The 115,343-nt window shown below is 59.0% G+C and carries 107 protein-coding genes and 2 tRNA genes (2 of these 109 only partly in view); 27 read left to right on the plus strand and 82 right to left on the minus strand.

What is annotated here, in order from left to right:
* The 3 genes from rpmB to CFBP4996_RS17680 form a co-directional block, all read left to right on the plus strand.
* Positions 1-104 carry the 3' portion of a 50S ribosomal protein L28 gene (rpmB, locus tag CFBP4996_RS17670; RefSeq protein WP_003509888.1) on the plus strand. 187 nt of this gene lie to the left of the window's left edge, so only the last 104 of its 291 coding nucleotides appear in the window; its start codon lies off the left edge, out of view; its stop codon occupies positions 102-104.
* 162 nt (positions 105-266) lie between these two features.
* A complete protein-coding gene (locus CFBP4996_RS17675; protein WP_080854372.1) occupies positions 267-911 on the plus strand; it encodes a queuosine precursor transporter in 645 nt (214 codons plus the stop codon).
* A gap of 90 nt (positions 912-1,001) precedes the next feature.
* Complete coding sequence (locus CFBP4996_RS17680) at positions 1,002-1,337, plus strand: pentapeptide repeat-containing protein (protein ID WP_077985339.1); 336 nt, start codon at positions 1,002-1,004, stop codon at positions 1,335-1,337.
* A 2-nt stretch (positions 1,338-1,339) separates the two neighbouring features.
* On the opposite strand, the gene CFBP4996_RS17685 is transcribed toward CFBP4996_RS17680, so the two are convergent.
* The 4 genes from CFBP4996_RS17685 to CFBP4996_RS17700 all read right to left on the minus strand — a co-directional run bounded on the left by CFBP4996_RS17685 (position 1,340) and on the right by CFBP4996_RS17700 (position 6,060).
* Positions 1,340-2,317 (minus strand): esterase-like activity of phytase family protein, encoded by a 978-nt coding sequence (locus CFBP4996_RS17685; protein ID WP_162936131.1) that lies wholly within the window; start codon positions 2,315-2,317, stop codon positions 1,340-1,342.
* A gap of 37 nt (positions 2,318-2,354) precedes the next feature.
* A complete protein-coding gene (gene cobT / locus CFBP4996_RS17690) occupies positions 2,355-4,259 on the minus strand; it encodes a cobaltochelatase subunit CobT (RefSeq protein WP_080854370.1) in 1,905 nt (634 codons plus the stop codon).
* 107 nt (positions 4,260-4,366) lie between these two features.
* The gene (gene cobS / locus CFBP4996_RS17695) at positions 4,367-5,356 is read right to left on the minus strand and encodes a cobaltochelatase subunit CobS (RefSeq protein ID WP_003523293.1); all 990 of its coding nucleotides are present in this window, start codon (positions 5,354-5,356) and stop codon (positions 4,367-4,369) included.
* Between the two features lie 68 nt (positions 5,357-5,424).
* On the minus strand, positions 5,425-6,060 hold the full coding sequence (locus CFBP4996_RS17700) for a J domain-containing protein (protein WP_059755848.1): 636 nt from the start codon (positions 6,058-6,060) through the stop codon (positions 5,425-5,427).
* A gap of 114 nt (positions 6,061-6,174) precedes the next feature.
* Between CFBP4996_RS17700 and CFBP4996_RS17705 the strand changes: the two genes are divergently transcribed.
* A complete protein-coding gene (locus CFBP4996_RS17705) occupies positions 6,175-6,456 on the plus strand; it encodes a BolA family protein (protein WP_003523290.1) in 282 nt (93 codons plus the stop codon).
* Positions 6,457-6,481: 25 nt separating this feature from the next.
* Here CFBP4996_RS17705 and aroB read toward each other — a convergent pair whose 3' ends face one another.
* Entirely contained in the window at positions 6,482-7,615 is a 1,134-nt protein-coding gene (aroB, locus tag CFBP4996_RS17710) for a 3-dehydroquinate synthase (protein WP_035262336.1), read from the minus strand.
* Between the two features lie 5 nt (positions 7,616-7,620).
* The gene (locus CFBP4996_RS17715) at positions 7,621-8,202 is read right to left on the minus strand and encodes a shikimate kinase (protein ID WP_035262338.1); all 582 of its coding nucleotides are present in this window, start codon (positions 8,200-8,202) and stop codon (positions 7,621-7,623) included.
* 188 nt (positions 8,203-8,390) lie between these two features.
* Between CFBP4996_RS17715 and CFBP4996_RS17720 the strand changes: the two genes are divergently transcribed.
* From CFBP4996_RS17720 to CFBP4996_RS17740, 5 genes are all read left to right on the plus strand, one after another.
* Positions 8,391-8,564 carry a hypothetical protein gene (locus CFBP4996_RS17720; RefSeq protein WP_035239639.1) on the plus strand — a complete coding sequence of 58 codons (174 nt, stop codon included), beginning with the start codon at positions 8,391-8,393 and terminating at the stop codon, positions 8,562-8,564.
* The gene (gene xerD / locus CFBP4996_RS17725; protein ID WP_080854369.1) at positions 8,561-9,556 is read left to right on the plus strand and encodes a site-specific tyrosine recombinase XerD; all 996 of its coding nucleotides are present in this window, start codon (positions 8,561-8,563) and stop codon (positions 9,554-9,556) included. Before CFBP4996_RS17720 ends, xerD begins: the two co-directional genes overlap by 4 nt.
* A 62-nt stretch (positions 9,557-9,618) precedes the next feature.
* Positions 9,619-10,572 carry an acetyl-CoA carboxylase carboxyltransferase subunit alpha gene (locus CFBP4996_RS17730; RefSeq protein ID WP_059755539.1) on the plus strand — a complete coding sequence of 318 codons (954 nt, stop codon included), beginning with the start codon at positions 9,619-9,621 and terminating at the stop codon, positions 10,570-10,572.
* A 191-nt stretch (positions 10,573-10,763) separates the two neighbouring features.
* Positions 10,764-12,062, plus strand: a complete 1,299-nt coding sequence (locus CFBP4996_RS17735) for a L,D-transpeptidase family protein (protein WP_121490332.1) — start codon at positions 10,764-10,766, stop codon at positions 12,060-12,062.
* On the plus strand, positions 12,059-12,295 hold the full coding sequence (locus CFBP4996_RS17740; protein WP_020811686.1) for a sulfurtransferase TusA family protein: 237 nt from the start codon (positions 12,059-12,061) through the stop codon (positions 12,293-12,295). The genes CFBP4996_RS17735 and CFBP4996_RS17740 overlap by 4 nt, the downstream gene beginning before the upstream one ends.
* 243 nt (positions 12,296-12,538) lie before the next feature.
* Here CFBP4996_RS17740 and CFBP4996_RS17745 read toward each other — a convergent pair whose 3' ends face one another.
* Positions 12,539-13,684: a CobW family GTP-binding protein gene (locus CFBP4996_RS17745; RefSeq protein ID WP_080854368.1), complete on the minus strand. Its 1,146-nt coding sequence runs from the start codon at positions 13,682-13,684 to the stop codon at positions 12,539-12,541.
* Positions 13,685-13,876: 192 nt separating this feature from the next.
* Entirely contained in the window at positions 13,877-14,932 is a 1,056-nt protein-coding gene (locus tag CFBP4996_RS17750; protein ID WP_162936130.1) for a D-alanyl-D-alanine carboxypeptidase family protein, read from the minus strand.
* 224 nt (positions 14,933-15,156) lie between these two features.
* On the opposite strand from CFBP4996_RS17750, the gene CFBP4996_RS17755 reads away from it, so the two are divergent.
* Positions 15,157-16,320: a M20 aminoacylase family protein gene (locus tag CFBP4996_RS17755; protein WP_080854366.1), complete on the plus strand. Its 1,164-nt coding sequence runs from the start codon at positions 15,157-15,159 to the stop codon at positions 16,318-16,320.
* Positions 16,321-17,361: 1,041 nt separating this feature from the next.
* On the opposite strand, the gene CFBP4996_RS17760 is transcribed toward CFBP4996_RS17755, so the two are convergent.
* The 9 genes from CFBP4996_RS17760 to CFBP4996_RS17800 all read right to left on the minus strand — a co-directional run bounded on the left by CFBP4996_RS17760 (position 17,362) and on the right by CFBP4996_RS17800 (position 35,622).
* The gene (locus CFBP4996_RS17760; protein ID WP_080854365.1) at positions 17,362-18,279 is read right to left on the minus strand and encodes a restriction endonuclease; all 918 of its coding nucleotides are present in this window, start codon (positions 18,277-18,279) and stop codon (positions 17,362-17,364) included.
* Positions 18,280-18,363: 84 nt separating this feature from the next.
* Positions 18,364-18,915, minus strand: coding sequence for a phospholipase D-like domain-containing protein (locus CFBP4996_RS17765; protein ID WP_080854364.1), 552 nt, complete (start codon positions 18,913-18,915; stop codon positions 18,364-18,366).
* The gene (locus CFBP4996_RS17770; protein ID WP_080854363.1) at positions 18,912-21,125 is read right to left on the minus strand and encodes a DUF8724 domain-containing protein; all 2,214 of its coding nucleotides are present in this window, start codon (positions 21,123-21,125) and stop codon (positions 18,912-18,914) included. The genes CFBP4996_RS17765 and CFBP4996_RS17770 overlap by 4 nt, the downstream gene beginning before the upstream one ends.
* A 2-nt stretch (positions 21,126-21,127) precedes the next feature.
* Positions 21,128-25,435, minus strand: a complete 4,308-nt coding sequence (locus CFBP4996_RS17775; RefSeq protein WP_080854362.1) for a DEAD/DEAH box helicase family protein — start codon at positions 25,433-25,435, stop codon at positions 21,128-21,130.
* Positions 25,432-28,203 (minus strand): hypothetical protein, encoded by a 2,772-nt coding sequence (locus CFBP4996_RS17780; RefSeq protein ID WP_080854361.1) that lies wholly within the window; start codon positions 28,201-28,203, stop codon positions 25,432-25,434. Before CFBP4996_RS17780 ends, CFBP4996_RS17775 begins: the two co-directional genes overlap by 4 nt.
* Positions 28,203-29,777, minus strand: coding sequence for an N-6 DNA methylase (locus tag CFBP4996_RS17785; RefSeq protein WP_080854360.1), 1,575 nt, complete (start codon positions 29,775-29,777; stop codon positions 28,203-28,205). The genes CFBP4996_RS17780 and CFBP4996_RS17785 overlap by 1 nt, the downstream gene beginning before the upstream one ends.
* Before the next feature lie 386 nt (positions 29,778-30,163).
* The gene (locus tag CFBP4996_RS17790) at positions 30,164-30,844 is read right to left on the minus strand and encodes a hypothetical protein (protein WP_080854359.1); all 681 of its coding nucleotides are present in this window, start codon (positions 30,842-30,844) and stop codon (positions 30,164-30,166) included.
* Positions 30,841-33,810: a VPA1269 family protein gene (locus tag CFBP4996_RS17795; RefSeq protein WP_080854358.1), complete on the minus strand. Its 2,970-nt coding sequence runs from the start codon at positions 33,808-33,810 to the stop codon at positions 30,841-30,843. Before CFBP4996_RS17795 ends, CFBP4996_RS17790 begins: the two co-directional genes overlap by 4 nt.
* 228 nt (positions 33,811-34,038) lie before the next feature.
* Entirely contained in the window at positions 34,039-35,622 is a 1,584-nt protein-coding gene (locus CFBP4996_RS17800) for a site-specific integrase (protein WP_162936078.1), read from the minus strand.
* Between the two features lie 497 nt (positions 35,623-36,119).
* Between CFBP4996_RS17800 and CFBP4996_RS17805 the strand changes: the two genes are divergently transcribed.
* Positions 36,120-36,632, plus strand: coding sequence for a hypothetical protein (locus tag CFBP4996_RS17805; protein ID WP_080854356.1), 513 nt, complete (start codon positions 36,120-36,122; stop codon positions 36,630-36,632).
* Between the two features lie 45 nt (positions 36,633-36,677).
* On the opposite strand, the gene CFBP4996_RS17810 is transcribed toward CFBP4996_RS17805, so the two are convergent.
* Entirely contained in the window at positions 36,678-39,296 is a 2,619-nt protein-coding gene (locus tag CFBP4996_RS17810) for a DEAD/DEAH box helicase (protein WP_080854355.1), read from the minus strand.
* A complete protein-coding gene (locus CFBP4996_RS17815) occupies positions 39,293-40,318 on the minus strand; it encodes a HamA C-terminal domain-containing protein (RefSeq protein WP_162936077.1) in 1,026 nt (341 codons plus the stop codon). Before CFBP4996_RS17815 ends, CFBP4996_RS17810 begins: the two co-directional genes overlap by 4 nt.
* A 128-nt stretch (positions 40,319-40,446) precedes the next feature.
* Between CFBP4996_RS17815 and CFBP4996_RS17820 the strand changes: the two genes are divergently transcribed.
* Positions 40,447-43,170: a TrlF family AAA-like ATPase gene (locus CFBP4996_RS17820; RefSeq protein WP_080854353.1), complete on the plus strand. Its 2,724-nt coding sequence runs from the start codon at positions 40,447-40,449 to the stop codon at positions 43,168-43,170.
* 35 nt (positions 43,171-43,205) lie between these two features.
* Here CFBP4996_RS17820 and CFBP4996_RS17825 read toward each other — a convergent pair whose 3' ends face one another.
* Positions 43,206-44,993, minus strand: a complete 1,788-nt coding sequence (locus CFBP4996_RS17825; RefSeq protein ID WP_233283564.1) for an AAA family ATPase — start codon at positions 44,991-44,993, stop codon at positions 43,206-43,208.
* Between the two features lie 244 nt (positions 44,994-45,237).
* Here CFBP4996_RS17825 and CFBP4996_RS29550 point away from each other — a divergent pair, with 244 nt between their 5' ends.
* Positions 45,238-45,741, plus strand: a complete 504-nt coding sequence (locus CFBP4996_RS29550) for a helix-turn-helix transcriptional regulator (protein ID WP_080854351.1) — start codon at positions 45,238-45,240, stop codon at positions 45,739-45,741.
* Between the two features lie 625 nt (positions 45,742-46,366).
* Positions 46,367-46,463 (plus strand) — tRNA-OTHER (locus tag CFBP4996_RS17830).
* Positions 46,464-46,559: 96 nt separating this feature from the next.
* Here the strand turns inward: CFBP4996_RS17830 and prpB are convergent.
* The 12 genes from prpB to iolD all read right to left on the minus strand — a co-directional run bounded on the left by prpB (position 46,560) and on the right by iolD (position 59,192).
* Positions 46,560-47,471, minus strand: coding sequence for a methylisocitrate lyase (prpB, locus tag CFBP4996_RS17835; RefSeq protein WP_080854350.1), 912 nt, complete (start codon positions 47,469-47,471; stop codon positions 46,560-46,562).
* Positions 47,472-47,476: 5 nt separating this feature from the next.
* On the minus strand, positions 47,477-49,006 hold the full coding sequence (locus CFBP4996_RS17840; RefSeq protein ID WP_080854349.1) for a tripartite tricarboxylate transporter permease: 1,530 nt from the start codon (positions 49,004-49,006) through the stop codon (positions 47,477-47,479).
* Entirely contained in the window at positions 49,006-49,443 is a 438-nt protein-coding gene (locus tag CFBP4996_RS17845) for a tripartite tricarboxylate transporter TctB family protein (RefSeq protein WP_080854348.1), read from the minus strand. The genes CFBP4996_RS17840 and CFBP4996_RS17845 overlap by 1 nt, the downstream gene beginning before the upstream one ends.
* Before the next feature lie 11 nt (positions 49,444-49,454).
* Positions 49,455-50,450 (minus strand): Bug family tripartite tricarboxylate transporter substrate binding protein, encoded by a 996-nt coding sequence (locus CFBP4996_RS17850; RefSeq protein WP_080854347.1) that lies wholly within the window; start codon positions 50,448-50,450, stop codon positions 49,455-49,457.
* A gap of 60 nt (positions 50,451-50,510) precedes the next feature.
* Complete coding sequence (locus CFBP4996_RS17855) at positions 50,511-51,935, minus strand: sensor histidine kinase (protein ID WP_080854346.1); 1,425 nt, start codon at positions 51,933-51,935, stop codon at positions 50,511-50,513.
* Positions 51,932-52,603 carry a response regulator gene (locus tag CFBP4996_RS17860; RefSeq protein WP_080819427.1) on the minus strand — a complete coding sequence of 224 codons (672 nt, stop codon included), beginning with the start codon at positions 52,601-52,603 and terminating at the stop codon, positions 51,932-51,934. The genes CFBP4996_RS17855 and CFBP4996_RS17860 overlap by 4 nt, the downstream gene beginning before the upstream one ends.
* Positions 52,604-52,686: 83 nt before the next feature.
* A complete protein-coding gene (locus CFBP4996_RS17865; protein ID WP_080854345.1) occupies positions 52,687-53,211 on the minus strand; it encodes a GNAT family N-acetyltransferase in 525 nt (174 codons plus the stop codon).
* A gap of 179 nt (positions 53,212-53,390) precedes the next feature.
* On the minus strand, positions 53,391-54,554 hold the full coding sequence (locus tag CFBP4996_RS17870; protein ID WP_233283565.1) for a Gfo/Idh/MocA family protein: 1,164 nt from the start codon (positions 54,552-54,554) through the stop codon (positions 53,391-53,393).
* Entirely contained in the window at positions 54,551-55,612 is a 1,062-nt protein-coding gene (locus tag CFBP4996_RS17875; protein WP_080854344.1) for a sugar phosphate isomerase/epimerase family protein, read from the minus strand. Before CFBP4996_RS17875 ends, CFBP4996_RS17870 begins: the two co-directional genes overlap by 4 nt.
* A gap of 4 nt (positions 55,613-55,616) precedes the next feature.
* Positions 55,617-56,429 (minus strand): SDR family oxidoreductase, encoded by an 813-nt coding sequence (locus tag CFBP4996_RS17880; RefSeq protein WP_080854343.1) that lies wholly within the window; start codon positions 56,427-56,429, stop codon positions 55,617-55,619.
* Positions 56,426-57,319, minus strand: coding sequence for a myo-inosose-2 dehydratase (iolE, locus tag CFBP4996_RS17885; protein WP_080854342.1), 894 nt, complete (start codon positions 57,317-57,319; stop codon positions 56,426-56,428). Before iolE ends, CFBP4996_RS17880 begins: the two co-directional genes overlap by 4 nt.
* A gap of 1 nt (position 57,320) precedes the next feature.
* The gene (iolD, locus tag CFBP4996_RS17890; protein WP_080854341.1) at positions 57,321-59,192 is read right to left on the minus strand and encodes a 3D-(3,5/4)-trihydroxycyclohexane-1,2-dione acylhydrolase (decyclizing); all 1,872 of its coding nucleotides are present in this window, start codon (positions 59,190-59,192) and stop codon (positions 57,321-57,323) included.
* 105 nt (positions 59,193-59,297) lie between these two features.
* Here iolD and iolG point away from each other — a divergent pair, with 105 nt between their 5' ends.
* The 6 genes from iolG (at position 59,298) to CFBP4996_RS17920 (ending at position 65,625) form a co-directional block, all read left to right on the plus strand.
* Positions 59,298-60,305 (plus strand): inositol 2-dehydrogenase, encoded by a 1,008-nt coding sequence (gene iolG / locus CFBP4996_RS17895; RefSeq protein WP_080854340.1) that lies wholly within the window; start codon positions 59,298-59,300, stop codon positions 60,303-60,305.
* Positions 60,306-60,308: 3 nt separating this feature from the next.
* Complete coding sequence (locus CFBP4996_RS17900) at positions 60,309-61,739, plus strand: NAD-dependent succinate-semialdehyde dehydrogenase (RefSeq protein ID WP_080854339.1); 1,431 nt, start codon at positions 60,309-60,311, stop codon at positions 61,737-61,739.
* 27 nt (positions 61,740-61,766) lie between these two features.
* Complete coding sequence (locus CFBP4996_RS17905) at positions 61,767-62,579, plus strand: HpcH/HpaI aldolase family protein (protein WP_080854338.1); 813 nt, start codon at positions 61,767-61,769, stop codon at positions 62,577-62,579.
* Positions 62,580-63,548, plus strand: coding sequence for a hydroxyacid dehydrogenase (locus CFBP4996_RS17910; RefSeq protein ID WP_080854337.1), 969 nt, complete (start codon positions 62,580-62,582; stop codon positions 63,546-63,548). It begins immediately after the preceding gene.
* Positions 63,541-64,665, plus strand: coding sequence for a Gfo/Idh/MocA family protein (locus CFBP4996_RS17915; RefSeq protein WP_080854336.1), 1,125 nt, complete (start codon positions 63,541-63,543; stop codon positions 64,663-64,665). Before CFBP4996_RS17910 ends, CFBP4996_RS17915 begins: the two co-directional genes overlap by 8 nt.
* A gap of 75 nt (positions 64,666-64,740) precedes the next feature.
* Complete coding sequence (locus CFBP4996_RS17920; RefSeq protein WP_080854335.1) at positions 64,741-65,625, plus strand: MurR/RpiR family transcriptional regulator; 885 nt, start codon at positions 64,741-64,743, stop codon at positions 65,623-65,625.
* A gap of 13 nt (positions 65,626-65,638) precedes the next feature.
* Here the strand turns inward: CFBP4996_RS17920 and CFBP4996_RS17925 are convergent, their stop codons facing one another.
* The 11 genes from CFBP4996_RS17925 to CFBP4996_RS17975 all read right to left on the minus strand — a co-directional run bounded on the left by CFBP4996_RS17925 (position 65,639) and on the right by CFBP4996_RS17975 (position 80,627).
* Positions 65,639-66,400, minus strand: coding sequence for a sulfite exporter TauE/SafE family protein (locus CFBP4996_RS17925; RefSeq protein WP_080854334.1), 762 nt, complete (start codon positions 66,398-66,400; stop codon positions 65,639-65,641).
* A gap of 51 nt (positions 66,401-66,451) precedes the next feature.
* A complete protein-coding gene (locus CFBP4996_RS17930; RefSeq protein WP_080854333.1) occupies positions 66,452-67,465 on the minus strand; it encodes an ABC transporter permease in 1,014 nt (337 codons plus the stop codon).
* A 34-nt stretch (positions 67,466-67,499) separates the two neighbouring features.
* Positions 67,500-69,035: a sugar ABC transporter ATP-binding protein gene (locus CFBP4996_RS17935; protein WP_080854332.1), complete on the minus strand. Its 1,536-nt coding sequence runs from the start codon at positions 69,033-69,035 to the stop codon at positions 67,500-67,502.
* A gap of 87 nt (positions 69,036-69,122) precedes the next feature.
* Entirely contained in the window at positions 69,123-70,049 is a 927-nt protein-coding gene (locus tag CFBP4996_RS17940; protein ID WP_162936128.1) for a sugar ABC transporter substrate-binding protein, read from the minus strand.
* Positions 70,049-70,360 carry a hypothetical protein gene (locus tag CFBP4996_RS17945; protein WP_162936075.1) on the minus strand — a complete coding sequence of 104 codons (312 nt, stop codon included), beginning with the start codon at positions 70,358-70,360 and terminating at the stop codon, positions 70,049-70,051. The genes CFBP4996_RS17940 and CFBP4996_RS17945 overlap by 1 nt, the downstream gene beginning before the upstream one ends.
* Before the next feature lie 145 nt (positions 70,361-70,505).
* On the minus strand, positions 70,506-72,584 hold the full coding sequence (gene pbpC, locus CFBP4996_RS17950) for a penicillin-binding protein 1C (RefSeq protein ID WP_162936074.1): 2,079 nt from the start codon (positions 72,582-72,584) through the stop codon (positions 70,506-70,508).
* A complete protein-coding gene (locus tag CFBP4996_RS17955; protein WP_080854330.1) occupies positions 72,581-78,037 on the minus strand; it encodes an alpha-2-macroglobulin family protein in 5,457 nt (1,818 codons plus the stop codon). Before CFBP4996_RS17955 ends, pbpC begins: the two co-directional genes overlap by 4 nt.
* Positions 78,038-78,155: 118 nt before the next feature.
* Entirely contained in the window at positions 78,156-78,344 is a 189-nt protein-coding gene (locus CFBP4996_RS17960; RefSeq protein ID WP_003523265.1) for a Trm112 family protein, read from the minus strand.
* A gap of 10 nt (positions 78,345-78,354) precedes the next feature.
* Positions 78,355-79,026: an LON peptidase substrate-binding domain-containing protein gene (locus CFBP4996_RS17965; protein ID WP_020808696.1), complete on the minus strand. Its 672-nt coding sequence runs from the start codon at positions 79,024-79,026 to the stop codon at positions 78,355-78,357.
* Between the two features lie 69 nt (positions 79,027-79,095).
* Positions 79,096-80,064, minus strand: coding sequence for a thioredoxin (gene trxA / locus CFBP4996_RS17970; RefSeq protein ID WP_003523262.1), 969 nt, complete (start codon positions 80,062-80,064; stop codon positions 79,096-79,098).
* 53 nt (positions 80,065-80,117) lie between these two features.
* Entirely contained in the window at positions 80,118-80,627 is a 510-nt protein-coding gene (locus CFBP4996_RS17975) for a prolyl-tRNA synthetase associated domain-containing protein (RefSeq protein WP_003523260.1), read from the minus strand.
* A gap of 253 nt (positions 80,628-80,880) precedes the next feature.
* Here CFBP4996_RS17975 and CFBP4996_RS17980 point away from each other — a divergent pair.
* The 6 genes from CFBP4996_RS17980 (at position 80,881) to CFBP4996_RS18005 (ending at position 83,112) form a co-directional block, all read left to right on the plus strand.
* Positions 80,881-80,955 (plus strand) — tRNA-Gly (locus CFBP4996_RS17980).
* Positions 80,956-81,244: 289 nt separating this feature from the next.
* Positions 81,245-81,544: a hypothetical protein gene (locus CFBP4996_RS17985; protein ID WP_137396269.1), complete on the plus strand. Its 300-nt coding sequence runs from the start codon at positions 81,245-81,247 to the stop codon at positions 81,542-81,544.
* Positions 81,545-81,989: 445 nt separating this feature from the next.
* On the plus strand, positions 81,990-82,229 hold the full coding sequence (locus CFBP4996_RS17990) for a hypothetical protein (RefSeq protein ID WP_080854329.1): 240 nt from the start codon (positions 81,990-81,992) through the stop codon (positions 82,227-82,229).
* Positions 82,230-82,302: 73 nt separating this feature from the next.
* Entirely contained in the window at positions 82,303-82,497 is a 195-nt protein-coding gene (locus CFBP4996_RS17995; RefSeq protein WP_233283567.1) for a hypothetical protein, read from the plus strand.
* Between the two features lies 1 nt (position 82,498).
* Entirely contained in the window at positions 82,499-82,807 is a 309-nt protein-coding gene (locus CFBP4996_RS18000) for a hypothetical protein (protein WP_080854327.1), read from the plus strand.
* Positions 82,804-83,112 carry a hypothetical protein gene (locus tag CFBP4996_RS18005; RefSeq protein ID WP_137396270.1) on the plus strand — a complete coding sequence of 103 codons (309 nt, stop codon included), beginning with the start codon at positions 82,804-82,806 and terminating at the stop codon, positions 83,110-83,112. The genes CFBP4996_RS18000 and CFBP4996_RS18005 overlap by 4 nt, the downstream gene beginning before the upstream one ends.
* Positions 83,113-83,186: 74 nt before the next feature.
* On the opposite strand, the gene CFBP4996_RS18010 is transcribed toward CFBP4996_RS18005, so the two are convergent.
* The 18 genes from CFBP4996_RS18010 to CFBP4996_RS18095 form a co-directional block, all read right to left on the minus strand.
* Positions 83,187-83,666, minus strand: coding sequence for a hypothetical protein (locus CFBP4996_RS18010; protein WP_137396271.1), 480 nt, complete (start codon positions 83,664-83,666; stop codon positions 83,187-83,189).
* Positions 83,663-83,851: a hypothetical protein gene (locus CFBP4996_RS18015; protein ID WP_080854325.1), complete on the minus strand. Its 189-nt coding sequence runs from the start codon at positions 83,849-83,851 to the stop codon at positions 83,663-83,665. The genes CFBP4996_RS18010 and CFBP4996_RS18015 overlap by 4 nt, the downstream gene beginning before the upstream one ends.
* Positions 83,848-84,111: a hypothetical protein gene (locus tag CFBP4996_RS18020; RefSeq protein WP_080854324.1), complete on the minus strand. Its 264-nt coding sequence runs from the start codon at positions 84,109-84,111 to the stop codon at positions 83,848-83,850. Before CFBP4996_RS18020 ends, CFBP4996_RS18015 begins: the two co-directional genes overlap by 4 nt.
* 37 nt (positions 84,112-84,148) lie before the next feature.
* Positions 84,149-84,640 (minus strand): hypothetical protein, encoded by a 492-nt coding sequence (locus CFBP4996_RS18025; protein WP_080854323.1) that lies wholly within the window; start codon positions 84,638-84,640, stop codon positions 84,149-84,151.
* A gap of 2 nt (positions 84,641-84,642) precedes the next feature.
* Positions 84,643-84,969, minus strand: a complete 327-nt coding sequence (locus CFBP4996_RS18030) for a hypothetical protein (RefSeq protein WP_080854322.1) — start codon at positions 84,967-84,969, stop codon at positions 84,643-84,645.
* A gap of 23 nt (positions 84,970-84,992) precedes the next feature.
* Entirely contained in the window at positions 84,993-85,337 is a 345-nt protein-coding gene (locus CFBP4996_RS18035; RefSeq protein ID WP_080854321.1) for a ubiquitination-like system serine protease family protein, read from the minus strand.
* A 1-nt stretch (position 85,338) separates the two neighbouring features.
* Positions 85,339-86,016: an NlpC/P60 family protein gene (locus CFBP4996_RS18040; RefSeq protein ID WP_080854320.1), complete on the minus strand. Its 678-nt coding sequence runs from the start codon at positions 86,014-86,016 to the stop codon at positions 85,339-85,341.
* Positions 86,017-86,224: 208 nt separating this feature from the next.
* Positions 86,225-87,514 (minus strand): class I SAM-dependent methyltransferase, encoded by a 1,290-nt coding sequence (locus tag CFBP4996_RS18045; RefSeq protein ID WP_162936073.1) that lies wholly within the window; start codon positions 87,512-87,514, stop codon positions 86,225-86,227.
* 11 nt (positions 87,515-87,525) lie between these two features.
* A complete protein-coding gene (locus CFBP4996_RS18050; RefSeq protein ID WP_080854318.1) occupies positions 87,526-88,854 on the minus strand; it encodes a hypothetical protein in 1,329 nt (442 codons plus the stop codon).
* Between the two features lie 73 nt (positions 88,855-88,927).
* The gene (locus tag CFBP4996_RS18055) at positions 88,928-89,296 is read right to left on the minus strand and encodes a hypothetical protein (protein WP_080854317.1); all 369 of its coding nucleotides are present in this window, start codon (positions 89,294-89,296) and stop codon (positions 88,928-88,930) included.
* A gap of 10 nt (positions 89,297-89,306) precedes the next feature.
* Positions 89,307-90,188 (minus strand): hypothetical protein, encoded by an 882-nt coding sequence (locus CFBP4996_RS18060; RefSeq protein WP_080854316.1) that lies wholly within the window; start codon positions 90,186-90,188, stop codon positions 89,307-89,309.
* 28 nt (positions 90,189-90,216) lie between these two features.
* Complete coding sequence (locus tag CFBP4996_RS18065; protein ID WP_080854315.1) at positions 90,217-91,026, minus strand: putative phage tail protein; 810 nt, start codon at positions 91,024-91,026, stop codon at positions 90,217-90,219.
* The gene (locus CFBP4996_RS18070; protein ID WP_080854314.1) at positions 91,016-92,101 is read right to left on the minus strand and encodes a baseplate J/gp47 family protein; all 1,086 of its coding nucleotides are present in this window, start codon (positions 92,099-92,101) and stop codon (positions 91,016-91,018) included. The genes CFBP4996_RS18065 and CFBP4996_RS18070 overlap by 11 nt, the downstream gene beginning before the upstream one ends.
* Positions 92,073-92,609 carry a phage GP46 family protein gene (locus CFBP4996_RS18075; RefSeq protein ID WP_080854313.1) on the minus strand — a complete coding sequence of 179 codons (537 nt, stop codon included), beginning with the start codon at positions 92,607-92,609 and terminating at the stop codon, positions 92,073-92,075. Before CFBP4996_RS18075 ends, CFBP4996_RS18070 begins: the two co-directional genes overlap by 29 nt.
* Positions 92,610-92,619: 10 nt before the next feature.
* On the minus strand, positions 92,620-93,039 hold the full coding sequence (locus tag CFBP4996_RS18080) for a phage baseplate assembly protein domain-containing protein (RefSeq protein WP_080854312.1): 420 nt from the start codon (positions 93,037-93,039) through the stop codon (positions 92,620-92,622).
* Positions 93,036-94,100, minus strand: coding sequence for a phage baseplate assembly protein (locus tag CFBP4996_RS18085; protein WP_080854311.1), 1,065 nt, complete (start codon positions 94,098-94,100; stop codon positions 93,036-93,038). Before CFBP4996_RS18085 ends, CFBP4996_RS18080 begins: the two co-directional genes overlap by 4 nt.
* On the minus strand, positions 94,100-94,723 hold the full coding sequence (locus CFBP4996_RS18090; RefSeq protein WP_080854310.1) for a hypothetical protein: 624 nt from the start codon (positions 94,721-94,723) through the stop codon (positions 94,100-94,102). Before CFBP4996_RS18090 ends, CFBP4996_RS18085 begins: the two co-directional genes overlap by 1 nt.
* A complete protein-coding gene (locus tag CFBP4996_RS18095) occupies positions 94,723-95,181 on the minus strand; it encodes a DNA circularization N-terminal domain-containing protein (RefSeq protein ID WP_080854309.1) in 459 nt (152 codons plus the stop codon). Before CFBP4996_RS18095 ends, CFBP4996_RS18090 begins: the two co-directional genes overlap by 1 nt.
* Positions 95,182-95,261: 80 nt before the next feature.
* Between CFBP4996_RS18095 and CFBP4996_RS18100 the strand changes: the two genes are divergently transcribed.
* Positions 95,262-95,627 (plus strand): hypothetical protein, encoded by a 366-nt coding sequence (locus CFBP4996_RS18100; protein ID WP_080854308.1) that lies wholly within the window; start codon positions 95,262-95,264, stop codon positions 95,625-95,627.
* On the opposite strand, the gene CFBP4996_RS18105 is transcribed toward CFBP4996_RS18100, so the two are convergent.
* The 21 genes from CFBP4996_RS18105 to CFBP4996_RS18205 all read right to left on the minus strand — a co-directional run.
* Entirely contained in the window at positions 95,628-97,553 is a 1,926-nt protein-coding gene (locus tag CFBP4996_RS18105) for a phage tail tape measure protein (protein ID WP_080854307.1), read from the minus strand.
* Positions 97,554-97,562: 9 nt separating this feature from the next.
* On the minus strand, positions 97,563-98,105 hold the full coding sequence (locus CFBP4996_RS18110) for a hypothetical protein (RefSeq protein WP_279511223.1): 543 nt from the start codon (positions 98,103-98,105) through the stop codon (positions 97,563-97,565).
* A 124-nt stretch (positions 98,106-98,229) separates the two neighbouring features.
* The gene (locus CFBP4996_RS18115; protein WP_080854305.1) at positions 98,230-98,550 is read right to left on the minus strand and encodes a hypothetical protein; all 321 of its coding nucleotides are present in this window, start codon (positions 98,548-98,550) and stop codon (positions 98,230-98,232) included.
* A 9-nt stretch (positions 98,551-98,559) separates the two neighbouring features.
* Positions 98,560-98,931, minus strand: coding sequence for a phage tail tube protein (locus tag CFBP4996_RS18120; protein ID WP_080854304.1), 372 nt, complete (start codon positions 98,929-98,931; stop codon positions 98,560-98,562).
* Positions 98,932-98,980: 49 nt separating this feature from the next.
* On the minus strand, positions 98,981-100,459 hold the full coding sequence (locus CFBP4996_RS18125; RefSeq protein WP_080854303.1) for a hypothetical protein: 1,479 nt from the start codon (positions 100,457-100,459) through the stop codon (positions 98,981-98,983).
* Positions 100,460-100,463: 4 nt separating this feature from the next.
* Positions 100,464-100,646, minus strand: coding sequence for a hypothetical protein (locus CFBP4996_RS18130; RefSeq protein WP_080854302.1), 183 nt, complete (start codon positions 100,644-100,646; stop codon positions 100,464-100,466).
* 13 nt (positions 100,647-100,659) lie between these two features.
* Complete coding sequence (locus CFBP4996_RS18135) at positions 100,660-101,388, minus strand: hypothetical protein (RefSeq protein WP_080854301.1); 729 nt, start codon at positions 101,386-101,388, stop codon at positions 100,660-100,662.
* A complete protein-coding gene (locus CFBP4996_RS18140) occupies positions 101,375-101,776 on the minus strand; it encodes a hypothetical protein (protein ID WP_080838176.1) in 402 nt (133 codons plus the stop codon). Before CFBP4996_RS18140 ends, CFBP4996_RS18135 begins: the two co-directional genes overlap by 14 nt.
* Before the next feature lie 5 nt (positions 101,777-101,781).
* Complete coding sequence (locus tag CFBP4996_RS18145; RefSeq protein ID WP_080854300.1) at positions 101,782-102,240, minus strand: hypothetical protein; 459 nt, start codon at positions 102,238-102,240, stop codon at positions 101,782-101,784.
* A gap of 41 nt (positions 102,241-102,281) precedes the next feature.
* A complete protein-coding gene (locus CFBP4996_RS18150; protein WP_080838182.1) occupies positions 102,282-103,292 on the minus strand; it encodes a major capsid protein in 1,011 nt (336 codons plus the stop codon).
* A gap of 13 nt (positions 103,293-103,305) precedes the next feature.
* On the minus strand, positions 103,306-103,689 hold the full coding sequence (locus CFBP4996_RS18155) for a head decoration protein (RefSeq protein ID WP_080838185.1): 384 nt from the start codon (positions 103,687-103,689) through the stop codon (positions 103,306-103,308).
* Between the two features lie 3 nt (positions 103,690-103,692).
* The gene (locus CFBP4996_RS18160; protein ID WP_080854299.1) at positions 103,693-104,277 is read right to left on the minus strand and encodes a hypothetical protein; all 585 of its coding nucleotides are present in this window, start codon (positions 104,275-104,277) and stop codon (positions 103,693-103,695) included.
* 5 nt (positions 104,278-104,282) lie between these two features.
* On the minus strand, positions 104,283-105,203 hold the full coding sequence (locus CFBP4996_RS18165) for a S49 family peptidase (RefSeq protein WP_080854298.1): 921 nt from the start codon (positions 105,201-105,203) through the stop codon (positions 104,283-104,285).
* 14 nt (positions 105,204-105,217) lie between these two features.
* Complete coding sequence (locus CFBP4996_RS18170) at positions 105,218-105,484, minus strand: hypothetical protein (RefSeq protein WP_080838196.1); 267 nt, start codon at positions 105,482-105,484, stop codon at positions 105,218-105,220.
* Positions 105,481-107,088, minus strand: a complete 1,608-nt coding sequence (locus CFBP4996_RS18175; RefSeq protein ID WP_080854867.1) for a phage portal protein — start codon at positions 107,086-107,088, stop codon at positions 105,481-105,483. The genes CFBP4996_RS18170 and CFBP4996_RS18175 overlap by 4 nt, the downstream gene beginning before the upstream one ends.
* Positions 107,085-109,070 carry a terminase gpA endonuclease subunit gene (locus CFBP4996_RS18180; protein ID WP_080854297.1) on the minus strand — a complete coding sequence of 662 codons (1,986 nt, stop codon included), beginning with the start codon at positions 109,068-109,070 and terminating at the stop codon, positions 107,085-107,087. Before CFBP4996_RS18180 ends, CFBP4996_RS18175 begins: the two co-directional genes overlap by 4 nt.
* Positions 109,067-109,855 (minus strand): hypothetical protein, encoded by a 789-nt coding sequence (locus CFBP4996_RS18185; RefSeq protein WP_233283568.1) that lies wholly within the window; start codon positions 109,853-109,855, stop codon positions 109,067-109,069. Before CFBP4996_RS18185 ends, CFBP4996_RS18180 begins: the two co-directional genes overlap by 4 nt.
* Before the next feature lie 170 nt (positions 109,856-110,025).
* Complete coding sequence (locus tag CFBP4996_RS18190) at positions 110,026-110,802, minus strand: hypothetical protein (protein WP_080854295.1); 777 nt, start codon at positions 110,800-110,802, stop codon at positions 110,026-110,028.
* A 424-nt stretch (positions 110,803-111,226) separates the two neighbouring features.
* Positions 111,227-113,047: a DNA primase family protein gene (locus tag CFBP4996_RS18195; RefSeq protein WP_080854294.1), complete on the minus strand. Its 1,821-nt coding sequence runs from the start codon at positions 113,045-113,047 to the stop codon at positions 111,227-111,229.
* 40 nt (positions 113,048-113,087) lie between these two features.
* On the minus strand, positions 113,088-114,356 hold the full coding sequence (locus CFBP4996_RS18200) for a DUF7146 domain-containing protein (protein WP_080854293.1): 1,269 nt from the start codon (positions 114,354-114,356) through the stop codon (positions 113,088-113,090).
* 9 nt (positions 114,357-114,365) lie between these two features.
* Positions 114,366-115,343: the 3' portion of a phosphoadenosine phosphosulfate reductase domain-containing protein gene (locus CFBP4996_RS18205; RefSeq protein ID WP_080838219.1), read on the minus strand. 234 nt of this gene lie beyond the right edge of the window; only the last 978 of its 1,212 coding nucleotides appear in the window; its start codon lies beyond the right edge, outside the window; its stop codon occupies positions 114,366-114,368.

Raw genomic sequence — 115,343 nt, forward strand, 5'->3', positions numbered from 1 at the left:
GCGGCCTCGATGCCTTCCTTCTGAAGTCCGGCGAAAACGAACTGAGCATGCGCGCTCGTCTCCTGCGCCGCCAGATCGCCAAGAAGACGGCCGAAGCTGCTTAATAGCGGTTTCGACATCATCTGAATTCAGAAGGCTTGAATGGCTTTGCCGCTCAAGCCTTTTGTTTGTTCCAGATTTTAGTTGCATCGGGTTTTGCGAAAACCGTTTGAGACGTTTTCCTCCGATGCTTGGCTCCAACTGGTGGCATCACCCAGGATAAAAAAATGCCCTATCTGCGATTAACGCTTATCTATGTTCTGCTGATGACGCTTGTGGTCGTCGCGTCCAATATTCTGGTGCAATACCCGCTTTCCGGCTCGTTGTTCGGCGTCAATCTCGGCGACCTTCTGACCTGGGGCGCCTTCACCTATCCAATCGCCTTCCTCGTCACGGACCTGACCAACCGCCAGTTCGGCCCCTCCATCGCGCGCCGCGTCGTGCTTGCCGGCTTCGTCGTCGGGGTCACGCTGTCTTTCTGGACATCCATTCCGCGCATCGCGGTCGCTTCCGGCACCGCCTATCTGATCGGCCAGCTGCTGGACATTTCCGTTTTCAACCGCCTGCGCCGCCAGCGCTGGTGGCACGCGCCGCTCGCCGGCTCGATGCTGGGATCGGTGCTGGATACCGCACTGTTCTTCTCCATCGCCTTTGCGGCAAGCTTCTCCTTCGTCGGCCCCAACGACGCCTTCGCCATCGAAAACGCTCCCATCCTCGGTGTCTTCGCCGTGGAAGCGCCCCGTTGGATTTCCTGGGCGCTGGGTGATCTGTCGGTGAAGGTTCTCGTCGGCCTCATCATGCTGTTGCCTTACGGCGCGCTGATGAACACGCTGAAGCCGATGCCGGGCGCCGTCAAAACCGGCCGCGTTTGAGGCCGGGCAAGCGCGGATCAAATCGCGCTTGCAAGCCAGCCGTCAGCATTGCAGTCTGTCATCCGTGGCACAGCGCGGAGGCAGGTCGACATGCAGATCAAGGACGTTATAGACATCGTGGAGGCCGCCAGCGCCACGCTTTCAGGGTCAACCTTCAACGACGTCAATCTATCCGGCACGGTCTTCGACAATGTCAATCTTTCCGGGGCGAGCTTCAACAATATCAATTTGTCGGGTGCGTCGTTCACGGATAACAACATGTCCGGCTGGTCGATCGACGACGTCAATTTTTCCGGTCTGAAACTGAGCAACTCCAACCTGTCCGGTGCGCAGATAACGTCATGCCGAATGACCGGCATGAAGATCGACGGCATTCCCGTCGAGGACCTGATGGCAGCCTACAAAGCGGCACAGCAGCAGGCCTGATTTTACTCCACCAGCTTGAATTCCAGCATCAGGTTGCGCTGGAGGAACGAGTGATTGTCATCGGAAACGATGATGAGGCGCGTCGAGCCGTCCGGCCCCTTCACCACATCCATGCCTTCCATATTGTCGATCTGGTAAGCCATGCCGGCTTCCATGAGGATTTCGCCATCCACCACCGCGCCCGGCCGAATATCGGCCCCACGGATGCGGCGGATGCGCATGCCCACACCTTCGGCGAAATTGAAGCGGCGCTCAAGAAGCAGCAGGTCGCCATTGGGCAGGAACGCGCCGTCCGTCACGTCGAAGGACGGATGATGCTTAACGGCAAATGTGCCCTTGCGCGGACCTTCCAATATGGCGGCGAGAAGATTGCCGTCCGTGTCGATACTTTTTTCAGCCACCACGACCAGAGCGCCGGCGAGCGGCGAATCGGCCGGCGATACCGCAAGAGCCTCCAGACCGCCATTGTGGCGCAACTCGTTGCTGGGGATGAGATATGGCAGGCGGTCCAGCGGCTTTGCGGTGGCGAAGCCCGGATCGGGATAGATATCGATCCTGTGGCGCTGCTCGTAACTGACGAAAACCCTGCCGTCGCGCAGCGCCAGCCCTTCCGCATCCATCTCCATCTTGCGCGGCGGTTCGCGCCCGCTCATGTCCAGCATGGGGGTGATGCGGACATCGGCAAGCCCGGACAAAGCACCGCGAGCGTCGCGCAAGACCCTGCCCGTCAGCCAATGGCCGGTATCCAGCACCGCAACGAAACCCTCCCCATTGGGGCGGAAACGGATGGAGGATATCGCCCCGAACAGCTTTTCCGGCGCGCTCATCACCATGCCGCCGATAAATTCCAGCTTGCCGAAACGTTTTTCGCTGGTGCCGACTTCGAAAGAGGAAAGCAGACGCACGCTTACCGGCACATCGATGGTGGAAGCGCCGATGGAAACCGGACATAGCGATGCGGCCGCCAGAATGGCGGCCATCGCAAGCGTTTTGCAGGCGGAAGAAGCCCGGCCCCGCTTATCCCGCACGGCGAACCCTGCGGGACGAACCGGAAGCGCCGCTCGTATCCTCGAAGAGCGCCGCAAGCTGCTCGGTCATCGCGCCGGCCAGCTCGTCCGCATCCACGATGGTCACGGCGCGGCGATAATAGCGCGTCACATCGTGGCCGATACCGATTGCCAGCAGTTCCACCGGTGAGCGCGTTTCGATCTGCTCGATGACAGCGCGCAGGTGCCGCTCCAGATAATTGCCCGGATTGACCGACAGGGTCGAATCGTCCACCGGCGCACCGTCGGAGATCATCATCATGATCTTGCGCTGCTCGGGGCGGCCGATCAGGCGGTTATGCGCCCACATCAGCGCTTCGCCGTCGATATTTTCCTTCAGCAGGCCCTCGCGCATCATCAGGCCGAGATTGCGCCGCGCGCGCCGCCACGGAGCGTCCGCCGACTTGTAGATGATATGGCGCAGATCGTTGAGACGGCCCGGCGACGCCGGCTTGCCATTGGCGAGCCACTGTTCGCGCGACTGTCCGCCCTTCCAGGCCTTGGTGGTGAAGCCCAGAATTTCGACCTTCACGCCGGAGCGCTCCAGCGTGCGCGCCAGAATATCGGCGCAGGTGGCAGCCACGGTAATGGGACGGCCGCGCATCGAACCGGAATTGTCGATGACCAGCGAAACCACGGTATCGCGGAACTTGGTGTCGCGCTCCTTCTTGAAGGAAAGCGGCTGCATGGGATCGATGATGAGCCTGACGAGCCGGGCCGGATCGAGATAGCCCTCTTCCAGATCGAAGTCCCAGGAACGGTTCTGCTGCGCCATCAGGCGGCGCTGCAGGCGGTTCGCTAAGCGCCCGACCGCGCCCTGAAGATGAGCGAGCTGCTTGTCGAGGAAGGCGCGCAGACGGTCCAGCTCGGCCTCGTCGCACAGTTCCTCGGCGTGGATTTCCTCGTCGAATTCCTGGGTGAAGATGCGGTAGTCGACTTTCTCATTGAAATCGTCGAAGGGGCTGTTGGGGCGGCGGGTCTCGCCGGGCGTCTCAGAATCCTCGTCGAGATCGTCGGACATTTCCTCGTCCGACATCTCGGCGCCGTCCATCTCGCCTTCTTCCATTTCCTCCTGCGAGGCCTCGTTTTCGTCGGCAGGCGTCGCGTCCGAGCCCGCCTCTTCCTCGACCTGCTCTTCTTCGGTCTCGTTGGTGCGCGGCTGGTCCTCGTTGGATTCCGCCTCCTGGCTCTCGGGCTCGTTATCCTCGTCGCCGAAATCTTCCGCCATCTGCATGGAGGTCAGCATCTTGCGCACCAGCCGCGAAAACGCCTTCTGGTCGGTGATGACGTTCGAAAGATCCTTGAGGTCGCCGGCCGCCTTGTCCTCGATGAAATCGCGCCACAGATCGACAACCTTCCCGGCGCTTGCGGGCGGCTTTTCACCGGTCAGCTTCTCGCGCACCAGAAGCGCCACGGCTTCTGCAAGCGGCGCGTCGTCCTTGTTGTTGATGCCGGCGAAGTTGGCCTTGGCGTATTTTTCCGTGTTCATGGCATGGATGTTGGAGGCCATGCCCGGCATGCGCAGCGCACCGATGGATTCCACGCGCGCCTGTTCCACCGCATCGAAGATCAGCCGCGCTTCGGCGCCCTGCGGCGACATCACCGCATGGGTGTCGGCATCATGGCAGGCAAGGCGCAGCGCCATGGAATCGCCGAGGCCGCGGGTGATGGCGATTTCCTGCGCGGTCGGTTTCTTGGAGATTTCCGGCAGGCGCATGCGCTCGCCGGCAAGACCCGGCCGCTCATTGGCGAAGACGACCTCGACTTCGGCATCGCCAGCGACGGATCGCACGCATCCGGCAATCGCCTGACGCAACGGTTCCGTATCGACCGCCGTACCCGGTTTTGCTCTGGAATTGTCGCCGCGCCCTGCCATTGTCTTTCCTGTCATTTGTCGGCGCCTGCGGCACGCGATCGGAAGATCGCGCGCCCCACCGGCGTCTTCAAGTCATCGGTGATCTTCCCCGGACGAGCCGGGGACGATCAGGCGCTGAGAACGATGTTCGCCGCGCTTTCCTTCAGCTCGACGCCGAAAGCCCGCTGATATTGCTCGGCCACCAGCGTGCGCTCCAGTTCGTCGCACTTGTTGAGGAAGGTTACGCGGAAGGCAAAGGCGAGATCGCCGAAGATTTCCGCATTTTCCGCCCAGGTGATGACGGTACGCGGGCTCATGACCGTGGAAAGATCGCCATTGATGAAAGCCGAACGGGTGAGATCGGCCACGCGCACCATCTTGGAGACGGTTTCACGGCCCTTCGGATTGTCGAAGCTCTTCACCTTGGCGGCGATGATGTTCACTTCCTGCTCATGCGGCAGGTAGTTCAGCGTGGTGACGATGGACCAGCGGTCCATCTGCGCCTGGTTGATCTGCTGCGTGCCGTGGTAAAGGCCGGTCGTATCACCGAGGCCGACCGTGTTGGCGGTCGCAAAAATGCGGAAGGCCGGGTGAGGACGGATGACGCGGCTCTGGTCGAGCAGCGTCAGGCGACCGGACGATTCCAGCACGCGCTGGATAACGAACATCACGTCCGGGCGGCCGGCATCATATTCATCGAAGACGAGCGCGACATTGTGCTGGTAGGCCCAGGGCAGAATGCCGTCCTTGAATTCGGTAACCTGCTTGCCGTCTTTCAGGACGATGGCGTCCTTGCCGACGAGGTCGATACGGCTGACATGGCTGTCGAGGTTGACGCGCACGCAGGGCCAGTTCAGGCGGGCGGCCACCTGCTCGATATGGGTGGATTTACCCGTGCCGTGGAAACCGGAGACCATGACACGTCGGTTGTGAGCAAAACCGGCAAGGATCGCAAGCGTCGTGTCGCGATCGAAAAGATAGTCGGGATCGAGGTCAGGCACATAGGCGTCGCCCTGGGAATAGGCGGGAACCCGCAGATCCGTATCAATGCCGAAAACCTCCCGCACGGACACCGTCGTGTCGGGCAGGTTGGAAATATCAAGGTCGATTTTGCTCATCACGTCTCCAAGGCGGGCGGCAGCCACCCGGCCACATCATCAATCAGGCGGTAAACACATAAGTTGGCTTAGCAGAAACCTGACTGCTTTAACAATTGATATGCTTGAACAACAGCCCGAAAACGCTCTTCCGAACCACGATCGCCACCATTAGCATCAGGATGGTGCTTTTTGACAAGCTCCTTGTAGCGCCTTTTTATGTCTTCCTGCTTTGCGGTGGAAGAAAGACCGAGCGTATCGAAGGCTTTTGCCTCCAGCGTCTTCAATTTGCGGTCCTGCTGCATGCGGGTGCCGCCTGCCCTTGCGCCGCCCGCAAAACCGCCGGCGAAGCCGAAAGGATCGCGGATACGGGCGTTCCCGCTCGCCGTGCCGGAACGCAGCGTGGAATGCAGCGGGCTGTCGCGCGCCGTCTTGTTGACGCCGACTGTCCAGGTCGGGCGATGACCGGTGATCGCCTCTTTCTGATAGCGGGCGATCTCGCTGTCGGACAGGCCGGAAAAGTAATTATAGCCCTTGTTGTATTCCTTCACGTGCTCAAAACAGAACAGGAAGAATTGCCCCTCGGCATTGCGGCCGACGGGTGCCCGGTGAATACCCGGCTTGTCGCATCCGTCCCACTGGCAGGTGGGGGCCTGAACCTCAGGTTCCCTCTCCCTTTTCCGGCGCGTGCGGATGCGATCGAAATATTTCGAATCCAGTTTCATGATGCCCTGATTATGGGGTGCGAAAAGCCGCACAACAAGAATTGACAAAGCGGAATGTTGCTGGCTTTTAGGTAGCCCCCTTCAAGACCAGCCAACGAGAATGGAGCCCGTCGCATGTCCCTGCGAGAACGCATAGAAACGAAGCTTCGGGAAAGCTTTTCACCGGAGCGCCTGAGGGTCGTCGATGAAAGCCGGATGCATGCCGGCCACCAGCCGGATATGACCGGCACGGGCGAGACGCATATGCGTGTTCAGATAGTGTCGGAAAGCTTTTCCGGCAAGTCTCGCGTCGAGCGCCACCGGGCGATCAACGCGCTTTTGAAGCCGGAACTCGATGCCGGCCTGCATGCGCTGGCGATAGAGGCGGCAGCGCCCGGGGAAGCGGTGCGGTTCTAGGCACGGCTTCCTTTGTCTCGCGGCCTTAACCCGGATGTTTTTCCGACAGGAAGGACTGCACCTCGGACGCCGCAACATCATCGGCCACGAAGGACTGGCCGATGCCGTGGGTGAGGATGAAGGTGAGCTTGCCGCCCTTGACCTTCTTGTCCTGCGCGATTGCCGTCATCAGCGTTTCGACCGGCGGCAATTCGCCGGGAATATCCTTCATCGTCGTCGGCAGGCCGACGGCCTTCAGATGCGCCTCGACGCGGGCGGCATCGTCCGGGCTGGCGAGGTTGAGCCGGGCGGAGAACTGGTGCGCCAGCACCATGCCGATGGCGACGCCTTCGCCATGCACCAGCCGCTTGCTGTCGTAATTGGTCGCCGCCTCCAGCGCATGGCCGAATGTATGGCCGAGGTTCAGAAGGGCGCGCACGCCGTTTTCCTTCTCGTCGGCCACCACCACGTCCGCCTTGGCCTGGCAGCTCGTCGCAATTGCCTGAATGCGGGCGGGTCCGCCGGTGCGGATGTCATCCCAGTTCTTTTCCAGCCAGAAGAAGAAGTCCGGCTTGTCGATCAGCCCGTACTTCACCACTTCGGCATAACCGGCGCGGAATTCCCGCGGGCTCAGCGTATCGAGCACCGCGGTATCCGCCAGCACCAGATCGGGCTGGTGGAAAACGCCGACGAGGTTCTTGCCATGGCGGCTGTTGATGCCGGTCTTGCCGCCGACGGAGGAATCGACCTGCGCCAGAAGCGAGGTCGGTATCTGCACGAAGCGCACGCCCCGGCGCACGATGCCCGCTGCGAAACCGGCGAGATCGCCGATCACGCCGCCACCGAGCGCGATCACCGCATCGTTACGCTCCACCCTTGCTGCCAGAACCGCATCGCAGACGGTGACGAGATGCTCGAAGCTCTTGGTCTTTTCGCCGGCCGGCAGCGTCAGCGAGACGGCCTCGATGCCATCGGTCTGCAGCCCGTCCATCAGGCCTTCGAGGTAGAGCGGCGCGACATGTTCATCGGTGATGATGGCCGCGCGCCGGCCCTTCAGCCGCGCCGAAATTTCGCCGCCCGCCCGGCCGATGAGGCCCGGCCCGATCAGAATGTCATAGGCGCGCTCGCCGAGCGGCACATGGACGAGACGTTCATCGGCGTGGATTTCGGAAGGCGTCATGGGGATCAGTCTTTCTGTTCGATGCCGGCTATGGCGGCCAGCACTTCTGTCACGATGATTTCCTTGCGGACATCGCGGGATTCGATGGTGAGATCCGCTTCCGCATAGATCGGATAGCGCTTCTCCATCAGGGCCGCCAGCGTAGCCTTGGGGTTTTCGGTCTTGAGCAGCGGGCGGTGGTCGCGCTTGTTGACCCTCTCCCACAACACCTCGAGATCGGCCTTCAGCCACAATGAAATGCCGCCGCGCGTGATGTGCCGGCGGGTATTGTCGTTGATGAAGGCGCCGCCGCCGGTGGAGATGACCTTGGGGCCGCCGCGCAGCAGCCGCTTGATGACCCGCGTTTCCAGCGCCCGGAATTCTTCTTCGCCATAGGTGGCGAAAAGTTCCGATATCGTCATGCGCGAAACGCGCTCGATTTCGACATCCGTATCGATGAACGGAACCCTGAGCTGCTGGGCGACCATGCGGCCCACCGCCGACTTTCCAGCCCCCATCAGCCCGACGAAGACGATGTTGCGCCGTCCGAGCTTTGCCCGCGCTTGCTCCCCGAGTGTGGCCGGGACGGATAAATTCGTTTCATTCATAGATTTGAAAGCCCGTTTGGCATGGATATCTGCAAATGTTTACGAAGCGTCAAGCCAAATTGCTGACTGAATTGCGGTGAATCACAATCATCGCCGCATGCGGCATGGGGCGGAGCGGGCATTTTGATCTTGTCGCCGCTTTCGCCGCACCGCATATACGTTTCGACCGCCACCTTCACGGAGCCGCCATGCCCACCCTCTTCCGCTTCACGATGATACTGGCGACCATCGCGGGGCTGATCTATGGCGGCATGGTGCTGCTCGTCATGGTCGTCAAACCGCGCGACCGCGAAGTGACGGTTCGCATTCCTTCCGAGCGGCTGAACCCGCCGTCGACCGAACCGGCAAGGCGCACCCCATGAGCGGACAGCCGACGGCAGGACGCGACGGCGCGCGGCTCGAAAGTTTTCTGGAAATGATGAGCGCCGAACGCGGGGCTGCCGCCAACACGCTCTCTTCCTATGAGCGTGATCTTTCCGATCTGCGCGAATTTCTCGGTCAGCGCGGCCAGTCCCTGACGCAGGCGCAGACGCCTGACCTTTCCGCCTATCTGACCCATCTTTCCGCTCAGGGTTTTGCCGCAACCTCACAGGCGCGACGTCTTTCCACCATGCGGCAATTCTATCGTTTTCTCTATTCGGAAGGGCTGCGCGGCGACGACCCGACCGGCATCATCGACGCTCCCAGAAAAGGTCTCGCTTTACCGAAAACGATGAGCGTCGCCGATGTGAACAGGCTTCTTAGCCTTGCCGCGCAGGAAGCCGCCACATCCGGTCTCGGCCAGCTTGCCCGCATCCGCATGCACCTGCTGCTCGAGCTTCTTTATGCCACCGGCATGCGTGTGAGCGAACTCGTCTCGCTGCCGGTCAAGGTGCTGCGTCAGGAAGGCCGCTTCCTGATGATACGCGGCAAGGGCAACAAGGACCGCATGGTTCTTCTTTCCCGCGCCGCCATCGAGGCGATGGAAAAATACGAGGCTGCCAGAAAGGCGCTCGCATCCGAGAAAAGCAAGGTGGCCGCTTCGCAGAAAAAACCGGAGACGCCGGAGAGCCAGTGGCTGTTTCCTTCCAACAGCAAGGAAGGCCACCTGCCCCGCCAGGTCTTTGCCCGCGACCTCAAGGACATCGCCATCCGTGCGGGCCTAACCCCGTCTGCTATATCGCCGCATGTGCTGCGCCACGCCTTTGCCAGCCACCTTCTGCAGAACGGCGCGGATTTGCGCGCGGTACAGGAACTGCTCGGCCATTCCGACATTTCCACGACACAAATCTATACACATGTGCTGGAAGAACGCTTGCAAGAGCTGGTACAAACACATCACCCCCTTGCCAAACAGGGCAAAAACCTTGATTAGAGCGACCGGAACCGCCGGATAATCCGGTCAAACCTTGCGCAAAACGATCGGAAACGGATCTCATGCACAATTATCTCGACTTCGAAAAACCTATCTCGGACCTTGAGGGCAAGATCATCGAGCTGAAGAAGCTTGCCGATGAAGACGAGAGCATAGACACCTCGGAGGAGATCAACCGTCTGGAATCGCGCGTCAACGACGCGATGCAGGACATCTATTCCAAGCTGAATGCCTGGCAGAAAACGCAGGTCGCGCGCCATCCGCAGCGTCCGCATTTCGTCGATTACGCCAAGGCGCTGTTCACCGATTTCACGCCGCTGGCCGGTGACCGCAAATTTGCCGAAGACGCCGCCATTCAGGCAGGCCTCGGCCGCTTCAACGGTCAGCCCGTCGCCATCATCGGCCAGGAAAAGGGCAACGACACCAAAAGCCGCCTGAAGCATAATTTCGGCAGCCCGCGCCCGGAAGGTTACCGCAAGGCGATCCGCGTGCTGGAACTGGCCGACCGTTTCTCGCTGCCGGTGATCACCCTCATCGATACGGCAGGCGCCTATCCCGGCGTCGGCGCGGAAGAACGCGGCCAGGCCGAAGCCATCGCCCGCTCGACGGAGATGTGCCTCAACGTGAAGGTGCCGATCGTCTCCGTCGTCATCGGCGAAGGCGGCTCGGGCGGCGCAATCGCGATCGCCACCGGCAACCGCGTCTATATGCTCGAACATGCGATCTATTCGGTGATCTCGCCGGAAGGGGCCGCCTCCATTCTCTGGCGCGATTCGACCCGCGCCAAGGAAGCCGCAACCAACATGAAGATCACCTCGGAAGACCTGAAATCGCTCGGCGTCATCGACGGAATCATTCCCGAGCCGATCGGCGGCGCGCATCGCGCCCCGGAAACCGTCATCAGTGCAACCGGTGACGTCATCGCCAAAGCTCTGGCCGATCTTTCCCAGCGTTCCGGCACACAGCTGCGCGCCGAACGCCGCCAGAAATTCCTGGATATCGGCCGGAACCTTTAAGCCCGGCCTTATTTTCCTTGAATATCGCCCCAACTCGGCCATAGTCCGGTCACATCAAAAGATGTATCGGCGGCCGCGGGGCGGATCCGATTTGAGTTAAGAAGATGTAAACGGTTAATACCGTATTTAAAATACACACGGGACGGTGTAGAACTGCCGCCGCTTCGTGCCATCGTCTTTCGGATCAGATCATGCGTTTGACACATTTTGCACTTCTTGCCTGCACCGCGCTCGTTCTTGCCGGCTGTAACGATACGCTCGAAACCGTTGAACGCGACGTCTCCCACGTCAAGAACAAGGTCGATTACCCGCTGTCTCCGTCCATTCTGGCCGAGATCGACAAAAGGGGCATGGACCGCACCTCGCCGATCATGATCCGCATCTTCAAGGAAGAAGGTGCCTTGGAAATCTGGAAAGCCAGGCGCGACAACCGTTTCGAGAAGATCGCCGGTTACGAGATTTGCGCATGGTCCGGCAAACTCGGCCCGAAGGTGAAGGAAGGCGACCGGCAGGCGCCGGAAGGTTTCTACAACCTGACACCCGCGCATCTCAATCCGAACTCGAAATATTATCTCGCCATCAATACCGGCTTCCCGAACCGCTACGATGCCGCCAATGGCCGCAACGGCACCAATCTGATGATCCATGGCGCCTGCTCGTCCTCCGGCTGTTATTCGATGACGGATGCGCAGATTCTTGAAATCTACGGTTTTGCCCGTGACGCCTTCAAGGGCGGCCAGAAGACCGTGCAGCTGCAGGCCTTCCCATTCCGCATGACGGCGGAAAACATGGCCCGCCACCGCCAGAGCGAACATCTCGAATTCTGGAAGATGCTGAAGGTCGGTTACGACAATTTCGAAGTGACGAAGCGCCCGCCGGAAGTGAATGTCTGCGAGAAGAAATATGTCTTCAACCAGCAGACGGAAGGCGGCAGCTTCAACGCCTCCGCCCAATGCCCGGCCATGAGCACACCGCCGGCGCTCGTAAGCGCGCTTTCGAGCTACGAGAAGACCTACGATCTCGCCTATGAAAAGGCGATGAAGAAATATGACGGCATGGCCTGGTACGACCCGAGCGAAGCCGAGCGCAAGGCGCTGGTCGCCGAAAAGCGCAAGGGCCGCGAGCCCGCCTATGCCCCGACCGGCTCGGCGCTGAAGGCCGGCAAGCTGATGAAGGAAACGGAATATGCCGCGCTGATGGAGAAAAAGGCGCAGCAGGTGACGTCGTCCTCACCGGCGACGACCGCAACTGCCTCGGCCCTGCGCGGCCCACGCCCTTCGGCTGTCCAGCCCACCACGGCACCGCAATCGAACCCGGCCCCCGCGGCACCGACGATGGTTGCCTCGGCTGCCCCCGCAGCAGCCGGCCAGACCGGAGCTGCCGCCCAGAGCGTTCCGGTTCCGACCATGAACCCGCTTGCCTATTCCGCAGCGCCTGCTCCGGAAGCGCCGGAGAAGAAGCCGTTCTGGAAGTTCTGGGCCAAGGAATGAGCGACACGGCCGAGATCGTCTATGATTTGAGGGGGCTTAAATGCCCCCTTCCGGTTTTGAGAAGCCGCAAGAAACTCGCAACCCTGAAGGCAGGCGATATTCTGACCGTCGAGACGACCGATCCGCTGGCGGTGATCGATATTACCCATATGTGCAATGAGGATGGGCATAGGCTGGTGGAAACCACTGCGCTGGATAAGGGGCATCGGTTTCGCATTGTGAAGGGCGGGTAACCGGCGTTCAACGCTGACGCTCCGGGCTTACCCCCCTCTGCCCTGCCGGGCATCTCCCCCTCAAGGGGGGAGATCAGTTGCGGCGACCGCTCGCTTTCTCACAAGCTCTGCACTTCGGGTTGCTGTCCCCCATAAAGATGTTCGGAGCAAGCCGCTTGTCGATCTCCCCCCTTGAGGGGGAGATGTCCGGCAGGACAGAGGGGGGTGAACCACACCCACCGACCTAGACCATCACGACACACCCTAAAACCGCAACCCCGAAACCGCCAGCGGATTATCCGTCATCGCCTGCCTGTCCGGCCGGTCGATGCCCGGTGCGCTTGTGAAGGCCGCGAACAGGTCCTGCACGAAAGCCTCCGGCAAATCCTTGGTAATCAGCACCATGCGCGTGCGCTGATCAGCCGGGTCCGGCCAGGCCGCAAGGCGCTCCGGCGTGTGGAAAATATTCTGCACCCCATGCAGCACCAACGGCCGGGCCGGATTATCCGACAGCTTGACGATGGCCTTCATGCGCAGGAGCTTTTCACCATGTGCCGAGCGCAGCAGATCCACGAACATGTCGATCGCCATCGGGCTGACCGGCTGATCGTGAATGATCGAGAAGGAACGGATAGACGCATCGTGCCGGTTCACATCGTGATGATGGTGATGGTCGTCGTGATCGCCATGATGGTGGTGGTGATGGCCATGGTCGTGATCATGATCGTGGTGATCGTGTGCCGCCTCCTCGCCCAGCCAGCGGCCGACATCGGCGTTCTTGCTGCCGGCATCGTAAAGGCCGTTGTCGAGAAGCCCCGCAGCGCTCCACTCGGTTTTGTCGCCATCCTCGATGGTCGCACGCGGATTGAGCGCCTGAAGACGGGCTGTCAGCGTGGAAATCGCGGCGGCATCGGCAAGCGCGCGCTTGGTCATCACCAGACGGTCAGCCACGGCGGCCTGTTTCACCGCCTCCTGATGATTGTCGAGCGTGGAAAGGCCGTTCACGGCATCCACCACCGTAATCATGCCGTTCAGCACGAAATTCTGCGCGATGACCGGGTTGCCCATGACCGACTGCATGACGGGGGCAGGATCGGCAAGGCCCGTGGTCTCGATCACCACCCGTTTTACCGGCTTCAGCTTGCCTGTCTGGATGCCGTCCATCAGTTCCGCCAGCGTATCCACCAGCTCGCCGCGCACCGTGCAGCAGAGGCAGCCCTCCGCCAGCTCGATGATGCCCTCACCCGCGCTTTCGACGAGCATGTGATCGATGCTGACATCGCCGAATTCATTGATGATGATCGCCGCATCGCTCATCGCCGGATCCTTGAGAAGCCGGTTGAGCAGCGTCGATTTTCCGGCGCCGAGAAATCCGGTGATGATGGAAACCGGGATGCGATCGCGAGACATGACTTGCCTGTGTGTTGATGGCCGCTCCGGCAGGTCACTGGACGACACGAAACCCGGAGCCGCATGGAGCTAAAAGAAATCGCCCGCGCCTGGAAGCCGCGAGCGACACTGTAATATCATAACATCATCGACCTGCGAATACACAAACCGCATTGCAACCGCGAGGCTCTCCCTCGAGGCAGTCACCGATCATCAGAATGTCGGACGCGGGATCGGGATCGGCACGTTCGCGAGTTCGCCCTTGCCGGCTCCCTTGGTGGCATTCACCGCCACCGTCTCGCTGCCGGGAATGAGACCGGCGAAGGAATATTCCGGCGGGCGGGTCATTTCCTGCACATAGGGCGAATGGATGACCATGCGGCCAGCCTCGTCGCGGCTTTCGCTGCGCACCTTGGCGGCCTTCGGGTTGCAGATTTCGGCGCTGACATCGTTCACATCGCCGGTATCGCCATAGGGCGCCAGCGCGGCGAGCGAGACGCCTTGGCCCGAGGGCGCCGTCAGCCCCATCTGCAACAGATCGGCCGACTGGTCGGTGCGTCCGGCAAGGCTGTCCGCGCCCAGCACGACCGTGATGACCGAGCGGCCATTGCGCACGGCCGACGACACCTGATTGAAGCCGGAGGCACAGATGAAGCCGGTCTTCATGCCATCCGCGCCATCGAAGCGGCCGACCAGCATGTTGAAATTGGCGTAGTTCTTCTTGCCGGTGCTGACGCCTTCCAGCGAGAAATAATGGGCATATTCCGGAAACTCGCGCTTGATGATCAGCGCCAGCAGCGCCAGATCCCGGGCGGTCGTATATTGTCCCTTGCCGGGCAGGCCATTGGCATTGATGTAACGGGTGGAACTCATGCCCAGCCGCTGCGCCTGCGCATTCATCTGCGCCACGAAATTGTCGCTGGTGCCGCCGATGGTCTCGGCGATCGCCACGGCAATGTCATTGGCGGATTTGATGAGCAGCAGCTTCAAAGCGCTATCCATCGTCAGCTTCTGGCCGGGCTTGAAATACATTTTCGAGGCCGGCTGATCGGCGGCCTTCTTGCTCATCACCACTTCCGTCTGCGGGCCGATCTTGCCGGCCTTCATCTGCGAAAAGGCGATATAGGCGGTCATCAGCTTGGTGAGCGAAGCGGGATACCACTTGCGGAAGGCTTCCTGATGGGAAATCACCTTGCCGGTTTTGACATCGACCACCATCTTCGGATTGGCATTCGCCACGGGTGCTGCGGCAACGAGGCCTGCGGTCATGATGGCAACGGCTGCGGAGAGCCGTCTGGCGGCGTTTGGCGATTTAAATATCTGTGGCAAGGCTTGTCCTCGAATTCCCGTCTTCGGTCGGGGAATGGCAATATTCACCATATATGTCCTAGCAATGGCAAAGTACATTGATTACGTCAATTATGCGGCGCACTATCCACCACGGAGGATAGGATTTTACGACACGCCGCACCGATGAACCCAGGAATGAACGAATGCCGATTTTGAACAGAGCCGCCGAACTCCAGCAGGAAGTCAGCGAATGGCGGCGTCACCTGCATGAAAATCCCGAGATTTTGTATGACGTCGACAACACCGCAGCCTTCGTTGCGGAGAAGCTGAAATCTTTCGGCGTTGACGAAATCGTGACCGGTCTCGGCCGCACGGGTGTGGTCGGCATCATCAGGGGCAATCTTCCGGGCAATCGCACCATCGGCTTTCGCGCGGATATGGACGCTCTCCCAATTTTAGAGGAAACCGGCAAGCCCTGGGCCTCCAAAACCGCGGGCGCCATGCATGCCTGCGGCCATGACGGCCACACGGCCATGCTGCTTGGCGCTGCCAGATATCTTACCGAGACCCGCAATTTCGCCGGCTCCATTGCCGTCATCTTCCAGCCGGCGGAAGAAGGGGGTGCCGGCGCGCTTGCCATGGTCGAGGACGGCCTGATGGAGCGTTTCGGCATCAACGAGGTCTATGGCATGCACAATATGCCGGGAATTCCGCTTGGCGCCTTCGCCATCCGCAAGGGCGGCATCATGGCCGCGCCTGACAAGTTCTCGATCACCGTCAAGGGCCGTGGCGGCCACGCGGCACAGCCGCACCGCACCGTCGACCCGATCACCATCGGCGCGCAGATCGTCGGCAATCTGCAGATGATCGCCTCGCGCAACGCCGACCCCATCCGCTCGGTGGTCGTTTCCGTCACCCGCTTTCAGGCCGGTTCCAGCCATAACATCATCCCCAACGAGGCATTGATCGCCGGCACGGTGCGCAGCCTCGATGAAACGGTGCGCGATCTGGCGCAGGATCGCATCAAGCAGATGGCTGAAGGCATTGCCCTTGCCAACGGCGCGGAAGCGGAAGTCGTTTATGAGCGTTATTGCCCGGTGACCTTCAACCACCCCGCCGAGACCGACCACGCCATCCGTGTGGCCCGCGATGTGGCAGGCGAACCGAATGTCGACCCCGATGTCGATCCTTCCATGGCGGGAGAGGATTTCTCCTTCATGCTGAAGGAAAGGCCGGGCTGCTTCATCTTCATCGGCAACGGCGATTCGGCCGGGCTTCACAATCCGGGCTATGATTTCAACGACGAGGCCATCGCCTACGGCATTTCCTACTGGGTGAAACTGGCCGAACAGCGCCTGACGAGCTGATTGCCGGCCAACGCAAAGAAAGCCGAGGAAGAGATCGACCGCGATGAAGAACGCGGTTGATCCGCAGGCATCGTCAGGTTAAAGAGCAATTCAGTGTCCACGTAGCTCAGCAGGATAGAGCGCCTTTAGGGGCAAAAAACTTACCGATTGGCGCAAAGCCGTTGGGACGCCGGGGTTCAGGTGGTCGGTAAACTTACCGGTTCATTTGGATTGATAAATGCAGGCGCTTCCGGTAGCACTGGGAGCGCAAATACAGGAGATTGTCCACGTAGCTCAGCAGGATAGAGCACCTTTAGGGGCAAAAAACTTACCGATTGGCGCAAAGCCGTTGGGACGCCGGGGTTCAGGTGGTCGGTAAACTTACCGGTTCATTTGGATTGATAAATGCAGGCGCTTCCGGTAGCACTGGGAGCGCAAATACAGGAGATTGTCCACGTAGCTCAGCAGGATAGAGCACAGGATTCCTCAATTGGGGGTTGTACTGGGAAACCTATACAATCAAACTGCTCAAAGTCGGGGGACGCTTCGCTGGACTTCCAGCATGCCAATCCCGAGCCAAGCCCCGGAGAAATTCGGGGAAGTGTGTAGAGACTGGACGGGCAGCACCTAACGGCTTCAAGCCCATGGTGAAGGGACAGTCCAGACCACGAACGCGGAAGCGGCGGCGAAAGCCGAAGTGGTATGAATCCTGGGGTCGGAGGTTCGAATCCTCTCGTGGACACCATTCCTGTAATTGTAACGAGGCCAGCTTTGCAAAACGCCGGCTGGGACGCTAGCGGAGGTTTGCGCCTAATCCGCCGATCTTGATATTCTTCGTGCTGGTCTAAACCTGAAATTCAATCTTATCGATGTTCACGTCTATCCTTCGTCCGCGGCGTGATGGGGAAACGCGATTGACCGTATTTCGTAGCTAGTGCCCAAAACGGAGATTTTAGTATCAATTTCGTCCCATCGTAGATCGGGGTGATGCCTACACAGATGTCTTGATCCCACGGAATGCGGAAATGGATAACCCGGCATGCCAACGTGTCCTCCGTACACTCACTCTTCGACAAAGAAGTCTTCATCCAGGCGCCGGACTTCGATCGTCCGGGCAATCCGAACACCAACCCCGTGCTCGATCATTAGATCGCCTAACCGGTCTCCATCAATCAGCACGATGCGTTGAGGAAGATGTCTGACGAAGTCCTGGGCGGGGGCACTGAAGGTCGATGTTGTTACGAAGACGCCTTTCGACGCCCCAAAGCCCACCAGACTACCAACGAATCCTTGCACCTCCGGACGTCCGACAGGAGTATGCATTCCATACCGTTTCGCTTGTACATAGATACGGTCGAGACCTAGCCTGTCTTCGTCGATGACACCGTCGACTCCGCCGTCGGCGACTCTTCCTAGACGCCTAGCAGCGTTTTCGTGGGTCCCTCCATATCCCATTCCGACGAGTAGATCGACGATGGCACGCTCAAAAAAGCTAGGCCTTTGCGCGAGTATGCGTTGAAGGAGCTCGTTCTTCAGAGCGGCGTGAAGGACCCCTTGGGCGGCGTCGATCTGCTCTTCCGGTGTGGATTCGTCGGGAGCAGAGCCGGCGGCCGCTGCTACCGATGCCCCCGCGGCATTGGAGCTCTCGTAGAATTCGACGAACGACGGGTACGCCTTCAACATCTCGACGTTAATGCTTGTTGGTTTGGTCCCGAGGAGCTTCAACCCTGCCTCGCTGGCTCTAAACCTCCCGCGTTGAGGAATGTCGATTAAGCCGGCACGGCTCATGTAGAACTTCGCCCAGTGGATTCGATTGTGAAGCAACCGTTGTCGTCCGCTCGGCAGCATTTCCTCGCGCTCACTTTCGCTCAAACCGAGTTCGTCCGCGATCTTCTGGGAAACGTCGGGAACACGAGTTTCGCCGTTGGCCGCGTGGCGCAAAACGGGGAGCATCAAGGCTTGATAGTCAGGGATTGTCATGTTCTGGAATCTTTAGCAGGACTGTGAAACCACCCAAGGTCTAGGCATTCGAGCGCCCGGCCGCAACCGCGATAGTGCAGCTATTCATGCTGCTTCGGTCACCTTGAAGGTCTCGATGATCGCTTCGACGAGCGTGGCTATGGAGGACACGACCGGCCCCTCGACCATGAGACCGCACTCGAGATTTGCCATCTTCGAGCGCGAGAGGAAGTTCGCCGAACCGACGTAGGCGTCGCTGCCGTCCGCAAGGACGATCTTCGAGTGGAAGGTCTCATCTGTACTGCCGTCGCCGTAGATAAGGATCTGCGTCGCCGATTCACGCAGAGCACCCTCGTCCACCCCATATTTCACGAGCTGATCGGCCGATTGCAGAATGAGGATCTTTTCGCGCGCCGGAGTGCTCAAAAACATGTCGAGTACCCAGGCGCAGCCTACGGCATCGATATACGGCGTCATCACGACGAGGCGATCTTGAGCTTTGCGAGCGAGATGACGGAAGGCGTCGTCCGTCTGGGTGAGGGCAAGGAGCTTTGCGGCAGGCGTGGCGGAAAGCACGCTTCCTATCCTGCTGGGCGAAGGCGGCATCGTCACCACGAACCGCGCGCGACCTTCCTGGGCGAGAGACGGCGCCTTCATTGATCGAGCTCAGGATCGAAGTAGCCGACGATGTCTGGAGAATTTGCGACCTCCCACTCGGGTGCCGGCCCGCCCTTTAGAACGGACCGCGACAATAGAAGATTTGACGAGCCGCAAGACACCTCGCTGACCATGATGCAGGCGGGGCAAGCGCCGCCTCGGCTGTCGCACAGACTACCCGAGCCGCAGCGGAGCATCCTGGGGTCGACGGACCGCCGCAAAAACTCCATGGCGTGGTTGCGCCACATGGCCGAGATGTTGCCTAGGTCCGGGGTCATCCCTTTCCGGAAGATCGTGAAGGCGAGGTCCGCTGGAAAGATATACTCGCCGATTCCATCGCGATCGAGGCCCGAGGCGTCGGCGAGCGAATGGATGAGCTGGTGCGAGAACGAGTGCAGGAGCATGTACACGAACGGCGCAAGCGTCCGCGGCATTCCCTGCCGCTCCTTGTCCTTGTAGTCGTCGAGGAACTGTCCGAAGTCCTGGTATCGTTCAAGGTATGCCTGCGACAAGCCGACGTTATCAGGAGGCATGTCCACGACGCCGTTTCGCTTCAGCCATCTCCGTATCCTCTCCTCGTCGAGCTTGATGTAGAGGGCTTCGTTCTTCTGCTGCGTCACATAGATCGGCCGCTGATGGTTTTTCATCTCGTCGAAGGCGACAAGCCGGACGGGCATGGCGACGCTGCGGTTGTTATGTTCACGTTGGTATACAGGCGTCGGCGAGACGCGCGAGAAGCCGAAGCTGTATTCGCAGATTGGCAGTCCTCGAATGAGCACCATCTGGCCGACGCCCGTTCTTTTCAGGATAGTCTGAACGCTGTTGCGATACTTCTGCAGCTCTGCGGCAATGCCGGCGTTTTCAAACAAAGGAAGGTCTGGATCGATAACGTCGACGGCAGTATGACGGGGACCACGCATGCCGCCTTGGATGTGCTCCTCGACGAATGCAGCGTGCTCGACGGTCAGGCGGATCGGATCGAACTTTCTCGCCCATCCGCTTCGCATACGTACGGCCGCGGCGATGGCGACGCTGGACAGCTCGCCTCGGCTCACGAGCCCATCGGTAAACCATTTCTCGCGAAGCGCATCCATGTCTGACTTCAGGCCGGCCGCATCCTGTCCCTGAGCCTGTTTCTTCTGATACCAGTTCCGGTACGTGACATAGTCGTCCCATTCGTCGGACCGCCCGGCCACGGCCAGCGCGTTTTGAACCTCCTGGTCCGAAGGCTCTCGATATGGAATCGAGTGAATTTCAGCCAGTCGGCGAATGAGATCCTCGTGTCGAAGCGGCCCCATGAGTTCGACAACGGTCGCTGCGCGAAGTTCGATGAAACTCGCGCGTTGTGGATAAAAGGCGCTGCTGGCACGGTAGGAGACCGGCAGCATATCGACCTCGAGATACTCGAACTTGCGGCCGCCCTTCTGCTCATCGAGCTTGAGCTTCAGGAGCACGTGAGGTTCCGCCTTCTTCAGCTCACGGGTGGTCTCACACTCCTCGCATTGAAAGCGCCACTCGCTGAATACCGGAGGCTGGTTCTTCAACTTGAACTGCGTCCAGCCGCATGTGCAGTTCAATATAGGTTTGACGTCCTGCCTCGTGTCGTCGAAGACGTAGTTGAAAGGACTCAAAGGTTCGATCGTGCCGTACCAGTGGGCATAGACGACGTCGACCTGCGTCCAGCGGGAGTCATGATCCTTGCACTTCTCCGGAAGACCCCGTTTGGCCTGTTCGGCGACGCTCTTGAATTCCCGAAGGGTCTTACAGACACCGCATTGATAGAGAAGCGGATAAGGCACATACCCGACGACAGTCGGCTGGTTCATCGCGAATTTCGTTGGATCGATCGTCACATCGCCGGTGCGGTGATCGTAGAACGGATCGTCGAGAATGAACTCATCGGGCGCGCTGGGGCATCCATCGAGCGCCCTCGTCCGCCAGTTCTCTGCGAACTCCTTTATGCCCTCGAAGATTGTCTGCGTCACATTCGGAGGGAGACCGTTCGTAAACTGCTTCTCGATCGGCACGGCCTTGCAGATCCCCTTGCCGCCTTCCCACGTCATCAAGACGCCGGGCGCGTACGCCGTCGCAATCTGGGAACGCGAACGGAGCATCTTCGGCGGCGTCGCTTTGTTCGCCTGCCCGTCACTGTCTGAGGACCGCTGGCGACCGTAGCCGCGCCCATCGAACTTGCTCGTCCCAAACGCCATTCTCAGCCCTCCCCACGGTCGTCAGCATCTGTCTCTGCACTGTCGCCCCTCTGACGGCGGATCGACCTCATCACTTTCGCAACCTCGGCCATGTCGACGTTCAGCGTCCCGCCCTTTGCACCGCGATGAAAGTCGGCGGCAGTTATGACCCCGGCCTCGTCGACATCGCGGAGCGAGGTCATTGGCTTGCGAAGCTTGGCAGCCTGCTCCCAGTACTTCTGCAGCCTCAATTCAATCTCAAGGCTTCGCAGACTTTTACCGAGGTCCTGTGCGGCACGGTCGGTTGAGTCGTGGTAGAAATTGCGATATGGCGGGCTGCCGAAACCACCCGCGCCGCGTCCGTTCGCTCCCATCGCATCGAGCATGAATCCACCGAGGTCGTTGGCGAAGTTCAAGAGATCCGTCTTCGCGAGATAGCCGAGCGTGGTGGTGAACTCGTTAGATTGCAGGTTGAACTTGCCGCTGTCGGGAAGCCCGAGAAACGCTTCGGCGTCTTTGAGCATCGCCCATGTCTGAACGTAGGACGCCGTGACACGATCGATCGCCGTCTCAGCCCAGCGCTCGACCGCAGGCGGCGAGATCATTCTTTCTAGGAACCGATGGAAGATGTCGTGCGTCTCGATGACGTACCGGTCCCTTCGGCTCTGCGGGGTCGGCAGAAGCATGACGAAGCCAACATGCGAGCGGCCGACGCGGCTCGAGGCCTGAATGTACTCCGCGATGTCCGATGGCAGACCTGCGAAGAACATGCTGTTGAAGCGGTCGACGTCGACACCGTGACTGATGGCGGAAGTCGCGACGATACTGCGCAGGGTGTCGCCGACGTCGGGATAACCAGCCGGTCCGAACGGCGTCTCAGCTTCCTTCATCACGCTCTGGATTTCCTGCATGTCGACGCCGCCCGAGATCAAGCGGCTGATGAATTGACTATGAGGCAGGCTGGCGGTCCGATGCTTCTCGGCAACGGCCGAGTGCAGAGCGTCGATAACCTGGTCGCCGCCCTTCTTGTTGGTAACGTAGGCAAGCGCGATACGATGGAGGTCGATCAACGCCATGACGTCGTCCGTCCTGCCTTCGATGATCGCGCGGTCGATGGCGGCCCGCCGCCATTCTCCGCCCTCGTCGTCTGACACCGCCGCGCGAAGTTCCGCAATGGCGGCCGGAGACTTGGAAGGGTCGAGAAGCGCCGACCAGAGATGGGAGATGACGGTGTGGAAAGCACTCAGCACGCCGACCGTCGTCACTGTGTGGGTGGCGTCGTTCGTCATCAGCGAGACGTAGAGGCGCATCCAAGGAGCGGTCGCCTCAGGTGCGCGCGCCGGGTCCATTTCCGCCGCGCGTTGAAGCCTTGCCGCATTATCCTTCGGCGCCTTCGCAGGTTCGGCAAAGAACGAATGATAGATGTCCGGTCCAGGATACGGAAAGCGAAGCGGCTTTCGCTGGTAGAGGACCTTGAGCTGCCTGTCCGGATCGCTGATCGTAGCCGTCGCTGCGACGATCTTGGGAAGCCGCGGGGTCAGATCGCCCTTCTTGTCGGTGTAGCGGCTGACGCCTAGCGAAGCGCCCGATATGCGGTCGATCGTCTTGAAAGTCTTCTCGAGGAGCGTGTCAAACAATCCGCTGAACGTTCCGAGGCTGTCTTCGAGGAGATGTGCTTCGTCCTGGATGATCAGCGAAGGGAATGGGTCGAAGAAGACCTTTTCGCCTCCCGCGTAGGATGGGAAGACGCCTTTCATTCCATTCGCCTCGGGTCCCGCCTGGAGGTTTTCAACCTTTCGTGGGTTGCGAAGGTGTCCGGCAGGATCGACCCAACGGCCCATGCCGAACATCCCGAGGATCTCGGTGATGGTCGGAGTGCTCTGTCCCAGCATCGCGAGCTTGTCGACGGTACCGAGCACGATAGCCGGCGCGCGCTGGTAGATCGTGTCGTCGGTCAGGAGAAACGGAAGAGGTGCGAGTTCGCCGTGGGCCTTGTTCCACTCGCATTTGGCATTGAAGCAGACGATCGCGGCGCGCTCCACCACCGCCCCCGAAGCGGCATATCGCCGAAGACCAGTGAGCGAAGAGCAACAGGGGCAGCGCGACACTTTGTTGTAGGCGGCAACAACCTCGCGGTAGCGGTTGGCGCGCTTGTCCTTTCCGGTGTCGTCTTCCAGAGCGCTATCGTCCGGATGATCGCTCAGCGTCGGCAGGTCCGACTGCATCTCCGAAAATCTGTTGGGCGTATTGGAGGATCCGACCCAGAAGCCGATCTCGATCGGCCAGCTTCCGACCGTTTTCTCCTGTCGTACGATCTCCGCCCAGACGACAAGGCGCAGCAGCCGCTGGGCCTGCTGCAGCGTGAGGAGCCGCAGCGGATAGCGGATCATCGCGGTGATCCCGCGATCCTTTCCACGCAGGCGGTCTAGGAAGATTGCGAAAAGGAGCGCGCCGTAGAACGCCTCTGACTTTCCACCACCGGTCGGAAAGTACAAGAGACTCGCAGCTTCTTCGTCGCGTTCGATCTCGAACTCGTTGGCATATTCCTCCATTCGCGAAGCAAAGGTCGGAATATGGGCTAGGATGAATGCAAGCTGGAAGAGGCGCCATTTGCGTTCCGGATCGCGGTCACGTCTCGCGAAGGATTCGTTGGTCATCAACCACGCGTTCCAGGGCGCGGCCTTCCGCTGAAGCCTGGAGAGCTCACTTGGCACCGCACCTGGAAGCGCCAAGGCCGCCGCGCGGGACTCGACGAGTATCCGAATGCCGCGCTCGATGAGCTTGGCCTCGGATCGCTGCCCGGCGACGTCCTCTTCAAAACGCTTTCTTTCCCGAGCCGCCTCGTCTGGCGGCAGATTAGCGACTACCTTGTCGCTGAGCTCCGCGATTTGCCTATCGATCCACTTGCCGTACTCGCTCGGCAGAACGAGCAACGCCGAGACGTCATGGTCTTTCGCCAGCACGCTGAAACGGCACTCGACCTCGATGTCGCGAGCAACGATCCGCGGCTGGGTGAAGCGGGGCGCCCAGGTGGTCGAAATCTCGATCGTGTCGCCGGCGTCCGTCGCGACGATGCCGCAGTTTAGCCCGATCGCGGGATAGGAGAGAAAATCGCGGAAGCGGTACGACGGCTCCACGCGGTCTAATTGTACCGTCCGGTGATCCACCTTGTCGACGCCTATCTTGAGTTCTGTTCCAAACAACGCATTGCACTTGATTGCTGCATCGCGCCGGTTGAGCTCGGCGCAGGAGTTGTCCAAGCTTACCCGTATCGAGACCCGCGATGGATCAATGAAATCGCGCTGCCTCTCGACTTTCAGCTCAAGCCCGGTGAGGTCCGGCAGTACCGAGGCGTCTAGTGGTTCCAGCTTCAAGGCGTCGATGAAGGCGTTCCAGCTTGCCTCGCTTCGGGCTTCGTCAGGCCGGACCGTGCGGTTCCGCCAGGCCCACTTGCCTTCTTCTCCTTTCAGCCAGTCTGTAAGCTGCGTTGCGATGGCCGAACGGAGAGCGATCGAATAGTCCTCGCATTTCTGCTTCAGGGCATCGCCTGAAAGCGACGCCGCCCATTCGAAAACAGGCAGCTTGAGGTCTAGGCGCCTCCACTTTCCAGGGATCGGGGCGGGCGAGACATGCTGCGTCGGTATGGACCGGCCCTTGGTGATTAGCTTCCCGATATCCGGCGACGCCGTAGTCTCTTCGTTCCCCTCGGTGCCGTTGGCCGCCGGAACTTCCGCGTCTTCCTTTGCAAAGCTAACTACTTCGTCGCCGCGCAGCGTGATGCCGAATTCGCCATAGACGCTGCGGCGAAGCTGGTCCTGAATTTCGCGCCTACGTCGATAGAATTCGTCCTTTTGACCCGGATCCATTGTTACCCAATCGAGCCGCACGAGGTTTCCACTAGCGTATAAGGCTTCTCGGCGTTCCTTGATCTTCTCGTCGATGGCAGACTTCGTTTCCTTTGAGAGCTTGAAGTCGATCTCGATCCCATAACGGTCGCTGGATATCTCTTCCCAGGTCGGAAGCACTCGGACATAAACCGAAAACCTCGGCGCAGCGGTCAGATTGGACACGGCCTTCGCCGACACGTTGAAATCCATTCCGATTGCCGCGATCTTGATGTCGGAGGTCTCGTCCTGGTTCGTCCGCGACAGACGTGGCAGGAGCTGGCCTGAGAATACCCCGCGCCTCGGGGACTTGCCGTAGACGTACCTGCCAGCATCGTCGGTGCCGCTTGCCCGCCTCGTGACCATGTTCACCAGCGCGTCGCAGACCGCCTCCTTGAGTTCTACGTCAATCTGCGCGAGCGCCTCGCCAGACTTCGGCTGGATCATGACTTGAGCCTCCTGAGGGACCTCACTGCCGAGACATGTTCTTCGGCGAGACGTTGCAGCCGTTTTATTTCGGAAGCGCGTTTCGCGCTGTCCGCGAACGCCGCAGCCGCATGCGGGTCCGTAAGGATGTTTCTGTAGGAATCGTGAAACGCCATTCCGGCCCGCATTCGGTTGTTACGCTGCGCCTTAACGCCCAGGTGCCAGAACCTGTTTGCGAGGCCTTCCCCGATGCCAAGCGCCGAGGTGAACTTCAAGAACATGCCATGATCGCGGGGGGCCTGAGTCACGACCTCGTGCAACGGCGCCTGCAACTGCTTGTCCACGTGAACCCAGTATCTGACCCGCTGAGAGTCGAGGTCCGGGTCCCCGATCCTTTCAATCAACGTCCTCAACCGGTCGCTGTCATTGAAGCCAGGCAGTTTTCGAAAACGTCTGACGACGTCTTCATGGTACTCCCTGATGGCCTCGGTGGCATTTGCAGTGATGCTGAGCAGGAGCCGCGCACGGTCAATGAAGTTGGTACTGATGACACAAAGCTCATCGCCCGGTTTCACGTCTCGTGCATCGATATGCTTGAAAGTCTCAAGCGATCGCGATCGGTCAAGCCGCACCAGCCCCGTGCCCGGCCGCGCGATGATCCGCTGCCCTCCTTCCATTGTCAGCTCGAGAAGCTCGAGGTCGCCTCGACCCGCTGCGCCGGCGAGATCGATAACAGTTTCTGACGGGAACTGTAGTTCAGTCGGAAGCGGCGGCGTCTCGATGATTTTGAGCTGATAGTTGCCGAGGGCGCTGACCTCTTCGGCGGAAGACTTCGCGTATTTCCTCAGTCGAGACGCAATTTCCGGCTCTTCGATCTCGCCAGCCAGTCTCGACGCATCACGAGAAGAAAACTGTAGCGTCTCGCCGTCTGCGAGTACATAGACCTGGCTAGGGAGCCAGAGTCTCGCGAAGAAGGTGAGCACACCGTCCCGCGGCGGAGCCACGGCGAAAATCTTCTTGAATTTGTTCCGCTCCGCCGGTGGCATAACAGCGATTTCGGTAAGCCCGCCCGGCCCCGAAAAAATGATCATCTCCTTGTCAAGGCGCGCCCGCAGCTCCGGAACGCGTCTGCAGAGATCGGCCGTGGCGAATTCGGCCAGCGGCTGCGTCCGGAACATGAACAGAGCCTTTGATGAGGAGTTCAATATGCTGCGCACGATTCCTTCAAGGAGATTGGACATCGGCGTCGCGCGGGTGAGCCGCGCCATGATTTCTTCCGCCTCTCGCAATAAAGACGCAAGCTGCGAACCACCGATCTGACTCGCCGGAACAGATGGATCGCTGAGGAATTGAACGGCGCCTGAAATCCGGTAGCTCGACATCAGGTCGGCCGCGGCAGCCTGCCCTTGCTCCATACTTACGAAGTTGCTGAGCGAGGCGAGTGATCCTGGCAGCGAGGCGTTCCGACGCAGTTTGAATATGACATCCTGAACGGCCGCAGCACCCTGGCTGTCGTGCACCCGTTGCGCTTTCCGCGCGATAGTTCGCAGCTCCTCGGCGACCTTCACGCCCGGACCGTTGAATCCTTTGACCTCGACGGATTCGCATCCAGACCAAGTGGTACCCTCTTCATCGCCGGCGAGGAGCGACGAAGACATTGCTGTTATCGTCTTCGACTTGGCTGGCGGAGCCGTCCGGTGTCGAAGAGCCACATTTTCGTTGAAGATCTCGAAGCGCGCCTTGTCGAACGTCCAGGGATCTTCGGTGACCACCAGCACCCCGGCCTTCGGGTGAGCCTTCCGTATGGCTTTGAATGTCGAACCAGCGACGCTGGTCCATTCTTCGCCCAGCCTATTTCGCCCCGTCCGAGTTAGATCGACGATGACGAGATCGAGCCCGCTTCCAATCCTCCGGAGTGCGGCCGCAGGATCGTCGTCCTTCCTCAGACCGTAGAGGAAGTATGCCGCCTTCGTGCCGTCGTTTGCCTGCCCCTTAATCGTATTGTGGACCTTGAGATCGGTCTTAGCGCTCGTCCGCCAGAGGAGCGTGCCCGACGAATGAGCCTTGCCGTCGCATGCGCCGTGGGGAAGTATCTCATCGAGCGTGGGATGTTCGAACTCTGGGTAGGTCTTCCCGTCGACGGCCCGTCCAGTAAGCGTCCGCACGCGGCTGAGCGTGTGATGGTAGTCCTTGAGTGCGGAAGAGCCTTCCTGTCCGGCGGAGTGTCTCGAAAAGTGAGCCATGTGGACACGGCTCAGATACCCGCGATCGATCTGGACGTCTCGCGCAGCCTCATGAGTGGTGCGTGCATAGGGGTAGAGCAGAGCCCTGAAACCGTTCGGGCGCTCGAACGACGGCTGAAGCGTGCCTCCGACCATTATCGATAGCGGCTCGGCGACGGCGACGTCGGCAAGCGCGAGCAGCGACGCCAGGGCCGAAAGGCAGATATCCCGCGCGGGCCATGTCATGACAACCACCGAGTCGCCGCTATTCATAGCTTCGATAGCCTCTCGAAGGAGCTTGTTGTAGACGTCCGCCAACGGAAGCGTGGCCGCTCCGATCGGCCTGAGTGGGATTTCTGATAGAGCGGCGATCCAGGCGCTGGCGTTCCGACCGCCCTCCTGTTCCCGAGAGACGTCGTCGACACTCGATGAAGGGCCGGCCGCGACCTTTGCGGAATAAATCGCCGCCATCTCCGAACGGCGCCTAAGCTGGTCCTGCTGCTGCTTCCGGCGATCAGAAAGATCGGTCCCCGGCGCGCTGCGAAAAGTCGGTCGCGGCCCGGCCATTAGGAGACCTCCGCCAATCTACCGCCGCCGCCCGTCTTGTATGCGATCATCGCAGCCGCTTCGGGATCGGAAGTGTCGCGCAAAGCCGTCCGGAAAACCTCCGGCAGAGGGAGGTCGAGCTCCCGCAGAAGCTTGACCGAAACGGTAGCCGTGCCGGACACCGCCCGGTAACGTTCGTCGACCGCCCTGGTGTTGAGCAACTTCGCGAGCAAGTCGATCATTTCTACGTCAGGACCGTAGACGATGATGGTGTGGTTTTCGGAGACGAAACCTTTCCATCGAGCAACCGAGTCCTTGTCGACGGCAGCGGCGATTATCCGCCTTGGCTGACTGCTGTTTGACGTCCGCTGGATAACGAGCGCCGGCGAAGATACGACTGCCTGGCTCCCTTCAGGAACCCGAACAAAATCGACGCCGTCGGCGGTCCGGTTGGCTGGGACGCATGGCTGGCCCGGCCGCACGTTCTTCGCCCAAATCAATGGAAAGGCATTCGCATCCTCACTGTTGCAGAACTTTTCCTGTTCCCGATTCCAGACGAAATAGCCGGCCTTTGCAACGACGCCATAGTCGGCGATCGTTGCGCCACCCCGCTCCCGACTGGAGTCGGCAGGCGCCAGCCAGGGTGCTGACACATCGCTCGGAAGCGAGCCCGTCGGAACAGGACGCTGGATGCCGTTCGCCGTAAAATCTGGAAAGTTCACCGGCAAGATTGTGCGGTGCTCGGAACCCTTCCGCACCAGCAGCACGCTGATGTCCTGCGCGACGTCCGCAAACACGTCTTCGCGGTTGGTGACCGTGCCAAGCGCTAGTATCTGGCCCTGGCCCGCAATGAACGAACGCATCTTGTCGTAGAGGGGGCCGCCTCTAAAGCTCGACGGAATGACCAGGGCCACGAGGCCGCGGGGTTTAGCGACGCGAAGGCACAGCTCGGTGAAGACCGCGTACTTGTTGATATGGCCCATATGAGCGACCTTCGTCCACCGGTCGTCCTTAAGGTCGTTGGGCGTGATCCTGCCATAGGGCGGGTTCGCTATCACCAGGTTGTACGACGCCAACGGCGTCGCATGAAGGCTGTCGCCGGTCTCCACCACGCGGCGCCCTCGGAAGCCGTCGAGTTGTTCCGCGATCAGGTGCTCGGATATTTCAGCCAGGCAATTGTCTATCTCGACTCCGTTTAGCCGATACGCGATATCCTCCGCCTTCGCTCCGGCGACCCGCATTCGGGCTGCGATGATCGAAAGGAAAGCTGCGCCGCCTGCGGCTGGGTCGAGGACGTCATGACGGAGGAGGTCGAATCCATGTTCGACCGCCAAATCGATCACCGCTTCCGCGAGATAAGGCGGCGTGAAATACGCCGCCTGCCTCCGCCTCGCCTCCTGCGTTACCATCAGCGTGTAGAGCGTGCCAATCCAATAGTTACGCTCGTGAACATGTAGGTCAGAAAGCCTTGACCGAAAGACTTCCACCGCCTGGAAACGATAGGGCGTGAGATCCAGACATATTCCGCCGAGGTCGACATCTGACGGGAGTTCTTGCAAAATGGCACGTGCGGTGGCCTTTGCTACCGCCAACATTGGCGGCCGGCCCTGTTCTCTTCCCATCAACTCCCCGACCTCGCACCAGATAATAGGATTCGTTGCAGTCGCAAGCCCCCCGAGTCAGATCAACTATAAATCGCATAGCTTCGTTGGAATTGCATGTAGAATCTTTGGGATCCAAGGCGCCGGGTTCGGTCAGAAAGACCTACGCTATATCCTCCTTCAATGATTCCCGCGCTTTGCAGTAATTGTTATCAATTTTTAGTGCGGTCAGAATACGCACGGTTTGCCGGTCTCCTAACCGCACTATCATATACGCTTGCTCGCATACTTGCCCTGCTAGGCTACAAGAGCAGAACCCGAAGGTGCGGACTATCGATACTTCCTAGGCGTTGGTAATTCGTGGCCGCGTCTCGGGCCCACTACGATATTGATCTCCGTGCCCTACAAGCGGCTTCGAATTCTTCTGTGAAAGCCAATAGTTTGTCCAAGAGCTCGACGTCGATGATCCTCGTGCCTGGCGGCGTCTTGCGGCTCACTTTCAATGCGAATTCATCTAGCTGAAACGCCGGGCTATCAGCCAACCGGCGGATCCACTTTCCTAGAAGCAGGACCACCTCCTCATGCTCGGAAGCTAGGGAGTCGCCGCTGGCTTCTGCTGGCGTCATGTGGCCGATGATCTGCTTCAGGACATTGTTGCGCTGCGTCAGCTCGAAGATGATGACCTTAAGACGATCTACTATGTTGGCCGTTCCCACCTCCATAATGGAAGTATCGATCTCGTCCACCCCTTCACTGGAAAGAGGGGGGTCAGCGTCGATGTTTACTACGTCATAGTATGCCTCCCTCCATGCGTCGAGAATGTTCGAGTACGTATTGTAAATCGTCTGATAGGCAGGAAAATGGGGATTTAAATTCCGGCCTTCCTCCGTGACGGCCAGGGCCGTTGGCTTGATCGGCGTCCTTCGCTTGACCAATGCAGTGCAAACGGCGTTTACGGCCTCGGCGTTACGCTTCTTCCTGCCGTCGGGGATGAGATCAAGTATCCCTGCCACCTTGTTTTCAGCGGCAAGGATGATGCGCCTTGTCCGGGACGGCTTCACACCGACATCTCATTCGTCAAGAGATTTCGCTCGGGAGTGGCTCCGACAAGTGGCACCGCGCTCGACAATGCAACGTCGATTAGTTCACGCACTTGCTCTTTTAATCCGAGGTCTTGGAGACGGAGACTACCATCAATCAACCGTTGGATGTCATCCGCCGGCACTTTGGCGTCGATAAAGCTGGCGTACTGGTCCATAGCCCTCCGGCGGTGACTGTCGGAGATGTGCGTCAGCAAAGAAGGGGGACGCACATCAGAGTGCATCGCGATGAGCTCCAAATACCTGTCCCGTTTCCTCTCCACTCGTTCGTCACCCAATATTGTGTGAACGCGTCCATGCGCGGTAATCCAGACTGATTGCTTGAACTCTGAGATCTCTTCAAATTCGACTACCGAGGTGCGCGGATGAGCGATCAGAAGCACTTCCCTCTCACCGGCGGACGTTTCTTCGAGGAGGCGCTGGCTTGCGTTGCACAATAGCTCGACGTTGAAGATCGAATTCTCGACTACCACCAGTTCGTCGGTCACTTGCAACAAGTCAACCTGGAGTTCGTTAGTCTGGTTTTCGAAATACGCCTGCGTGATCTTCGCGTCCCTCAGTGCCACCTCGTATGCGCCAACAAGGTCGTTAATCCGATCCTGCTCCTGAACAAGGTATTGGCGCCGTTCGCAAAGCTTGGTGCCATATGCGGCAAGCTCCATGAGGAATGGAGGGCCGCTTATGAAGTGTCTGCACATGATGCAGTTTCGCCTTTCAACTGGACCATATACGTTCTTCTCTCCCCCTCCGCTCACTTCCTTGCGTAGAAGCTCTCCGCCATCTCCACATCGTGTGCCGTCGAAAGGGCATATGCCGATAGCGACGCTGCAGAACTGAACCTGCGATTGCGACACGTAGGCTTCAGGTATCGCTGCCGAATGTAACGACACAGACATTCCTAACGCTTGGTCGAGCGTCGCCTTTTTAAGGTCATCTATGTACTGACGCTGCCCTTCCGCGTTAGCAACTGCCGCCTCGATCGCGTGAGCGATTTCGAGGGCGTGTGGTTCGGTATAATATATCGCCATTCTCATTGATTTGTGGCCGGCAACTCTCATTACAATGTCGAGCGGCATGCCCCCGCGGCGAAGGTTCGAGAGCCCCCTGACCCTAAATCCGTGGATGCTGTATCGATACCGGCCAGGTTGCTTCGATTTCTCGTGTAGCTCGACAAGCACTACGGGATTGCCGGGGTGGCGCAGGTTCCATCGGCGTTGAATTTCCTGGAGGATCCAACCCCAGGCCCGGTGCAGTTCCGTGTAGGTGACGACCCGGCCGTCATAGTCGTGGTACTTGTTCGGGAAGAGGCGGGCTATGGGTATAATGTCTGGCATTTCCTCCAAGGTGACGTCGGGGCTCCTTGAGGAAGCGTCCACATATTGCTTAGGAGTTATATGCTGTGAGATAGGATTGTATTTTTCCTGCCACTTCCTGAGGTCCCACAGTATTTTATGCACCTTCGGAATAAACCAAGGAAGAATATATGGTTCACCTGTCTTGTTTGTATTCACGTTGATGCCGACGATGGGCTTAATGTGATCGTAGACTTCGCGAGCGTAGCCACGGGCATGACTCTTACTCGTACCTTCTCCATTAATACTTTTCCAATACCCTGCTATTGCTCCCTCGTTATCCTCCCACTCCATGGTGTCCGCATTGAAATTGACCACGTCGCCTTCACCCGAATCAAGGCGACGTATTTGGACCATCCGCAAGGGGATCTCCAGCATCACCTGAAACAACGACGGAATGACGGGACAGTAGATCGAACGCCTCTTGCCACCGATAATGACTTCCTCATGGAAATGACCTGACTTTCCCGGCCACCCGGCGGCCCCCTCCTCCAGCACCTCACGCATGATCGGAACGAACTTTTCTGCCAGAGGCCTGGCGCGAGCGCTATCTGGCTTCGGAAGGCTCTTAACTTTATTCTTGAGCTTTGCGAGTTCCTTCTCCGTGACCAGATCGAACATCGTCTGGCCGGAAGAACTGTCAAACAACTGTTCAGTGATGCTGAGGGAAATTTTCCTAGCCGCATTGACGACCGTCAGGATCGTCCTCGTCACCTGGCCATTGTTCTTTCTCACCATCCAATCGGTGAACGTCGCGGGCCGGTCCTTTTTATAGATGATTTCGAGAACCGACGAGCACGACAACTCAAGCTTGAGCCAGCCTGCTATGTGCTGAAGTGCCGACTGCGCGTCCGGCGGCCTCATCCTAGATGTTTCCATAAAAACCCTAAAATAGCCGAGCAATTCCTGATCCAACGCGTCTTTTGAGTATTGAAAGGCATGAAAGCCAGGATTCGTGCTTCCCGAAGGCCGGCGGTGCTTCCTCGCCTTCTGGAGCAGACTGTCGTCGTTGAAGATCTTCGAGAGCGCTCGGATGACATTCGAGACGCACTGGACGGATACGTCGCCAACGCCGAGGATCTTACGGTTCCAGTCTGCGCCATCCGGTGTTCGGAAGATGTCAACGACCGCGTGAATGAATTCGATCGGTGCCTCCGAAATCGACGTCAGGCCTGCCGCCGACATCGTGAAGACGGCGAGAATGCGTTCGATTGTCGAATCGTACGTGGAACGGTCTCTGACCTTGTCGATGAAGTCGAAGGCGCCTGCTTCGTCCAGAGCTTCACGCAAGCTCCATCCGAGGTCGGAACCTCTGTTGATGTGAACGCATATGTCCCTGTGGATCGGCAACTCAAAGATTGAGTAAGGCGACAAACACACGCCTTCGTCATAGATCGTGTCCGCTGCCAAGAGATGTTCGGCGGTGATCGGCGCCTTTGCCGATAGTGATCTGATCAACTCGATAGCTGCCCGTCCATTTGGAGGAACATGCGGGGTGCCATCAAGTGCACGGTCCTCTTTCGACAGGTTGAGAAAGATTTCGGTGCCCGAAGTGGACGTGAAGTGCGCGCTCATTGCTCGGTGTCCTCATTTCGGGACGGTGCTGCTCCTCGCGTCGAAGGCCGTGCGCTTGTAGATAGTTTCCCGCCGACAGTTGCCCCAGATGTGCCATTCAATTCCTGGGGACGGCAGCGGGGTATACCGGGGGATACAAAACCATGAGTTCGCGAGAACACCTCCACGCTGTCTATGGTTTGCGAGTCATCAAGACCTTTATCTTCATTCGTCATGACATTCTCCTCGTCATACTGCTGGTGGGATATTTTCAAACTGCGACATGAACTCATTCCTAAGGTCGTGGAATGGCGGGTCGGGCCGTTCGCCGTGTCTCGCTCTACGAAGAATGTCATTGATTTCGGATGGCGTGAGGCGCGTATATGCCTTGTGGGCGTCCAACGTCCTGTGATGCATGCACCTCTGGATCACCGTTCCATCGACACCGGCGCTATAGAGAAACCTGCCGTAGAAATGACGCGCTCCATGAGGCGTGTTCCCATTATGCTTGCGCATATGAGCCATGTTTGGATCTTGCACCCGCCGGCCGAAGCCTTCGACAGCGGTCTCCCAGGCGCCTTCGAAGGCTTCGATGGTATAGGGGTCTCCCATCTCTCCGGTACCCCAACCCTCGATCTTCCTTGGATTCACAAGGAGGAAGGGATGATCACCTGCCGAACGCGGTCGAGCCGCCATGATCGCGGGCCTCGTGACGAAAATATATCTCTTAAGCAACTCGGCTGATCGGTTCCGGATTGGATCTATGGGGAGCCAGAAGCCGGGCGTGCCTACCCCGTCGCCTGACATACCCTTCCAACCGGCTTCGTTTCGCGCTCCTTCGTCTTCATTGCGGGGCAGCAACCCGAACTGCCGAAGGTACTCTCTCCGAGTGATCAGTCCACCGCGTCCGTCCATTACCTTTCCTTCTGCGGGGTGGTGGAAAAAGACCCAGGGAACATTTTGGACAAACTGGACATCGGTAACGTACAGGTGGAACGGTTCGCTTTCACGAAGCCCAAGCCCAAAGGTCAGATGTGCCACGAGTTCGGCTTCGTAGTTTCGATCTCCGCGAGGATCCATGAAGCCATGGCGCAGGAAGGGCATCACATGCGTCGACGGAAAGGTGGGCACCGCGTCCTCGGAATGTGGAGGCTTCCCGGACACGAACGGATACGGATGAGAAGGATGCCGCGGCACACCCTTCAAGTGGCCGAGTAATGAACTCTGCCAACGTATCTGGAGCTCGATAGCGAGCCGAAGGGCCACGCTTGGGTGCTTCCCAATCTCCTCAGTGGATCCGGCTGCTGCCCACCTTGAGTTCGAGTCATCTTCACGTAACCATCTAAAGAAGAGGGTGAGTGACGAGAGTAGTACGCCGGCTTGGCGGCGTCCAAGTGGCTTCCAATGGAGATTCGTACCGTCTTGCAGACGCCCGCTGCTGTCCAAGGCGGCGGTTCCGTGCACGAGCGCGACAGCTAGACCGCGAAAAAGGCGACGCTGAAGCTTGCCCTGCACCTCCCACTCATGAAACCGCTCCGTATTGGACATCGCCATGGCATAGTCGATTAGCAGACCCATGGCGCGCGAGGCGTTCTTCTTCCATTGAAATGACATGGCCGACCGATCCTCGAAGTACTCCAGGATCGGCTCGAAAGGTTCCGGCCGGACGCCACCATTACCGTCCGGAGTTAAGATATACAGTTTAGGAAGTCTGCGGGGGCCGCTCTCCGTTCTGACCATCTGCTTGACTACGAGATGATGGAGCCCACGCTCGATATTTGTCAGATCGAGCTTTCGCTTCGATGGCGATATATTTCCAGACGCTTTCTTCATTTTAGTCTCGCGAGAATGGACGTACGCGGGCAAAGCGCGGCCGGAAGCATTCGCGGGCGCAACTTCGCGCTGGGCGGACTGGCGGCGAGCGAGCGATCGCTGCTTCAGTATTCCCAGTGTGGCGTACGCACGCGCTGTCGGCCGCTGATTCGCCGGCGGCGTCCGAGAACGTAGTTTATGGGATATGTTGCTCATGCAACGCCGCCACAAATGATGACGAAAGATCGTCATCATCTGCGGAAACAGCCGCAAATGCTGGATTGCACGCAGCCCACGGACCGTCGGATGAAATCCGATCAAATGGGTGGCGTAATCGTACAGGTAGTGTTAAGAATGCCGCATGTGGCCTCCTTTCCGTCGTAGGTTTGGGTGTCTGCTGTCGGGGGGTTGCGTTCCAGCGCGTCCCCCCATTTCATTGCCCGCGAATCATGCGGTAGGTTGAACATACCGGCCGTTCTGTACGCGTACAACCCCTTACGCACGCACCTGGAGATCCGATGCTGCAGCCGGAAAGCGCCTTGCTACAACTGGTAGAACGGCTTGAGGAGAGAGTACGCGAGAAGGAAGCAGAACTTGCTGAGTTCGAACGTCGCGCTCAGGAGCACATCGACGCCCTAAAAGAGGACCTGGCTAGAAATAGGAAGCGTATCGAACTGTTCCGGAATGAAATGACCGCAATGGAGACGGAAGCCAGCCCAGTCAAACCATTCGACTTCATATCCACGGCTCGCAAGGCGCCTGCCGTTCCGTCTGACACTACCGGTGACGAGGCAAGCCAGTCGGCCCGCATCCGGGCCGCTGCGAGGCTCATCCTCGCAGAAATGGGCCGCCCCATGATGCAGGCGGAAATCCAGTCCGAGATGAAGAAGAGGGGCATCCACATCGTCTCGACGCGGCTCATCGAGCTCATTCGCGCGGCGCTCCGCCGAGGGAAGGAATTCAAGCACATCAAGAATGAGGGCTGGATTCTCTTGGATGCCAGCGACGATCAGGGAAATTCGTCAGTCTGAAGCCGCTGATGAGCAGCGATCCACCCACGTCTTGTCGCAAGACGACTACGCTGCTTCCGGTACCAGGCCGAGACGTCTGATTTCTTCAATGATGATCGGATTGAGCTTGAAGTCGGCAAGAGGCGCATCTGCCAGCCACCGTCTTGCGGCGCCGACGTTCATGTTTGGATCGTGCTTACGGAAATGCGGTTCCAATGCTGACGCGGATATCCTCGACAGACCGAGCTCCATGAAGGACCATCCTGACCGCGTCGCGACGCCAAGTTCGAGGGCTACGGGAAAGTCGAAGATCTTCACCGCAAGCCTCGCCATGTTATTTTCCGTCAAGGCAAACTTGAGAACGTCCACGTAGGCCTTGCCGAGCTGCACGTACTGAAATCGTACTTCATCCTCGATCATGTCGAAGGTGCGCCGGATTGTGGCATCGATATCAACCGGCCGCTCGAGGTTGCCACGCTGCTTCGGCGTCAAATCGTCGGCGTTGAGCAGGGCTTGAGCGAGTTTCTTATCGCGCAATTGCCGTGCACGCCGGAGCTGAAGTGAGATGAGCTTCGGATACGGGACGCCTTTCATCCAGAGTACGGCCATCCCGCCAACCGCGGCATGGTAGGTGCCTGCTGCTATCGTCGTCCTGTTCACCTCTCGCTGAACTATCTTGAATATCTCCTTGTAGACGTCCTTGGCGCCGTCGTCGTGCGGCTCCGGCGGAATGAGGCCGTCGACATTTCCCAGTTCGATCTGCTCAATGAAGAAGTCATAGAGTCGGCGCAGACCATATGGATCGACCGTCCAATTAGTGGTCAGCAGCGTCGCAGGCAGCTCGATCCTGTCATTTGCCTCGAACGCAGCAGCAACAAGGCTCCTTCTATCGTCTTCGGCGACGTCAGGAAGTGCTCTTTCTACGAACTCGGATACAGTTCCGATGGCGGACTTCGTTATGAGAAGGCCGGCGGCAGCCCGGACACGAGGAGAAACCTCGTCACGTCTGCCCACCTTGGGCATTTCACCCTGTACTGCGCGCACGACGTCCTGAAAGCGTTCTTCAACGACACGTTCGAACGCAGGAGCGATCTCGAACGGCACGAAGGCATCCAGCGGCTTCACCTCCCAGTCCTGGTAGTCGACGAGAAACACGTTGCCCACAATGTCCTTGTTCATCCGACCGGCGCGACCAGCAAAGTTCCACAACTGCGCGGGATCGAGAAGTCCCGAGTTTCCGCGTTTTGGGGTGTCGATGAAGACGTTTCGTGCTGGCAGATTGACACCTTGGAACAGGGTCGTAGTGCAGGCTAGGAACTTGATGACATCCGCCTTGAAGGCGGCTTCGATGCTCTCCCGGAGAAGCGTCGGCATCTTCCCGTAGTGGAACGCGACACCTCGCCGCACATGCTCGGCAAGGCCGTACTCCTTGTGGACGTGGTCTCGGATGAACAAGGCGAGGTCGTCCACGGCGCTGTCCTCGACCATCGGCAGACCGTCCGCCAACTTGGACGCGACGGTCTCGCTCCTGTCCGCCCCTGTCGCGTAGACTAGCGATCCGCCGGTAGCTCCGAGTTCGAGCGCGATTTCAGCGAGACGTGACGAAGGACGGTCGAAATTCCGGTCACTTTCGCGCGATCCAAGTTGCGCCGGCCCTTCTGGCGTCAGGAGCTGGAGGTTCAGAGAATGCGCGTCCTTTCCTTTGCGGACGACGATCCTGTTCTGCAAGACCGTTGGCAACTGCGACCGCTGCTCATGGAAATCGTCCTTGCCGAGCGACTGGGCAAGCTTCTGGAACCCGCCTGCGCCGGGGGCGAGGAGCACCATCCTTGTCCGCTCGTCCCTTGCTAAGACCTGCTCGAGGCACTCCTGTAGAATCATGCCGCGGGGACCGTCCGACAGGTTCTGCGCTTCGTCGACCACCACCAGATCGAAGGAGCTGACATCGGCGGCGAGGAGAAACTGGAATCTTTCCTGTGTCAGGATATAGACGTGCTTGCGCGATGACAGGTCCGCCGTCGGCACCGTGGAAATGCGAACGTCTGTCCGGTGCGCGAGGCGCTTGTTGATCTTGTCGTGAACCTCTGCAAGCAAGGCGCGCGTCGGCGCTATGTAGACGGCGTTGAATTCCCTTCGAAGTTCGGCCAGCCTACATAGATGTTCTATAACGAGGAAGGACTTGCCCGCTGCGGTCGGCGCCGATATCGCCACCGCCGCATTCGCCGGCAGGCTGTCCCAAGCCTCTTTTTGAAAGTCGGTAAGCGCAATCTGGTCTGATCCGATCCGGATGCTGTTCATGGCTCGAGAAAGACCTCTGCCCAGACCGTCGAGCAGCCGTGGGGCGGGCTGGTCGGGGAAGTGCCGGTATGCGTAATCCGCCGCTGGAAAGTTACCCAGCTCCGTAAGCAGCGCGATACTCCGATCCGCGAGATCCGGGTGGTTCTTCAGGAGAAGCGTATTTAGGGCGATGGACTGCGCGATCCGGCGGTAGGAAGTGTCCTCGGTTTGGGCGAACACCCTTGCGCAGTAGTGGAGTTTCGCCATCTCCTCGTCGCTCGGCTCCGGCTCTTCCGAGTTTTCGGCGCTGATGGCCGCCGCGGCCGCCGACGTCTCAAGACGCAGCATTATCGCCCCAAAAGAGACATGGCTGACAAGGCGGCTGGCAAGGTCGAGTGCAAAGCTCACGCGTTCTCCTCTTCCTCCACGATCTCGGCATGTTCGTCATCGGGAATATCCGCAGGCGGTGGTAGCCCCATTGCCTCGTAGAAGTCGCGCCGGAGCTGGTTGACGTCCGGGACGGCGAGAAAGAACACGAAGCACTTCGCAGGATCCGCGCCGTTTGCCTTCAGATGTTTCAGCGCAGCCTTCCGGAATCGTTCGATGTCGGACCGAAGCAGACCAGCGAAGTGGTCTTCATGTTTCTCAAGCGGGCCGGGACCCACCGGAACTTTGTTGGCGTAGTTCTTTTTCTCGGAGTAGCAGATCACGCCAACATACCGCTCGCGCGGCTGCAGATGCCGTTGTTCCATGATGTTGAAGTAGCCGAGTGCGGCTTCGCGCGCGTCTCCCGAGAGGGAGTCCAGATTTCCCAAGTCGGAGACGATCTCGTACTCGCGAAGATACTGCTTGCGGTCGCTGAGGAACTCACTGGCGGACTCAGCATAGGCTTTCGCCCCGGCATTGGCGGCGTATGAAAGCTTCGCCTCGAGAAAGAAGACCGTCATCGCCCCTGCATCGAAGGTGGCGTGAATACCGTCCAGCCCGTGAACGGGCATATTCGGCGACGTCTTTAGAGCCATCTTCGCCGCGACCTGCGGAGCCTTTAGAAGATGCTGCACGAGTACATATGCAATCACTTCACCAACTTCGCTGGACCGCGAAGGGTTCTTGGTTGAGTATTCCATGAACGCGGACTTAACGACGCGCCAGATTTCCAACGACATCGAAGGATCGACGTCCATCGATTCCTTTAGTTTCTTCTGCTTGCGGCGAGGCAGAGCGTAGAAGAAGCATTGCCTCCATAGGAATGCAGCAAGATCCGCGACAAGCGGAACGTCCTCGTTGAATCGTGGATGCAACAGCGACGTCGGCGGCAAGGCATTCGGATCGAATATGTGCTCCACCGCGCAACGGATGTAGCCGTCGACGTCCGAAGGATTGAGCAGCGTCTCTAGCGCTGCTGCGAGATTATTATCGGCATGTGCCACGTAGAATGGTTCCACAACATGATTCGAGCAGAAGTGTATTACGAGGAGCTTGAACTTGCACGCGCACTGCCACCTGTTGATTGCATGCGAATCCTCTAATAGATCTGCTTGATCACAAGGAATTCGCGATGGGCGGACATTTCGATGCCTCGACTGACCTGCTTACGTTGCTTGGTCACCACGGGTTCGGCGACGAGATCAAGGAGGCGATCAGGAGACCTGACGGAGCCCGTTTCCTTCGCTGCGCCTTCCAGGTCAATCCATTCGAGTATGCCGCTCGGCATTCCGCCGTCGCCAACACCTACGCCACGGAGGTGGATTATAACAAGGCGATGGTCCGCGCCTGTGTGGCTGCTGGCGTGGGGGTCGTCGGCCTCACCGACCATTTCCGCGTTTCGTCGGCAGCGTCCCTCTTGGGAGCACTCGAGGCTGCGGGCATCGTCGTCTTTCCAGGATTTGAGGCCAACTCTAGCGAAGGGATCCATCTCCTTTGCCTGTTCGAACCGGGAACTGCCCTTGGAACGATCGAACGGCACATCGGCGCATGCGAGATCGTCGACCACACCGCGCCGTCACCGATCGCCCGAAAGACCTGCGAACAGATCTTGCAGTTGGTCGCCGATACCGGCGGCATCTGCATAGCAGCGCACGTTTGCAGCGCGAGCGGTCTCCTGACGACGTTGAAGGGTCACGCCAGGGCGCAGGCATGGAAGTCCAAGCATCTCCTTGCGGCCGCAATCGCTGGACCGAGAGGAGATGCTCCGCAGACCTGTCTGGACATTCTGCGCAACAACGACGCGACTGCGAAGCGGGACCGTCCGATCTGCATCGTGAACGCAAACGACGTGACCTCACCAGAAGGGTTCGCGGACAAAAGCTGCACGACGCTGGTGAAGATGAGTTCCGTTTCCATCGAAGGCCTACGGCAGGGCTTTCTCGACTGGGAATCGCGGATCAGACTCAATACCGATCCCGACGAGGATGATCACAGAGAAATCGTCGCTATAGGTTGGGCCGGCGGACTTCTCGATGGACAGTCTTTACGCCTCAACAGCGGCTTGAACGTGCTTGTCGGCGCGCGGGGGGCAGGCAAGTCCACGCTGATCGAGAGCATCAGATATGTTCTCGGTGTCGAACCTAAGGGCGAAGAGGCGAGACGAAGCCATGGTGCGATCCTCAAGCAGGTGCTCAAACCAAGTTCCGTCGTTTCGATCGTGATCAGACTGCCTAAGCCTTCTCCGCAGTACTACCTGATCACTCGCATCATGGGACAGTCCCCGGTCGTCTACGATCAGGCTGGAAACCGTGTGCCCGACGTTTCCCCCGCTGATTTCATCGGTGATGTCGAGGTGTTCGGCCAGCACGAGATTTCGGAACTGACGCGGCATCCTGACAAGCTTGCCGAGATCCTCCGCCGCTTCACATCGGCGGACGCGGACGTCGGCGACGAGCGGAGAAAGATGCGCGACCGTCTCCAGAGATCTCGTAGCTCGATCGGCGCCCTCAAGTTGGACCTCAGTCAAATAGAGGAGCAGCTCGCCGCCCTGCCGGGGCTGAGGGCGAACCTTTCTCGCTTCGCTACTGCCGGCTTGGAAGAACGGCTGACCGAGAAAACGAGTTTCGACGCCGAAGCTCGGATTTTTGCAGCGGCCTCAGATTTAGTTGCCAACATTTCGACCATGGCCGAGGAGCTTAGGTCAGTAGAAGAACCTCGGAAGATGACCCCTGGCGAGGACGTCGATCTTCCGAACAGGGAACTGCTGGAGAGACTGAACAAAATGGCATTGGGTATCGACGAGGCTCGCCGCAATGCAGCCGCCCTTCTGTCTGCCGCTGCGGAGGCTGCAGAACTGGAAATCGCGGCGGTGAAGGGCGACTGGGATCCGTTAAACACGGCCGCGGAAAAGCGGTTCGCAACGCTGGTACGAGAACTCGAGACCGAAGGCCACGAGCCGCGCAAGTTCGTCTCGATCAAGAACCAGGTGGAAACGTTGAAGCCTAAGGAAGCCGAGAGAGACGTGCTAGTCGCCGAACTGATGTTGGCACGAACCAAGCGCGAATCCCTGCTTGTCGAATGGGAGACCTTCAAGGCAAAAGACTACCGTGCTCTGGAAGCTGCCGCCCGCAAGGTCTCCCAGAGGCTGACCGACCGCGTGCGCGTCCGGATCAGACAGAACTCGGACCTCGGACCGCTGGAGGCTATCCTAAAGCATCGTGTCGGTGGCAACCTGACGCAGCCTCTTGAAAAGCTCCGACTCCGCGACGCCCTCGCTCTCACCGACCTGGCTACCGCCGTCCGCGCAGGGTCACAGGCACTCCAAACGACCTACGGCTTCTCGATCGTCGGCGCGGACAAGATTGCGCAGCAAGGGGATGCCCTCGCACTTGAGATCGAGGAGTGCGACCTGCCGGCAGAAGCGGTGGTCGAACTAAATGTGGGGCCCGAAGGCGCACAGACGTGGAAGCAGCTCGATGAGTTGTCGACCGGCCAGAAAGCGACGGCGGTCCTGCTTCTTCTGCTCCTGGAATCCAACGCTCCCCTGATAGTGGACCAGCCCGAGGACGACCTTGATAACAGGTTCATCGCCGACAGCATCGTTCCTGCGATGAGAGTGGAGAAGCGCCGCCGACAGTTCATATTCTCAAGCCACAACGCCAACATCCCGGTTCTTGGTGATGCCGAACAGATCGTGGGTCTGAGGCCTGTCATCGACGGCGGCGTCGAGAGGACGGTCATTGACAAAAACCTGTGTGGGTCCATCGACGTCCCGGAGATCAAGGATCTCGTCAAGAACCTGCTTGAGGGCGGGCAGCGTGCGTTCACCACCCGTCGCGCCAAATACGGCTTTTAGTCGGGAGGTTCGATAACGGGCTGGAGGCGTTCCAGTCAGAGCCTCCATGAGGTCAGCCTAATGGTGCGCTTAGCGAGTAGCTCCGACGTCATCTGCAGCAGCTTCTCTCGTTCAAGCCTCAGATGATCTTTAACATTTCTCCACTCCTCAAAGAGGATTTTTCCTATCTCTTCTGACGTCTCACCTGACAGCCTGTGACTTCGCTCTAGCTGTCTCCGCTCCGCATGGAAATGCGGAACCCGTCCCATTCCCCACGTAGCGACCATCAATCGGGCGGTCCTCGTCGCGGAGTCGAGATCTGATCCGATGTGGCCTCCCGCACCCGTGCTCTTGTTACCCAGCTCCATTTCCTCCGCAGCGAGACCCGCCAAAGAAATTCTGATTTGCGCTCGCAGAACATCTTCGGTGGGCATCACCAGATCTTTCGTTTCGTAGCGGACTTGGCCCCCAAGCTGAGCCGTCCGATCTTCGAAGATCGTATCCGCCAGTTCAATTGTCACCTCTCTGATGAAGTCGCACGACATAGCAGCGATGGCGTGCCCGCACTCGTGCACAGCGACGCGATAAAGCACGTCTTCAGGAATACTGACCTTCGCAGGCATGCCCGCTTCGACGTCCACAAGGGTCACGTCACGGCCCGCTGAACGAGCAGACCTCTTTATCGCCCTCGCGACGCGCTCCAGATCCGCCGGGCTGAAGTCTTCGAGCCGGTCTGTCCAGCGACGAATCCTTTCAGAGCCGAAGTTCCCGAGATGATAGGAAAGGATATCTGCTCGCTCCTCCCGCGTCGGCAAACCCACGAAGATCTGGCGTTCGAAGCGCCCGGAGCGGAGCACTGCGGGTTCGATGTCATCGACTCGGTTTGTCGCAGCTAGCATCACGACTCCGGGAATATCGCGGCTCGTCAGTTCTAAGAACGTGTTGACGACCTGAGTCTCATAGTAAGTATTTCTGCTGTCGTGTTCGCGGTTCCCTATCGAGTCGAGCTCGTCGATGAATAGAAGCGCCCCGGACGTGGACGCGGCAGCCTTTTCGAAAGAGGAACGCATCGATTTTAGCATGTCGCCTAGATAGCCTCCTCCTGCCGACTGCCACTGGCCCGCCGACGTCGAGACGAAAGCCAGTCCCAGTTCGGCAGCAAGTGCTTCTGCGCACATCGTTTTGCCCACGCCAGGCGGACCGATCAGAACCGCCGCCCTGTCGACGTTTGACCACTCGAGCTTTCTGGCCCGCCAGGCAGCCAGATCGGTAGCAAGTTCTGACGCCCAAAGACGGACCGATACGAAGCCCGGCAACTCCGAAAGCTTGGGGACCGAGACGCTTGATTCCTTTTCTCCTTTTGGTGTCTGATAAGTCGCCTTGTCCAGTGACTGACGGCAGAGCAGAGCATCGATCTCGTCCCAGCTTCCATTCGCCACGCGGCGGGCTGTCTCCGTGTCGACTTTGCTCCGCCCGGTCAGCTTTCGAATAGCCTGCACATGTCGTGGTGTTGGATTGTCAACATACAGGATTTCGTCCGCTGCCATCCTTGCCTTAGCTGGAAGAACGTCGAAGCTGTCCGCAATCACAATCGTCTGTGCCGAGTATCGGAGGACGTCGAGATCTACCTTCCTCTTTGCTCCGCCCTCGATGGTTACGACGCGATGCCTCGACGTCTCGGCATTGAAAAACGCTTGACGCTGACCGGAGAGGAGAAGTTCTCCCGCTCGATGAAACCGTCCAACCCACTGCTTGTCAACAATGACGATGATCAGGCCGGGCAGGTCGCCGCGAAACTGGGCAGTATGGCGGAGGGTTCGACGGAGCACAAAATAGCTCAGCATGACTCCCGGCCGCTTGCGGAGCTCCTTGAAGGCACCAGCGGTGATCCTGTGCCTCATTTCTATGACCTTCTATGCTTGGCCAGGCCGGCGCGTGCAAGGATTCGGATTGACATGATTCGCCCTCTCTCAAATATCGATCAGCGATACATTGCTTAATGACGCCGATTCGGATCATATTTTCGCCGATTGATGTCTGATTTACGAGCGTGTTGTCAACAGTTTTGAATCCTGAAATTGATGGCGGATGGAGACCGTGCACCGCCTTCTTCACGCGGCAAGGGAAGCCCTTGACCTCAGTCAGACTGACGTCGCGAAAGCGACGAGCGTATCGACGCGCACCATCCACAGAATGGAGAGTGAGCAAGGAATCGTTGGATTCGATATCCTCGGCAGATTGCGGAGCCATTTCGAAAGTCTCGGGGTGACGTTGATTGCACCGGTAGAGCGAGAAAAATGGGCTATCACTTTCAGCACCGAACTCGCGCCTCCGCCAAGCCCAGATGCTGCAGACGATCTTTACCACCCGGTGCCCGGCCGCGTTCTCAGAGCGGCGCGCGTACTGGCAGGGCTAACTCAAGCTGAGCTCGCTGCTCGTTCTAGTATTGCCCATACGACTGTGCGCCGTCTTGAGAGAGGCGGAAACGTCGGTGCTGAAAAAGTCTACTTGCTACAACGAGCCATCGAGGAGCAAGGGGTCGAGTTCTTGAAGCCTCTGCGGGAGAGACCAAGCTGGACGCTCCGGCGATGATATGACGTGCGTCCCGCGAAGAAGGAGCCTGCCCCATTGGCACTTTCTCGGAGTTGAATACGAAGGTGGTAGCCACTTCTTCCACCCTGGTAAGCCAACTTGAAAGTCGCCGTCACACGCGCCGCGGCAAAATTGAACTCAGTCTCGGTTGCTAAGCTACTCTACAAGCCCGGCCGATGGCCGGGTCCAAATCGGCTTCGCCGAGACGGTCGGCCTGCGGCCGGCTCTCTGAGTCAAAGGAAGCCGGTGATCTCGGGCCGTACATGTGGCGATGGCCCGATCACCGGCCCTTTGACAATAACGGAATGCGAGCTTTGCTCGCATGACTCTTCCCCGCCTAGCGGCGAGTGTTCGATCCCCTAGAGAGATCGAACACAGACCAGTCCACACTTAACGGTAAACACCGGTAAGGAATACCTCGCCCCTAGTTGAGCACAGGATTCCTAAGACAAATTGGGGGTTGCGCCCGGAAACGACGCAATCGATCTGCTCAAAGTCGGGGAAAGCTTCGCTGGTCTTCCAGCATGCCAATCCCGAGCCAAGCTCCGGAGAAATCCGGTGAAGGTGTAGAGACTGGATGGGCAGCACCTAAAGGCCGCAAGGCCCATGGTGAAGGGACAGTCCAGACCACGAACGTCTTGCCGGCAAACGGCGGGACGGCGGCGAAAGCCGAAGCGGTATGAATCCTGGGGTCGGAGGTTCGAATCCTCTCGTGGACGCCATTTTCCTGTTTTATTTGCTATCGAAAATGCAAGGCGCTTTCCCTTGTCCGCTTGTTTCGATGCTGCTCATCTGGCGTTCAGGTGACGCTTCTAAGCCTACTGCGCCTGCGGAAGGCTGCTCGCAACGATGCTGGCGTCGAGCGCTTCATAACCCGCAAGGTCGATCAGATCGTAGAGTTCGGCGCGGGTCTGCATCCTGTGGATGGCATCTGTTACGGCTCCCTCACGGGCAAGCTCGGCATAAAGCTCCTGCTGCGCCTTGTTGGCGACCCGGAGCGACGAGACCGGCCAGATAACCATTCGGTAGCCGAGCGCCTGCAGCGCGTCGGCCGTCATGGGGGGAGAGCGACCGAATTCCGTCATATTGGCCAGAAGAGGAACGCCGTCCACAGCGGCTGCGAACTCGGCGAACATGGCCTCGGTCGTCAGAGCTTCAGGGAAGATGGCGTCCGCTCCGGCCTTCACATATAGACGAGCGCGGTCGATCGCCCGTTCCATTCCTTCATCGGCCACTGCGTCCGTCCGTGCGACGATCACGAGAGACCGTCGGGCCCGGGCCGCCGCCGCAATCTTTGCGGCCATGTCCGCAGGGGTGGCGAGCTTCTTGTCGTTCAGGTGACCGCATTTCTTCGGCAGGACCTGATCTTCGATCTGGATGGCCGCCGCGCCGACCTCTTCGAGACGATGCACCGTGTTCATGACATTCAGGACCTCGCCAAAGCCGGTATCGCCGTCGACCAGCAGCGGAAGACCCGAAGCCCTGACGATCTGGCGGGTGAAGAACAGCACGTCCTCCAGCGTAAGGATGCCAATATCGGGGAGCCCCATGGAGGCGCTCATCGCCGCTCCAGACAGATACAGCGCCTTGAAGCCCGCTGTTTTTGCCTGGAGAGCCGCAAGGCCATTGTGCGCGCCTGGCATTCTGACGATGTCAGGCGCGCACAAAAGGAGGCGCAACCTTTCGCCTGCCGACGTTAGATCCTGATCCGTAGGCATGAGATAATTCATTCTGATCAATCCATCTGCAGAGATGTTTTCTGCCGCCACTTCGCGAGCCTCGGCAAAAGCAGCGGAACGAGAAGAACAGCGGCGGCCATCCCCCACAGGGTGACGGAAATCGGGCTCGACCAGAGGATGGCGACGTCTCCGGCAGAAAGAGACAGGGCTCGCCGCAGGCTTTGCTCCAGTATCTTGCCGAGCACGAGACCGAGGATGAGCGGCGCCATCGGCACACCGAGACGGCGCAGAACATACCCACCAACCCCGAGGGCCACCATCAGCACAAGGTCAAAAGTCGTGGACTTGCCCGAATAGACACCAATCGCGCTGACGACGACGATGAACGGCACGAGTACCCAGGCCGGAACCGAAAGCATCCTGGCGAAAACACCAACGAGCGGAATGTTGATCGCCAGAAGGATGAAGTTGCCGATGAAGAGCGAAGCGATAAGGCCCCAGACCAGGTCAGGTTGCGAACGGAAAAGCGCCGGGCCCGGTGTCAGGTTATAAAGCGTCAGAACGCCAAGCATGATCGCCGTCGTACCGGAACTGGGGATGCCAAGCGTGAGCATGGGAATAAAATTGGAATTGGAAGCGCTATTGTTGGCTGCCTCAACGGATGCAAGGCCGCGCATGTCACCCTGCCCGAAACGGCTTCCCTCGGGATCGTTCTTTTCAACCACGCGCTTTTCTGTCGTATAGGCAAGCGCGGAAGCGACCGTACCTCCGGCACCCGGCAGAATGCCCACGAAGAATCCGATCAGCGATCCGCGAAGCGCAGCCATATTGGTGAAACGCATCTCGGCCCGATTGAAAAGCGAGCGACCCAATTGCTCGATACGAACGGTCATGCCCCCGTGCATGGTGTCGAGCATGATCAGCAACTCGCTGATCGCGAACAGACCAATGACGACGGTGGCGAACTGGACACCATCGACCAGATTTGGCGAGCCGAAGGTGTAGCGATAGACCCCGGAGTTGGCATCGATGCCGATCGTGGAGATCGCGAGGCCCAGCCCTATCGCAAGCATCGCCTTCACCGGCTGATCGGTAAGAAGGCCCGTCAGGCAGGCGAAAGCGAATACCATGAGGGCGACATATTCGACCGGTCCGAATGCCAGTGCCCATGTCGCAAGAATTGGAGCGGCAACCACGATGCCCAAAGTCGCGATAGCCGAGCCGACAAAGGAGGTCCAGGCCGAGAGGGAGAGCGCGATCCCGGCTTTCCCCTGGCGTGCAAGCGGATACCCCTCCAGAGCGGTCATCACCGCCGAAGCTTCGCCGGGCACGTTCAACAGGATGGCGCTGATCCGGCCCCCATATTCGGAGCCGATATAGATCGCCGCCATCAGGATCAACGACCCCTCCGGAGGCAATCCGAGGGCAAATACCACCGGCACAAGCATGGCGACAGCGTTGATTGGCCCCAGGCCGGGAAGAACGCCAACCATCGTCCCGACGACGGCGCCAAGGGCGGCAAGAAGGAGGTTGGCAGGCGAAAGAGCAACCCCAAATCCATGCATGAGATAGTTGAAAGTATCCATCAGACGATGCCTCCGAATGGACCAGCAGGAAGAACAACCTCCAGAAGCCGGTCGAAGAGCAAATACGACGAAACGGCCAGCACAACGCCGGTCAGCGCGCCCTGCCACCATTTGGCTCCGAAGATCATCGCAATCGGGATCATGAAGATCGTGGTCGCGATCACGAAACCAAGCGATTGGAAAAGAAGGGCATATCCGGCAAGACAGCCAGACAGGGCGGCGATGGCAGCGATGGGTCCCGCCGGCTCGGCGGCGGATTTACCCGGCTTCAGAAGCAGGATGACACCGCAGAGCCCGATCATCGCTGCCGCGATGATCGGAAATGCACGAGGTCCAACCGGTTCATAGGCAAAGGGTGCCTGTAACCCGTATCCGAACATGAGCATGATCGCTGCGACCGCGATTGCGGTCGCTCCCAGAAGACGGTCGGTCATCATTGTTCAGGCCCTTATTTGGTCGTCGCGAGACCGAAGTCGGCGGCAAGCTTCTTGTAGGCAGCCACCTGCTTCTCAACGAAAGTCTTCGTTTCTTCGCCCGTCATCGGAAGAGGAAACAGGTTCCGCTTCTGAAGCTCGGCGGCGTAATCGGGAGACTGCATGGCCTTGGCAAAGACATCGGCCCACCACCGGTAGTCCGCCTCGGTGACCTCGGGGCCGACATAGAAACCGCGCACAATCGGCCACTTGATGTCGAATCCCTGCTCGATGGCAGTCGGCACTGGCGAAAGCTTGCCGGGAAGACGCTGCTCCGAGAAGATTGCGAGCAACTTGAGCGGCGCGCCGCCATCGATTGCCGCCTGGCTGTCGCCGACGTCGTTCATGCAGATATGGACGTGTCCCCCCTGAAGGGCGGTCGCACAGTCTCCACCGCCTTCAAAAGCAACAAAACGCATGGCTTTGTAATCGATACCGGCCGCGCGGGCGGCCATCGCGGCTTTCATCCAGTCCTGGCTGCCGATCGTGCCGCCGGCTCCAATGATGACGGACTTCGGATCCTTCTTGATCGCTGCCATCAGGTCTGTCAGGGACTTGTACTCGCTGCTTTCCTGGACGACGACCGCACCGTAATCGGTGCCGACGCTTGCAACCCAGCGGACGTCCTTTTCGGAATATGCGCCAAATTTGCCCTGGGCGAGATTCAGAAGCGATCCGGCGGAAAAGGCCACAATGACATTCGGCTCCGCACGGCGCTGTCCGACGATGGCATTATAGGCAACCGCGCCGATACCGCCAGGCATATAGGAAACGCGTATGGGGGACTTCACCGCACCCGATTGCTGAAGCGTCGCCTGCGCAAGCTTGCAGGTAATGTCAAAGCCGCCGCCGGGCTGGGCAGGAGCGATGCATTCGGGATTCTTGGGTTCGGCATGAGCAATCGTCGAAGAAATCGAAAATGCTGTAAAGGAAAGGGCGGCGCCGAGAGCGGCGCGAAATGCGAACGTCATTGATGTTCCTCCAGAAAGTGACGCAGACCTCCTATCTGCGAAGCACCCCGTATATCGCTCTCAAGCTTTCAACTGGCTTTCAGTCGCCAGTGGCAGGCGAATGGAAACCACAAGGCCAGTCCGGTCCTTTCTATTCCGGACCTGCAGCGAACCACCGCTGGCGCGGGCGACGGTCAGCGCAATAGCCAGCCCCAGGCCGCTGCCGCTTGCTGCCCGATGTCCGCTGCGGAAGCGTGTTCCCGCATGGGCCAGTTCGTCTTCCTCCATGCCCGGACCTTCATCCATGATGTCCACAACAACCCATCCATCGTCGCGCAGGAGCTTCACCGTCACCAGGCTGCCCTCGGGCGAATATTTGACCGCATTGTCGAGAACGTTCATCATCGCTTCCTGAAGAAGCCCCTCATTGGCGCGGATGACCAGTCCATCGTCGTGGGCGTCTATCGCGCAGTCCATGCGACGGCTGCGGATTCGGGGCCACAGCATCCTGACGCTCTCGGCTACCGTCTCGGCAACGTTCAGGGAAACCTGCGGATATGTTTCCGTACCTTGGGAGGTCCGGGCCTTGGCGAGCGCGAGAAGCTGGTTCGTCGTTCGGATCGAACGATCCAGGACGTCCTTCGACGACTTCAATGTCATGCGGATGTCGTCGGGGTTTGCCTGGTGCAGCGCGTAGTCGATCTGGGTTCGCAGGATCGTCATCGGGGTCCTGAGCTGGTGCGAAGCATCATCCAGGAACCGTCGCTGCTGTTCCGCCTGCTCGACATTCCTCTCCATCAGCCGATTCATCGCCTCCACGGCCGGGCGAACCTCCTTTGGTAAATCGGCGATCTCGAGCGGCCTTAGATCGTCGGGTTCGCGGGCGTCGATCGCCTCCCGCAGCCTGTTGAGCGGTTTCAGCGCCATAAAGACGCCGATGCCGATAAGCATTCCCAGAACCACAACGACGAGAACGTCACGAAGGATGGCGCGGATGATCAACTCGTTCTGGAACATGGTGCGCGACAGTTTCGTCTCGGCAACCTGAATGGTGATCTGCGTCCCGTCCGGCTTAACCGGATCGAGCGGCCGGCTGAGTGCTCCGACGCGGATTGCCTCGCCGAAATAGTCGCCGTCATGGAAGCGAAGCTCGCCCGGCAAAAGGTTCTGCGTCTCCGGCAGGAGGACATCGCCGATCTGGACGAGGCCGTCGCTCGTGGACACGTTAAAATAGACCTTCCCCTGCGCCGTCAGCTGGAAGAACTCGAAAAGATTGTAAGGAAGCTCGACCCCGATACCTCCGCTTTCCGTGGAAATGTTTGCATCGATCGCCCTGACTGCCCCGGCAAGCGATCGATCATAGGCGCTATCGGCCATTTCCTGAACGGTCGTCGCACTGAACCAAAGCGTGGACGTCATTGCCAGGATGATTGCCGGCACAATCCAGAGACCGAGCGTGAGGGCGAGCGGACGTCCGGGCTTGCCGGACCTTCCTGCGCTGCTCATGCCGCGCCCGCTTCGAGCACGTATCCCAGTCCGCGCAATGTTCTTATCTGAACCGAGTTCGAAAGCTTCTTCCGCAGTCGATGCGCGATGACTTCGATTGCCTCCAGCTGGATATCGGCGTCATAGGAGAACATCCGGTCGACAATCTTCTGCTTCGACATGGGTTCGCCCGCATGCTGCACGAGGATACGAAGGAGCGAGTGCTCACGAGGCGTCAGGTCGAGCGGATCGCCACATAAGGTAAAGCGCTGCTCGGCCGAATAATAGGTAAGGTCACCGCAAGAAAAGGTGCCCACATTGCGCCCATGGGCTCGGCGCACCAGCGCTACCAGCCGTGCCTCCAGTTCCTCGATCGCGAACGGCTTGGCCAGAAAATCATCCGCGCCTTCATGAAGCGTGCCTATCCGTTCGCTGAGGGTGTCACGAGCGGTCAGGATGAGAGCCGGCGTATTGTCGCCGCGAACTCTCATTGCGGAGAGAACGGCGCGTCCGCCCATCTTCGGCAGCCCCAGGTCCAGAATGACGGCGTCGAACTCCTCCTGCCGAAGCCGCTGGTCGGCAGCCGTTCCGTCATCCGCCCAATCGATCATGAACTCGTAGCGCTGCTTCAGCGCCTTTATCAGCCACTGAGCCAGCTCCGCATCGTCTTCGACCAGCAGTAGTTTCAAATGTAAACCTCCGCTTACATGGCCTCATGGCCAGCTTTGGCGCAAGATGAACCAAATCATCGTCTGCCTGAAACCGGGACCGATCACCGTTTCTCGCTGATATAAAGATAACGATCCACGATAATTTCGCTTTCCCCAAGCGGTTTCTGATAAATTTCTTTTCTGTCGTGCACCCGTTCCGCAACCCTTTGCGAAGGGATGTTTTCAGGCGTGGTGATGCTGACCACTCTGGGCAAACCAAGGTTGTGAAAGGCATAGTCGCGGCAGGCGATGGCCGCTTCGGTTGCCAAACCCTTGCCCCAGAAACCGCGCCAGAGATGATACCCTATCTCTGGTTCAAGGCCCGCAGGGGTCTTTTGCAGCGTAATTCCACAATCGCCGATGACCTCTCCCGAGACCGAATCGACGACAGCCCAAAGACCGAAGCCATGTCGGCTATAACTATCGAAAGCCAGTTCCTGAAACCAGGCGAGGGTTTCCGAAGGTGACCTGGTACTCGGATAGAACTGCATGCAGTCCGGGTCAGCGTAAATCCGGCTCAATGCGGCCAGATCAGCACTCTCGACTTTCCGCAGATGTAATCGTCTGGTCCTTATGATGATCGACACGCGAACCCCTCCAGCGCCGTGCCGCACCCTGCCCCCATCCCGTTATGAAAGCAACACCGCCCCTCCTTTCGCCATTCTCGGTTCGGTGGAGGGCCTGGCAGAGAAATTTACACGACCTTCCGGACCGGCATGGCCTCTCCGGAAGGTCTATTTCCGTCATAATCCCCTTGGCTGCAGGCCTATACCGCCACCGGGGTAATCCAGCGCGGATCGGTGCTCTCGGCGCTGTCCACCACCGCCTCCACGAAGGCCACGCCCTTCAGACCGTCATAAGCGAGCGGGATATTGCGGCCGATGGCTGTCGGTTCGCGCCCAGCCCTGCGGGCGCGGATGGCTTCCGCGAAACCGGCATAGAGGTTGGCGAAGGCTTCCAGATATCCTTCCGGGTGGCCGGGCGGGGTGCGGGTACGGACCCTTGCGTCTTCGGAAAGATCGTCCGCACCGCGCTTGATGGTCTGCACGCGCTCGTTCAGCGGCGTATAGACGAGTTCGTTCGGCTGCTCCTGAAACCATTGCAACGATCCGGTCGAGCCGAAAACCCGCAGACGCACGCCGTTGGAATTGCCGAGCGCCACCTGCGACGACCACAGGAGGCCCCGCGCCCCGCCTTCATAGCGCATCATCACATGGGCATTGTCATCCAGCGCCCGCCCCGCCACGAAGGTAGCGAGATCGGCGGTGAGGGACTGCAATTTCAGCCCGGTCACGAAACCGGCCAGATGATAGGCATGGGTGCCTATATCGCCGATGGAACCGCCGCGACCGTTCTTCTTCGGGTCGGTGCGCCACGCCGCCTGGGCATTGCCCTGCTGCTCGATGGCGGTCGCCATCCATTCCAGCGGATATTCCACCTGCACGGTGCGAACCTCGCCGATCTCACCAGCCGCCACGCGCGCACGGGCTTCATGCACCATCGGATAACCGGAATAGGTGTAGGTCACCCCAACGAAACGGCCGCTTTCCCGTGACAGCTTTTCGAGCGCGATGGCGTCCTCCAGCGTTGCGGTCAGCGGTTTTTCGCAGATCACGTCGAAACCGGCCTCAATCAGCGCCTTCGCGATGGGATAGTGGGTAAAATTCGGCGTGCAGATCGCAACCGCGTCGACGCGGTCCTCGCGGGCAGCCTCGCCGGCGATCAACTCCTGATAGCTGCCATAGCTGCGGGCCGGGTCGAGCCCCTCATTGATCGCAAAGGTGCGGCCCCTTTCGGGATCGACATCGAAGGCCCCGGCAACCAGTACCCATTTGCCGTCAAGGCGTGCGGCAAGACGATGGATATTGCCGATATAGGCGCCCTGGCCACCGCCGATCATGCCCAGACGAAGCGGTCTTTCGATAGTCATTGTTCCTCCAGCCCCAGCATGGCGCGGTTGGCGTTGCGGTTCGCACCGGATTTGACGAAATCGTCAAAGGCGCGGTCCGAGACGCGGATGATGTGATCGGCGATAAAACGCGCGCCTTCAGACGCACCATCCTCGGGATTTTTGACGAAACATTCCCACTCCAGCACCGCCCAGCCATCGAAGCCATAGGTTGTGAGCTTCGTGAAGATCGCGCCGAAATCGATCTGCCCGTCGCCGGGGCTGCGGAAGCGGCCGGCCCGTTTGGACCAGGGCTGATAGCCGCCATAGGCGCCCGATTTCCCATCGGGGCGGAACTCGGCATCCTTGACGTGGAAGGTTTTGATCCGGTCGTGGTAATGGTCGATGAAAGCGAGATAGTCCATTCCCTGCAGAACCAGATGTGAGGGATCATACATCAGGTTCGCCCGGGGATGCCCCTTGACCCTGCCGAGAAACATCTCCCAGCTATGGCCGTCATGCAGGTCTTCGCTGGGGTGGATTTCATAGCAGACATCCACGCCATGGGCGTCGAAATCATCGAGGATCGGCGTCCAGCGGCGGGCAAGCTCGTCAAAGCCTTCCTCCACCAGCCCTTCCGGCCATTGCGGATAGGGATAAAGATAGGGCCATAAAAGCGCGCCGGGAAAGGTCACATGGCGGTCGATGCCGAGACGTTTCGAGGCGCGGGCGGCAAAGCGCAGCTGCTCTTCGGCCCATGCCCGACGCTTTGCGGGATTGCCCCGCACATGCTCCGGCGCAAAACTGTCCATGATCGCGTCATGGGCGGGATGCACCGCCACAAGCTGCCCAGTGATGTGGGAGGCAAGCTCGGTGATCTCCAGCCCATGCTCACCGAGCAGGCCCTTCAGATCGTCGCAATAGGCATCGCTTTCCGCCGCCTGTTTCATGTCGATCAGGCGCGTGTCCCAGGTGGGAATCTGCACTCCTTTGAAGCCCTTGTCCGACGCCCATTCCGCAAGCGAGGCAAGCGAATTGTAAGGCGCCTCATCCGCGGCGAACTGCGCCAGGAAGACGCCTGGCCCCTTGATGGTCCGCATCACCTTATTCCTCCAGTTTTTTCGCCGGCACCGGCGCGTCGTCATAACCGCCATAGACCGATTGATCGAAGGGGATCACGGCGCCCGTCATCATGCCGCTGTCGTCGGATGCCATCCACAGGATGGCGCGGGCCACTTCAAGCGGATCGAGGATGCGCCCGAACGGCTTTGTCGCCGCCGCACGGTCGATGAAATCGGGATCGCCGGTCTCGGAAAGGACGAGCTTGCGCTCGTGATCGGAATTCATCCAGCCGATGTCGAGCTGGTTCACATGGATGCGATGGCGCATCAGCGAAAAGCCGGCATGGCGGGTGACGGTGGCAAGCGCACCTTTCGAGGCCGCATAAGGCGCAAGGAACGGCTGGCCGGTAAGCCCCGACATCGATCCGACATTGACCACACGGCCCTCGATACCCTCGCGGATCATCACCTTCGCCGCATCCTGAATGAGAAAGAATGGCGCACGCGTATTGACCGCGAACATCCGGTCGAAAAGCTCGGGCGTCGTGTTCAGCATGTTGCCACGATCCGTCAACCCCGCCGCGTTAACGAGAATATCGACCCGCCCGAAGCGTTTGTCCGTCGCCGGAATGATGCTGCGGACATCATCGATATCGCCGAGATCGGCCGCCACCATCTCGACCGGCACGCCTGATTTCTGCGTAATGGCGTCCGCGACAGCCTGGCCTTTTTCCACGCCGCGCCCGACGATGACGATGCCCGCCGCGCCCGCCTGCGCAAACACCTGCGCAACGGCTGCACCCAACCCCTGGGTTCCACCGGTAATAACGGCGATCTTTCCTTCAATACGGTTCATTTCACGACCTCATAACCAGCGGCGTCCATGACGCGCAGCAACTCCCTGTGCCCCTTGCGGGCCATGTCCAGCGGCGGGTTCCTGATCGGATCCTGTTCCGCCTCGACCACAAACCAGCCCTCGTAACCTTTCGACGCCAGCGCCTTGACGATTGCCCCGAAATCCAGGCTGCCATCGCCCGGCACGGTAAAGGCGCCCTTGATGACGGCATCGAGGAAGCTCTCCCGGCTCCTGTCCAGCCCAGCGACGACGTCACGCAGGATGTCCTTGGTGTGGACATGGGTAATGCGCGCATGGTGGTTTTCGATGACGCGCATGACGTCGCCGCCCGCAAAGGCCATGTGCCCGGCATCGAACAGCAGGGGAACGGAGGAGTGCTTCATGAAGAGATCGAGTTCCGGCTCGGTCTCCACGATGGCCGCCATATGGTGGTGATAGGAAATCGGCATGCCCTTCGCCGCGCACCAGTCGGAAAAGTCGGACATCTTGCGGCCATAGGCCGCCATGCCGGCCTCGTCGAGCCTTGGCTTGGAGGCAAGCGGGGCGGAACGCACGCCCTGAATGGAGCGTGCCGTTTCCCCATAAACGATGCAGGGCGCGCCGGCGGCGATGAAGAATTCCATCTGCTGCGCGATGCGGTCTTTCTCCGCCTCGATGTCGCCATCCAGCAGCAGGCCGGAAAACCAGCCGCCGCACACCGATATGCCGTAGCGGTCGAGGATCGGCCCAAGCTCCGCCATATCCATCGGGAAGCGGCGTCCGGTCTCCATTCCAGTAAAGCCGGCTTCGCTTGCCTGCCTCAGGCATTCCTGAAGGCTCACATCATCGGAAAGCTCGGCAAGATCGTCATTCCACCAGGCAATCGGCGCGATACCAAGTCTTGCTTTCATCTCAGACTCCCACTCGCTGCGCCTTGCGGATGTTTTCCTGCGCGGCGCGGGCGGCACGCACGGTCTCGAAGCTGGAGACGGAGGGAACACCGACATCCCAGTCGGCATCGCCCGGAACCCATTTCCACGCATCGGAAACGATGGAGATGACGGTCACGCCATCATTGCCCTGCGCCCAGATCATCGCGTCTTCAAGATCGGAAAGGCTCTCCGCCTTGCGCGCATGGGCGCCCATCGCTTCCGCATGCTTGACGAAATCGACATGCAGCGGATTTTCCCTGTCCCTGACGCGGCAATCTGCCAGCAGATTATTGAAGCCGGGAACGCCCTTAGCCTGCTGCAGACGGTTGATGACGGCATAGCCACCATTATCGCAGACCACCACGATCATCCGGTGCCCGGTGAGCGCGGCAGAATAGATGTCGGAGTTCATCATCATATAGGTGCCATCCCCCAGCATGACGATTGGAACGCCGCCAGTGCCGCCCGGTCCTTCCTGCGCCATGGAGCAGCCCCAGCCGGCAGCGATTTCATAGCCCATGCAGGAAAAGCCGAATTCGCAATCGAACGTATTGGGGTTCTTCACCCGCCATCCCTTGGTCACCTCACCCGGCGTTCCGCCCGCTGCCGCGATCAGCGTATCTTCGGGCCGCGCAACCCGGTTCAGAATGCCGACGACCTGTGCATAGGAGGGAACCGGCGCATTGGTGACCCGCTGGTGTTCGTCCAGCAGATTGTCCCATTCGGCGAACAGTGTTTTGGCCCGCTGCATATGCGCAGCATCGACCTTATAGGCGCCAAGCGCCTGGTCCAGCTCATCGATCGTCTCGAGCGCATCGCCGACGACGGAAAGCGCCCGGTGCTTGACCGCATCGAAGCGGGCGGCATTGATGGAAATGAACTGCGCGTCGCGGGAGAAAGCCGTCCAGGAACCCGTGGTGAAATCCTGAAGCCGGGTACCGATTGCCAGCACGACATCCGCATCCTTGGCCAGCGCATTCGCCGAGGTCGATCCGACGATGCCGATAGGCCCGGCATGGACCGGATGGTGATGGGTAAGCGCGCCCTTGCCGGCGATGGTTTCAACCACGGGAATGCCACGCTTCGCGGCGAAATCGGCAAGGCGTTCTTCAGCCAGCGAATAACGCACGCCGCCGCCGGAAATGATGAGCGGGCGTTTCGCCTGCGCCAGCAGCCGGGCAGCGGCCGCCACGGCATCACGGTCCGGACGCGGCCGAGGGATTTTCCAGACCTTCGGTTCAAAGAAGACCGCCGGATAATCGAAAGCGATTTCCTGCGTATCCTGCGCAAGACCGATGAAGGCCGGGCCGCAATCGGCCGGATCGAGCATGGTCGCAACCGCCTGCGGCAGCGATTGCAGCAATTGTTCCGGGAGCACGATCCTGTCCCAGTAACGCACCACGGATTTGAACGCATCATTGACGGTCAGCGTCGGATCGCCGAAATGCTCGACCTGTTGCAGAACCGGGTCCGGCAGGCGGCTGGCAAAGGTGTCGCCCGCGAGAAGCAGAACGGGAAGGCGGTTGGCCATGGCAACGCCGGCAGCCGTCACCATGTTCAGCGCCCCCGGCCCAATCGATGTCGCAGCGACCATGATCTGCCTGCGCCTTTTCGCCTTGGCAAAACCGATTGCGGCGAGCGCCATGGATTGTTCGTTCTGCCCGCGCCATGTCGGCAATTGGTCCTGCACCGTCTCCAGGGCTTCGGAAAGGCATGTGACATTGCCATGCCCGAAGATCGCGAAAACGCCCGCAAACAGGGGAACGCGCTCTCCATCGATTTCGGTAAACTGGTTGCACAGGTAACGTACTAGCGCCTGGGCCATGGTCAGACGTAAGGTCTTAGCGGTCATCTCGCCTCCTCCTGCGGATGGTTGTCGATATGTTTTTGGAATGCATATTGACAAATTCAATACTTTGCAATGATTATTGCCAAATACCTCGGGAGGAAAATTTCGATGCTGAGAATTGCAGTGCTTGGCGTGGGCCGTATCGGCCGCATGCATGCGGAAAACATCGTCGCCCATCCAAGGGCGACACTGGCCGGTGTCTTTGATGTCTACGAGCCGTCGGCAAAAGAAATTGCCGAAAAGCTTGATGTGACACGATTCGAGTCCGCCGAGGCGGTTTTTGCCTCGCCCGAGGTCGACGCCGTGCTGATCGCCACCTCGACGCCCACCCATGCAGATCTGCTGGAAAAGGCGGTAGCGGCTGGAAAATCCGTTCTCTGCGAGAAGCCCATCGATCTCTCCCTTGACCGCGTCAATGCCTGTGCGACGAAAATTGCCGGCAGCAGCGTGCCAATCATGCTCGGTTTCGTCCGGCGATTCGACAGTGGGCATCGCGCCGTGCGCAACGCCGTCGAAAACGGAACGATAGGCGATCTACATCAGGTCGTCATCACCTCGCGCGATCCCGGCATGGCGCCCCCCGCCTATATCGAAATGTCTGGCGGCATTTTCCGCGACATGACGATCCATGATTTCGACATGGCCCGCTTCATTCTGGGTGAAGAGATTACGGAAGTCTCGGCCACCGGCTCGCGGCTGGTCGACCCGGCGCTGATGGAAAGATGCGACGACTACGACACCGTAACCGTGGTGCTGAAAACCGCTTCGGGCAAACAATGCACGATCGGCAATTCGCGGCGCGCGGTTTATGGCTACGACCAGCGGGTGGAGGCCTTCGGAAGCGCCGGCATGGCGATTTCCGAAAACCGGACGCTCAATCACCTGCGTCTCCACACCGAAGACGGCACCGACCGGGCAGCACCGCTGATGAACTTCTTCATTGACCGTTATGCCGATGCCTTCGCAGCGGAAATCAGCGCCTTTGTCGATGCCGTGGAACAGGGCAAGGCGCCGGAAGTCGGCTTCGAGGACGGCAGGCAGGCCCTGCTGCTTGCGGAAGCGGCAATCCGTTCCTCCGCCGAAGGGCGCACCGTCAACACAAGCGAGATCGGGTAAGCCATGTACGCGAATTTTGGACTTTTCATCAACGGCCGCTGGCTTGCCGGCACTGTGACGGGGGAGGTCATCTCTCCTGTCACCGGCGCGGCGCTGGGCGAGGTGGCGCTTGCCACCGCCGATGAGACCCGCGCTGCGATCGACGCGGCGGCGACCGCTCTTCCAAAACTGCGCGCCATGGGCGGCTTCGCACGCGCCGAGGCGCTGCATCGGGCCGCCGAGGAAATGCTGCGCCGTGCCGATGAGGGCGCGAGAATGATCTCGCTGGAGACCGGTAAACCGATTGCCCAGGCGGGTCGCGAATGGACGCTTTCCTGCGACCAGTTCCGTTGGTTCGCCGAAGAAGCGCGTCGCATCTATGGCCGCATCGTCGAGAGCCGGGTGCCCGACGGACGATTTGAAGTCACCCGCGAAGCCGTCGGCATCGTCGGCGCTTTCACCGCGTGGAATTTCCCGGCCGCGCTTCCGGCGCGCAAGCTCGCCCCGGCGCTCGCCACCGGCTGCCCCGTCGTGCTGCGCCCCTCATCCCAGACACCGGGCGTCGCCATGGTCATGGTCGACTGCCTGAGAGCAGCCGGCCTTCCCGATGGCGCCGTCAATCTGGTTGTGGGTTCGACCGCCGATACCTATGGCCCGATCATGGCGGACAAACGCGTGCGCAAGGTGTCGCTGACAGGCTCCACCCGGGTCGGCCAGCAAATGATCCGTGACGCCGCACAGACCGTGAAGAAGGTGTCGATGGAACTGGGCGGCAATGCGCCCCTCATCATTTATGACGATGCGGATCTCGACAACGCGCTCGATCTTGCCGTGCCGACCAAATTCGCCAATTGCGGCCAGGTCTGCGTCACGCCGGATCGCATCTTCGTTCATGAGAGCCTGCACGACGCCTTTGTCGACGGTTTTGTGGCACGCGCGGCGAAGATAAGGCTCGGTGACGGGCTTGATCCCGATACCGGCATGGGTCCGCTCATCAATGGCGGCCGTCTCGACGAAATCGAGGCGGTGGTCGCCGACGCCGTGCACGCCGGCGCAAAAATCGCCCATGGCGGCAAACGCCCGCCGCACCTGAACCACGGCTTCTTTTTCGAGCCCACCGTGCTAACCGGCGTGACGGACACGATGAAGGTTTTTGCCGAAGAAAATTTCGGTCCGATTGCCGCAATCACCCGCTTCAGCACCGAGGACGAGGTTATGGAGCGGGCTAACGCCTCCGACATGGGCCTTTCCGCCTATGCATTCACCCGTTCCCCGGACAGGGCACGGCGAACGGTAGCGGCGCTGAAATCCGGTATGGTCGGCATCAACAGCTTCGCGCTCGCCGCATCCGAAGCGCCGTTCGGCGGTACGAACCATTCCGGCATGGGGCGTGAGGGTGGTATCGAGGGGATAAGCGATTATCTCGAAACCAAACTCGCCCAGATCGTCTTTTGAAGACGAATATTCTTGCAGGAGAAAATCATGCGGAAAAACAAACTTAAAGAAATCTGGGCCGAGGGACGTCCGGTTCTGCATGGCTGGCTGTCGATTGCCAGCCCGTTCAGCGCCGAAATCATGGCGGCGCAGGATTACGACGCCATCTCCATCGACATCCAGCACGGCGCAGTCGATTACAAGGATGTGCTCGGCATGTTCCAGGCGATGCGCGCCTCCGACAAGGTGCTGATGGCGCGGGTGCCCTGGCTCGACCCGTCCTGGATATCCAAGGTTCTGGATGCCGGCGCCTATGGCATCATCTGCCCGATGATCAACAACCGGGCGCAGGCCGAGCAATTCGTTCGTTACATGCGCTACCCCCCGCTCGGGGAACGCAGCTTCGGCCCCACCCGCGCCGTTTACACCGCCGGCGGCAATTATGCCGCGGAGGCCAATGACGAGATCCTCGCCTTTGCGATGATCGAAACGGCGGAGGCGATGGACAATCTCGAGGAGATCGCCTCCACCCCCGGCCTCGACGGGATTTATGTCGGCCCCGCCGATCTCAGCTTCTCGCTTTCGAAAGGGCAACTGACACCTGCCTTTGACCGCGAGGAGCCCGAGGTCATCGACGCCATCAAACGCATCCTCGATGCCTGCCACCGCAACGGCATCAAGGCGGCCCTCCATTGCGGCACAGCGGATTACGCGGCACGCGCGGTGGAATGGGGCTTCGACATGACCACCGTATCCGGCGATTCGCGCCTTCTGGCGGCGGCGGCGACGGAATCGACCGCGACCTGGCGCAGGCTGGTGGAAAAGACCGCCAAAAAAACCGATGGCAAAGGGGGGTATTGAATGCCGAACCTTCTCGTGGCCGGAAAACTTCATCCTTCCGGCGAGGCCATGCTGCGCGATCTGCCATCCCTCGGCTTCTCCGTCCGCTATATCGAGGACGTCTCCGAAGCCTCCTACGCGCCCTTCATCGAGGAAGCGGATGCGATCGTCATCCGCACGCAACCGCTCTCAGCGGCCACCATTGCAAAAGCCGCACGGCTGAAAGTGGTGTCCCGCCATGGGGTGGGTTACGATAGCGTCGATCTTGCCGAACTCAACCGCCGTAACATCGCGCTCACCATCGTCGGCGACGTCAATTCCGTCTCAGTCGCCGAACATGCGATGATGCTGCTGCTGGCGGCGGCAAAGCGGGCCATACTCGCCGACCGCGCGGTTCGTGAACCGGGACAATGGAGCTGGCGCAACAGGCTGGAGCAGCAGGAAATATCCGGCAAGAACCTCCTCATCCTCGGTTATGGCCGGATCGGGCGGCATCTTGCCAGAATGGCGTCGGGTTTCGGCATGCATATCCGCGCCTACGACCCCTATCTCCTGCAAGCGGGATGGCCCGAAGGACCGACAAGACCCGTATCGCTGGAAGAAGGTTTGCCCTGGGCCGATTATATTTCCGTGCACATACCCAAGGGGCCGACCCCGGCGATAGGGCCAACCGAAATCGCACTGATGAAACGTGGCGTCGTGCTGTCAAACACGGCCCGTGGCGGTGTCGTTTGCGAAAAGGCGCTCAGCGAAGCGCTCGCCTCGGGTCATGTCGGTGCGGCCGGGCTTGATGTCTTCGATGACGAGCCGCCGGAAAGCTCCTCCCCGCTGCTGTCGCAGTTCAACACCGTCCTGTCGCCGCATATTGCCGGGCTTACGACGGAATGCGGGGAGAGGATGGCCATCGCGTCCATCCAGAACGCCGTCAATTATCTGAAAGGGACGATCGATCCCGGTCTCATCGTCAACCCGGAATTTGCCCATGTCTGAAAAACCCGTTCTCCGCGTCGGCCTCATCGGCACCGGCTTCATGGGCAAGGCCCACGTCTTCGGTTTCGCCTCCGCCCAGAAAGTGTTCGATCTGCCCTACCGGATCGAATTACACACCGTTGCCGACATCACCGAAGATGCAGCTGCAAGGGCGGCCGCGGATTTCGGCTTTGCCCATTCCACGGCGGACTGGCGCAGCATCATCGCCGATCCGGATATCGACCTCGTCGACATCACCGCGCCGAACGCGCTGCACAAGGAAATGGCGCTTGCCGCCATTGCCGCCAGCAAACATGTCTATTGCGAAAAACCGCTGGCACCGCTTGCCGCGGATGCCGGCGAGATGGCCGCAGCCGCCGCAGCACGCGGCGTGAAAACGCAGGTGGGCTTCAACTATCTCTGCAATCCCATGCTGCGGCTGGCGCGGGAAATGGTGGCCGCAGGCGAACTCGGCAAGATACGCGGTTATCGTGGCCTGCATGCCGAAGACTACATGGCTGACGCCTCCGGCGCCTTCACCTTCCGTCACGATCCGGCCGGCGGCGGCGCGCTTGCCGATATCGGCTCCCACGCGCTTGCCACAGCCGAATTCCTGCTCGGCCCGATAACCGAAGTGATGGGCGATTGCGTGACGCTGATTGCCGAGCGGCCGGATGGCAAGGGCGGCACACGCAAGGTGGAGGTGGACGATGTGGGGCGCGCCTTCCTGCGTTTTGCCAATGGTGCGCAGGGTTCAGTCGAAGGCAACTGGATCGCCACCGGCCGCAAGATGCAGCATGATTTCGAGATCTACGGCGACAAGGGTGCACTTTACTTCACACAGGAGCGGTTCAACGAGCTACATTTCTATTCCGCTGCCGATCCGGCCGGCCGCCGTGGCTTCCGCAAAATAGAGGCCTCTCCTGACCACGCACCCTATGGCCGCTTCTGCGTCGCGCCCGGCCATCAGCTCGGCTTCAACGACCTGAAAGCCATCGAAATCGAAGGTTATCTCCGGGCGATCGCGGGACAGGCACCAGAGCCTTTCGGTTTTGCCGCCGGCCTGCGCATCCAGCGCCTGGTCGAGACGATCCAGCGCTCGTCATCCGCACGACAATGGATGGAGGTCGCCGCCTGAAATCCCGGATTGAGCGACGGGCTGCGGGCCTTCATGCCCCTTGGAAAACCGCAATAAATATTGCAAGATCATGCCATGAAGCAACAACCGCAGCCCGTCGACCCTCCGAAAGATTACGAAGAACTGATCCGCCTCATTCATGATCGCCATGATCAGATGAGCAAGACCTATCAGCGGATTTCCGTCTATCTGACGCAGAACCCCAATGAGGTCGCCGTGCATTCGGTCAATACCATTGCCGAGCGGCACAACATCCACGCCTCCAGCTTCGTGCGGTTTGCGCAGTCGCTGGGCTACAAGGGTTTCAAGGAGCTGCAGGCGCTGTTCCAGAAACGGCTGGCGACGGCGGCTCCGGGTTTCGAGGCGCGCGTGCGCGCGCTCGACGATGAATTGCAAAGCCGCGAGGACCGCTCTGAATATGGTTTCCTTCACGATCTGGTGGTGCGGGACATCGCTTCCCTTCAGGATCTGCTCGAACGCATCAGTGCCGAACAACTCGGCACCGCTGCGGACCTCATAGAAGCCGCCGGCACCGTCTATCTCGTCGGCCAGCTGCGCTCGGCACCGGTGGCGGAGCTGCTGCGCTACATCCTCACCATGCTCGGCAAGCAATGCATCCTTCTCGATCCGGGCGGAGGCCTCGCCACCCATATGGCGCGGACGATGAAGACCGGTGACGTGCTGATCGCCGTATCCTTCCGCTTTTATGCGACGGAGGTGGTGAATATCGTGGAGGAGGCGGAAAAGATCGGCGTGCCGACCGTTGCGATTTCCGACAGCACCCTCTCGCCGCTGGCAAAATCGGCAAAGGTTCTGTTCGCGGTTCCCGAACATGATTACAGCTTTTCCCGGTCTCTCGCCGCGCCCATGTGTCTTGCGCAGGCTCTGGCCGTCGCCGTGGCCGCACGCGTTCAGAAAAACGAGACCGCGCCGCGCATTCCGACAGTGACGGGCCTCTAGGCACCAAAACCTCTTAAAGTCCCGTCACGCCGTCCCAGATCAGCTTCACCGCCACCAGCGCCACGGACACATAGGTCATGGGATAAAAGATCGAGGCGCGCATGTGGCGCACCGTCCAGGCGCCGAGCCATGTGGAGGCAATCGCCAGCGGCACCATCAGGGCGGCACGGCCGAGATTCTGCGCGCCGAAACCGCCCAGAGCCGCATAGGGCACGAGTTTCAGGACATTGGTGATGGCAAAGAACATCACATTGGTGCCGGTGAAAACCTTCGGGTCCATGCGAAGCGGCAGCAGATAGACCTGCAGCGGCGGCGAACCCGCATGGGCGACGAAGCTGGTGTAACCCGCAAGCAGGCTCCAGAACCGCCCCGCCATCGGCCGCTCCTTCGCAACCGTCACCAGAACGCCTCTTGAAAGAACCACGCGCAGCACGAACACCGCCGAAACCAGACCGACAATCAGTCGCACCACGGCATCCGAGGTTATCTCGGCGGTCATCCATCCGAGCCCGATACCGACGACGGCCGCCGGCAGAAGCTGGCGCATGATCCGCCAGTCGACCCAGTTGCGCCATGCAGCCACCCCGACCATGTCCATGACGACGAGGATCGGCAGCAGGATGGCGGCGGCCGTGACCGGCGGCATCACCAGCGCCATCAACGGCACGCCGAGCAGGCTCATGCCGCCGAGCCCGCCCTTGGAAAGCCCGACCAGCACAACGGCGAGCACGGTGACGCCCAGTTCCAGAGGAGAGTTGAAAAGGTTCAAGTGCATCTCCTCGGCATTGCCGCCGGCACCCCTGCCGGGGCACCGCGCGGATGGATATCAGCCCTTCCTGAGCCGGGCTTTTTGACGGTAGACATCAGCAACGACCGCGCTGACGATGATCAGTCCCTTGACGATCTCCTGATAGTAAGCATCCACGCGCAGGAATGTGAAGCCCGACATCATCAACCCCAGAATCACGGTGCCGATGACGGTGCCGAAAATGCGGCCCCTTCCCCCCGAAAGCGACGTGCCGCCGATGACCGCCGCAGCGATAGCGTCCAGTTCGTACATCATACCCATGCCGGCCTGCGCCGTTTCCGCGCGCGCGGCGGTGACGATGCCGGCAAGGCCCGCGAGCAGGCCGGCAATGGCATAGACCTTGACCAGATGCAGCGGGACATTGATGCCGGACACCCGGGCCGCCTGCATGTTCGCCCCGATCGCATAGGTGAACTTACCGTAACGCGTATAGCGCAGGGCAATATGGAAGGTGACGGCGACAAGCAGGAAGATGACGACAGGCCATGCGCCTGAGCCGATCGAAGCAAAGCTTTCGGTCGGGAAGGAGATCGGCTGGCCCTTCGTATACCATTTGGCGATGCCGCGCGCGGTGACCATCATGCCGAGCGTGGCGATAAATGGCGGTATTCCCGTCACCGCGATGAGCGTGCCGTTGATGATGCCGGCGATCAGGCCGAGACCGAGACCAACGGCCAGCGGCACCACCACGGGCATATCGGTCAATGCGGGATAGATCGCCCTGGCGAAATCGCTGCTCTGGGCGAAACTCATGGCGATCATCGCCGTCATCGCCACCACCGACCCCGAACTGAGATCGATGCCGCCGGTGATGATGACCTGGGTGACGCCGACAGCGATGATGCCGACGACCGAGACCTGCAGGATCATGATCGTCAGGCGCTGGGGGCTCGCTAGAAAACTTTGCCCCTGCACGAACCATCCGAGCAGCTCGAACACAAGGGCGACGCCGATCAGCACCGTCAGAATGTTCAGTTCCTGCGGCAGCCTGCGCCTTTTCCGTTCGACCGGCTCGATCTGTATGCTTTCCATAATTGTCCTCCCCGGCATTGTCGCCGTCGCAGCCCTAGCGGGCCGCCAGTTCCATGATTTTGACTTGGTCCGCTTCGGCGCGATCGAGAATCCCGGTCATGTGCCCCTCATGCATCACGACAATCCGGTCCGACATGCCGAGAACCTCCGGCAGTTCCGAAGAGATCATGATGACGGCGACGCCTTCCTTCGCCAGACTGGAAATCAGGCGGTGGATTTCCGCCTTCGCGCCCACATCGATACCGCGTGTCGGCTCGTCGAGAATGAGGATCGCGGGCTTGGTCAGAAGCCAGCGGGCGATGAGCACCTTCTGCTGGTTACCGCCGGACAGGTTCTCGATACGCTCGTCAAGATCGGGCGTCTTGATCCGCAGCGCCTTCTTCATGTCGTTGCAAAGCGCCGTCAGTCCGCGCTCATCAACATAACCCATCGTCGCGTGGCCATTCCGGAGGGCGGCGATCTGCATGTTTTCGAGAATCGAGAGCGGCAGAAAACAGCCGGTATCCTTGCGATCTTCCGTCAGGAGCGCCATGCCCTCCCGCATCGCATCCGCGGGCGAACGGATCGTTACCGGCGCGCCATTGATGCGGATTTCCCCTTCGCTTGCCGGCACCACACCAAAAATCGCCTCCGCGACATTGGAGCGGCCAGAGCCCACCAGCCCCGCCACACCGAGGATTTCGCCGCGATGCAGATCGAAGGAAATATCCCGGAAAACCCCTGGTAAACCAAGATCACGGACCTCGAGAACCACGTCGCCGATCGATGCCTCCTGCTTTGGAAACATGTTGGTAATCTCACGGCCAACCATCATTCTTATGATGTCGTCCCGCGTGACATCGGCGCTCGCGTGGGTTCCGACATATCGCCCGTCGCGGAACACCGAGAACTCGTCGGCGATCTCGAACAGCTCGTTCATCTTGTGGGTAATGTAGACGATGCCGATATTGCGCGACCGCAGGTCGCGGATGATATCGAAAAGGTGTGCGACCTCGGACTCCGTCAGCGCCGATGTCGGCTCGTCCATGATGAGCACGCTGGACTGGTAACTGACGGCCTTGGCGATTTCGACCATCTGCCGCTGCGCCACCGTCAGCGTGCTGACCTCCGCCGCCGGATCGATATTGATCTTCAGCTGCTCGAACAGCGCCTTTGTCTCGGCAAGCATTTGCGCATGATCTATGAGGCCAAGACGGTTTTTCGGCTCGCGGCGGATCCAGATATTTTCCGCCACCGTCATCCAGTCCATCAGGGCCAGTTCCTGATGGATCATGGCGATGCCGCGCTCCAGCGCATCGCGCGGACTTTTGAGGCGAACCTCTTCCCCCCGCAGCCGAACGGTGCCGGCATCGGGGCTGTAAATTCCGGCGATGATCTTCATGAGCGTCGACTTGCCGGCGCCGTTTTCGCCCATCAGCGCATGCACGGAACCGGGACGCAGCCGAAACTGGACGTCATCCAGTGCGACGACGCCCGGAAACTCCTTCCGCACCCCCTCGATTTCGAGAAGATAAGGTCCAATAGTCTGCTTGAAGCGTTCGATCGCCTCTAAGGTGGTCGTGGAAATCATATCTCACCCGTCCTTTATCCGGCCATCGGCCGGGCCGTGATTTGCCATGCCGGCGACCGGGGGAAACGCCCGGCCGCCGGCTGCAAATCAGTTGCTGGACTTGTATTGAGCGACATTGGCGGGGGTGACGAGTTCGAAGGGTACATCCACCTTCTGCTCGAATTTTTCGCCGCGCGCGATTTTCAGTACGGTCTCGAGAGACCCTTCGCCCTGGCCCTTGGCGGACTGATAGACCGTGACGTCGAGGTCACCCGCTTCCATGGCCGCCAGCGCGTCCTGTGTCGCATCGACACCGGCAACGACGACGTCTTTCATGCTGATGCCGGAGGATTTGAGTGCCTGAATTGCGCCGAGCGCCATCTCGTCATTGTTTCCGAGCACGATGCTAGGCTTCATTCCGGATGTGATCCAGTTCGCCATCAAATCCATGGCCGGAGTGCGCATCCAGTTCGCGGTCTGTGCGTCCAGCACCTTGATGCCTTTGCAGGCATCGCTTTTGAGGACGCGTTCCGCCGCCGCAGTGCGGCCGCGCTGGCCCGTAGTGCCGAGCTGGCCCATCAAAATGACGGCCTCGCCCTTGCCGCCGGCAAGCTTGCAAACCTCGGTCGCCTGCAATTCGCCGGCCTGTTCCTCATTGGAGCCGACCCATGCCTGCTTTTCCGGGAATTTTTCCATATTGGCCGGAAGCATGTTCACAAAGACCAGCGGAATGCCCGCCTGATCGGCGATCTTCGACATGGCCTTGCCGGAATCCGCATCCACCAGCATGGTGATGATGCCATCAACCCCGGCCGCCACGAAGTTTTCGATCTGCGACTGCTGGCGGGCGATATCGCCCTGCGCATCTTCCATCTGAACTTCAACGCCGAGGTCCTTGGCGTGGCGCTGGATATTGTGACGCAATACGGTCAGATAATTATCGTCGAACAGCGACATCGCCACGCCGATCTTTTCGGCATGGGCGGCACTTGCCATCAGGGCGCAGAATGCGGTTGTGATTGCGATTTTTTTGATCACGAGATTTTCTCCTCCTCTTTTTCCCGCACGTGACGAATGTGTGCGACCACCCAAACCGGTGCTTCCCGGCCATCTCCAGGGCATGACTTCGCCTTGACGGATGCAGCAGCACAATCCGCCTCGAGCGAGGTCATGTCCTTTCGATCAGCCGAAACGGCAGCACCGTTTGCGCGCAGCTTCAATGCTGCGCCCGTCTCTCCCATGCGGCCGGCATTTTCCGGCTGCAGTTTCAACATAACGGGATGGAACGGGATTCGCAACAAAAATTGCAGAATTTTTATACGGCAATAAAATTTCCAAAATTTCACTCGCGGACCCATGGCCATCATATGTCGGGAAGATGGCTGGAGGGGCGCCAGTACCCGGTGCCCACGGCTTTGCGGGCCGCAACCGTGCGACTATGTTCCTTTTGAAGAAGGCCAGATGAAAGCGGCACCGTCTGACCGCAAAAATTTACTCGACGAAAACCCGCACGCTCGAGGCGCGGCCATCGGCGTCGATCACCGTAAGTGTGGAAAATCCCTGGCCTTCCGGCCGCCATTCGCTGTTGCGGCGATGGGATGCGTTCGGCAAGGGCAAACCATTGGCGAGCCAGCGGAAAGGTGCGCGCCCGCCCTGCAACTTCAGTACCAGCGGCGAGATGCCCGACTGGCCGGAAAGCTCCACGCGCGCGCCTTCCGGCGGGTAAACGATGCGCGGGGCGCTTTCACGTCTTGAAGCAGAAAGCAGGCCGCTGGCCGTCGTTGTGAAACGCCGCTGGTTGGCGGGGAGGTCATTGACCGCAACCCGCGCGACACCGGAAGGTGCGGCCGGCATCGGCGTGATCGCCACGCCGGATTTTTCGAAAGCCTCGAACAGGATCGGGGCGGCCGTCGCATAACCGGCAATGCCCGGCACCGCGCCATTGTCGGCCCGACCGACCCAGACGCCGACCACATGCCGCCCGTCATAACCCACCGACCAGGCATCGCGATAGCCATAGCTGGTGCCGGTCTTGTAGGCGATGCCGCGCTGTTTCATGCCGAGCGGCGGCAGCACGCCGGAGAGGATGTCGGAGATGTTCCAGATCGCGGCATCGGAGAATAACCGGTCGCTATCCAGCCGTTCCGGGGCGGAGCGGACGCCGTCTCCAAGCCGCACGGGATCGCCGCCGCCGGCAAGCCCCGCATAGAGCTGCACCAGATCGACCAGCGAAACACCCGCGCCGCCAAGGGCGATGGCAAGCCCGGGCATTTCATTGGCGGGAAGCACGAGTTTGACGCCCACCCGCCGGAACCGCACCATCAGCGCCGAGGGGCTGACGGCATCGAGCAGCTTGACGGCAGGCACGTTAAGCGACAGTTGCAGCGCCTGCCGGATGCTGACATCGCCCTGATAATGCATGTCGAAATTGCGCGGCCTGTAACCGGAAAAGTCGGCCGGGCGATCCTCGATGATGGTTTCCTGCCCGACAAGACCGTCTTCGAAGGCAAGGCCGTAGATGAATGGTTTGAGGGTGGAGCCCGGCGAACGAACGGCGCGGCTCATCTCCACGAAACCGCGTCTTGCCGTATCGAGATAATCCGCCGAGCCCACTTCCGCCAGAATATCGCCGCTCTGCGCATCCGCCATGACGATGGCGACGGAGACCCTGTCGCCGAGCTTTTCCGCCGCATGGCGGGCGACACCCTCCAGCTCCCGCTGGATCGGCAGCTTCAGCGTGGAGCGCACCTCGGCAGTATTCGGGAATTTCACCCGTGCGGCGACGGCCATATGCGGCGCATAGGCCGGCAGGTCCCGCCGGTTGGCGGGCACATTCGCAAGAGCCGACCGTTCCGCCTCCCCCTCACCCACCACGCGTTCCACGGCAAGCCGTTGCAGCACACGCTCCCGCGCCTGCTTCGCCGCCTCCGGAAAACGATCCGGACGGCGCTTTTCCGGCAATTGCGGCAACGCGACAAGCAGGGCCGCCTCCGCCGTATCGAGCCGGCCCGGTTCCTTGCCGAACCAGGCGAGGCTTGCGGCGCGAATGCCTTCGAGATTGCCGCCATAGGGCGCGATATTCAGATAGAGATCGAGGATTTCCGCCTTGCTGAGCCGTCTCTCGATCTGGAGCGCGCGCGCGGCCTGCAGGAATTTCGCCGAAAACGACCGGTCAGCGCGCGGCTCGATCAGCCGCGCCACCTGCATGGAAAGCGTCGATGCGCCGGAAACGATCCGGCCGTTGCTGGCCAATTGCCAGGCAGAGCGCAAAAGCGCCCAGGGATCGACGCCGTGATGCTCATAGAAACGCTGGTCTTCATAGGCCACCAGCATGCGCAGGAACTGTGGGTCGACTTCGGCGGACGAGGTTTTCAGCCGCCAGCGGCCATCGCCTGTCGCAAAAGCGCGCAACAGCTTGCCGTCACGGTCCAGAACCTCGAAGGATCGTTGCTGCGCGGCGTCCAGCGGCGGCGGATAGGCCTTGTCCAGCGCATCGAGACCAAAGGCCGCGCCGCCCATAAGCAGCGCGGCCGTCATGATGCCGACAATGATCGCCTTGCGTCGCCTCATGGGTTTGCCGAGCGCACCTCCATGCGGCCGGTTGCCGTGCGGGCGGCAAATTGCGGCCGGTACATATCCTCAACCGAAGCTGCCGGATGATCGTAGGTGCCGGGGGTGACGGCACGGACCACATAGGCAAGCGCAATTTCCGAACTGTCGCCGGCCGAGCGGTCGAAGGCCGCCACGAAACGGTCGTAGCGGAATTCCGTATGCGCTGTTTCCGTTTCCGGCAGCCAGTCGAAATTCGACAGTTCGGCCGAATTGACAAGGCTCGGATTGTCGATTTCGAAACCGGAGGGCAGCAGGTCGGTCACCAGAATGCGCGACTGCCAGTTATTTTGCGGCACGATATTCAGCGCCACCACATAACGCTCGTTTTGCGTGACCTCACTCGGGTTCACCTCCTCGCCATCCATGGAATAATAGGTGCGGGTGATGGTGAAGCCTTCGCCGCCTGCCGCAAGCGGCTGCGCCGGCGGCGCCACCGTGGTGACGACGGCCGTGACCGGATCGGCCGAGGCATTGGCGATCTTCAAGGGTGCGGCCAGCAATTCATCGCCGCTCATCCGCTTGCCGAAGCCGCCGGTCTGCAGATCGCCGTTCACATCGAGACGGATATCCTTGTCCTCGCCTTTGACGGCGCGGGCGGCAAGCAGCATCCATGCCTGTTCCTGGGTGCTGGTATAGGGCTTCTTTTCCCATTCCTTGGCCACCGCACCGGCAAGCTGCGGCACGACGGCCGGAACCGGCCGGCTTTCCGCCGCAAGCGCCAGCGTCGCCGCGCCGTCACGCAGGGCGGAGCCATAATCCGCGCGCGAGAAGCTGACATTGGTGGTGCGGCTTGCCATGTCGAGCGAAGCGCCGAACACGGCCTTAGAACGGGCCTGATCGCCATAAAGCGAGAGGGCGGCGGCAACCTGCGCCTTGGCGAGCGGTGTCGGGAAATCGGCCAGCGCCGTATCCGCGTAATAGCGCAGATCGTTGATCGCCGCCTTGCGGTTGCGCGCCAGCACATAGAGCGAATAGGCGATCTCGTTGCCGCGATCCTTGACATTGCTGTCATAGGAAAGACCGTTTTGCAGGTTGTTCAGCGCCTGCACCATGGCGGCTTCGGGCACATCGTAATTCTGCTCACGCGCCCTTGTCAGGAAGTCGCTGATATAGGCATCGAGCCACAGATCGCCGTAACCCGGCGACCAGAGGCCGAAGCTGCCGGAACTCGACTGGAAGGACAGCACGCGGTAGATCGCCTCCTGCACCCGCCGGCGGGTATCGGGGTCTTCTGCAAGGCCGCTATCCTTCGTCAGTTCCGAAACGTAAAGCAGCGGCAAAGCGCGGCTCGTCGTCTGTTCGGCGCAGCCATAGGGATATTTGTCCAGCATCATCACCAGCGCCGGAATATCGAAGGCGGGCGAGCGCGTGACATTGACCGCGACGGACGAGCCGAGAAGCATGCTGTCGGCCAGAAGATCGCCATTGATCGTCAGGCTGCTATTGGGCGCGATCTTGATTTCGCGCCGCGTCGTCACCGGCAGAACGGCCGGACGTACCGGAACGTTCAGAACCTGCTCCAGTGAAAGACCGGCGGCATTGGAAACCTTGATGGTGATCGCGCCATTGCCGGGCTGTTCGCCCGTCAGCGGGACCGTCAGCGAAGACTTGCCGCCTTTCTGAAGCGCGAGAGTTTGCGACATCTCGCCCTGATCGACGGTCAGCGCCGTATTGCTGGTCACGTCCAGCCGATAATCGCCGGCCTCGCCATCCGTATTGGCGATATCGAGCCGCAATTGCGAGACATCGCCGGGTGCGAGGAATTTCGGCGCGCTGGCCGTGACGACGACAGGATCACGAATGATGGCATCGGAGACGGCGTGTCCCACACCCGTCTTCGTCCAGGCCACCGCCATGATGCGGGCCGTGCCGTTGAACTGCGGAATATCGAAGCTGACCGTCGCCTTGCCGTCACCGTCGAGTTCGACCGGACCGGCAAAGAAGGCCACGAGCTTTTCCGTGGGCGGGCTGCCCTGAAGGGCCGCCTGCCCGCCGTCGCCGCCGGTGCGCAGCCGGCCGGTAGCGCCGAGCGAACCGTCGATCAGGCGGCCATAAAGGTCGCGGATTTCCAGTCCCAGCCGGCGCTGGCCGAAATACCATTCATCCGGCTTCGGGGGTTCGTAGCGGGTAAGGTTCAATATGCCGACATCGACGGCCGCAACGATGGCATAGGCCTTTTCGCCCACGCCAGCGCCCGCAACGGTGATCGGAATTTCAAGCGGCTGGCGCGGCAGCGTTTTCTGCGGCGCACCGAGTGTGACGGCAAGCTTGCGCTCGGCCGGATCGACGGCGAGCCATTTGATGCCGATGGCGCGCATCGGCATACGGCTTTCCTGCGCATCGCCGGGACGGAACAGCGTGGCCGTCACATAAGCGCCCGCACCCCATTCCTCGGTGACGGGAATGTCGATCTCGCCGCCATCCTCGCCGATCTCGGCATTCTGCACGGCAATCAGCTTTTCCGAACCGGAAGTCACCATCAACTCGCCGGCAAAACGCGACGAAACCTTGAGTTTGGCCGTATCGCCGATCTTGTAGCTCTGCTTGTCGAGAGCGATTTCCAGCGCATCCGGCGTTTCCGTAGAACTTGCCTCGACATAAAAACCGGCATCGAACTCAACGCTGGAGACAGGCGCGCCATTACCGGCGCCCTCCACTTCAAGCCGGTAGCGGCCCCAGGTGACAGGCACGGAAATCTCGCCGCCATTGGCATCGACGGACAAGCTGCCGGCTTCCTGCTGCTTGGTATATTCCACCGGCTCGTAACGCCAGGAATTGCCCTGACGATACCACTGATAGTTCCGCTCGACCTTGATGAGCTTCCAGTTGAGGCCGCTCATCGCCTGTCTGGCGCCGTCGGCACTGACACCGATGATGTGGAAACGGCCAACGGAATTCTGGGCGAGATCGCCCGAAAATTGCGGTTTGATACCGATGACCGGCGCTTCAGCCTTGATGGGCAGCGTCAGGGAGCGCTCCACGGCACGGCCGCCGGCCTCGCGCATGCGCACGGTGATGTTGGCGGAAAGAAGCTGCGTTGTGGATGGCAGGTCGGTCAGGTCGACATTGAAGCTCGCCTTGCCCTCTTCGTCCAGAACCGGCAGATCGGCAAGCGCGGTGCGGTTTTCCTCTTCGCTTTCCTCATCGGCCAGACCGAAGAAATAACCTTCGAAATCGGCGCTGGTGCGCGTCGGTTTGATGGCAACCTCGCCTTCCAGCGTCAGGCCGGCAGCGGGCGCGCCATAGAGATAGCGGCCATCGACGTCGATTGCCGTTTCCGCGCCGGGGTCGATCTGTTTTGCCTTGCTGGAAAGATCGAACTCGGTGCGGTCAGGCACGAAATCATCGACGAGGAAGCTCTTTTCGCTGATCGCAGGCGTTTTCGGATCGGTATGGATGCGCAATGTCCAGGTGCCGCGCATCGCATTTGCCTGCAATGGCAGATCGACCGCATGGCCGCCCAGCGCCTTGCCGTCGCTGACGAAACGCCGGTCCTCGACACCATCCGGGCGCGAGAAGATGAAGGTGAGCGGCAGATCCTCGATTGCCTTGCCGTCGACATCGCGGGCAAGGGCTGCGGCATGCACGGTCTCGCCGGCGCGATAGATGCCGCGTTCCGTCCAGCTGAACACGTCGATGGCGCCGGGGGCTGCGCGTCCCGTCACGCCGCGATCCGAAAGATCGAAGCCGGCGCGGGTCATGTCGAGGAAGACGTAATCCTTGTCGCCGTTGCGCGCCGTCAGGATCGCAGGCGCCTGCGCCGCCGTGCCGCGCATCAGGCCAGCCGAGAACACCGCGCGGCCGTCTGCATCCGTCTTCGCGGTGCCCAGCACCTCGTTATTCTTGGCGAGCAGCTGCAAATCCACATCTGCCAGCGGCTTGGCGCTGCCAAGTGCACGGACAAAGACATTCAGACCATCGGTTCCGGCATAGGTGGTGATGCCGGTATCGGAAACCAGGAACCATTGCGTGGCGCGCGAATCCCAGGTTTCCGGCGCGGTGCCCGGCGGCACGGCGGTCAGCACATAGATGCCGGGCTTGCGCTCCGGCAGGGCCTCATCCACCGGGAAGCTCGTCACCACATCCTTGTTGAGATCGGGCTGGATATCGATCGAGCCCTGCCAGACAAGCTCGCCAATTTCGTTTTCGATACGGTCGGCATTGTAGCCGTCCATCTGCGTCAGAAACTGCGAGTTTGAAAGAAGCGAGGTGATGTTGCGGTCGCCAACGCGATAAAGCTTCAGGTCGGCCTTGTCGGCATTGACAGAGACGATTGGAATGCCGCGGCGCGCCGTGCCCGGCAGCACGAAATTCTCGCCGGTGAAGCGCACGCTGGCGGCGCGGTCACGCACATAGATATCGAGATCGACCTGCTTTTCCAGAGGCTCTTCCACCGAAGACGGCAGGCCGGCGCGAAACGCGATCTTGTAGCGCTGGCCATGGGTCAGGCCTTCCACGCAAATCTCGCTGCCCTTCGCCTCGATGGCCTTGGGGGCTGCCCCATCCAGCGTGATGAAGGAGGAATAATCGACGCCGTTCTTCACCAGCGGCTCGGAAAACTGCACGCAGGCGCGCGGGCTGACGCTATCCGTATCCACGGTATTATTGATGACGCGAAAACCCTGCCGGGTGCGCAGATCGGCATAGGCCGCTTTGGTCTGTGCATTGTCGGCAAGCGCGAGGCTTTCCTTATAGGCATTGAGTGCCGCGCGATAATTCTGGGTTCTTTCGAAGGCCTTCGCCAGCCGGTTCAGGGCTTCGGTGCGGGCGCTGACCGTGCGGCTGAGCTGATAGGCATTGATGGCGGCGGAAGCGGCCTGTCCCGCTATCGAATAATTATCGGTGACCTGCGCAGCCTTTTCCGACAATTCCGCCCAGAGCGCCCCATCGTCAGGTGTGATCGCAAGGGCCTGTTTATAGGTCGTGACCGCATCGGGAATATTGCCTGCGGCTGCCTGCTGGCGTGCCGTCTGCACGAGGGCTTCCAGACCCTGTTCGCCCTCACCCTCATTCGCCGCAAGGCCGGATTTCAGCCGGCGCGCCTCCTGCTGCAGGCTGTCGGTCACGAAGGACAGGCGCTGCGGCGCGCCGATATCGGCTTCCGCGGCCACTTCCACGATCTTGCCGGCAACCGCGCCGGGGAAGGCGTTCAGCTGATTGAAATCCGATTTGAGAAAGCACCATTTCACCTTGGGATTGTAGGTGAAGGCCTTGCAGGCGGTATCGCCGACGCAAATCTCGCCGCATTGCTCCAGCGAGACATTTTGCTCCGTCCTGAGATCGAAGCCGAAATAATCGCCATTTTGGGTCGTAACGACCTTGCGGGAGGGTTCCGCCGCCATGGCTGGCGGAAAAAACAGGGCGGTTGAGACCACAACCAGCGAAATCCGGACGAGCGCGCGCAACGACATCAGTTTTCTCCCCGCAACAGACATGTCGGGCGGGACTCTGGTCAAATCCACGCATGGTTGTCAACGCATCTTCGTCAATTCGCGACACGCAATGTGTGAAGGCGGGCAAGCGGGAAGGTCAGTCTTCTATTTTGCGCGCTTCGGAAATCAGCATGATCGGCACGCCATCGCGGATCGGATAAGCGAGCCTCGCGCTTTCGGAAATGAGTTCATTGCGGGCGCGGTCATAGGCAAGGCGCCCTTTCGTCAAAGGGCAGACCAGCAGCTCCAGGAGCTTGGGATCGACATTGCTCATCCTGTCGTCCATGGCGGCGATCCTATTGCAGCACGTTGCCGCTCTCGCCCGATCCCTGGGCAAGAACGATCTCGGTGATGGCGATCAATGTTTCGGCCCGCGTCTTCAGGTCCGGCGCTTCCAGCAGCGCCTGTTTTTCAGCCGGTCCGAAGGGAGACATCATGGAAAGCGAATTGACGAGAACGCGGTTGCCCGCCCTTTCCACACTTTCCCAATCCGCTTCCAGCTGGTTGGCATCCAGAAACGAGCGGAATACCCGGAGCAGGTTTTCGCGGTCCACCGCATCCTCGTCATATTCGCCGGAAAGATCGGCGATGAAGGGCGCATGCCGGAAGCTGCGATAGGGTTTGCCCGCCTCCACCTCTTCCAGCAGGCGGAAACGGCACACGCCGGTGAGCGAAATGATATAACGGCCATCGCCGGTTTCGGAAAAGGACGTGATGCGGCCGAGGCAGCCGACGGCGCTCAGCGGACCGCCCTCAAGCCCCGCCTCGATGACATGCAGGGCGGGCTGCACCATGCCGATGATGCGATGGCCGGCCAATGCCCAGTCGATCATGGCGAGATATCGAGGCTCGAAAATATTGAGTGGAAGATGGCCTTCCGGTAGAAGCAGCGCGCCCGGCAATGGAAAGACCGGCACGGTTTCCGGCAGATCGTCGTTCTTCACATATCTCGCATTTCCGACATGCATGGGAATCAAGCCCCCTGTTCACTGCTGCCCGGCCGGCGGATCAACCGCCACGGCCGGGATATGCCCGCATTACGAAAACAGTATCGCCGAAAGCTTCCTGCGGCCGGCAACGGTTGCCGGGTCCTTGAAGCCCCAGGCCTCGAAAAACTCCAGAAGCTGGCGGCGCGCGCCGTCATCGTCGAAGGTCCGGTCCTTGCGCATGATGTAAAGCAAATGATCCGCAGCCTCGTCGCGCCGGCCTTGAGCATTCAGCACCTTGGCGAGCTTCACCCGCGCCTCGTGACGATCGGGATCGAGCGCAAGCTCACGCTCCAGCGCGACCGGGTCGCCGATCTTGCGGGCTTCCTCATATTGCGCGATCTTTTTCGAAACGAGCTGAATGCCCGCATCCTCGTTAAGTTCCGCAGGCAGGGAAGAGAGCAGTTCGCTTGCCCGCTCATATTGGCCGGCGGCGATCATGCATTCGGCGATACCGGCAATCGCTGCCGGATTTTCCGGATCGGCCTGCATGACGGCGCCGAAAAGCTGCGCCGCGCCGTTGAAATCGCCATCCGCCAGAAGCTGCTTCGCCTCTGTCAGAACAGCCTCGATCTCGGCCTTGGGATCGCCCGCATCAGGCCCGGCGATCTTCTCGATGAACTGCTTGATCTGGCTTTCCGGCACGGCACCCATGAAGCCATCCACCGGCCGGCCGTCGGCAAAGGCGACGATTGCCGGAATGGACTGGATACCGAGCTGGCCGGGAATCGACGGGTGGTCGTCGATGTTCAGCTTCACGAGCTTCACGCGGCCATTCGCCTCGTTGATGACCTTCTCGAGCACCGGCGTCAACTGCTTGCACGGACCGCACCAGGGCGCCCAGAAATCCACCAGAACCGGCTGGCGACGCGATTCTTCAAGAACGTCCCTGGAGAAACCCGCCGTCGTGGTGTCCTTGATGTGGCCGGAGGCCGCACCGTTCAGCTCGCCATTATGATGGGCGCTTGCGGTCATCTGCCCGCTATAGGAACCGCCGTAAGGATTATTTTCGCCGCTCATGCCGGTCTCCCGTAACCTCTGTCATATGTCTTATTTGAAGCAAAGATCGTATCTCACTCGCTGACTTTCAAGACAAGCGGCGCATGTCCGGTTGCCTCGAGAAAGCGAATGAGATCCGTGGACGCGATCGTTGTCGTCTGGTCGTTGGAAAGCGGATGGCCATTGACCAGCTCGTTTTCCAGAAGCCCGCTGTCGAGCACGAAGGTGACCTGCCTGTCGGTGTCGTTGATGGCTCCGAACACCGTCACCGAGCCCGGCGCGACGCCCAGATATTCAAGCATCTTTTCCGGTCTGCCAAAGGACACGCGGCTTGCCGCACCGATGGTCTTGTGAACGCTTTTCAGATCGACGACCGCATTTTCCTCAACGGTCAGAACGAAATACTGATCCTTCTTGTCCTTTACAAAGAGGTTCTTTGTATGGCCGCCGGGAATGAGGTCGCGCAGCGACTGGGATTCGGCGACGGTAAACACCGGTTCATGCTGCTTCGTGGTGTGGGAAATGCCGAGTCCGTCGAGAAACTCGAACAGCTCCGTTGCCGTCTTCTGGGAATTTTCCGCCATATCCTGCCGCCTGCCTCTGCCGATTCCACTATCCTTGTTTCCTGATTAAGCGGGCAACCGACGCTTGGCAACGCAGGAAAAAACAGCGGGATGAAAAATTCTCAATCATTTCCGCCGCTTGTCGCATTTCTCAAAGAAATTTTCGCGTTTTTGTCATTTCCCTGTTGCATTCCAAAATCGATTGAGCGATATAGCGCCCGTCGCCGCTTGGCGGCCCACGGTTCAGCGAACTACCCCGGACCGGTGGATTTGAGCGGGTGTAGCTCAGGGGTAGAGCACAACCTTGCCAAGGTTGGGGTCGAGGGTTCAAATCCCTTCGCCCGCTCCAAATTTCTCTAAAGATAGAATCGCCATCAAAGTATCCCTGTTCGCGCGCGTCGCATCGTTCCGTGTCGCGCGGCTTGAGACTCGGCCTGCGCCGCCCCCTGTCGGCAAGTCGCGACGGAAATTATTCCGCAAGCGGAACTTATCCGGAAGATGTCCGTTTCAGACCCGAGGCTCCTAACCTCAGTTCCCCTCTGATTGCCCGCCATGAGCGGGCATTTTTTTGCCGGTGTCGCTGGAACAGCTTATGTGCAAAGCACGTTCTCCTGCGTTGTTCAACGCGGGGAAGAGCCATGTCCGCACATCCTGGAAGAATTCTCTTGATTGCCGCAGTCGCCACCTTGTCAATATCAGGCACATCGCCTGCCGCCGATATGACGGTTTATCGTGAGGAACGGGTTTTGCCGCACAAAACACATCATCAACCGCGGCGGATCGAAAATACCTATTCCAATTCCGCAGAAATGCGCTGCACCGAAAATGTCGTGTCCTATCGCTCCCCTTACGAACGGCACACGGAACAGGTCACGCTCTGCCATCCGCCACTAAACTGGCAAACAGGGCCATCAACAGCAACAATATGGTCGCCTTGATCTTGCCATAATTCATTCAATGTGCTTTTGTGCAGCCGCCCTTGTGGGAGGGGGTAGAGGTTGAGACCCGCTGGCTGCATTTTGGCAGTAAGCGGGTTTCCCTTTTTTTGGGCATAACTTACCGGCAGGCACCATCGGATCCATCGTTTCTCAGGCTCGGAAAAGCAATGAAACACAGGCGCAGAACGGTGCGATATGGATTTTTCATATGAAGGAAAGTGGTAGCGGGAGAGGGACTTGAGCATTCCCCCCAAATTATTTTGGGCCGCTTCGTAGCATAGAATTTTGCCGGCGCTGAAAGAAAAAAATTCAACTGTAGTATTTTCAATAACTTAGATGCTATCCATTAAAACAATATGTTTGTGCGCTGCCATCCTGTCGACGCGGATTGTTGACTCTTTCCTAAAATGAGAACATTTGTAGAACAAATGAGAGAGCAAGAGACATGTCTGACGCGGAAAAGATCATCGTAGTACAGTTTAAAAAGGGACGCGGGGGCATTGTGCCGGGCGACATGCGACCCGCAACCAGCCAAGCATCGGCCGAGAAAATGGCGGCTGCGATGGCGCCTCGCCATATCGGCGTTGCGGCATATTCGGTGACCGTGGATGAGGAGAGCGGCAACATGGCGAACGCTCGCCTGCTAGTCTCGCACGGTCAAATTTCCGACTTGATGCCCGACTGATTTATCAGCGCGGGGGCGCGCGCCTTTTCAAAACAGGGAAAGCTTTACTGCTCTGAAACAGGAGATTGGAGACGTGCGCTCAAATGCAATCAAAAAGCAGGACGATATCGCGGCCTATGTCATCCAGTGTCATGACGGCGATGCCGTTGCTGCCGTTGGAACGCTCCTGGACGAAATCCACCATCTGCAGAACCAACTGTCCATCGCCACCGTAGCCATGGGCCGGGGATACACACGAGGATGGAAGCCGAGCGCCGAGCGGAAATGACATGCGCCATCGTCGCGGCATCGATCTTACCGGCGGCAACAACGACAATATGCCGCCGAAGCCGACAGGTATTTTTGTGCCGCAGCGGGACCACTCGGCGACCTTGGCCGATCTACCGCAATGGTATGTCGTCGGCGCGCAATGCTGGCGCTGCAAACGCGTCGGCATGCTGGACAGGTGGGCGCTACAGCGTCGTTACGGCAAATTTCGCCCGATCATTTCCATGGAGCCGCTCTTGCAGTGCCTTGGCTGCGGCAACCGTGAGAAAAACAGTTTCGTTCTGGCGCGCGCAAAAAGGGACTGGCCATGAGCTATGAACCAACGCCCGGCACCTACGGTTATTTGTGGGCAGAATGCTACACCGTAACGGCCTACTGCGACCCATGTAACCGCGTCGTCAAAGTCGATCTAGAAAAAATGCCCTCCGAGCAAAGCTACATCAACAGGCGCTGGAGGTGCCAGTATTGCCACGGGTTGGGACAGGCCAATCTAAGTCCGGATCACTCGCCACGAGATTCACCGGCCGCCAAACAACGCGATATCGAGCGTGCTCGCAGAAAAAAGGTTCTGGCAGAGCGAATGACCGCCACAAACGCAAAAAGCCGCCCGGAGTAAACCGAGCGGCTTTTTTAAAGGCGACTTGAAGGCTATGACGCGAGACCGATGCGAATGAAAACCCCAGCCAAAGATCAGGGTTTCAACGCCAGCATGATGCTGCCGCCGGAGACCATACCGGCCACGAAGAGAGCGAAGCCAATCAGAATACGGCTCCGCGGGGGAATGTGGCCGTTGTCAATGTCTGGCGCGACGAGCGCCAGGGTACAGGACCACGCCATCATCCAGGCAACGAAAGCGCTAATGGGCGAGTTGACCATCCAGTCCGGACGTTCGTGGTATCGAAGCAACATCACCCACACGCGCTGGAAGAAGATGATGCCGACGATCGAAAACACGGCTACAATCAGGAAGTCGGCGCCGGCGCGACCGTAACGCATCGCTTGGGCGGCATCGCGAAACCAGCGAACGAGAACCGCGAATGCAACACCCAGAACAAGGCTTGAGGAAATCTCGGTCATGTAATCGGCCGAGACGAACATGTTGGCAAACCAGAACAGGGTTACGGCAATCAGGGCGGACCACGCCGCCACACTCGTTTTAAGTCGTCTCATCGCCGGCTGCCTTTCTGCATGCTGACCACTGCCTCCTCCGCGATACGCTGGACGCGATCGCGCCGGCGTTCGAATGTAACGACCGCTTGCGCCAGATCGGCTTTGCGGTCGCGCTTCTCTTTTTCGATTTCCGGATCTGGTAAGGTCTGGACCTTCGGCAAGCGCCACCAGGAAAGCAGCCTCATTCGCCCCTCCTGTTTCCGTTCGACACCATGACTGGCAACACCGTGTCCATGGTATCGGTGAATTTCTGGACGAGCGGCGCGAGCGTCTTCAGCGTCTCGATATGATCGTCCTGAAGCTCTTTGATGCGGGCATCATGCGCCTCGCGATCCTTGGCCCGGCCGATCCGCTCATAGATGTAGAAAATCACCATAAGCAGGGCGAAGCCGCCAAAAGGCCCATGCTGCAGAAACCAGCCGCCGATCTCGTTCGACAGTTCCATTTCTCTGCCCCTCGTAAATTATTGATGGCAAAAGCGGTTAGGTGACCGCTTTTGCCACATCAGGGACCTTGGACATGATGATGTCCTGAAGCGCTGAAGCATTGACGCCGAGCTTCTTCAACGCTTCCGGGTTTTTCTGCATAACATAGGCCGAAGCAACACCAAGAACCTGCCCCGGAACCCCGGCCGCACTTAGCGGCAGCCCGGTTTTTGTGACGGCGTATTTCAAGGCGTTGATCGCCGATTCATGCAGGGCTGCCCGTAACCCAGCCTCGATTTCGACGCGCTGTTTTTCGTCGGAAATTTTCAGCAGCGCGATCAACCGCACACTCAGCCATGTGACGAGGGCCGGGCCGATGGTGGAAACCAGAAGGACAATGACCGGCTGTACGATCGTCCAAAGATCGTACCAGATGGATGACGGCGCGATGACCGGCGCGGTATCCTGCGCCCACGCCGGAGCAAAAAAGAACGCCACGAGGCAGACAAGAGCCAGAGCCAAGGCAATGATCCAATAAATGAGCCTCATGGTCAGCCCTCCACCTTCTGCGCTTCACGGACAGCGATGCTGATTGTCAGATAGGCGCTGGAAGCGGCCACCAGCGTGGAAGCGAGCGTTGCCGTCTCCTTGTTCACACAGAGCGCCTGAAGGCTCTGGTAGGCCGCCTGTGCGGCGGCGGCGGTCTTGGGCTTGAGCTTGTCGGCTGCAATGAACGGCTGAAGCACCGCAAAGGCGGTTTCGCCGGCTGAGCAGACCTGCGGCAGGCTGTTGCGGATGCCGGTATCGATGGAGCCGGTTGTGGCCGAGCAAGAGGCGAGCGAAAGTGCCGCCAGTGCGATGATCGCAAAGCGTTTCATGGTCGTTTCCTTTGTGGAGAGGTTCAGTTATCGAAGTCTGGAATGTCTACCGTTCGCCCAGCGAGCGAATGGGTGCAATCATTCAGAAAATGGATTTGGCCATCGGTAACGAATGAGTGGCAAACCGTTGGAACAGGCGAAAAACTTTGCCCCGTCATCACTGTTTCAATCTCTTCGTCGCTGAGCGGTCTCGTCCCCCTGACGAGAATGGACGGCGTGAAAGTGGGCGCGTCTGGGTTGCCGTTATATTCCCAACGCGGCCCCGCCCCTTCGCCGACGCCGACTTGATGGGCACCATCACATCCGGGGCACCAGAACAGAATGCCGCCATCTTGGGCGCTGCGAAGCTTGCTTGATAAAGCCGCCATGTCACGCCTCGTTGGTAGTAACGGAAGCCGAAATCGTGGTCATCGACAGAGCGGCATATGGCGCATCCTGATAGGTGACTGGCCAGCGATAGCCGAGCAATCGTGTTTTCGCGATGCGTGCAATGCTGACCGAATCGGACTGATTGCCGCCGAGGATATGAAGGTGCGTCTTGTCGTGGCCGACGACGATACCAACGTGACCTTGCCAGCCATCCTTTGAACCACGCCAGAAGACAGCGATTGCGCCGATCTGGGGATCGTTCAGCGGCTTGCCGAACTTCAGCCAGTTGCGAGACCCTAGCGGATTGGCGGGCATCGGCTCCTTTGGCAGCGCCGTGGCAATGACCATGCTGACGAATGCACCGCACCAGGCGATTTCGCTCGCATCGAGGCGAAGGGCCTTATCAAGAACCTTGGCGTTCTTGACCTCATGCAGGCCAATGAAGCGGCGGGCTTCTGTCACCCACGGTGGAGCCATGGGCTTATTGTCGTTCAATCCGAGCGCGGTGAGCGTCTTCGGGCCGATCGTGCCGGGATAGAGGATAGAGAGCTTCTTATCCTCCTGAAACCGCGTCACGGCCTTTGTCGTGCTGCGGCCGGGAATGCCATCGGCGCCTGACGGCCCGACATCATAGCCGAGCGAAATCAGGCGCTGCTGTACCTCGCGTACAGTCGCCATGCGTTTTCTCCTGATTGTGGGTGATTTCTTGGGTTGCCGCAGGTCGGCGTCATGTCTTATGAAAAATCTTCACGTGCCCTACAACCTGGCGCGCGATAAAGACCCGGCGCTGCTGAGAAGGCGCCGGGTCATTTTATTTTCAAAGGCCACTTAATTGTGGGTTATGGGTGCTGGGTATATTAGGGATTGACGGACCCTAAAAGCCGCCTCAGAGATACCGGATATGGCTCACAAAAATGCCGAGGGGCCGCGTGTCCGGAGATGACGATATCTCTGTGGGTCGATGACATTCCACCGAGACATCTACAGATCTCGAGCCGTTGTTACGGAATCGAACATCGGCGATCTGACTAGGTTGGAGAGTTACGCTCCTTGTCTCATCACCGCAGCGAAGGCTCACAACCTTTTGGACAGGCAAATGATTGATGAGAGAAACAGTTAGAGCACTAAAATTCCGGGACGCATCGACCGGGATTGTGGCGTTCTGTTTTGTCCACCTCCCTTCGCTTTCCGGCGGATACCAGCCTTCAGCATCTTTCTTTGCGAGCCAATAGTTCCCCAGAGAAACAACATCGTCTCTGTGCTCGATGACGTAAATTTCTCCGTACATAGTCTGGGGGCATGGGATATGACGAACCTTGAAACCGTTCGATTGGAACAGGTTGACTATAAACTTTTGATCAAATCCAAGTTCCAACCAACCGCGGCTGCGGGTAACTGACGTGGTCTCGCTATCAAGACGAAAACCCCAAGGGTATGGCACTGCCGGCGTCGGATCAGCGAATATAGGTTCAGCACAGAGAATAATCCGGCCGGTCTTCGGACGGAGGACCGATTTTATCGTTTTAATCAGATGCCTGAAGTTCAGGCAGTGATGAAACGCCTTGTAGAAATATATGAGATCATAGAAATGATCCCTCCCGCGAGGAAGGTCAGCAAACGTGCCGACATGTGGGGTTAAGCTCGTTCCGAAAAACTCGGCATTCTCCTTGACGTATCCGCAGAAATTCTTGGAAATATCTACAGTGTCAACGTTCACGCCCAAGCGCGAAAGAGCCAATGCGGTCTGGCCGAAGCCAGCGCCATACTCCAAAGCCCAGTCCCCTGCCTTCAAGCCTGAGTGCTGGAGAATCGATCCCATAGCTATGAGGTGATTGCCGGCATTCTGCACGGCCCCAGGATGACGTGCGACGTAAAATGCTGGAAATCTTACGGCGTCGACGCCCGGCCCAATAACCTCTAACTCGTCGACCTCAGGATCATAGTTTCGTCCTCGACCGGAGATTGCTTGCCACATCCTGAGCTGCTGCGCTTCGTACTCGTCAGAAAATGGATCGAGATTTGTTTTGAACCAGTCCGGCAATTCCATACTGGAATGCTTTAGCATATCCCATGCAGTTCCGGCGCGAAGGTCTGTTTCCTCAAACGTTCGGCCGAGAAGATCAAGGTCATCTTCCGTGTAACGTTTTGTGGCGTTTATTTGATGAGCTCGATCCATGCCGCCCTCCATTAAGGATATGCGTTTGCCGCGTAGCGAAAGGCGATACCGCAAGCAGTGCTGGTTATCAACACTACACCAACCCCAAAGTCATCGCTGATGACTGAACTTGGGGCAACGCCATCCGTGCGCGTCCCAGCGGAATCATAGGTCGATACTCGCCCAGCCGTGCCCGCCATATCATAAACTGTGACAGCCGGAGTGCGGATTTTTTTGCTGCGGTATTGCGTGAAAAGACGCTTCTGCCCAGAGGATGCTGTAAAGCCATTGATCTGCGCTACACCAACCTCAAAACATGCATCCTCGCCCGTTAATGTCTCAATATATGTCGCCCTCGTTGGCGCCCGAAGCTTCCTTCCGGACGTGACCGTAGCGCCGTAAACCTTAACATTGACCGTTTTACTGGATCCCTGAATCCTAAAAGCATATTCGAGGCTGTTCTGGAAATTTTCCACCCCAATGTAGCTACTGACATCCGGGCAGTTGAATGTGACCGCAACAAGCTTTCTCCCTGGAGAGATAGCCAACTCATTAGTATCTACGACCAGCGGCCTATCAACAGAAGCATCCGATGCATTAATCCTCATCCTGACATAAAAATCCATGACACATGCCACATCGACCTCTATGTCAATGACAGATGTAAATTGTTTTCCACTGAACTGCCTAACTCCTAGAATATTTTGCCGCACATAGGCCAGTCCATTTCCAACACCAAAAACAGCATTGAACCGTAACCCGCCCGAAGCGCCGGATATTTTCTGTATGGAGTTTATCGACGTCCCGGTTCCAACGGTTTCAGCCCTCCACTGCGCGAGAATCATAGCATTGGTATTCTCTGAGAGAGACGTTGGCATGTAGCCTTCATGCCACACGTTAAAGCCTCCGTTAAGAATATAATTCTCGTCAGCTGCATCTATCTGATAAGTTTGATCGATAATGTAAGCAACACCAACAGCCGGAAGAACATCCTTTCCTTGAAAATTCAAGGATGACAGCGCCAGTTCCCACCAACTCCCGTCAGCCGTCTGAAACTTCCCGGCATGCATTGGCTCATTTTCTGTCCTGACATAGCTACCGCCGCCGCCATCGCCCGCCGCATAATAACCATTCACGCGGATGAAGTCGATACTAGGCAGAACTTCAATGTCGGGCATATCAACGACCGTGTCGAAGATAGCATATTCGTCACGCGGGAATGCGTTGTCGGCCTTCACGCCCTGCGCGGCAGTGGCAAAATTATCAGTACCCTGCGTTGCCGCACTACCAAGACCTAGTTGCTGGCGGACCCGGGGCGCGACGTCTGCAATGTTCTTCTGTCTGTCCAAAGGAACAGTCATTCGAGACTCCATTCAGCCATGAAAAAACCGGCCATAAGCCGGTGATCAATTCGGGGATTTTTAGGGGCCGGTGTTACCGGTTGGATGGCGCCAGAATTTCCGCCGCACGCTCTTCTCCGAAAAGCGTCGTCGCGGTGGTTTCCAGTAACTCCCAAAGAGAATGATCACTGCGATAGGAGGAGGCGGAGCGGAAAATATTCTGGACGCGTGCCGACTGCCGAGACATGGCCATCTCGACTTCATCGGCCTCTTCATCCGTGAGGCGAGACCACAGGTCGACAGGATACAGCACAGTCACGGACGGAAGTTCGAAAGGTATGGATTTCGCCACCTCCAGCGCATTGGTGTAGTCCTGCTCAGATAGCTCTTCGGCCCCGTCGGGCAACAGATATCCCTCCCCGTAGGATACGGCGCCATTCAAATCCAGTCTGTAGAAAATCATGGTAATACCCTTATTCATGCAGTGCGAGGATACGAGGATCGACAACGTTGTATGGCCCGACAGCGGTGTTCTTCATGACAACCAGTTGAGCTGTATAGCTTAGCGATGGATCAAGCCCATAGAACCGCTCGCGCAGCGTGATTGACGTCTGCAACCCGCCGTTGTTGACGCAACCGAGATAGTCCGACGTGGAGATCACGGTCGATCCTTGCCGCAGCTTCATGTAGCCAATAATATTTCCAAGCGCCGCATCCGTATTTCTGAATGCAACATAGGCGACGCAATCCAGATAGGTCGTCCCAGTTACAGCAATGGTCTGTACCACGGTCTCGACGTTGTAAGTCACATCAGTCAGCGCAGTACCAGGAGTGAAAGCGCGCGTCTGTCGCGCGGCACGGGGAGACAGGCGAAGAATTGCCGTCCATGGATTGGACAGCACGAAATTCGTTCCGTTATAGACCAATTCCGCAATGCGACCAGAGACCATCTCGCCGTCTGAAACACCGATCCCATCGGCGTAGACGATAGGCTTCGCGCCGAGACCGTTAACGTTGATCGTTGGTCCCTTGGCCGTATTGGTCAAGGAGGGCTTCACGCGAATTACCAGCCCTGGAGACAGCGCGACCGGCGCTGGCGACAAAGCCGCTGTCAGCGCGTTGGCAGTTCCACCGCCATCAACATAATTGACAGCGCCGGCCTGTACAGCTTGCGCCAACTGAAGATTGTCATCGGACGGCGCGAGCCCCGATTTAATGATAAGGTCGACGATTTCTCGCTGGGGGATTTCGATCGCAGCAGCAGGAACGGCCGACCCACGTATTGCACCGGGAACGTTCTTATCAACGTACCCTGCATCTGGATCGGTCGATCCGAACGGTGGATGATATTTCATGAGGGTCTCCAAGGAAGCCAGAAACAGATCAGTCAGCGAGCAATATCGTCGCCTCATCGTCATCGTCGGTGAAGGTGACAAGAAAGCCATTCCCGTCGCCGTCGTAGTAGGTCAGGATAAAATCGGCACCACCGCTCAGCGTCGGAATAGGGAGTGTCCACGCTGGTGCATGCTGCCTCAGCAGGCAAAGAAGCCGTTCGGATGCTCCCAGAGAAAACAGAGGATCATATCCGCATTCACTCTCCCCGCACGTGAAGTAATCAACCGCGAGGTTTTCGATATGAACACTCCAGTAAACCTCCTGAGCGACGTCGCCGACCGTATGTTCGCCACCACATTCGGAGAACCCGCACTCGAATACGGCAGGCTCCTCAATTATGATCGAAAACCCGTAGGACGCTGCGAGCCGAATAAAGTCCGAAGGTGTTATAACCGCAGCGGCCATTAGCTTCGCCTCAAGCGCGCGGATGCGACCAGAAACACTGTCGTCCCCCACCCCGCAGGCGTCAGGAAGCCCGTATTCCGCCTCCCAATCCGCCAGCATCTCGCTGACGCCGAAGACCGTGCTTTCCGAAACCAGCCTGTAGCCCCTCGCATAAAGCCACTCGAACGGCGAAACGAGAACTCGCGTGAAACGGGCAAGAAGGCTGGACAGGGAAAGCGCCTGTCCGTCCGGCGTACCGAAGGCAGCACCCGGGGGCCACAGGGAGACTGCGCCCCCTATCAGGTCGTCATTTGCAGGAGAGGAGAGATTGTCCCATGCAAACGGGGTGCTGTCCGTCGCCGCGCTCGCGCTCGCCGTCGTCGTCCTCGTATTGACGCCGGGGTCACGAGCCATAATCAAACTCTCCGTTCACAGGAAACTGCCCGCCTGTCAGCACAATATCGGCGGCCGGCTCGACCAGCGTATGCCGATCTTCTCCCGTCACGCCCGATATGACTTCGGAATACCAACTGCGCGATATAGTGAACGTGTCACCATCCAACCCTGGGCGGCATCTGACGATATACATTGCTGCGATGCCGCTTTCGATCGCACCGCGGATTTCCGTGGTGTCGCCGGACAATCCCGTAATGGTTACATCAACAGGCCGTGGCACCGGAGCCGTTGCGACACTGTCATCCACCCGGATCAGTCGTTGCGCATCGATCGCAGCTTGCACCGCTTCGACATCCGAGGCGATAGGGATATTGTCGTCGCGGCCACCGAACAGGAAATGGACGACAACGCCGCCCGGAGAATTAGGAACACGGAAGGCCCAGGCCTTCAGCACCCCGGAAACGCTCATGGCGATGCGCTCATAATCCGTCAGCGTGCCACCACCAGGAGGATTGCGCTTGCGCTGCAAAGCCCGCTCTTTCAAGCTATCGGCATCTTCCGCATCCGCACCGCCGCCAAGGCCGTCATCATCCACAGTCCAGTTTGCGCCAAGCGTCGTGTACAGCCCGGGATCGGCAAGAGAGAGCAAACCCGCACTGTCGCGGTTGCCGACGCTTCCCTTCACTTCGGCCGTGACCGGCACGGTCATCGAGCCGTCCGCGCCGGAGGTGACGGCCGCAGTTGAAACGTAGGTGACATTGCCGGATATGAACCGGATACCGGACGGATATGTTGTCGTCGCCGCGCCAGCCCCCGTGATTTCACCGGAGGCGGCGACAGCTGTCCGCTGATAGATGCCGACTTCGGCAGCATGCAGCTTGATCCACGCAAGGTTCGTCGACGTGGAAAGCAGTATCTGCTTTGACAGCCACCCCATGCGCAGTTCGAATTCATAGGAGAGCGCCGCAAGCACCTTGGCGACGATCGTCACGAAATTATTCTTGAGCGCGGTATCCGTTCCCGGCAGGTAGCGGCGGAATGCGCCGCGCACTGCAGCCGAGGCATCATCCAGCGAGCGGATATTCCACGCCATCTATCTGTCTCCACAACAATCCGAATTTCTGGTTATAGATCGCCTCGCCATCCCGCCCGTACAGCAAGATGGCGAGATCAAGGCGGTTTTCTGCGCGGTTCGTAGTAGCGACAGCGTCGACGCTCGCGACGGCGCCCTGCGTAACGAGTGGCTCAAGGGCTTCGCGCGCATAGTCCTGCGCATCCACCTCGATGCCGTCATAGATCGATCGTCGCGTCAGCAGCCACAGCCTCGAACCGAGAACGTCTTCGCCATCGAGACGATCGAAGCTGTCGCCCAGCCATCCCCGGTTCTGCTCGCCGTCGCGCAGTTCGCTGTCCTCGACACGGCGATCCGTCATCAGCAGGATCAACACCTGCGTCGCCAGTCCCTGTTCCGCCCGGAAATCACCAGGCGCTGTCGAGTGGCCAAGATTATTCAGAAGTAGATCGCCGATAAGGCCATCCCAACCGAGATCGGGCGAACGATAGGTTTCATCCGCCTCATCAAGAGGTATGATGCGAAGCATCGTCTATCCTTTAATGGGAGTGGTTGGCCGTATTGCCACCTTCATCGATGATAGAGCCGGTCGCGTGGATATTGCCATGCACCTCAACATTCCCCACGAATTCGAAAGTGGGAGCGACAAGGCGGATTTTGCTGCCGACCAGACTGATGATGTTTCCACTCGCGTCGTAGATGGCAGTGCCACCGCCCGGAAGATTGGCTGGCCTGTGACCGGGATGTTCCAACCCCAGCACAACCGCGAAATCCGGATCCCCCGGAGACTGCAATAAGAGACCCTTCGAACCGGCAGGCGGTGACGAGGCGAAGCCATGCGGCTCCGGGCGATGGATACGGGTGTATCCGTCATTAAACATGCCCCGCCCGGAAACAAATTGCTGCCCGCCCTTTTCCTCAAGACGACCATCGAAGTCGAAACGCACGAAACCGCTCATTCGTCCTCAAAGTCCCCTTCATTGACCGCCGCAGCGGAATAGCCTGACGCCGTCTTGCCACGCGGATTTTCGCCGCCAAGTGCACGAGGATCCGCGAGCGACAATGTCGCCTTCGTCATCTCGCCCTGCTCAAAGTCGATATCCTTGATGACCATCCAGCCCTCAAGGCCCAGCCAGTCATCTTCGACATAGACGAGATAATTGGGCTGCCAGAGTTTGCCGGCTTCGTCGCGCCATCCGCTGACGATGATGTTTGCCGTGGTGCCGTTCCCGGCGGTTCGGCGAACGTGATACGCCGCCCGTTTTTTCAGGCGACCTGTCGAAGTTTCACCCTCGTGCGGGATAATCAGGGTGCGCTTCCGTCTAACGCCACTGTCTTTTGCTGAAGACTGGCCGCGCAGCTGCTGTTTGTCGGTGCCTTCGGTCGCCTGACCGCGCACCTTCACATCGCTGTAGCGGCCCTTTTCGGTCAAACTGGCGCTTGATCCCGGAAGGATGTTCACGCCCCTTTGCAGTTTCCCCGCGTGCTTGCCTGCGGGCTTCGTGGCAATCTTGATCCGGCCTTCCGGCGTATCGTGGATCAGAGCACCCCGGCCGCGCGAGCGCCGCTCGATGCTGGAAAAGGCGCTCTCCCCCACCATGAGTTTATGGCGAGCCTCTTTCGGAAGATCGCTTCCGTCTGTCTCGATACCGATTCCGTGGCTGTCGAGTTCGCGGGCAATATCTGCAAGGCTTTTGTCGAGAATTTCACCACTCGGGTGCTCAGCAGAGCATTCGATATAGTCAACGGTACGCGAAACCATCCCGCAAGAAAGCGCCCTGCTCTCTTCATCGTAACCCGTGTCGACATCGCGAACATATCCTGTCAGCATCAGATCGCCGCTTGCGGTGATCTTGACCATATCACCCGGCGCGACTGGCAAACCGCTGCCAGTGATGACGAAATCAGCCTGGGCGCTTCGCGCCGCCTCCTCCGCCGACACCTTGATATTGATGCGGATGATCGGCGGCAGCCCCTCACACACAACCGTCTCAAAAGGTCCGGTCGAAAGCGCCTGCATTATTTCTCCAATGCATTGAAGGCCGATGGCATGAGCATCGGGGTGGAAACGCCGGCGATCTCGACAAGGTTTTCGGCCCTGCCGGCGTCACCGTAAAGCTGGTATGCCAGGAACGTCGAAGGCAGCGATATGCCGGTCTCGACCCTCACCACTGGAACCGCATCCGCCGCCTGATCCGACACCAGACGCACAGCGATACTAACCAGACGAGAAAGCCAGAGGTAAAGGTCGACACCATCCGCACCCATTGTAGAAACGACCGCCAGCGCAGCATCACCCGCCGAGGCTATCCGGTCGCGTCCGGCCCGTGCCTGCGGTCGGGAAATCCAATCCGCCCGCCCACCGGCGACGGCAAGCCCGACAGCAAGAAGCACTGCGGCGGCATTGGCGGTTTCGGCCGCTTCAAACTGCGCGATGCGCAACGTGTCAAAACCGGAAGGTGAATTCACGCTCTCGGCGATCACCCGCATCAACGAAAGGCTTTCCAGCGCAAACGCATCAGCGTCCAAAGCAGGCGCGGCATCCAGCCGCGATGCCATGTCGTCAGCGTCAAGCGCGTCGGTCACCAACGTTGCGCCGAGACTGCCGAGCCAATCACATATGGCCTTTTTATCAGCAGACATCAGAACAACCTCCCGAACGCAGAAGCGGCATCAGAAACCAGACCGAGGAAGGCGGTATCAACATCCACAATGCCGAGCAGCGGCAGGATTTCGCCAGACGCCGGTATGGCGACGAAATCGAATGCGATGTATCCGCGACGATCCCGTTCACGCGAGCGGTGAAAATCCTCGATATAGGCCAACTGACCGGCATCGATCGGTAAAACCAGTCGGCCCGGCCCCGCAGCCGTGCAGGCCGTCGAAAGCAGGGTCGCAGAAACGTCGCTGGTGTCGCCGAGCAGATAGGCTGTCACGCTGAAGGATGGCGTCTTCAGGCCCATCTCCTCCATGCGCGTCCTTCGACCACCGGCATATTCATGCCGCGCCAATCGCTTTCCACCAGTCAGGTCTTCATAGTCCACCCAGAACCGGACACCACGGAAACTGGCTGGCCGGAGCGTCGATGCCCAGTCTCGCATTTGAAAACCACCCCAAAATTAGAAATCTCGACATTCATTAATTCGAATGTTTCAATACCAGCCAACGAGGAGCCCAGTTCATGAAACGATTGATTTTTGCAGCCGCTTTGATTGCCAGCCCAACAGTCGCCTTTGTGCAAGACACAAACCCGACGGACTTCTCTTTTACCGACGGCGCGGCGATAAAAGCCCTGAAGATAAAATCAGTCTCAAAAAAACGAAACGTGGTCGTGGTTTCGATCGAAAATCGTACAGACAAACCATTTAACGCGAACTACGCCTGCACGCTCTTCGACGCGAATAACGGGATCTTGGGAGTGACAAACGGAGCGGCAAACGCTGTGCCGCCCCGACAAGAAGTTGCATCCGAATCTATCAGCTTCGATGAGGCTGCGGTCCAAACTACATGCAGGATCGAAAGCATCGTAGAGACAAGATCACCGTAGTCACCACCCACCGCCGGTGGGCTTGCTGATCTCAGGAGGAAATGTCCTTCCTGTATCCGCGTTGACGGACGGTCTCGGTAATGATGTCGCCGACGCCTGCATACGATTGAAGCTTCGCGCCGCCTCTAGCAACCTTTCAGCTGCGGCGCTGATTTGAGCGCCGACATCCACACCTGCCACTTTGAGAAACGCGGCACTGTCTTCTACAGCCTTACCTGCTTCGCGCCCTCCTTCGGCAACCTTTTGCCCTGCCTCATGGCCGGAGTCCTTCAGGCTATCGATATCGATACGGAGAGCGTTCTTGAACTCCTCCTGCGACGGCATCGATATCTTTCCGAAACCGAAATTTGGGACTTTAGGAACAGCTCCAACACGGAGCTCCGGTGGGACGCCCGACGGAAGGCTTCGCATCGGAGGAAGATTTGAGGGCTTGTTACGTGGCACTGGTATGGCACCAGTCCCACCACCGGGGAAGTCTGCCATGACTACCGGCCTTCCCTGCCGACCGTTTGACGCACGCGGTCGACGAGTGTCATCTTTCCCGGCGCCGTACCTGGATGCCCAATATTCGCCGAGAAACTTCTCGTCGCGGTAGCCGCCCTCATATGCGAGATCCATCTCCTCAGTGGAGGATATCACCCCAAGGTTACGGCGGAACCATCCCCAGCCGCGCTTCTCTGCGCCGCGCTGGCGGGCGTTGTAGCGATCGATCTGCTTCACGCCTCCATCCATAAGAGGTGTAACTACAGGAGCTACGCTCTCCCCGAGAGACGTTTTGAGCTTTTCCCAGCTATTCGACATTCTGTCGATCGACGCCTGAGTATCCGCAAATACACGGTTCACGTCGCGGAACACAGTTCCATCAACTTCCGCAGAATTCATCGTATCGATGAATTTCTTGAGGCTGTCGCTGCTGGTCATCAGAGACTGCATGCCGAGGCGGAATTCCTGATCGCTGAACAACAACGGAAGCTTTGAGAGGTCACCCTTGATCGCTTCCTGCGAGAGCCTGATGAATGCGCTAACGGCATCTTCACCAGCCTTTTGTGCCGCCTCCATTTCCTTGCGCAGATCAATACCGAATTTCGCGAACTTTTTCCCGGTTTCTTCGGAATACATCTTGCCGAAGATGTTCTGCGCCTGGGTGGCAGCGCTGCTCGCATCGCCGGTGTCTTCGCGGATTGTCTGGAGGATGGCGACGAGCTTTTTAAGGCCATCCTCACCCTTGTATCCGAGTGTGGCGAAGCTGTTAGCGAGACCAGGTATGTATTGCGCCATATCCTTCAGTTCGAACTGGCCGGCCTTACCGCCCATGACCATGATGTCAAAGGCGCGCTGCATGTTCTTCGTTTCGATCTTCAGGGCGTCAGCCGCCTTGAGCCCGGTGTTGGCAATATCCTGCGTTGCCGCACCCGTCGCCTGCGCCGTGGCGAGGACGGACGGGAGAAACGCCATGGCTTCATCCAGTGATTTACCTGACGCGACGATAGTATCGATTGCCTCGATGGCGGGCTGCACGCTGTCGTAATTTAGATCCTTGGCGATCTGCTGCGCTTGCGCGAAAGCCTCTTTCGTCTGCGCTGCAGACGCATCGGCCGTGATGCCGATACGGGTCATCTGGCGTTCAAGTGCCGCGAAATCCTTTACCGTTCCAGCAATGGCGCGCCCGACCTCATATGCACCGTAACCGGCAATGCCAGTCCGCAGCATCGCCCCGGCCTTGTTGAAGCCTTCGGCTGCGCGCTGCATACCTGCGGAATGGCGATTGATGGAAGCGACCTTGCGATCGAAATCCGAAGCAGTCTTGTTGAACCGCGACATCTGACGCTCGATCTGGCCCATGCGGGTCGCAACAGAGCGGAAAGCAGGACTGGTACTGTCCTTGCCATCGATTTCAAGCTCTGCACGGATTTTCCGATTGGCCATGGATGCATCCTATCGAGGTAAAAGCCGTTCGATTTCGTGAACGACGCGGGGAAAGAAGTAATCTTCGATCACGCCAGCGAGGACATCGAGATAGACATCCGGGTTGTTGGTAATGGCGTGAGCCGGGTTAGCGGCAAACAGTTCCCGGATCTGCTCGCGCTTGCCGGTTGCAGATGCCATCTGTGTGCCAGGCACCCGACGAAACGCACCGACATGCCCGCTTTTCATGGCGGCAATGAAGGCATGCCGATACGAGCCGCGAAGTTTTGCATAAACACCGGATGCATTCTGGACGGCGCCAAGGCGCTGCAACGGTATCCATCCGGACTCGGCGACAACCTTCGAGGTGTTGCCGCCAGCGTTGAAATGAGCCGTGGTCAATGAAGCCACAACATCGCGCGGCATCTGCGTGTGCGGCCCGAGACGGGCAACGATCCTTGTCCGGGCCGTTTGTGCAAGGCGTGTCATCGCCCTGCGCATCGCCTTGGTCCGGATTTCGCCAGGGAGGCGACGAAACGCGCGCTCCAGCTCTTCGAAATCCTTGCTGTTCATTTCCAGTCTCATGACCGGCTCCGTTTTCGTTCGGCAAAAATAACAGCACGATTACACCAGTGCGCGATTTCAGCGGCAGTCATTTCCTGCACCCGCATCGGGTCCCAGCCGAGTTGGAACACCATCAGGTCGACGGCGTCGACAACTCCGGCTGCCGTATAAAAAAATCGCAGACAGCCTCAGCGACCTCGATTGCGTCATGCGCCTCCAGTACCGAAAGTGCGTCATAGGATGGCGACAGGCATACATTCAGGAGGTGGCGGTCGATTGCCTCATAGTGAGTGACGACCATAGGCTGGCCTGCGACCACGTGCGTCTCACGCGGCTCGCCGATTCCGTCCATGTAAATTTCTTTGTATGTCGGTGCCCGAAGCCGAACTTCCGAGAATGGCTGCACTCCCAAAAACTCATATTTCCGGGAAAGCGGGATGATCCTCTCTGCCATGACCGCCCCTTATCCGCGCCGGTAGGCTTCGGCGACGATCTGGAGACCGGACAATTCACCGTTAAGCCGGTTCGAGCTCGGCTCACCGCTGAAAAACGCATTGAAGAAATAATGCGTCACGCCGGTAAACTCCTCGTGCACCGTGAAATTCTGCCGTGGCGCCGTCATCAACGCGTTGAAATCGACATCGCTGGCGTCCTTGAACGTCACCTCAGCGCGCGGCGCGGTCGGCGTGCCGACGCGGTCCGTCGAGCCGTCCTGGTTGGTGATGGCTTCATTCGATTGACCTGCCGACATCACGGTAAAATTGCCACGCAACGACAGAAGGGAGCCGCTCGCGAGACGGGCGGTCATACGCCCGCCAAAATCATTGCCTGCCATGGGTGTTCTCCGCAGAAAAGATCAAAAAGAGGAAGAGGCGGAGACCGCCTCAAAGCTGAGCGTAAACGCGGGCAAGGCCGGCGAAGATATCGAGCGGGTTGACGCGATCCATCGGCAGAACGATGTCCACCCGGTTCGGATTATCGAGATTGCGGGTGACCGTGATCTGCGCCGCGATATCGTTGCCAAACTCCAGAACGCCGCGCCGCGAAAGGTCGATGCAGGCATGCACCAGCGTCGCCTTGATATCGAGCACCGTGACAAGGGTCGGCAGATTGGCCGGGTTGTCATCGGCGATGGCCTTGTTGGAATGTTCGTAAGCCAGCTGCGCGCGGATGAATTTCAGGGCATAGGTCAGCTGATAGACCGCCTGAATGTCGCGCAGAGCTGTATCCGGAACACCGTTCGTCGTCTGCTGCTGGGTGATGATCTTGTCGATGATCACGTCGCCGCTGCGATCCACCTTCCATGCCGAAACACCGTTCTGGAGCCATGCATTGCGGGTCGGGTAATCCGGCCAGTAATTGCGATCACGGGGGGCAATGACGCCACTAACGACAAGACCGGACTGGTTTGCGGAAACGCGGCCATCGGAGCCGGAGCCGAGCATGGGCAGCGCCCGTGACACGATGGCGCTGACCGCCTCGTAATCCGGAGTGCCATTGCCGCCGCCCGAAAGGATCGGGATCAATGACAGATGCCATGTGTCGCGCGCCAGACCCTTCGCATTCACCTGGCTGTCCGTGCCGGTAAAAGGATAGAACGCGTGGCCATAAAGCTGCTGATCATATCCCCAGCGCGATGTCACGAACGCATCGAGCAACGCCACGGCAGCATCATCGCTGAACGCGGAAACGATCGCTTCGAAAGGATCGTCACCCATCGCGGCGAGGATTGCGGAGAGATCGGGGTTGCCCGCTCCTGCCGTCGTCGTGGCCGCCGTCAGGTTGGCGCTGGTAAAGACGTTGCCGCCTTCCAGAATGGGAATGAAAATATCGAGCCTGCCCGCGTAAGCGCCCTTGTGGCGTGCCGTCAGCGTGACAACGTTCGTCGCCACCGTCGCAGTGAAAGGCAGGCTCTTCTTGGTGAGCGGATTGAAATAGGCATTGATCGCCGCCGCAAGAGCCGAGGCCGTATCGTTCGCCGAAGCCCCGGCTGCGATGTCGATCGATACGCTTTCGCCAGCGATCTGAACCACAGCCTGCCCGCCGGCGGCAGGGATAACCCCGACTGTCAGCGTCCGGATTTCCGCCGTGCCGGTATCGGCGACGCGACCAAGATAGATAATCTGTGCGGGCGCATTCTTGCGGGCGCGAATGAACATGCTTTCCAGCATCGAGCCGCGACCGGCGAGACGACGGGCCTCATTGACGGTGCTGCAGATGGCGATCTCGCCTTCAGCAAGCGCGGCGCCGGCAGTGCCGAAGCCGAGCAGGATTTCGTTCAGTTCGGATGAGAACTGTCCACCGGACTCGATGTCGAAGGCGAGCAGCGGTGCGACGATATTGTCGGGAATGTTGTTCACCATCGGATCAATCCTTCCTGGACGGTTTTACGGGTTCGGCCGGCTTTTCCTCGACCTGTTCTTTTTCGACCAGGTCACCGGTCTCGATCATGCGACGATGCTGGCGCGAAAGCGGATCGATGGGGCGACCACCTTCCGGCCAGCCGCCGGGGATGGCGCGCCCTTCGGCCGCCACATAAGTCTTGAACATTGGAAATCTCCGGTCAGGGGGTCAGATCGTCACGACCTGTTTCAAGCGAGGTGCCGCCGGGTCCAGCCGTCTCACCATGTATCATGGTCAGCTGATCCGGGTTTTCAGCCGCAAAACAGGCTGCCAGTTCGGCAAGCTTCTGCTTTGCGTAACTGCCGTCGGGCAATGCTGCCGCAACCGACCCGAGCGGCTCTGGAAGGCCGGGGCGGCTCATGTCGAAATCGTCATCGCCGATTGCGAGGTTATAGGTGCAGAAAATCCGCTGCCAGCGAAGGCCGAATTCAGGAACGGCGTGGGTCTCTTCGTCAACGCGCAAAACCTGCTTGACGAGCTTTCTCCATGGTGCTCCGTCCGCGCTGAATTCGAGACGGCGCCGAACCTGCGCCACCAGGGCAGCGAGAACGAGTCTCGCCTCGACATCGGTGCCTGCCGTCATCGCGTCGACATAGTCCGTGCCGCCTTCCCGGGTGATGACCGCAAGCTCCGCCATAACGAGCAGCGATACGGTGGCTTCGGTGTCATCGAAACCAGAAACTACACCGGCGGCGTCCACGCTGCTTTTTTGCGTGTAGACCGAAAGAACCGGCGTGTATTTCCGCTCCTGATCAATCTCGGTCAAGGTAGGCCCGCGACTGTCAAAGACGCGCGCGCCGGCCAACGTCGGGAAATCCCCGCCTTCCGGAACATCGCTCGGTCTCAGAAGCTCGATCGCCACCAGCCTTACAGCTTCAGCCGCCAACATTCCTCACCTCCGAAACGAACCACGCTGGCCTGTTTGATCCGTCCTTGCGCGAGGCCTCGACGCGCCAGGTCTTGTTGCCAACCACGATATGATCGCCCATCCTGGGCGACCATGGCCATGATCCGACATGCGCCGTAATGACGGCATCATAAGAAACAACGCCATTACCTGATTGCGGATCAGCAGACGGATATCGCCTGATGATGTCGCCCGTCGGCTCAAGATCGACGGAACACAGGAAATCAAACGGCGCGCGCGCCGGATCATCCTGTTCGGAGTGATTGACGGTGGCGCCCGGTCGCCTTCCGATCAGGCGTCCGGGCTTCGTGTCGAAGGTCGCCGCACAGGCGGCTTCCGTGAAGGCCCGTGCGGCTTCCCAGTCAACCATTGCGATCAAGCTTTCAGGAGCAAAAGTTCCGCCTCGGCAGCCTTAAGGTCGACCTGAGCCGCATCGAGAGCGACAGTATCGGTCCCTGCCGCCGTCAAAGCAGCCTTCGCGCTTTCGACCTTCTTTTCAGCCGCAGCGATGTCCTCGGCTTTCTTCTTTGCGGCTGCGTCTGCCTCGGCCTTCTTTTTTGCCGCCGCGTCCATCTCAGCTTTTTCCTCGCTGTCAGACGTTCTGCTTGTGACCGCGACAGCAAAACGATCATCAATAAGGTGCTGGCCATAGTCCGTCGGGACTTTGACAGGCTCATGCGGAGAGCACACCTTGTCCTCCTTGATGGACAGCACCGCCGCTGGAATAATCCCTCCGCGCGGGAACGCGATAGTCATGGTTTTCTTGGACATGGAAAGTTCCTCTTCCTGTTTCACCGCGCCAAACAATATGACGCTGCAAAACAGGAAGCCCATAAGGCTTCCTGTTAGAGTTATACTTCTGGAATGTCTGCCGGTCAGGTCAGGGTCAGCCTGCGCAGTGTCTGGGGGCGCGTGCAAACCGAAATCGCATTCATCTGCACTTCGAGATCGTAACCCTTACCGTTGCGCTTCTCGATCGCACGGCTGTAAAACGGCAGGCCCGGGGTGTTGACCGTTTCATTATAGTCGGCCGGCGCAAATCTGGTGATAAACAGGTCTGGGACACCCTCCATCACCACCCGAGCCTCGTTGTGGGCGATATAGGGAGAACCGAGATCCGCCGTCGCCTTGGCGCCGGTTTTGTATCGCTCCCACGTCGCGCCGCCCCAGACGAAGCTGTCCGGAACATCCTGGCGAAGGACGGCTGCGCCGGAATTGTACAGGAATGTTTCCCGGACGGATTTATGCTGCCAGAGTGCCTTGTGAAAATCACGTCCAGTGAAAACCCTGATGCCGCCATAAGCCTCATCGAGAGAATCTTCGAGAGAGTAAATCACATCCTGCCAGAGACTGGTTACGATCGTGCTGTCGACATCCAGTTCGAGCGACACAGCTGCCGGCACTGCCAGTCCGAACAGGTTGTAGAGATCAACGAGCACGCCGCCGGACTTGGATGTAACGATACCCTTGATGGCGCCCACTCGCTGATGCTCGAGGGTCATCGTCAGATCACGCGCATGGCGCTGCGCCTTGCGGTTGACGCGACCCTCAAGATTTTCGAGGCTGCTTTCAGTGCCGAACTCGCGAACGTTCTGCACTTCGTCAGCGGCAATGCTGTCATCCCGCTGATAATGCGGGACGCCGATGATGTGTTTGCTGCGATCGTCGTCGCCTGTCGTTTCACCGGAACCACCGCGGGAGCTCGGCTCGACGAGGCTGAGTTTTCCGTTGCGCATTTCGATCGAAACGCTCGTCGTCGAAACGCTGTCTTCTTCGAAAAGTGCTGCTGCGGAAATCTGACCGGGGCGATAGGGCTCGGCGTTGACGGCGGCGGTGAGGCTCTCAAGACTGAAAGGATCGCCAGTATGTGCGTTTGGTGCGGCCATGGGTCAGATCTCCTTATCGGGCCTTGATGGTCACGGCACGAAGCTGTGTCAGCTTCGCAGCGCGCTTGGTTGCGTCGTCGACGCTGGCGTCGAACACCAGCATCGGATTTTTCACCTCGGCGTCATTGGTGATGCAGACCGCTTTGACGTCGGTTGACGTCGCATCGACTTCGTAGCCGAGGATAGCGACGGCGGTTTCCGCCCCCTCCTTGCCGACGACGCTCGCGTTCGGAGAAGCAACGTATTTGTTACTCGCCGTCACCTTGCCGAGAACCGTGCCAGCAAGAAGCTTGCCAGCCCCGGATGCGATGGTGAGAACCTCGCGAGAAAGGTATCCGTTCGCTTCGGAAAGCAGGACGGCCAAATCGCGCGGAGTTTCAGTCATGGAAGTGGCCATGGATCATTCCCCCTTGGTCTGGTTGCGGCGCGCCGCAAAGATCGCGTCGCGATTGATCTTCGGTGACGCCTTTGCGGCAGATGACGCACCTGCCGGCATGGCCAGATTGGCCGCCGCGAGGCGCTGCTGCTCGTAGCTTTTTGCAGAGCCAGCATCTCCTTCTCCCGATTTCGCCGATGCAGCCTGTGCGGCAGGGACATTCGCGGACACGAAAGCGATAACCGCTTCCGCCGTCATCTGCGGGGAAGCAGTGGCAAGCTGGATTGCAGCATTCAGGCGGCCCGCGTCTCCCTTGATGCCCTCAGCGGAAACGATGGTGTTGATGTGGCCCATGGCTGCAGTGAAACCGCTGTCGCCACTGGAAGCGGCTGTGACAACGGCGGCGATGGTGCCGGCTGCGGCGGATGCCGGGCCGGACTGGGACTGTTGGACAGTCATGTCACCTCCAGTGGTGGGTTGAGCCGCGAAGGGCGGCGGGTCGGAAGGCGGAGCTTTCGCTCCGGTTTCACCTTCATTCTCGATCATGAGAACGTCGGCCGTCGATCCGGGAAGCACCGCCGCCCGAATGGCATCTATCAAACTTGACATTGCGTTCATCTCCTTTGGACAGCCTTCACAAAGGCGTCGAAGGTTGCCAGTGGGTCACCGACAGCGTCGATGAGGCCGATTTTCAAGGCGTCACCCGCTTCGTAGATATCCGCTTCAGTCGCAAGCGCGGATGCTTTTGTGATACGGCCGGAGCGGCCTTTACCTACAACTTCAGCAAATTTTTGCCGCATCACTTCGGCCTGCCCACGCCAGCGCTCAGCCAGATCGGCAGACAGAGGCTCGTACGGGTTTCCGTCTGCCTTTTTTCCTCCGGCACGAATGATGGTTACTTTTATCCCGGAATCGTCCAGCGCCTTGGAATAGTCGGCATGCAACATGATGACGCCGATAGAACCGGCTCCGCCAAACTCCGGCATCACGACAGAACGAGCCTGCGAGGCCAGCAAATAACCCGCAGAATAAGCGAAATCTGTCAGGATCGAAATGGTTGGCTTTTCCTTCGATAGAAGAGCCATAGCCGACGCAACCTCGAAAGCCCCATTCACCTGGCCGCCATAGCTATCGACCTCGAACACGATGCCTCTGACATCAGGACTTCGGCGCGCCATAGCGATCTGGGCAAGTAAACCCTGATAGCTCGTCTGCCCCGAGTTAGCGCCGATCCATCCGCCTTTATGTACAAGCGTGCCTTCGATCGGAATAATCGCCACACCCTGATAAAGATCAAATGGCAGCAAATTTGCGCCCGTGTAGGCCCTCTCAAGGCGGTTACCCACCTTGCCAGCCAAGGGCCGCCCGTTTTCTCCCGCCACATGGCCGACAGCGTCGCCGGGGTTGGAAATTACAACAGTATCACCCGCTATCCGGCTGCCAAGTCCATGCAAAAAAGCTTCAGCTTTTCTGGCGTCGTACATCAGCGGCGTATTAAACACCTGCTGGGCGATGTGGGCATAGCTCAGGCTCATGGCTTTTCTCAATCCTAAAATTTAAGCCGCCAACGACGCGACGGGCGGCAACCGGTTGTCTTCGCTTGGCAGGCCGCCTGCAGGCGGACGAGTTCCCTATCGATATCAGCGATGCTGGACGACGCGACCTTTACCCGCTGCTGCATAACGGGAGAGCGAATTTCACTCTCTTCGATTTGTTCCCCTGCAAGACGCTTCGCTTTCGCCGCGGCAAGCGCCGCATAGAGAGCACACGGGTCTTCCACATCCACCACAACGCCCGCAATCTTCACGGTATTCATGTGGTCGCGCCTTCCTTTTGCGTCGTTTCAGTTGCCGCCTTCGAACCGTAGCCACGTTCAAACGGGCTCCGCATACCGGCGTTCACATAACGCTCGTGCCACATGAGCCGACTCTCAAAGACTTCCTCGGGATCGTCTCCGAGTTCGGCACATTCCCGTTCCAACGTTCCCGTGCCGTTGGCGATACGCTCGCTGGATGCCTTTGCGCGCTTCTCGTCGTCGGCAGTCGGCTTCGACGGCCCCTGGCAGATCGCCCAAAGGATTTCCTCCCGAAATTTACGGAAGACATCATACCCACCCTTGAACGGTATCCGTCCCTCGCCGATTTCTTCATCCAGCCACCCCGCGTAGGGAACCAGAACATGCGGCGCTGCAATGCGGTCGGTACGTCTTTGAGCAATAGGCCAGAGAGCCGAGTTTTCCATGTTCGTGCTGGCATAGGTGGCATTAGTGTAGTCCAAGGTGTATCCACCATATGACATGCCGAGCGCCCGCGCCGTTTCACGATGGAGCGAGGCCATGAAACTTTGGGACTCCTTCCCAGGCGTCGAAATCGACTTAAATTCAAGATCTTCACCCGGAGCGAGGTGGGAAACGCCTGCTCCAGCACCGAGACGGATTTCCGATTCCGCGGCTCGGTCCAACTGAGCCTTGAAGTATTGCGCAAAGTCAGACGCGATATCCTCGACATCGGTGGCGCCGCTTTCCTTCATGCTTTCCAGCGCCTCGAATGCTTCCGCGCTCGGCTTGTCGCTTTTTAGGATAGCGGCGTAAATCGTCTGAAGAAAATGGACCTGAGCCATGGCATCATCGGTGTTCTCCGCCATCAGGTATTTCCTGAATGTCGTGGCGAGAGGCGACAGACCGCGAACATCGTCCGAAGAGAACGGATCGAATGCGTGCATGACGAGTTGTCGTCCGTCGGCATCCCGGGCGGCATAGTCGATCTTCGTCGTCATGCCATCGCGACGTTCCTGAAATCGGTAATGCGTTGGCCGTCCATAGGCATCATGGATGACCCCTTGGTACATCCCTTCGATTTCGTTGGTGTCCTGCACCAATTTCTGCGGGGAAACGAGCAGAAACTTTGTGCCTGTTCTGGTTCCCGGCAACCTTTGTGCTTCCGGCAGGTAGGACACGATTCCCGTGCTTTCCCCGAACGCAAGCCAATGTCTCAGACCAACATCGGTCTGCTGCGGAATTGTGAATTTCGCACGAAAATCGCATTCCAGCGGGTTCCATGCCCATACCTTGAACCGCCCCTTTACCATCCGCGTCCAAGCGACCGCTTCTTTACGGTCGTAACCGAATTTCGTCAGGTCTGGGCGCGGGTTCAATTGCAGCTCGACGCCAACCGTATCGGCAAGGATCTGGTCAGCCGCGCCGCGCAACCGTCCCGAATTCTGGAGCATATCCATGGCAAGAGCTGCGGCTCGCCACCAGACACGGCGGATTTCATCACGATGCTCTCTCAGCGATGCAGGACGGGAAGCTATGATGCCGGATTGTGTGTCGCGAAGGTACCCGGCCCGATAACGGGACGGATTTCCGGCAGGAACAGCAACACTGCCAGCCTTTACCCGTACCCGCATCTTTTCGGTCATCTTCTCTTCGCCCACCTGTTTTCGACTGGCTTTTTTACTGGCGCAGGTGGCGAGACCGGAGCTTCCTCCGGCGATACCCTCTCTGCTACTTGCTGGCTTTCCGGCGACAAGAGATCGACGGGGGTTGCCGGTTCATGTTTCGCGCGCAGCGCCGCCCACTGGCTTTTTGTCAGGCGAGAGATACCGAGGTGCTCGGCCATCGCCATCGCGTAGATGCGGCAATCGAGAAAGTGGTTATGCTCGCGACGAGGCATCCACTCTTCGTGCAGTTTGCCCTTCACCATCTTCTGGCTGAAGTATTCCGCAGTCAGCTGCTGAAAATACTCCTCGCCCAGCTCCATATGGAAATGGCAATAACCTGGTGGATCTGTCGCTTCGCCCGAACGCAAACCGGTTTTATGAAGGTTTCCGTAGAACTCCGCTTTCAACGCCCAGGTGCCAACCGGCCATGACATAGCCGAACCGTGCCTCTTGCGTTTGCCGCGCTTGTTTACCGATTTACGCACCGGCGGGCTGATCGCGGCGACGCCACGTCCGGGCATACCCTTAATCGCATACGCATTCGGACGCCGGCGGCACCATTCTAGAACCTGTGTAGGCCGATAACCGCTATCGACGGCCAACGCCTCGATCTTGCGCAGAACACCATGGCTATCAGGAAACTCCTGTTCGCAGAATTCATCGAGGAGGAGCCACGCTCCGGCTTGCGGATTATCCGTCGCACCCTCAAAGAACTCGGCGAAAACATTCCAGCTCTGGCGATCTTCTGCGAAGACAACGCCCTCACAGTAAATGCCGTAGGATTGCACGTCCGCGCCAGCAACAAATAACAATCCACCGGCTGGAATTGTGCCGGCGAGGTATTCCTCCCGCCGCTCCATAAGGCGCTTGTGATCAGGAGCATTGCCCTTCATCCGATACGGCAACCCGCAGATCAGGTTGCTGTAGTCCTTCGCGCCGGCCTCACCCTTACCCTCGCACTTGAGTTTGTCTTCAGCAATATCGCCATACGACATCATCAACGACATGAAGGCATCGACATGAAAGCCGGGATGCCTGTCTGGTCCGGCGAAAGTCGGGATGTAGCGACCTTCGCGCACAGCGAGGACGCGCTCCATCTCGGAAATATGGTGCTCGCAATGCTGGCACTGCATGACCGTTCTATGCAGGTGGACCCTATCAATTATGAGATAAGCGTCTCGCTGAACCTGCTCGTTGCCGCATTCCGGGCAACGTATGTGCCAGAACCTCTGATCCGATCGGCGAAAATCGCGATCGATACGGCAATGCCCCGGCCCCTCGCCTAAAGCATGGCCACTATCAAGCTCTGGCGTTGAAAGGCCAAAAATTTTGTAAGTCTTCTGGCGACGAAACGCCGTGAAACGTCCGAAGAAAAGGTTCTCCGGGTCGGCGCCATTCGGCAAAGCCTGCCATTTTGACACTTCATCCTTCACGCCGAAGCGCGTCGTCTTGGCCGAAAGGTCCATGACGGTGTTGGCGTTAGCGAGATAAAGTGTTCCGCCCGGAAACTTCTTTTCGTAAGTGGTCGAACCGACACCCGAGCGGCTGGTCGTTGGCTGAATAACCTGTTTTTTCGTGTGCCGCTGCCACGCATCGATCAGAGGCTGAAGCTTCCCGGAGTTGATATCCTGCAAGGCGTCAAGACCGGGCACGCCGTAAATAGAATTGTCAGGGCAGTTCTCGGCGATATAGAGCATCCAAGCAAGAGCAAGGATGGAAACGCCGGTCTGCTGTGATTTGCGAACCGTGACTTCCGTGCAGGGATGCTCCTGACTGAGACACTGAGCGATCTCGACCAGGTAAGGAGCGTCTTCCGCAGACCATAGTTCACCCTTCTTCGGCCCATCAACCAGCACGATGTTTTTTGCTAGCCATCTGTCGAATGGGACCGGAGGCTGGAGCCTGATGGCACGCGCCAGGGCGGATGATACCGCTCGTATAGCACCAGGATGAACAGTCACGCGTCTTCGTCCTCAATCAGCGGGTCGCTCTCAGGCGATCTTTCTGCAATCTGCTCCAGCTTGTCGGCAACCTCGTTGCTCATCTCGAATGCGATCTGGCGAAGAAGGGACCGAACACCGTGCACACCCTCCTTGGAAACCGCCAGCGCCAGCGCATCGGCCCTGTTCGGTAACCGTTTGATGATCGCCTGAATTTCACCGCCAGCCTTGACCACACCCGCGATTACCCTGTCCTTGCGAAGAAGCTCGTCGCAATCTTCCTGATGGCGGATTTTCTCGCGGCCAAGCTTCAGCCATTCGTTCTGCCGCTTGGCTTCCTCGAAACTATCCTCGTTACGCATTGGAAATTCCGCATCACTGCGCGGTGCTGCTGGATCTTCTGGCAACCGCAAAGGCGCGGAAGCCTTGGCAGGGTTCACGAAGCGCTGGCGATAATGGTCATAGTGCGCAAGCGATACCGCAAGAACCTGACCCTGCGCTCCGCGATTGATCGGCGTATCCGGTCGATCTTCTGACAGTTTCTTGACGGTCTTGGAGACAGCAGCCTTTGAAACACCGTCCCGCGCAGCAATCTGCGCGACAGACCACATCACATCGCTCATCGTTAACCCGTTCGTTAACCCATGCGTTAACGCCGTTAACCCCGTTAACCCAAATTTTTCAACTGTTTGACTGGCGGCTTTTCGGGGTCGTCCCGGCCCGCAGGGGGAGAAATCCCGGTACGGTCCCTTGACCCGGGGGTGGGTGCCTTCGGCCGCCTGCCCCCTCCCGGTCATGAAAGGCATGCTGTTTGCCGCCATTACAGCGGCGGGTGCATGGCAGCCTCCATCGTTGGCAACAAAAAACCCGCGCCGGACGATCCGAAGCGGGTTTCCAATCTTTTTTACTGTCCTCAAGATATGTCAAGCAACTGCCGCACTTCAACACGTAGACCGCAAATAAATACCGTTTATAATCAAACGCTTACGAATTTATCTGCATTTTTTCTTATGCGCATCCACGGCGCGTAGTCCGGAGAGAAGGGTTCGACATCGTAGAAACTCAGCTGATTTGCCAGTGATTTGCGGAGGCAAACCAGCGCATCCTGCCAAAGCTTCCATTCCATTCGGCTAATGATCTCACTGCGGATCGGCTCGGCAAGTTCCATTTTTCGATACGCTCCACGCATCGGCCGCTTCCGTTTCCGGTCGTAACCGTCCACCTCAAACTCGTAGGAACGTCCAAAGCCATCCTTTGCAGATTTCGAGATGAACCATGCCGGTTGCCCACGACGCTCTACGATCCGTTCTTCCGGTTTTTCAGCAAACCAGTCCGGTCCGCGACCGAGAATGGCCGAACATATGACAAGGTTGGCCGCCCGACGACCGTTGGCGCGATCACCTCGCAGCCGAAATGCCTCGATCTCAGACCGTACGGCTTCCGAGACCAAGCCATAATCGTCAGCCCAATCAGTGAATGGTGCCCAGTCATCAGCAATAACGAAACGATGATCCGCAAGATCTCGAACCGCATCTGCAACAGCCAGTGCATCAAGATGCGGCTCCAAGGTGATTGCAGATGATGCAGCCATGACGTTGCGCGACCGGTCGATGATGGCTCCCAACTCCAGCATTTCCATGATCATCGTAAAGTTCGATGAAGACGAGCTCGGGCCACCAGCTTCAGCGATATCCCGCACGCAAAGCTCCTGCACAAAAGCCCACTGCAACAGTTTTTCGATACCGATTTTCATTCCTTTGACCCTTTCTGGGTGTTTTTGGACATGTAGGACAGGAAATATATTCAGTTTGGACAGCAAGAAGGACAGGTAGAGTTAAAATTCCTCAATGATTTCAATGATCGGACAGCAAGGACAGATAGTTCATAAGTTTATGTGATGCGAGACATTCTATTTTTTCGCCATATATCCCGATGGGAATTTGACGTGCGCGAGCGCATGCACATCATGGAAAACCTGAAAATTGCTGTCCTAGCTGTCCAACCTGCGCAAGCTATTGAAAGACATATTCTTTCTCGCTTTGATCGCGCCGCGCTTACTGTCCGCGCCGCATTGCTTGCTGTCCTAGCTGTCCACCCCGGACCCTTCGTATGGACAGGCAAGGCAGACAGATGGCTGTATGTCCTGTGTGTACGGCGAAGGGTCCGGGTGTCAAGCATCAAAAGCTCTCGGGGAAAGGTTCATCATCTGAAAAGCGACCTTCAGGCGGACTGCCTATGTCCGGCTTTCCGGCAAACTCTTCCCGAACGCGAATACCGATATATGCGGTGCCATTTGACCGTATTCGCTGAAATTGGTGCATGAAACCGTCGGGACCTTTCCAACTCTTCCGGGTTTGGTCGGGCAGTCTCCGCGTAAACGTTGCCTGTCTGATGTCCGCCAAGCCCTCGCGTTTAGCGTATCGCACATACCCATTGTAAAGGTTTTCCGGACTTTCGCGGTCACTGTCGGCGCCAGTGACATGGCACGCATTGCGCAGGAATGCGCCGATAGGATCACTCTCTTCCCGATATTCGGCCGTCGCCGCTCGGACGCCGTCAGGGACGCGCAATCCAAACTGGAGGTATTCAAGCGCCCCCTTGACCATCCACGCAAAGATGCCATCTCGCTCCGTAGCCAGGAGCTTTTCCTTGAGGGTCTTATCAACCTCATCTTCCGGAATTTGTATTTCCCACGGCACCAGGTGAACACGACGCCATATACCGTCAGAGTCATCCTTGATGATGGGCTTATGGTTGCCGGAAAGAATGATCTTGAACTGCGGGATGAGTTCAAAAAAATCCTGATGCAAGCGTCGGACCGCGATCGGTTCCCCGCCCGTCAGCGTCTTTATCAATGCGTCCTTCAGATGCACGCCCATTTCTGGCTCGCTGGCCGCCACGAGGCGAGCACCGGGCAAGCGGGCGAGGTCGGGTGTCGCTTCTGCTCCGCCCCGCTTGCTGTCACCAGCGAAACTATCGATCGACATTGATACGGCATAGTCGCCAAGGATCTCGACCATAATGTCGACGAAGGTGGATTTTCCGTTTCTGCCGGCTCCATAAAAGAACAGCAGGCATTGTTCACCGGTAAGGCCGAGCAGGCAGTATCCAAGATATCGCTGCAGAAACGCCCGGTAATCAACATTCGGCATGACACGCTGCAGAAACTGGTGGAACATCGGCGCGCCAGCGTCCTGCGAAAAACGCGCTTCGCACAGCTTTGAGATAAGATCGGCCGAGCGGTGCGGGTCGACCCTTATCTGCCACTTTCCAGTATCCCCAACCTCTGAGCAGAAGAACCTTAACGTGCCATTTTCACAGTTTAGCGCGAGCAGATCCTTGTTGAGGTCCAATACCTCCAGAGAGCAATATGGCGCGGCCTCCTGAAGCATATTGTTGATTTTCGAAGTACCTGCCGCCTGCTTGGCGTGAGCGTGTCGTGACGAAATGCGACCGGACCGGTCTTTCTCAACCTTGTCCATTTTCTCGACATCCTTTTGCAGCCTCTCATATTCGGCCAGCTTTGCGGCGTCCCAATCCTTTGCCGCTTTACCTAATTTCTTCAGTTCTTCTCGCGCGATCTTACCGGCCGCGATCTTGGCCTGTTCCTCCTCACTGCAATCCAACCGCACAGCCTCGTCATCAATGAATTCCGCCGTGCGGTGTGCGAGCCGACGAACAACGGAACCGGACGCATCCTCGAGCCAGCGCTTTCCATCGTAGCCATGCCAACCGACGTGGGTGACGTGACGGATCATTTCCCCGAAGCGAATAAGAAGCCGATTCGCATTGCCGATGTCCGTTTCCGGCTGCTCGGAGCATTCTTCGAGAATCTCCTCGTCAGAAAGGACAAGGACATCTTCTGCCGGCTCAGGCTCTGCCACCGGCAAAGGGTCCGGGTTTGCGGAATACATGCGCCGTTGCTGCGCAGCCGTCGCCATCATGCGCGCGACATCTTCAGGAACGCCGCCATTTGTCTTCTTGTCTTTGTCCTTCATCTGCGGCGCTCCAGGCGCGTCAGACGCTTTTCGGGTATTCTCATGTGTCAATCCCCTGCTGCATGTTGGCAAACAAGCTGGCGAAATCCTCGCCCTCCGGTGGCCAAAATGGTGTGATGATGCGATGCGGCGCCGACAGACGCGTAACTGTCCGCGCTATGGCCGACGCCGTGAAAACGTGCTCGCTGTCGCCGTCAACGAGTATGAAGAGGTCGATGACATGATCTGGCACCTGCACGGCATCCGTGGGTGTCTGATCTGGCTTTGGAACGGGACCCTGAATTTTTTGAAATTGCCCGTTACCGACCTTTATTGTCGGGTGCAAAAAGGAAGATCGCGGATCGGCCGGGCCAGCAAGATTGCCGAGATCGCCCGTCGCAGCATAGAATGTATCAGCCCGCCAACGTTCGGCGCCTGCATAGGCGCATACCGTCTCGATACCTTCACCCAGCACCCATCGCACCGCTCGCGACGCGCCAAAAACTGGGATCATCGACCCTTTTTTCGTACCGCGCATCTTCTTGGTGGTGACGGGATTTTTGTCCTTATCCAGGATGACTGTGCCGTCTTCATCGCGGATCAACGGCCGATATTTCGGGGCATTACCCAAATCAATCCATGTTTCATGGCATCCCGTCAGACTGCCGTCGGCAGCTACGAAAGGCGCGATCATGGCTGGCCCCATATGCGGACTGGCTGCCCTGCCCATCTCATCCTTGCCATGCCAGTAGGAATGCGCCGGCGCAAAGCGAATATGATCGAGAATGCCCGGATGTGGTTCAAAACCTGTACGCAGCCGGAGATACTGAAATAGCTCCGAGGCATAGGAAAATCCTGAGGAGCGCAAATCTTGCGCATTGCCATAAATGCCCCGCGCCTTGCTGACCTCGATATCGCGGAACCGGTTTTCGCCCGCTTCCTTCTCGCGGTTTTTCCGCTCGTTATCAGCCTTCAGCTGGGCGATGCGTTCAAGCCGTTCTGCCCGCTGTTCATCAGTTTCGCGCTCGCCACCTTCGGGAATATCTTCGTTGAGTGCGGCGGCGCACGCTTCCAGGAAGCCTACCATGTCACGCAGATCGAGATTGTGGAAATGCGCCATAAGGGCGATGCCGTCACGCCCTCCGCCACAGTTGCGGCAATTAAAGACGTTCTTGACACCATTTATGGAAAACCGGTCTTTGCCGCCGCAGCGCGGGCAGGCGCCGATATGCTCCTTGCGGCCCAGTTTGATGTTAAGCCGCTCTGCAGCCTCGCTTACTGATACGTTACGAGCCCGTTCAACAAACTCTTCAATGATGGGATCAGACATGCGACAGCCTCACACCAGCAGTGGCTGCACGGAGCCGTCGGAGAAAACAGACGCCATTGGCGTGTCCGCGACAGGTTCGTCACCATCCCAACCCTGCGGCCAGGTTTCGGCCGATATGAGTTCGCGAATGCGGCTCTCTTCCTCTTCATTGAGGATATCTATCTTTGGCCGCCCCAGACGCTCCGCTTCGACATTGATTTCAGCCTGAATACCAAGAACCCGGGCAAGCCCCATCAGTCGGGCATCGAATGTCAACGGTCCCATGCGTTGGGGATTAGCGGCGATAGCGCCGTTTTTCAGCCTTTCGACACCAGGTTTACGTAGCCGGTTATGAGGCAAACGCAACTCGCGATACAGCGGCTTCAAGCCCAGCAGGGGAGAAAGATAAGACCACTCCGGCATGGCGACGATCGTCATCAATGCCAAATCTTTCGACGCAAGAGGGCAGCCGGCACAACCGGTTCTGGCGTTCTTCTCCTCCGCCTCATCGCCACCGTAAGCGTCCGCAATCGCAGACGTGGCCCAGCCGCCGTACTCAGGCAGAGGCGCATAAAATCTCAACCAGTCCCAGACATTGCACACGCGCCAATGCAGAAGAGGGGCAAGGGTTGCTATGCGACCGCGGATGCCTTTCGCCTGCGGCAATACCTGCTGATACCAGCCCTGCCCGCATTCTGCTCCATCCTTGCCACACGACATGACAATACGTTGGTCACGGATCGCACTTTCACCTTGCCGGACACCTGTGATCATCAGGATATTTCCATCAATCTCGTTAATCCGGCGCTCCAAAGCCTCCGTCATAGGATCGATCTTTATCTGACGGGTGCACCAGCGGAGGGTGTTGTTATTTGGCGGAGGAACACCGCGGCCGAGGATGTAAACAAGGAACCTCTTATCGAGCGGTGCCCGGACAACCTCGCACCGGATACCCCTTTCAGCCATCTGCAACATGATCCGCTCAGCAGCAATCGCCAGTGGCGGCAA

Source organism: Agrobacterium leguminum (genome assembly GCF_005144435.2).
GTDB classification, from domain to species: domain Bacteria; phylum Pseudomonadota; class Alphaproteobacteria; order Rhizobiales; family Rhizobiaceae; genus Agrobacterium; species Agrobacterium leguminum.

Excerpts from the sequence above, each read along its gene's own strand:
- cobS (WP_003523293.1), bottom strand. The coding sequence starts at position 5,356 with ATGAGCAAAATCGACCTTGATATTTCCAACCTGCCCGACACGACGGTG.
- CFBP4996_RS17755 (WP_080854366.1), top strand. The coding sequence starts at position 15,157 with ATGCCGATTTTGAACAGAGCCGCCGAACTCCAGCAGGAAGTCAGCGAA.
- CFBP4996_RS18005 (WP_137396270.1), top strand. The coding sequence starts at position 82,804 with ATGAGCTATGAACCAACGCCCGGCACCTACGGTTATTTGTGGGCAGAA.
- CFBP4996_RS18150 (WP_080838182.1), bottom strand. The coding sequence starts at position 103,292 with ATGGCCGCACCAAACGCACATACTGGCGATCCTTTCAGTCTTGAGAGC.
- CFBP4996_RS18030 (WP_080854322.1), bottom strand. The coding sequence starts at position 84,969 with ATGAAACGCTTTGCGATCATCGCACTGGCGGCACTTTCGCTCGCCTCT.
- CFBP4996_RS17840 (WP_080854349.1), bottom strand. The coding sequence starts at position 49,006 with ATGGATACTTTCAACTATCTCATGCATGGATTTGGGGTTGCTCTTTCG.
- CFBP4996_RS18095 (WP_080854309.1), bottom strand. The coding sequence starts at position 95,181 with ATGCGAGACTGGGCATCGACGCTCCGGCCAGCCAGTTTCCGTGGTGTC.
- CFBP4996_RS17960 (WP_003523265.1), bottom strand. The coding sequence starts at position 78,344 with ATGGACGACAGGATGAGCAATGTCGATCCCAAGCTCCTGGAGCTGCTG.
- CFBP4996_RS18075 (WP_080854313.1), bottom strand. The coding sequence starts at position 92,609 with ATGCTTCGCATCATACCTCTTGATGAGGCGGATGAAACCTATCGTTCG.
- CFBP4996_RS17855 (WP_080854346.1), bottom strand. The coding sequence starts at position 51,935 with ATGAGCAGCGCAGGAAGGTCCGGCAAGCCCGGACGTCCGCTCGCCCTC.
- CFBP4996_RS17870 (WP_233283565.1), bottom strand. The coding sequence starts at position 54,554 with ATGACTATCGAAAGACCGCTTCGTCTGGGCATGATCGGCGGTGGCCAG.
- CFBP4996_RS17845 (WP_080854348.1), bottom strand. The coding sequence starts at position 49,443 with ATGATGACCGACCGTCTTCTGGGAGCGACCGCAATCGCGGTCGCAGCG.
- CFBP4996_RS17985 (WP_137396269.1), top strand. The coding sequence starts at position 81,245 with ATGTCCGCACATCCTGGAAGAATTCTCTTGATTGCCGCAGTCGCCACC.
- CFBP4996_RS18000 (WP_080854327.1), top strand. The coding sequence starts at position 82,499 with ATGCGCCATCGTCGCGGCATCGATCTTACCGGCGGCAACAACGACAAT.
- CFBP4996_RS18115 (WP_080854305.1), bottom strand. The coding sequence starts at position 98,550 with ATGGCAGAGAGGATCATCCCGCTTTCCCGGAAATATGAGTTTTTGGGA.
- CFBP4996_RS17775 (WP_080854362.1), bottom strand. The coding sequence starts at position 25,435 with ATGATCCAGCCGAAGTCTGGCGAGGCGCTCGCGCAGATTGACGTAGAA.
- CFBP4996_RS18165 (WP_080854298.1), bottom strand. The coding sequence starts at position 105,203 with ATGAGCCTGAGCTATGCCCACATCGCCCAGCAGGTGTTTAATACGCCG.
- CFBP4996_RS18065 (WP_080854315.1), bottom strand. The coding sequence starts at position 91,026 with ATGGCTCGTGACCCCGGCGTCAATACGAGGACGACGACGGCGAGCGCG.
- CFBP4996_RS17915 (WP_080854336.1), top strand. The coding sequence starts at position 63,541 with ATGTCTGAAAAACCCGTTCTCCGCGTCGGCCTCATCGGCACCGGCTTC.
- CFBP4996_RS17730 (WP_059755539.1), top strand. The coding sequence starts at position 9,619 with ATGCACAATTATCTCGACTTCGAAAAACCTATCTCGGACCTTGAGGGC.
- CFBP4996_RS17900 (WP_080854339.1), top strand. The coding sequence starts at position 60,309 with ATGTACGCGAATTTTGGACTTTTCATCAACGGCCGCTGGCTTGCCGGC.
- CFBP4996_RS17700 (WP_059755848.1), bottom strand. The coding sequence starts at position 6,060 with ATGAAACTGGATTCGAAATATTTCGATCGCATCCGCACGCGCCGGAAA.
- CFBP4996_RS18195 (WP_080854294.1), bottom strand. The coding sequence starts at position 113,047 with ATGAAGGACAAAGACAAGAAGACAAATGGCGGCGTTCCTGAAGATGTC.
- CFBP4996_RS17805 (WP_080854356.1), top strand. The coding sequence starts at position 36,120 with ATGCTGCAGCCGGAAAGCGCCTTGCTACAACTGGTAGAACGGCTTGAG.
- CFBP4996_RS17705 (WP_003523290.1), top strand. The coding sequence starts at position 6,175 with ATGTCCCTGCGAGAACGCATAGAAACGAAGCTTCGGGAAAGCTTTTCA.
- CFBP4996_RS17990 (WP_080854329.1), top strand. The coding sequence starts at position 81,990 with ATGTCTGACGCGGAAAAGATCATCGTAGTACAGTTTAAAAAGGGACGC.
- CFBP4996_RS18145 (WP_080854300.1), bottom strand. The coding sequence starts at position 102,240 with ATGGGCTTCCTGTTTTGCAGCGTCATATTGTTTGGCGCGGTGAAACAG.
- CFBP4996_RS18125 (WP_080854303.1), bottom strand. The coding sequence starts at position 100,459 with ATGGTGAACAACATTCCCGACAATATCGTCGCACCGCTGCTCGCCTTC.
- CFBP4996_RS18120 (WP_080854304.1), bottom strand. The coding sequence starts at position 98,931 with ATGGCAGGCAATGATTTTGGCGGGCGTATGACCGCCCGTCTCGCGAGC.
- iolG (WP_080854340.1), top strand. The coding sequence starts at position 59,298 with ATGCTGAGAATTGCAGTGCTTGGCGTGGGCCGTATCGGCCGCATGCAT.
- CFBP4996_RS17955 (WP_080854330.1), bottom strand. The coding sequence starts at position 78,037 with ATGTCGTTGCGCGCGCTCGTCCGGATTTCGCTGGTTGTGGTCTCAACC.
- CFBP4996_RS17675 (WP_080854372.1), top strand. The coding sequence starts at position 267 with ATGCCCTATCTGCGATTAACGCTTATCTATGTTCTGCTGATGACGCTT.
- pbpC (WP_162936074.1), bottom strand. The coding sequence starts at position 72,584 with ATGAGGCGACGCAAGGCGATCATTGTCGGCATCATGACGGCCGCGCTG.
- CFBP4996_RS18200 (WP_080854293.1), bottom strand. The coding sequence starts at position 114,356 with ATGTCTGATCCCATCATTGAAGAGTTTGTTGAACGGGCTCGTAACGTA.
- CFBP4996_RS17780 (WP_080854361.1), bottom strand. The coding sequence starts at position 28,203 with ATGGCCGGGCCGCGACCGACTTTTCGCAGCGCGCCGGGGACCGATCTT.
- CFBP4996_RS18190 (WP_080854295.1), bottom strand. The coding sequence starts at position 110,802 with ATGAAAATCGGTATCGAAAAACTGTTGCAGTGGGCTTTTGTGCAGGAG.
- CFBP4996_RS17910 (WP_080854337.1), top strand. The coding sequence starts at position 62,580 with ATGCCGAACCTTCTCGTGGCCGGAAAACTTCATCCTTCCGGCGAGGCC.
- CFBP4996_RS18155 (WP_080838185.1), bottom strand. The coding sequence starts at position 103,689 with ATGGCCACTTCCATGACTGAAACTCCGCGCGATTTGGCCGTCCTGCTT.
- trxA (WP_003523262.1), bottom strand. The coding sequence starts at position 80,064 with ATGAGCGGCGAAAATAATCCTTACGGCGGTTCCTATAGCGGGCAGATG.
- CFBP4996_RS18100 (WP_080854308.1), top strand. The coding sequence starts at position 95,262 with ATGAAACGATTGATTTTTGCAGCCGCTTTGATTGCCAGCCCAACAGTC.
- CFBP4996_RS17820 (WP_080854353.1), top strand. The coding sequence starts at position 40,447 with ATGGGCGGACATTTCGATGCCTCGACTGACCTGCTTACGTTGCTTGGT.
- CFBP4996_RS17850 (WP_080854347.1), bottom strand. The coding sequence starts at position 50,450 with ATGACGTTCGCATTTCGCGCCGCTCTCGGCGCCGCCCTTTCCTTTACA.
- CFBP4996_RS17770 (WP_080854363.1), bottom strand. The coding sequence starts at position 21,125 with ATGGCGTTTGGGACGAGCAAGTTCGATGGGCGCGGCTACGGTCGCCAG.
- CFBP4996_RS17825 (WP_233283564.1), bottom strand. The coding sequence starts at position 44,993 with ATGCTGAGCTATTTTGTGCTCCGTCGAACCCTCCGCCATACTGCCCAG.
- CFBP4996_RS17925 (WP_080854334.1), bottom strand. The coding sequence starts at position 66,400 with ATGCACTTGAACCTTTTCAACTCTCCTCTGGAACTGGGCGTCACCGTG.
- CFBP4996_RS18055 (WP_080854317.1), bottom strand. The coding sequence starts at position 89,296 with ATGATTTTCTACAGACTGGATTTGAATGGCGCCGTATCCTACGGGGAG.
- CFBP4996_RS18130 (WP_080854302.1), bottom strand. The coding sequence starts at position 100,646 with ATGTTCAAGACTTATGTGGCGGCCGAAGGGCGCGCCATCCCCGGCGGC.
- CFBP4996_RS17930 (WP_080854333.1), bottom strand. The coding sequence starts at position 67,465 with ATGGAAAGCATACAGATCGAGCCGGTCGAACGGAAAAGGCGCAGGCTG.
- CFBP4996_RS17680 (WP_077985339.1), top strand. The coding sequence starts at position 1,002 with ATGCAGATCAAGGACGTTATAGACATCGTGGAGGCCGCCAGCGCCACG.
- CFBP4996_RS18170 (WP_080838196.1), bottom strand. The coding sequence starts at position 105,484 with ATGAATACCGTGAAGATTGCGGGCGTTGTGGTGGATGTGGAAGACCCG.
- CFBP4996_RS18010 (WP_137396271.1), bottom strand. The coding sequence starts at position 83,666 with ATGAGACGACTTAAAACGAGTGTGGCGGCGTGGTCCGCCCTGATTGCC.
- CFBP4996_RS17795 (WP_080854358.1), bottom strand. The coding sequence starts at position 33,810 with ATGAGCGCGCACTTCACGTCCACTTCGGGCACCGAAATCTTTCTCAAC.
- CFBP4996_RS18040 (WP_080854320.1), bottom strand. The coding sequence starts at position 86,016 with ATGGCGACTGTACGCGAGGTACAGCAGCGCCTGATTTCGCTCGGCTAT.
- CFBP4996_RS17905 (WP_080854338.1), top strand. The coding sequence starts at position 61,767 with ATGCGGAAAAACAAACTTAAAGAAATCTGGGCCGAGGGACGTCCGGTT.
- CFBP4996_RS18070 (WP_080854314.1), bottom strand. The coding sequence starts at position 92,101 with ATGGCGTGGAATATCCGCTCGCTGGATGATGCCTCGGCTGCAGTGCGC.
- CFBP4996_RS18110 (WP_279511223.1), bottom strand. The coding sequence starts at position 98,105 with ATGAACAGCAAGGATTTCGAAGAGCTGGAGCGCGCGTTTCGTCGCCTC.
- prpB (WP_080854350.1), bottom strand. The coding sequence starts at position 47,471 with ATGAATTATCTCATGCCTACGGATCAGGATCTAACGTCGGCAGGCGAA.
- CFBP4996_RS29550 (WP_080854351.1), top strand. The coding sequence starts at position 45,238 with ATGGAGACCGTGCACCGCCTTCTTCACGCGGCAAGGGAAGCCCTTGAC.
- CFBP4996_RS17685 (WP_162936131.1), bottom strand. The coding sequence starts at position 2,317 with ATGGCCGCCATTCTGGCGGCCGCATCGCTATGTCCGGTTTCCATCGGC.
- CFBP4996_RS18035 (WP_080854321.1), bottom strand. The coding sequence starts at position 85,337 with ATGGCGGCTTTATCAAGCAAGCTTCGCAGCGCCCAAGATGGCGGCATT.
- CFBP4996_RS17965 (WP_020808696.1), bottom strand. The coding sequence starts at position 79,026 with ATGCATGTCGGAAATGCGAGATATGTGAAGAACGACGATCTGCCGGAA.
- iolE (WP_080854342.1), bottom strand. The coding sequence starts at position 57,319 with ATGAAAGCAAGACTTGGTATCGCGCCGATTGCCTGGTGGAATGACGAT.
- cobT (WP_080854370.1), bottom strand. The coding sequence starts at position 4,259 with ATGGCAGGGCGCGGCGACAATTCCAGAGCAAAACCGGGTACGGCGGTC.
- CFBP4996_RS17935 (WP_080854332.1), bottom strand. The coding sequence starts at position 69,035 with ATGATTTCCACGACCACCTTAGAGGCGATCGAACGCTTCAAGCAGACT.
- xerD (WP_080854369.1), top strand. The coding sequence starts at position 8,561 with ATGAGCGGACAGCCGACGGCAGGACGCGACGGCGCGCGGCTCGAAAGT.
- CFBP4996_RS18025 (WP_080854323.1), bottom strand. The coding sequence starts at position 84,640 with ATGAGGCTCATTTATTGGATCATTGCCTTGGCTCTGGCTCTTGTCTGC.
- CFBP4996_RS18050 (WP_080854318.1), bottom strand. The coding sequence starts at position 88,854 with ATGACTGTTCCTTTGGACAGACAGAAGAACATTGCAGACGTCGCGCCC.
- CFBP4996_RS18105 (WP_080854307.1), bottom strand. The coding sequence starts at position 97,553 with ATGGCCAATCGGAAAATCCGTGCAGAGCTTGAAATCGATGGCAAGGAC.
- CFBP4996_RS18080 (WP_080854312.1), bottom strand. The coding sequence starts at position 93,039 with ATGAGCGGTTTCGTGCGTTTCGACTTCGATGGTCGTCTTGAGGAAAAG.
- CFBP4996_RS18060 (WP_080854316.1), bottom strand. The coding sequence starts at position 90,188 with ATGAAATATCATCCACCGTTCGGATCGACCGATCCAGATGCAGGGTAC.
- CFBP4996_RS17715 (WP_035262338.1), bottom strand. The coding sequence starts at position 8,202 with ATGAATGAAACGAATTTATCCGTCCCGGCCACACTCGGGGAGCAAGCG.
- CFBP4996_RS18090 (WP_080854310.1), bottom strand. The coding sequence starts at position 94,723 with ATGTCTGCTGATAAAAAGGCCATATGTGATTGGCTCGGCAGTCTCGGC.
- CFBP4996_RS18045 (WP_162936073.1), bottom strand. The coding sequence starts at position 87,514 with ATGGATCGAGCTCATCAAATAAACGCCACAAAACGTTACACGGAAGAT.
- CFBP4996_RS18085 (WP_080854311.1), bottom strand. The coding sequence starts at position 94,100 with ATGCAGGCGCTTTCGACCGGACCTTTTGAGACGGTTGTGTGTGAGGGG.
- CFBP4996_RS17735 (WP_121490332.1), top strand. The coding sequence starts at position 10,764 with ATGCGTTTGACACATTTTGCACTTCTTGCCTGCACCGCGCTCGTTCTT.
- CFBP4996_RS17750 (WP_162936130.1), bottom strand. The coding sequence starts at position 14,932 with ATGACCGCAGGCCTCGTTGCCGCAGCACCCGTGGCGAATGCCAATCCG.
- CFBP4996_RS18135 (WP_080854301.1), bottom strand. The coding sequence starts at position 101,388 with ATGTTGGCGGCTGAAGCTGTAAGGCTGGTGGCGATCGAGCTTCTGAGA.
- CFBP4996_RS17745 (WP_080854368.1), bottom strand. The coding sequence starts at position 13,684 with ATGTCTCGCGATCGCATCCCGGTTTCCATCATCACCGGATTTCTCGGC.
- CFBP4996_RS17880 (WP_080854343.1), bottom strand. The coding sequence starts at position 56,429 with ATGAACCGTATTGAAGGAAAGATCGCCGTTATTACCGGTGGAACCCAG.
- CFBP4996_RS18015 (WP_080854325.1), bottom strand. The coding sequence starts at position 83,851 with ATGAGGCTGCTTTCCTGGTGGCGCTTGCCGAAGGTCCAGACCTTACCA.
- CFBP4996_RS18175 (WP_080854867.1), bottom strand. The coding sequence starts at position 107,088 with ATGACCGAAAAGATGCGGGTACGGGTAAAGGCTGGCAGTGTTGCTGTT.
- CFBP4996_RS17740 (WP_020811686.1), top strand. The coding sequence starts at position 12,059 with ATGAGCGACACGGCCGAGATCGTCTATGATTTGAGGGGGCTTAAATGC.
- CFBP4996_RS18140 (WP_080838176.1), bottom strand. The coding sequence starts at position 101,776 with ATGGTTGACTGGGAAGCCGCACGGGCCTTCACGGAAGCCGCCTGTGCG.
- CFBP4996_RS18020 (WP_080854324.1), bottom strand. The coding sequence starts at position 84,111 with ATGGAACTGTCGAACGAGATCGGCGGCTGGTTTCTGCAGCATGGGCCT.
- iolD (WP_080854341.1), bottom strand. The coding sequence starts at position 59,192 with ATGACCGCTAAGACCTTACGTCTGACCATGGCCCAGGCGCTAGTACGT.
- CFBP4996_RS17765 (WP_080854364.1), bottom strand. The coding sequence starts at position 18,915 with ATGAAGGCGCCGTCTCTCGCCCAGGAAGGTCGCGCGCGGTTCGTGGTG.
- CFBP4996_RS17760 (WP_080854365.1), bottom strand. The coding sequence starts at position 18,279 with ATGACAATCCCTGACTATCAAGCCTTGATGCTCCCCGTTTTGCGCCAC.
- CFBP4996_RS18160 (WP_080854299.1), bottom strand. The coding sequence starts at position 104,277 with ATGTCAAGTTTGATAGATGCCATTCGGGCGGCGGTGCTTCCCGGATCG.
- aroB (WP_035262336.1), bottom strand. The coding sequence starts at position 7,615 with ATGACGCCTTCCGAAATCCACGCCGATGAACGTCTCGTCCATGTGCCG.
- CFBP4996_RS17920 (WP_080854335.1), top strand. The coding sequence starts at position 64,741 with ATGAAGCAACAACCGCAGCCCGTCGACCCTCCGAAAGATTACGAAGAA.
- CFBP4996_RS17875 (WP_080854344.1), bottom strand. The coding sequence starts at position 55,612 with ATGCGGACCATCAAGGGGCCAGGCGTCTTCCTGGCGCAGTTCGCCGCG.
- CFBP4996_RS17800 (WP_162936078.1), bottom strand. The coding sequence starts at position 35,622 with ATGAAGAAAGCGTCTGGAAATATATCGCCATCGAAGCGAAAGCTCGAT.
- CFBP4996_RS17720 (WP_035239639.1), top strand. The coding sequence starts at position 8,391 with ATGCCCACCCTCTTCCGCTTCACGATGATACTGGCGACCATCGCGGGG.
- CFBP4996_RS18185 (WP_233283568.1), bottom strand. The coding sequence starts at position 109,855 with ATGCCTTTCATGACCGGGAGGGGGCAGGCGGCCGAAGGCACCCACCCC.
- CFBP4996_RS17975 (WP_003523260.1), bottom strand. The coding sequence starts at position 80,627 with ATGGCGGAAAATTCCCAGAAGACGGCAACGGAGCTGTTCGAGTTTCTC.
- CFBP4996_RS17785 (WP_080854360.1), bottom strand. The coding sequence starts at position 29,777 with ATGTTGGCGGTAGCAAAGGCCACCGCACGTGCCATTTTGCAAGAACTC.